The organism is Mycolicibacterium rhodesiae (assembly GCF_002086695.1).
Classification (GTDB): domain Bacteria; phylum Actinomycetota; class Actinomycetes; order Mycobacteriales; family Mycobacteriaceae; genus Mycobacterium; species Mycobacterium rhodesiae.
The window spans coordinates 55,408-151,417 of sequence record NZ_MVIH01000013.1 but is presented as its reverse complement, the minus strand read 5'-3'; the positions used below and the strand labels follow the sequence as shown (position 1 = coordinate 151,417).

Here is a 96,010-nt window from a genome sequence, read left to right as displayed (position 1 = left end):
TTGGCGAGTCTGCTGACCCGGGGTATCGCCCCGTTGAGCATCACCCAATCCACCGACACCAAAACCATCCCCCTGCAGTATGTTCCGCAGTATCAGCCCGATGGCTCGATGATCGTCAAGTACGGCATCGACGTCGCCCTCGGCAGCAACGCGCCCCGCAGCTTCGTATTCGACACCGGCGGCAACGGGTTCTGGGCCGACTACAACCCGGTCTACTGGACCGGCATTCCCCTCGGCGATCAACCGGCCAGCATCACCTACACCAACGGCGAGCAATACCAGGCGCTGGTGACACCCGCGATCGTCACCCTTGGCCCGGTGGGCGGAACCCGGGTGTCCACCACCGAGCCGGTCAACGTCGGCGCCATCATCTCCTCCGGCAAGGTCGGCGCGTTGACCACCGCCCCGACCAATCCCTTCGCCCCGACCGTCGCAGGCAGCTTTGCCGGTGATTTCGGCGCAGCGTTCGGCGTTCAGGACAATCTGACCAGCGTGCTGTTCCAACTGCCCGGCAATCTCTCCAGCGGCTACCTGGTCCAACTCGGCCCCATCGGCACCGACCCACAACTGAGTGTCGGAGTCACCGACGCGCTGCGTGCCCAATTCACTTACGCCATACCGATCAATGCCCTGGCCGGTGGAGGCACCTACCCGGTTTCGGGCTATCAGGTATTGCAGCAGTTCGGATTCAACGGCCAATACTTCGCCAAGCAGGGCGACACCATACTGCCGATCGGATCGCAGACGTTCCCCGGATGCACCCAGCAGTGCCTGCCCACGTTGATCGACAGTGGAGCGCCGTCTACCAACATCCGGTTGCCAGGCGCCCCGCAGCCGTACCCCTTCGACAGCAGCGGCCAGCTCACGCCCGGCAGCTCGCTCATCGCACAGTTCCCGACCGCCCAAGGCCGGCCGCCGCTGACATGGAGCTTCGAAGCGGGCAACATCGGCTCGGTCAACCTGGCGAACTATTCGTCGGGCAGTGGCGCGGCAACCACCACCCAGAACGTCAACACCGGATTGAACATCTACAACGACTTCGACGTGATGTTCGATCTGCAGAACCAGGTGATCTGGCTGCGCCCCAACGGCGGTCAGTCGCAGTTGATCGCCGGCTCGGTCACCACGACCGGCAGCCAGACCTACCGGGAGAACGCCACTCTCGGGGGGACTTACTCGGCCGGGGCAGGCGGCTTCTCCGTGGCCGGGATCGCCTCGTTGACGGCCGACACCGTGATCAACGCCGGCAGTGGTGCCGTCACCTTCGCCGGCACGGTCGACGGGGCGGCTTCGGGGCAGCAGTCCCTTGCAGTCAACTCGAGCGGCGCAACCACTTTCGTTCGTGCTGTCGGCAGTCAGACGGCGCTGAGGCAACTGAGCACCGATGCCGGCGGAACGACCACCGCCGCTGGAGTCACCACCACCGGCACCCAGCAGTACGGCGATGACGTGACCTTGGCCAGCGATTACACCGGCAGCGCGGTCACCGTGGGTGGCGCGACCACACTGGCGAGTAGCGTTGCGGTGACTGCCAATTCAGGCGACATCAGCTTCGACGGCAAGATCGACTCGCAGCAGGGTCAAGGGTTCAACCTGAGGCTGCAGACCAACGGCGGAGACACGTCCCTGCACGGGGACGTGGGCGGCACTCACCCATTGGGCGGTATCGGACTGGTCACCACCGACAGTAAGAAGACGACCGTCACCGCCGACGGCAGCGTCAATGTCGATGGCGGCCTGGGTAACTCGGGATCGACCGGCATCTTCATCGGCGACAACGTGACCGTCGACTTCGCCAACGGCGGATCGATCAGAAACTTCACGGCCAACGGCGTCGTCTTCGAAGGTTCCTCGAGCGGTTCGACGATCAGCAAGTTCCACATCGCCGACAACGTGTACGACGGGATCCAGATCGCCGCGCAGGGAACGCAAGCCGGCTACGACTACACCGGCACCACGATCAGCGACAACCTCATCTACGGCAACGCCGCGTTCGGCATCGAGACCGTGTCCCCGGTAAATGGCCTCACCATCAGCCACAACACCATCGGACTGGCCGGTACCAGCAACCCGTGGAACTACCGCAGCGACGGGCCCAACACCCACGGCATCGTGCTGTCCCCGGGGGAATACGCCGACACGTCGATCGCCGAGAATGACATCTCATACAACCTGCGCAGCGGCATCTACGCGGCAGGCGGTGTCAAAGGCGTCGGAATATCTGGAAACATCCTGAGCAACAACGGGTCTCACGGAATCGAGTTCGCCACCGGCGCCTTCGCCGGGACCTCGATCACCGGCAACACCATCGTGGCCAACTCCACCGACGGCATATCCCTCGGCGCCGGCATCGGCCAGGGTGACCGGACCGGTGAGAACCCGCTGAACGGTTACACCGGCGACGGCCACTATGTTCTGCCCTACTACAACCAGCCCGACTTCTACTCGCCGTCCGCCACCCAGCCCGTCATCCCCACCATCCTCATGCAGATCGGCAACGTCGGCGGGCTCACCATCAATCTCGACACCGGTTCGCGCGGACTCTATGTCGATGCGCTGCAACTGGGCCAGGACTTCGCGGGCAGCGGAACGGTCCTCGGCCCCGGACACATCTACCTCAACAGCTCCAACCGGCTCTACTTCGGCACCTGGGTGGAGGTGCCGGTCACCTTCACCCAGTCGTACCACGAAACCGCGGCGGGTCAGCAGGACCCGAACGTGCACGCAGTGGCCACCGTCCCCGTGCTCGCGGTGGACGCGATCGGCGCATCCACCACGCCGATGCCCGGTGCCACCCAGGCGAACACCACGTTCACCACCACGATCAACAGCGGCACCATCACGATCACCGACGGCACCCACACGACGACGTCGCCGATCGCGCCGATGCTCGACAGTCAGGGTCAGCCGCTGGCGACCGGGACCGTCACGATCCCGGGCGGCTACTGGGCCAGCTATCTGGACCCGAACAACTTCTACGACAACAACGGAGTGTCGACGAGCAAACTGGCTCCGGTGGGCAACTTCGGCGTCGGGTTCGACCGCACAGGTGAGGGCACCGCACCCGTCGGTGCCGCCCTCAACCAGGCCTACAACGCATTCCTGAATCTCACCGAGATGCAGGACGGCGCAATGCGTCCCGGCTACGTGATGACGGCGACCAATGTGATCCTGGGTCTCGACAGCAGCGTGTCGGGCTACGCCTACACCCATCTCACGCCGACCGGTCTTCCTCAGGGGGATCAGAGTGCGCCGGACTGGCAGCCCGCCACCGGCACCCTGACCATCGACGGCACGACCTACAACACCGGGCCGATCGTCCTGGACATGGGCTTCAACGAAGGCATTCTCACCCTGCCCGGATTCACTCCGCCGGCGACCTTCGACGACAACATCACCGTCAACCTGCTCAACTCGGGCGGCAGCGTCCGGTACACGATCACCCAGCAGGACGGGCAATACACCCGCGCCAACGTCATGAACCCGAACGGTGTCAACCTGTTCAACCCCTTGGCCGGCGCCTACTCGCAGAACGTGGTGCCGCTCAGCCGGCAGTTCTTCAACACCGGCCGACAGGCCTTCGCCGGATTCGATTACCTCTACGACGCGGCCGGCGGCTTCCTCGGCCTTTCCGTTCCCGACAACACCGATGCCCAGAAGGCCTTCGACCTCGCCCACGGCGTCCTCGACAAGCAGTACTACCCGAACCCGAACGCGCCCGTCGGGGTCAGCAACCTCGTCATCTCCGGAAACACGATCGCGGACAACGGAGGTGGCGGTATCTCGGTGAACGGCGGCGGATCGACCGGGAACGCGATCCTGGCCAATTCCATCCACTCCAACACCGGAGCAGGCATCGCACTCTCCAATGGCGGCAACGGTGAACAACCTGCGCCTACCGGCGTCACAGCGCAACTCGGCTCTGGGACCGTAACTGTCGCCGCCACGATGCCGCCGGTGCCCGGATACGGTGGTACCTACAGCATTGAAGTGTTCCGGTCGCTGCCTGGTGACACCGGTGACGTGGAGGGCAGGCAATACCTCGGCACTCTGCCCCAGCAATCGGGATCCTTTACCGGGCAGGTCAATTCGCTGGGCGCGCAAGCCGGCGACTGGATCACTCTGACCGCGACTCCGGACAGTGCACCCAACACCGACAACACCTCGGAGTTCTCCGTGGCCGTTCTGCTCACCGCACCCTGACTAGCCGGAGGTTTCCGATGTCCGAACTCACAGCCGGTCTTCGGGTCGGTGCCGCAGCATTCGTCCTGGGCCTGTCGGTGGCAGGGCCCGCAGGCCTGGCGACCGCAGATACCGGCAATGCCAATCCGGGGGCACCGCGCACCTCCGCAGCAGATTCGGCGGCACATAAACCGACGACCGGGACCGCGCGGTCGCGGACGGCGCAGCAGCCCCGGGTGACAGGCGTCCGGAAGCCGGTGGCGCCGAGGTCGGCAGGAGCGGTGCCTTCTGGTGTGGTGCAGTCGGTTTCGGGGGTGGGGTTGGCGCGTCGTGTGCCGGTTGCGGGGGGTGCGGTGGCGGCGGTGGGTAATGGTGGGTGTGCGGCGTGTTGGGGGGTTGGTGCGCCGTCGTTGACTGCTGCGGTGGGCACGGTGGTCAATCATGTGTTCAATTCGGCGTTTGATGTGGTGGGGGGTTTGCCGGGCGGTCCGTTGTCGGATGTGGTGGGTGGGGCGTTGGTGTTGGTTCGGCGGTCGTTGTTTTTTGTGCCGGAGGGAGTCAGTGTCGCGCAGTCGAATTCGTCGTTGATGGTGTCGGTGAATTCGGGCAGTGTGGCCTATATCCGTCAGGTGGGTGATGCGGTTCAGATCTCGGGGGATCCGTCGTTTTTCCGGGCGTACACCGTCGGTGATGCCGGTGCGGTGTCGGTGTCGGTGGGTAGTGCGGGCAATGCTGGGTGTGCTGGTGTGGTGGTGACGTCGGGCACGGTCAACGGTGCGTTGTCGACGACGGGGATTGATGCGTTGCGGTTCGGGGACGGGGCGGCGTTTTCGGGCAAGGTGGATGCGGTTTTGAGTGCGGGGACGTTGCATGTGCGTGATGCGGTGCGGGGTCTGGACGGGGTGCGGCTGGATGCGGCGGTGGTGCTCGATAGTGATGTGGAGGTCGATGCCGGCGGTAAGGACGCGAGGTTCACCGGCACGGTTGATGCGGCGCGTGCTGGTGGGCAGTCGTTGACGGTGACGGCGTTGACGTCGACGACGTTCGAGGCGGCGGTGGGTGGGCGTGCTGCGTTGGCGAGTCTGCTGACCCGGGGTATCGCCCCGTTGAGCATCACCCAATCCACCGACACCAAAACCATCCCCCTGCACTACCTGCCGACCTACAATGCCAACGGTCAGCCACAGGTGAAGTACGGCATCGACGTCGCGATCGGGAACAACGCGTCTCAAATGTACGAATTCGACACCGGGGGAACCGCTTTCTTCGCCGGCTACAACCCGTCCTTCTGGCAGAACGTCCCGCTCAGCACGACCGGCCTGTCCGTCGACTACAGTTCCGGCAACTTCTACAACTCCGTCGTCTCCACCACACCCATCACGCTCGGCACCGGATCTGCGACCGTGTCCACCCAACCCATACAGATCGGTGCGATCCTCTCCGGGGGCAACTCCAACAGCGGTGCGGTCTTCGATTTCACCAACCCGCTGGTTCCGCCGGTCGAAAGCAACTTCTTCGGCGACTTCGGTGCGTCGTTCGCGGTCCTGCCGGTCACCGGCCTGTCGATCCCGATGACCAGTCCGCTGTTCCAGTTGCCCGGCAACCTGTCCAGCGGCTTCCTCGTCCAACTCGGCCCCATCGGCACCGACCCACAACTCAGCGTCGGCGTCACCGATGCCTTGCGTGATCAGTTCACCTATGCGATTCCGGTTGCCCAACTCATCGGTAGCGGTAACTATCCGGTGTCGGGCTACCCGGTCCTGCAGCAGTTCGGCTTCTTCCCACAGTATTTCGCACAAGACGGGACCGGAGCCAAGCAGCCGATCGGTACGGAGCAGTTCCCGCAGTGTGCCAGCCAGTGTCTGCCCACCCTGATCGACAGCGGCGCGCCGTCGACCGGTATCCGTCTCAAAGACATTCCCGGCGGGGACCCCTACAACGTCAACGGTCAACTGCAACCAGGCGTGACCTTCATCGCCGAATTTCCCACCACGCAGGGCCGGACCCCACTTGAGTGGAAATTCACCGCCGGTGATACCGGATCGGTGGATCTGGTTCAGTACCAGGGCGGTTCGGTGGCGACGAACACGCAGAACGTCAACACCGGTTTGACCCTGTACAACTACTACGACGTGATGTTCGATGTGCAAGACCAGGTGATCTGGTTGCGCCCCAACGGCGGTCAGTCCACCGTGAGCCTCAACTCCGTGACCACCACCGGCAACCAGACCTACCAACAGAAGGCCACCCTCGGCGGCAGTTACTCGACCGGTTCCGGCGACTTCTCCGTCGCCGGTGTGGCGGCACTCGCCGGCGACACCGTGATCAACGCCGGCAGCGGTGACGTCACCTTCTCCGGCACCGTCGACGGCGCCGCGAACGGCCAGCAGTCTCTGACGGTGAACTCCAGTGGCGCAACCACATTCGTTCGCCAAGTCGGCTCGAACTTTGCTCTGAAGTCACTTGTCACCGACGCCGGCGGGTCGACCGCCACCGCGGCGGTCACCACCACGAAAGATCAGACCTACAACGACCCTAGCGTCACCCTCAGTGGGCCATACCGAACCACGACCGGCGACTTCCTGGTGGCCGGCAATGCTGAACTGGCCGGCCCGGCGTCGATCCAGACGGGGGGTCCCGGCACGATCACGCTCACCGGCACTGTCGACGCGCAGCCCGGGCGCGGCCTCACCCTCGAGCTGACCACCGCAGGTGGCGACGTTCATCTCGGTGGCGCGGTCGGCGCGCAGAATCCGTTGGGCGGCGTCGTCCTTGCCAGCACGGCCGACGCCGGTGCGACGACGGTCACCGCGGACGGTGCGATCAACCTGGACGGCGGTCTCGGCTTCGCCAACCAGGACGGTCTGTCGATAGGGCCCGCGGTGACGGTGGATTTCCGCCACGGCGGCCTTGTGCAAAACTTCACCAAGACCGGCATTGTCCTTGATCAGAGCGAAGATTCGACGCTCAAGAAGTTCATCGTCAGCAACAATGGCACCGGTGGCATCGTGGCGACGGGCGTCAAGGGCTTGACGCTTACCGACAGTGCGGTGATGGGCAACGGTGCGCCAAACGGCGGCGACGGGATCGATATCGCCGGTGGCATCGACGTGAACATCACCGGCAACAGCATCATCGGCAACAACGGCGACGGAATTGCCGTGTATGACGACGCAGACCCCGTGATCGTGAATTCGGAGGACATCAAGGTGATCGGGAACGTGATCACCAACAACACCGGCGACGGGATCGACCTGAAGGATGCGGATGGCGTCGAGATCAGCGGCAACACCCTCACCACGAATACCGGCAACGGCATACTGTCGCTGACCACCGACGATGCCACCATCGAGACCAACACGATCAGCGGGAACGGCGAGCACGGTGTGACCGTCGATCAAGGCACCGGCAACACGATTCTGTCGAACGCGATCTCCCTGAACATCATTGACGGCATCAGCCTTCAGAACGGCGGCAACGCCAACCAGGCCGCGCCGACGGTCGCCAGCGCAGTCATTGCGAACGGCCGACTGATCGTCACCGGCAAGTTGACCGACCGCTCGGGTGACTACCGCCTGCAGGTGTTCTACTCGCCGCCACCGGTCAACGCGCAGGCGCCGCCAGTCCAAGGGCTCCAGCTTCTCAGCGACGGCACCGAGACGACCGATTCCTTTACCGTCGACGTTCCGGGCGGCTCGCTGTGGCAGGGTTCCTATGTCACCGTCACCGCTACCGTCGGCGACAACACCTCGGAGTTCTCGGTGCCGGTCGTGATTACGGTTGCGCCGTAACAGCCTGCGTCAGCATCCCTGCCGGGCGGGGCCATCGAGGTCCGTTGCCGCGCCCTCGATCGCCTCGGCCACCGCATCGAGCACCCTCGGGTCCCAGGTCAGCGCGGTAGCGCGGGGCAGTTGAGCAATCATCGACACGTAGTCGCTGTGGGTGTCGTCGACGATGCGGCAACGCCGGTGCGGCAGCACGGTGTCGTCGACGTCGCGGCCCAGCGCGCTGCGCAACTCCACCACCCCGTCATTCGGCCACACCGCCGGCGCTCCGCCCGGGCGGTCGAATCGATTGCCCCCGATCAGCGTGACGGGCACCGCCTCGAGCACGCCCGCCTGAAAGGTGTTCCAGCCCTTGGGGCCCGTCAGGTACGACTGCCCGAGTTCGCGTGCTGAACCGGAAACATGAACGGCCGCTATATCTCTGGCGTAGCCCGTCATCTGGCTCTCACAGAACGGGTCGCCAAGGCAGTCGCCGATCTTGACCCCGCCCTCGACGAAGTTCGCCAGATAGGAGCCCTGCCACGGTGTTCCGATGGTGGTCAACGATCGCACCCTCACCGCTGACTGCTCGGCCTTCAGGGTGCGGATCGCCGCCCGGGCGAACAGTCCTCCCATCGAATGGCCGACCAGGTCGACCTCGTCGATGTGCTTCTCGGTGTGCAGCCAGTCGATGAACCGGGCCAGGTGCTCGCCGGCGAGGTCGATGCCACCGGTGCTGTCGATGGTCCTCGACGCGGGCAGCGGAGCCGGGCAGGAGGCGAACGCGCCGTACCCGGTCGTGTCGTGCACCTGGCCTGAACCCGCCATCGCCGGTGCGGTGAACACCGAATAGCCCTTCCCCAGAAGGTGTTCCCGCAGCGCGGTGTGGTCGGTGCCGGCCGGCAGACCGATGGTGCACGCGGCGTCCGGAGCTGTGTAGGGCGCGGTGCTGGCCAGTCCGGACACCAGCACCACCGCCCGGGCCGGCGGGCGGGTGTCGGTGGAGCTGTGCGAGCACCCCGCCAGCAGCACGGCCGCCGCCAGCGCCAGGACGCGGCGCACTAGGTCGGGCAGCCTTCCCGGTTCGGGCGAGCGAGCTCTGTGGGTGCGTCGTCGATGGCCTTGCGGACGACCTCGAGCACCTGCGGATCCCACGTCAACGCGGTCTTCTGTTCCAGCCCAGCGAGATTGGAGACGAAGATGCTGTGGGTGTCGTCGAAGGTGAAACACCGGCGGTGCGGCAGCACCGGGTCGCCGATGTTGCGGGCCAGCGCACTCGAGAGTGCCACGATGCCGTCATTCGGCCACACCGCTGGATTGACCGGGCCGGCCCCGCTGGTTTTTTCGGCAGTGAACTTCTTGCCGCCGATCAACACCACCGGGATCTTGTCGAGCACCCCGGACTGGTATTCGTTCCAGCCGTTCTTACCCATCAGGAACGCCTGATTGACCTCACGGCCCGAGCCCGCCACCAGCCGCTTCACCTCGTCGGACATACCTTTCATCGAGGTCTCGCAGAAGGTGTCGCCCTTGCAGTCGCTCAGTGGGATCAGTCCGTTGGCGAAATCGGACAGGTAGGAGCCCTGCCACGGCGTCCCGATGGTGGTCAGCGACCGCACCTTCAACGGCGAGTTCGTCGACGCCAGTACCCGGATGGCGGCGCGCGAGTACAGCCCGCCCATCGAGTGGCCGACGAAGTCGACCTCGTTGACCCCCTTGTCGGTGTGCAGCCAGTTGAGGAACCGGGCCAGGTGTTCGCCCGCGGTGTCGATGCTGCCCGTCGAGTCGACGGTCATGTTCTCCGGCAGGGTGATCGGGCAGACGCCGAACGGCCCGAACCCGGTCTGGTCGACCACCTGACCGCGGCCGGCCATCGCGGGGGAGGTGTAGACGGTGTAGCCCTTGCCGAGCAGATACTCCCGCAGCGCGGTGTCGGTGTTGCCGGCGGCCAGCCCGGTCTTGCAGGCCTGCTCCGGGCCGGTGAACGGCGTCGTCGCATCTCCGCCGGACACGATCACCACCGCCGTCGACGCCGGGCGTTTCTCGTCACCGGAGTTGCTGCCGCACCCGGCCAGCGCGCAGATCATCGTCACGGCGGTGGCCAGCGCCAGTCTTCCTCGCACGAAGCAGGATGCTAATGCCACTCGGTCGTCGGGGAGGGGCCTCGTGACAGGATTGACGCACCATGAACAGCTCATCTCGTCGTGTCGTTTTCTCCGGCGTCCAGCCGACGTCAGATTCGCTGCACCTGGGCAATGCCCTCGGCGCGATCAAGCAGTGGGTCGGGCTGCAGGACGATTACGACGCGTTCTTCTGCGTAGTGGACCTGCACGCGATCACTGTGCCGCAGGACCCCGCCACGCTGCGGCACCGCACCCTGGTGACCGCCGCCCAGTACCTGGCGCTCGGTATCGACCCGGACCGCGCGACGATCTTCGTGCAGAGCCATGTGCCCGCCCACACCGAGCTGGCCTGGGCGCTGGGCTGCTTCACCGGGTTCGGCCAAGCCTCACGGATGACGCAGTTCAAGGACAAGTCGCAGAAGCAGGGCGCGGAGGCGACGACGGTGGGTCTGTTCACCTACCCGGTGCTGATGGCCGCCGACGTGCTGCTCTACGACACCGATCTGGTGCCGGTCGGTGAGGATCAGCGCCAGCACCTGGAGCTGGCCCGCGACGTCGCGCAGCGGTTCAACGTGCGCTTCCCCGACACCTTCGTCATCCCGGAGCCGATGATTCCGAAGGCCACCGCCAAGATCTATGACCTGCAGGAGCCGACCGCCAAGATGAGCAAGTCCGCGGCCACCGACGCCGGCCTGATCAGCCTGCTCGACGACCCGAAGGTGACGGCGAAGAAGATCCGCTCGGCCGTCACCGACAGCGAGCGGGAGATCCGCTACGACGTCGACGCCAAGCCCGGGGTGTCCAACCTGCTGTCGATCCAGTCGGCGGTCACCGGCACCGACATCGACACACTGGTGTCCGGGTACTCGGGCCGCGGCTACGGCGACCTCAAGAAGGACACCGCCGACGCCGTCGTCTCCTACGTCACCCCGCTGCAGCAGCGCGTCGACGAACTGCTCGCCGACCCGGCCGAACTGCAGGCCATCCTGGCCAAAGGGGCCGACCGGGCCCGCGAGGTGTCTGCGAAGACCATCGGGCGGGTATACGACCGGTTAGGGTTTCTGCCGACGAGTTCGTAGACATCACGAGGGGCTGGGCATGTCAGAACCGGCCGAACCGGGTCGCCTCGACCGGCTGCGGGCCCGCTATCACTGGATCGACCACACGATCCGGGCGGGGATGCGCTATCAGAAGGTCAAGGGCGACTTCTACGCCGCGGGCATCACGTACTTCACGATCTTCGCGCTGTTTCCGTTGCTGATGGTCGGCTTCGCGGCCGGTGGCTTCGTACTGGCCAGCCGGCCGCACCTGCTGGCCGATATCGAAAACCGGATCAGGACAACGGTTTCCGGGGACTTCGGCCAGCAGCTGATCGGGCTGATCGACTCGGCGATCGATTCCCGCACGTCGGTCGGTGTGATCGGCCTTGCCACCGCGGCGTGGGCGGGCCTGGGCTGGATCGCGAATCTGCGTGAGGCGCTGAGCCAGATGTGGGATCAGCGGGTCGAGGAACAGAACTTCCTGCGCACCAAGCTGTCCGACCTGATGGTGCTGCTGTCGGTCTTCGTCGCGATCATCGTGACCGTCGCACTGACCGCGCTGGCGGATCCGTCGCTGATGAGGACGGTGCTGGAGTGGATGGGTGTGCCGCACCTGACCGGGCTCGGCGGAGTGCTGCGCGTGGTCTCGCTGGTGACGTCGTGGGCGGTGTCGTGGCTGTTGTTCAGCTGGATGATCGCGCGGTTGCCCCGGGAGTCGGTGAGCTTCCGCAGCAGTGTGCGCGCCGGGCTGATGGCCGCGGTGGCGTTCGAGATCTTCAAGCTGGTCGGGTCGATCTATCTGCGGTCGGTGGTGCACGGTCCGGCGGGTGCGACGTTCGGGCCGGTGTTGGGTCTGATGGTGTTCGCCTACATCACCGCCCGGCTGGTGCTGTTCGCCACCGCGTGGGCGGCGACGTCGAAAGACAACATGCGGCTCGAACCGGTTCCGGCGCCGGGGCCGGCCGTCATCTCGCCGCGGGTGGGCCCGGACGAAGGTCTGAGCGCCCGGCAGACGGTGGCCGCGATGGCGGTGGGTGCGGTTGGTGCGCTCGGTGTTTCGCGGCTGTTCGGTAGAGGACGCGACTAGCGCGTATTACCGCCCGCGCCTCATCGAGATCGACGTCAGCGCGCGAAAGTGCGAGAAGATCGCACGCCAGTGTCGATCTCGGTGGATCAGGTTTCGCTACCGCCCGCGCACGGGTCGGCGATTGATCGCCCGCGCCATCATGATCAGTGAGAACACCACCAGCGTGCCGACCACACCGACGCCCACCCGCACCGGCACCGCGTCGGCCTCGGGAAGCAGCTGGGTGCCACTGGCTTTGACCGCGGCGGCTTCATCCGGCTTGGGCGGCAGCAGCGACGGATCCGGGTCGATCAGGTTCCCGACCCGGGTGCCCGGCGGCGTGGCGAAGCCGTAGTCGAGCAGGTGCGCGGCCTGTTGCCACGGCGGGATCGGCTGCCGGGTGCCGCGCATCAATACCGCCACCAGCCGGCGGCCGTCGCGGTTGGCGGCGCCCACGAACGTCTGCCCGGCGTCGTCGGTGTAGCCCGTCTTGCCGCCGAGCGCGCCCGGGTAGTTGTAGAGCAACTGGTTGTCGTTTTCCAGCTCATAGCCGGGATGATCGCCATCCTCACCCGGCTTGGCCGGGTGGCCGGGGAAGTTGTACTTCTCGGTGGCGACGATGTTCGCGAAAGTCGGGTTCTCCCAGGCGTATCGGTAGAACAGCCCGATGTCGTAGGCCGACGTGCTCATGCCCGGCCCGTCCAAACCGGATGGAGTTGCCGCGCGGGTGTCCTGGCCGCCGAGCTTGCGGGCCAGCGTGTTGATCTTCTGCAGCGCGGTGTCCCAGCCGCCCACCTGCATGGCAAGCGCATGCGCGGCGTCGTTGCCGGAGTGCATCAACAGGCCGTGCAGAAGATCGTTGACGGTGTAGCGGCCGCCCTCATCCACGCCGACCCGGGTGCCTTCGGCGTTGGCGTCATCCTGGGTGCCCTGGACCATCTTGTTCAGCGGCAGTTCGTTGATGGACTGCATCGCGATCAGGACCTTGATGATGCTGGCGGGCCGGTGCCTGGCGTGCGGGTCGCGCGCGGCGATGATGTCTCCGGTGTCGAGGTCGGCGACCACCCACGATTCGGCCGAGATGTCGTCGGGGACCGGCGGTGTGCCCGCCGCGACGATCACTCCGCAACCCGCAAGCGCGTCACCGCCCACCGGCTTGGCCGGAACGGGAAGCGGCTGCGGTGGGTCGCCTGCCTCGGGCACCTCGGAGGAGTCGACGGCGGGCGGGGTGGTCACCCGGTAGGGGCAGGTGTTGGGGTCCGGGTCGGCCCACGCGATCGCCGAGGTGCCGACGACGCACAGCGTCGCGGCCACTGCGGCAGCACACCGCGTGAAGAATTTCGAGCTCGCCATCGAGTCGCAGAGTAGGGGATCGGGGCCCCGAAACCGGGGAGCCGCGCTGTGACAGGAGTGGTTGGTGTTACAAATCGAGACATGCGACGGCCGGCGACCCGATGCAGCCCAGCCACAGCGTGCCGTCATGCTCGACGAGCCCGGTGGCCAGCGCGAACCGCGGGTCGGCGGTCCGCAGCTGCGACCGCACCGTGCCGTCCAGATCGACCGATATCGCCCACACCACCGGCTTGGGGCTGGGTAACCAGCCGTACGGCAGTCGCCACATCAGCCGCCGCACCCCCGGAGCGCGGGGAGCCAGCCATTCGCCGACCGCATTGCGTTCGCTGACCAGCGCCACCCAGATGCGTCCGTCGGGGGCCGTCGAGATGTTGTCCGGATAGCCCGGCAGGTGCTCGATCAGCGGAACCGGCTCGCCGATCCCCGACCCCGTCAGCGGGTACTTCGACACCCGGCAGGCCGTCGTCTCGGCGACCACCAGGGCCGACTCGTCGGCAGTCAGCGTCACCCCGTTGGCGAAGCGCAGCCCACTGGCCAGCGTCGTCACCGTGCCGTCGACGTCCCGTCGGAACAGTGACCCGCTGGGCCGGGCCTCGAGCACCGCGCCCTTGTAGTACTCGTAGTGGAAGCGCGACGTCGACTCGGTGAAAAAGATTGTGCCGTCCGATGATTCGACGACGTTGCTGCAGAACGTCAACGGCCGCCCGGCCACCTCGCTCACCAGCGTCTCGCATGAGCCGGTGGCCGGATCGAGGCGCAGCAGCCCACGGTGGCTGTCGCAGATCAGCAGGCGGCCGTCTCGGGCCACCGCCAAGCCCAGTGGGCGGCCGCCGGTATTGGCCACCACCTCGGGGGCGTGGCCGTTGCGGATCCGGACGATCGCACCGTCGTCGGTTCCGGTCCAGATCGTGCCGTCGGCGTCGACCACGACGTCCTCGGGGGCATGCCCTGGAACGCCGATCACCCGCAGCGAACCGGACAGATCCGGCGGTGGCAGCGGCCGGAGGGGAGGCGGCTGCCACCGCACGGGATCGATCGGGGGTTTGGCGGCCCCGGTCACAGCAGGCGGCTGGCCTCGCTGAGCACCCGGTGCAAGATGTCGTAGATCTCGTCGAATTCCTTCGGCCCGCTGATCAGCGGCGGCGCCAGCTGCACGACTGGGTCGCCACGGTCGTCGGCACGGCAGTACAGGCCGGCTTCGAACAGCGCCGAGGACAGGAAGCCGCGCAGCAGCCGCTCGCTCTCGTCGTCGTTGAAGGTTTCCCGGGTGGTCTTGTCCTTCACCAGCTCGATGCCGTAGAAGAACCCTTCACCGCGCACGTCACCGACGATCGGCAGCTCGAGGAGCTTCTCCAACGTGGCCCGGAAGATCGGGGCATTGGTCTTGACGTGATCGTTGATGCCCTCGCGCTCGAAGATGTCGAGGTTGGCCAGCGCCACCGCCGAGGACACCGGGTGCCCGCCGAAGGTGTAGCCGTGGCCGAAGACCGTCTTGCCGTCGCTGAACGGCTCGAACAGCCGGTCGCTGGCGATCATCGCGCCGATCGGCGAGTAGCCCGACGTCATGCCCTTGGCGCAGGTGATCATGTCGGGCTGGTAGCCGATGTCCTCGCAGGCGAACATCGAACCGATCCGGCCGAACGCGCAGATCACCTCGTCGGACACCAGCAGCACGTCGTACTCGTCGCAGATCTCGCGGACCCGTTCGAAGTATCCCGGCGGCGGCGGGAAGCAACCGCCGGCATTCTGCACCGGCTCCAGGAAGACCGCGCACACCGTTTCCGGACCCTCGAACTCGATGGCTTCGGCGATGCGGTCGGCGCAGTACTGTCCCCAGGCCTTGATGTCGGTGTCGTACGGCGCCGGGGCGCGGTAGAAGTTGGTGTTGGGCACCCGGAAACCGCCGGGCGTCAGCGGTTCGAAGGGCTTCTTGAAGTCGGGCAGACCGGTGATGGCCAGCGCACCCTGCGGCGTGCCGTGGTAGGCGATGGCCCGCGAGATGACCTTGTACTTGCCGGGTTTGCCGGTCAGCTTGAAGTACTGCTTGGCCAGTTTCCAGGCGCTCTCGACCGCTTCGCCACCGCCGGTGGTGAAGAACACCCGATTCAGGTCCCCGGGAGCGTAATTCGCCAGCCGGTCGGCCAGTTCGATCGCAGGCGGGGTGGCGTAGGACCACAGCGGGAAGAACTCGAGGGTCTCGGCCTGTTTGGCGGCGGCCTCGGCCAGTTCCTTGCGGCCGTGTCCGGCCTGGACCACGAAAAGACCTGAGAGGCCGTCGAAGTAGCGCTTGCCGTGGCTGTCGTAGATGTACACGCCTTCGCCGCGGCTGATGATCGGCGGCGTCAACCCCGCACCGTGCCGGGCGAAGTGGCCCCACAGGTGGCGGTCGGCCTTGGCCGACAGCTCCGCTGTGAGATCGAGCGTGGTGGTACTCATCGTGTTCCCCAATTGTATTGTTGTTTAACGAGTTTGAGATAGACCAAGGTTTCGGTCGAGGTCACCCCGGGCACAGCGCGGATCTCGGTGTTGAGCAGCTCCAGCAGCTCGGCGTCGTCCTCGCACACGACCTCCGCGATCGCGTCGAACGTGCCCGCGGTAAGCACCACATAGTCGACGGCGTCGATCTGTGCGAGCTTCTCGGCAACCTTGGTGGTGTCTCCCGTGCAGCGGATGCCGATCATCGCCTGCCTGCTGAATCCCAGCTGGAGAGGATCGGTCACCGCCACGATCTGCATCACCCCGGAGTCGACCAGACGCTGCACCCGCTGGCGCACCGCCGCCTCCGACAGCCCGACGGCCTTGCCGATCGCGGCGTAGGAACGCCGGCCGTCCTGCTGCAGTTTCTCGATAATGGCCTTGGACATCTCGTCCAACTGGACGGGCCCGTTTCCACCCGCCCCAACGGCGCGGACGGGAAACCGAGTGGCCGGTACACCCGAGTCACGCATGCCCATGATTGTGCACGGAATCAGTTGTTTAAGGCAACAAGATCGATGAAATTGGTGGCGATAACCCACCCATACTGCGGGAATGCGTAGCAGTCGCTGAGAGAGTCGGTTACCGTGGGGCGGGTGACCGCACTCACCTCTGACAAGACCCGAATTGTGCCCGGTAGCTGGATCGATGGCGCCCCGCTGGTGACCGGCGGCAGCCTCCACCAGGTCATCAACCCCGCCGACGGCAGCGTCGTCGCGGAGCTGGCGCTCGCCCAGCCGGCTGACGTCGACACCGCGGTGGCCGCCGCCCGCGCCGCCCTCGGCGGCTGGTCGCGGGCCACTCCCGTCGAGCGTGCCACAGTTTTGGCCAAGCTGGCCGAACTCGTCGACGTCCACGCTCAGGAGATCGCCGCCGAAGAGGTCAGCCAGACCGGCAAACCGGTGCGGCTGGCCACCGAGTTCGACGTGCCCGGCAGCATCGACAACATCGCCTTCTTCGCCGGCGCCGCCCGTCACCTCGAAGGCAAGGCCACCGGGGAGTACAGCGGCGACCACACATCGTCCATCCGGCGCGAAGCGGTCGGGGTGGTCGCGACGATCACGCCGTGGAACTACCCGCTGCAGATGGCGGTGTGGAAGGTGCTGCCGGCGTTGGCGGCGGGGTGTTCGGTGGTCATCAAGCCCGCCGAGCTGACCCCGCTGACCACGCTGACGCTGGCCCGGCTGGCCACCGAGGCCGGCCTGCCCGACGGCGTACTCAACGTCCTCACCGGTGCCGGCGCGGACGTCGGCTCGGCCCTGGCCGGCCACCGCGATGTCGACGTCGTGACGTTCACCGGCTCCACCGCCGTCGGCCGTCGGGTGATGGCGGCCGCGGCGGTCCATGGCCACCGGACCCAACTCGAACTCGGCGGCAAGGCGCCGTTCGTGGTGTTCGACGATGCCGATCTGGATGCCGCGATCAACGGCGCCGTGGCCGGGTCGCTGATCAACTCCGGGCAGGACTGCACAGCGGCGACCCGTGCGATCGTCGCCCGCGATCTCTACGACGACTTCGTTGCCGGGGTGGCCGAGCTGATGGGCAAGATGGTCGTCGGCGACCCGCAGGACCCCGACACCGACCTGGGTCCGTTGATCTCGGCGGCCCACCGCGACAAGGTCGCGGCGATGGTGGCCAGGGCTCCGGGGGAGGGCGGCCGCATCGTCACCGGTGGTTCCGCCCCGGATCTGCCCGGGTCGTTCTACCTGCCGACGCTGATCGCCGACGTCGCCGAGACTTCCGAGGTCTATCGCGACGAGATCTTCGGCCCGGTCTTGACCGTGCGCACCCACGACGGCGATGACGACGCGCTGCGCCAGGCCAACGACACCGATTACGGGCTGGCCGCCTCAGCCTGGACCCGCGACGTCTATCGCGCCCAGCGGGCGTCCCGCGAGATCAACTCCGGCTGCGTGTGGATCAACGACCACATCCCGATCATCAGCGAGATGCCGCACGGCGGGGTCGGCGCCTCCGGCTTCGGCAAGGACATGAGCGACTACTCCTTCGAGGAGTACCTGACCATCAAGCACGTGATGAGTGACATCACCGGTGTTGCCGAAAAGGATTGGCACCGAACGATTTTCAAGAAGCGGTAACCGTCCGATTCAGGCCGCGTCGGCGGTGGTGACACAATCTGGCGGTGAAGTACGGGCCTGACTGGCAGCCTCCCGAGGTGGACTGGACGTCGACCAGGGGTCGCATCCTGCTGGCCGCGGCCAGCCTTTTCGCTGCGCGCGGGTTCTTCGGGACGTCGACCCGCGACATCGCCGACGCCGTGCAGATCCGGCAGCCCTCGCTGTTCCACCACTTCGAGGCCAAGCACGCCATCTATCAGTCCCTGGTGGAACTGGACCTCGGACCGTCGGTGGCACGGATCCGCCAGTACCTGGCCGAGGACATCAGCTGGGCGGCGAAGCTGCACCTGACCATCGCCTGCGACGTGCGCCAGGCGCTGGATCAGCCGTTCGACTCGCGGGGGCTCTACCAGGACGCCGTGCTGAGCCTCCCCGAACTCGCCGACGAGCGCGCCGGGATAGCGGTGTTCCACGAATTGGTGGAGCGGGTCGTCACCGCGGGCTGCGAGGCGGGGGAGTTCGTGGCCTTCGAGCCCGGGTTCGTCCAGCGCGCCATGAACGGCGTGCTGTTCGAGACGTTGCGCGAACAAGGTGGACCCGGCGGGCGGGTGCGCGGGCGCAGGCCGCTCGAGGCCGCCGACTTCGTGCTTCGTGCCTTGCTGGTCGACAACGGTGATCTTGCTGATCTGCAGGCCGCCACCATGGCGCGGCTGACCGCCATTCCGCGCGGGCGGGGTTAGCCAGAGAGCGCCTCTCCGCTATCTGTTGCCTATCAGTCGATAGTCCCCTATCGTTCGATAGACCCCGCTGCTGGCGGGCTATCGACAACGGCTGGTCGATCTGTTAGGTCCCACCAGATTTCGAAAGGCCCCCGATGCCTGCACCCTGCTCGACCCGTACTCGCGCCGCTATCGCCGTCGGCGCGGCCCTCGCCGCGGCGCTGACCGGTTGTTCGTCGGATTCCACGGACGCCGCTGCTCCGACCGGCCCGGCCAAAGTCGCGCCTCCGGCGATCCTGCAGGCCGGCACCCTCAAGGTGTGCGCGGCCAATGATGGCACGCCGCCGAGTGTGTACCACGACGAGACCGGCGCGCTGGTCGGCAGCGAAGTCGACCTCGCCAAGGCGCTGGCCGGACAGCTGGGCCTCAAGCCGGACTTCGTGGAATCGGCGTTCACCGCGCTGATCCCGACGCTGCAGGCCAAGCAGTGCGACGTGATCATGGCTCAGCTCTACATCAAGCCGGAGCGGGAGAAGGTCGTCGACTTCGTGCCATATGTGTACTCCGGCACCGGGATTGCGGTATCGAAGGAGCATCCCGCAGCCATCACCGGCATGGATGACAGTTTGTGCGGCAAGAAGGTCATCGTCGCGATCGCCACCACCGCCGAGGAGCAGGTGGTGAACCAGTCCGCCACGTGCACCGCGGCGGGTAAACCGGAAATCGACATCACCCGCAACAGTCACGCCGACGTTGCGCTGCAACAAGTTCAGAACGGCCAGGTCGACGCCTACCTCGACACCGCCGAGACGCTCGGCTACTACGCCACCAAGACGGGTGCGCAGATACAGCTGGCCGGAAAACCCTTCGGAACCATCAAGATCGGTGCCGCAACGCTGAAAGGTGACACCGCGCTGCACGATGCGATCACCCAAGCGCTCGGCGAACTCGAGGCCAACGGTACCTACGCCAAGATCCTGGCCGACTGGGGCCAGACCGATCTCGACATCCAGAAGTGACGGGGGACCGGCGGCGTGCACTTCGATTGGCAATTCTTCTGGAAGTCGCTGTTCACTCCCAGTGAGCGTTTCCTCGACGGCCTTGTTCTGACCATCGTCATCTCGGTGGTGGCGATGGTGCTGGCTACCCTCGTCGGATTGGTCATAGCGCTGCTGCGCCGGTCCCGGTTCGCGGTGTTGCGTTGGTGCGCAAGCCTGTACATCTGGGCAGTCCGGGGAACACCGCTACTGGTGCAGTTGGTCATCATCTACACCGGTCTGGCGGCGGTCGGCCTGTACCAGTTTCACGACGTGTCGCTGTTCGGGTTGTCGGTCAAGGCGGCGATCCAGGCGGCGATAGTCGGACTGACGATCAACGAGAGTGCCTACATCGCCGAAATCATCCGCGCGGGACTGGATTCGGTTCCCAAGGGTCAGTTCGAGGCCGCCGAGTCCCTGGGTATGAAGCCCGCCAAGGTGATGCGCTGGATCATCGTCCCACAGTCGCTACGTGTCATGGTTCCGCCGATGGGCAACTCGTTCAACGGCATGATGAAGACCACCTCGGTACTGTCGGTGATCGGAGTCAGCGAGATGTTCCTGGTGACGCAGTCGATCAGCTCCGCGACCTTTCACACCTTCGAGATCTTCATCGTCGCTGCGCTGTATTACCTTGCGCTGACCACGATCTGGACCGTGATCCAGGCCGAGATCGAGAACAGACTGGCCCGCCAGCTCGGCATCAACCAGCGCGTGCGCATCACCCAGCGGCTGCTCGGCGCCCGCCGCGCTCCCGCGCCCGTCGAAGCTCAGGTGTGAGGTCCACGGTGAACCAAGTGGCAGAACAACTTCCGATCGTCTCGGTACAGAATGTCTCGCGCACCCTCGGCGGCCGCAAAGTGCTCGACGACGTCTCGCTCGATGTCATGCGCGGTGAGGTCGTCGTCCTCATCGGTCCTTCCGGAGCAGGCAAGACCACCCTGTTGCGCTCGCTCAATCATCTGGAGACCGTCGACAGCGGCCGGATCCTAATCGGCGGGATGCCGATCGGCCATCGGGATTCCAGTGGCACCAAGAAGGTGAGCACCGCCGAGCTGGCCCGCCGTCGGCGCGAGATCGGGTTCGTCTTCCAGCACTTCAACCTGTTCCCGCACATGACCGCCGCGGAGAACGTCTGGAACGGGCCGGTGCGCGTGCTCGGGGTGGCCAAGGACGAGGCGCGTCGCGACGCCATTGCGCTGTTGGGCCGGGTGGGTCTGGCCGACAAGGCCGATGCCCGTCCCAGCCAGCTCTCCGGGGGACAGCAACAACGGGTGGCGATCGCCCGCGCGTTGGCGATGCGGCCCAAGGTCATGCTGTTCGACGAACCCACCAGCGCCTTGGACGTCGAGATGGTCGGCGAGGTCCTGGCGGTGATGCGTGAGCTTGCCGACGAGCACATGACCATGGTGGTCGTCACACACGAGATGAGGTTCGCCAGGGACGCCGCTGACCGTATCGTCGTCATGGACGGCGGCCGAGTCATTGAGGACGCGCCACCGGAGCGACTGTTCGCCGATCCGCAGCATGACCGCACCAAGGCGTTTCTTTCCACCATCCGCTGAAGGAGTGAAACTTTCGTGTCTGCCGCGCTTGGCGGGCAGCCAGTAGTGGCAGCACTGGCAACCCCGCACGCCCTGGCCACCGATGCCGGGATCGCGATCCTGCGCGGAGGTGGCACCGCCATCGACGCCGCGATCGCCGCCGCCGCTGTGCTGACCGTGGTCTACCCGCACAACGTCGCCCTCGGCGGCGATCTGTTCGCGCTGATCCGAACCCCGGACGGTGCAGTGACCTGCCTCAACGCCTCCGGGTGGGCCGGTGCCGCGGTGGATGCCGCCGCCCTGCGCGCCGAGCACGGCGATTGGTTGCCGGCCCGGGGTGCGGCCGCGGTGACGGTGCCGGGCGGGGTACGAGGGTGGGAGGCCATGCGCCGCTTGGGTTCCCGGGTCTCATGGAGTTCGACGCTGTGCGCCGCAGAGACGGCTGCCCGCGACGGCGTGCCGGTGCCGGCGTCGCTGGCCACCCACATCGACGATCCCGAGAATTGCGATCTGATCGGCACCGTCGACTTCGACCGGGTGTTCCGCCCGTACGGCGCACCGATGCGGGTCGGCGAGTTGTTCCGGCAGCCGGCCCTGGCCGACACATTGGCGACGCTGCGCTCCGAGGGACCCGATGAGTTCTACAGCGGCGGGCTCGCGCAACGCGCCGTCGGCTACCTGCGTACCCACCAGTCCTGGGTGACCGAAGGCGATTTCGCCGATTTCCAGGTCGAGGTCGTCGAGCCGTTGCAGGCTGAGTTCGGTGACCTGACCGTGCTGACGAGCCCGCCCAACAGTCAGGGCTTTCTGCTGCTGCATGCGCTCGGCGCGGTGCATGCCAGCGGGCTGCGCGACCCGGTCGGGGACGGTATGGGTCAGTTGCTGCAGGCCTTCCACCGCGGCAACGGGATTCGCGACAGCCGACTCGCCGACCCGCGGCACGCCACCGTCGACGTCGCCGCGATGCTGGGCAACCCCGGGCCGGTGAGCCGGCCGCCGGGCGTGCCCCGCGGGGACACCGTGGGTATCGCCGTCGCCGACGGCGAGGGATACGCGGTGTCACTCATCCAGAGCGTCTATCACGCGTTCGGGTCCGGACTGATCGACCCAATCACCGGTGTGCTGTTCCACAATCGCGGTTGTGGGTTCAGCCTGGAGCCGTCATCGCCGAATGTGATCGCGCCGCGAAAGCGCCCGGCGCACACACTGATGCCGGCGATGACGTTGCGGCAGGGCAAGATCGGCCACGTGTTGTCGACCATGGGCGGGCAGGGCCAGCCACAGATCCTCGGCCAGATCCTGCTGCGGGCACTCGGCGGCGCCACGGCGGTCGAAGCGGTTGCCGCGCCCCGCGCCATCGTCGGCGCCCAATGCGGCGGCGGCCCGGACAGCGTGACGGTCGAGGCCGACCTGGCCCCGGCCGCGCAGGCGTCGATCCGTGCGGCTGGCTTCACCGCGACCGAAGTTCCGCCGCGGACCGAGGCTCTCGGTCAGGCCAACGTGGTCTTCGTCGATTCCGCCGGGTCGATGACGGCAGCGTCGGATCCCCGGTCGGATGGCGCCGCGGTGGTGGCACACTACCCGCGCCCGCAGCCGTGAGCGGCCTGGTGCGCGCGCATCTGCAGCTGTGGCTGATGCTCGCGCTCACCTTCGTCACCGGATTGCTGGACGCCGTGGGGTATCTCGCCCTGGACCGGGTCTTCACCGGGAACATGACCGGCAATGTGGTGATCCTCGGGATGGGCATGGCCGGTGAGGACGAACTGCCCGTCGCCGGACCGCTGGTGGCGCTGGCCGCCTACGTGATCGGCGCCGCCGTGGTGGGCCGCCTGCTGCAACGCCACCCCGGTGGCTGGCGGCCGGTCGTCACCGCCGTGTTCGCCACCAGTGCGGTGGTGCTCGCCGCCGCGGCCACGGTGCTGACGCTCGTCCGGGTCGACGGTGAGTCGGCGGTCGGCGTCGGCGTCGCCGCCACGCTGGCGACGCTGATGGGCGCCCAGGCGGCCACGGCGCGGATGCTCGCCGTCGCCGACATCACCACGGTCGTGGTCACGTCCACGCTCACCGCCTATGCCAGCGAGACGCTGTTCGGCCCCGGCATGACGTGGCTGACGCACCGCCGGTTGTGGGCCGTCGTGGTGATCATCGCCGGCGCGTTCTGCGGCGCCTCGTTGCTGCGTCTCGACGCCGGCTACCCGGTCTACCTGGCGGCCGCCATCACCATCGCGGTCGCGGTGGCCGGCCACCGGATGTGGCCCCGCAAGGAGCTGTCCTAAGCCTGCGGCCCCCGGGTGAACTCTTCGCCGGTCTCCGGGTTGAGGGCGGTCTCGCCCGGCGGGAGGTTCGACAGGTCGGGGGAGATGACCGTCGGCATGTCTCCGGAGTCCGGCAGGCCGAAGTGCGCCTCAACGGCGGTCGCCGGCGTCAGCACCAGGTCGGCGCTCGAACGCCGGGACAGGGTGCGGCCCCGGAAGAAGTCGGGAGACATCAGCCACCAGACCCCCATCAGGATCACGCCCAGCACCAGCGCTCCGATGCCCACGACCGCGACCGCGCCGAAGCCGAAGATCGTGACGTTGTTGCCGTCGGCGTCGGTCAGCCAGTCCGGCTTGGCGTACTGGATCAGCCCGTAGGCGAACACCACCAGCAGGATCAGGCCGCCGAGCAGGGGCACCACCCCGCGCATGACGAAGTCGCGCCCCGAGGCGGTCAGGTCTTTGCGGTAGAACCACGCGCAGGCGAACCCGGTGAGGCCGTAGTAGAAGGCGATCATCAGGCCGACCGAGCCGATCAGCGCCGACAGCAGGTTGGAGCTGATCAACGTGAACAGCACGTAGAACCCGATGGACACCGCGCCCATGACGATGGTCGAGGTGGTGGGGGTCAGGTAGGTGCGGTGGATCTTGGCGAACGACTGCGGCAGCGCGCGGTAGACACCCATCGACAGCGTGGTGCGGGCGGTGGGCAGGATCGTCGTCTGGGTGGACGCCGACGCCGAGGTCAGGATCGACGCGGACAGCAGCAGCAGGCCGATGTGTCCGAGCACGCTGTCGCCGAACAGATCCGGGCCGATCGCGGCGAACGCGTCGGCGGCGTTGTCCGGGTTGCCCAGGCCGATGCCGTCGGTTCCGGTGCCCGCGAACGCGATGGCCGCCACGCTGACGAGCGCGTACGTCGCCAGCAGCAGGAAGGTCGAGATGACCGCGGCGCGTCCCGGCGTGGTGCCGGGGTCCTCGGATTCCTCATTGCACGCCACCGCGGTATCCCAGCCCCAGTAGATGAAGATCGCCGTGAGGATTGCCGGGGCGATCACGGTCCCGAAGTCCAGGCCGCCGGGCCAGAACCAGGACAGCGACGGGTGTAGCGAGTAGGTCTCCGCCTTGCCGGCGTACACCTTGATCAACGCCACGATCGAGAACACCACCAACACCACGAGCTCGATGCCGAGCAGGCCGTACTGGATGCGCGCCGACACCTCGATGCCGCGGTAGCAGATGTAGGTCATCACGATGATCCAGATGACTCCGGCCACCGTCGACCACAGGGTGCTGTTGGCCAGGTCGGCCGCCGAGTGCCAGCCGAGGTCACCGACGAACGTGAACGAGTAGGCGCCGGCGATCTGGGCGAGGTTGGCCATCACGATGACGTCGGCGGCGATGATGCCCCAGCCGCCGAGCCAGCCGATCAGCGGACCGAACGCCCGGGATGCCCAGGTGAACGTGGTCCCGCAGTCCGGCTCGGCCTTGTTCAATTCCTGGTAGGCGACCGCGATCATGTACATCGGGATGAACGCGATCAGCACGATCGCCGGGGCCTTCACGCCGGCCAGCAGCGCTCCGCCGCTGGCCACGATCAGCCCGAGCGTCGCCGCCAGGGAATATGCCGGCGCCGTCGAGGCCATGCCGACGACGATGCTGGACACCAGCCCCAGCGCACCGCCCTTGAGGCCTTTGCTCTCGACGGTCGACGGGGCCGGGCCTCCGGGTTCGAGGGTGAGCTCACCTTTACTCATGGCATCTCCTGCTTAAACGCCTGAATGAAACGAGACGAGACTACGGTTTCAGTCGCCAGGATGCGGAGATTCTGCGGAATTGTTTTCCTGGAGGTAACAGATCGATGGAATCGGTGGCTAGGTCGCCCAGGGGACTCGGCAGCTGTCGCCGGACCCGAATCCCTGCTCCGTGATGCCCAGCGCCGAGTTCATCCGGGCGCGCATGTTCTCGATACCGACCTGGTAGGTCAGCTCGATCACCCCGTCGGCGCCGAAGCGCCGACGCAGATCGTGGACCTGTTCATCGGTGATCGTGTGTGGGTCCTTCGTCATGGCATCGGCGTAGGCGATCGCGGCTCGCTCGTCGTCGGAGTAGAGGGGCGAGGTGGCGTAGTCGTCGATGTGCTCCAGGCGCTCGAGGTCGAGTCCTTCGAGGCGCATCAGCATCTGCCCGAAGTCCACGCACCACGAGCAGCCGACGGTGCGGGCCGTCCAGAACACCGCGAGTTCGCGGATGTCGGCGGGCAGCGCCTTCGAGGCGTTCTGCAGCAGCCCTTCGTGGACCGCGTTGGCGACCATCAGGCGGGTGTGATGGGCGTAGACGGCGAACGGTTCGGGGACCTCGCCGAAGCGTCGCTTGGCCCAGCGGTACATCAGTCGGGTCAGCAGTGGAGCCTTGTCCGGGGTGAGGGGTTCCAGTCGTGCCTTATTGCTCATGTCCTCTAGATGCTTTCGGGGCCGGAAATGTGACACCCCGATACCGAGCATTAATGAGTTGACGGACTAACTATTCGGCTAGGGTGCTGACTTGTGGATTTCGACCTCGACGCCGAACAGCGCGCGTGGTTGGCGGAGGTGCGGGAATTCCTGCGGGAGAACGTCACTGACGCCCTTCGCGCCGAGATCGCCGAACACAATCTGGAGCACCAGGGCGGCGAGGTCGCGGCGTTTCGCCGCAAACTCGGCGCCAAGGGCTGGTTCGGCCTGAACTGGCCTGCGGAGTACGGCGGCCTCGGGCTGGGGCCGGTGCACCTGCACCTGCTGATGACCGAGTTCGAGTACTGGGGTGCGCCGGGCCCGGATCTGACCGTCACCTCGATCGCGCCGATGATCATGCGGCACGGCACCGAGCAGAACAAGCGTGAGTTCCTGCCGCTCATCGCGCGCGGCGAGATGACCTGCGCGCTGGGATATTCCGAGCCGGACGCCGGCACCGATCTGGCGTCGCTGCGGACCAAGGCGGTCCGCGACGGTGACGAATGGGTGATCAACGGATCCAAGATCTGGAACAGCGGAGCTCAGCGGTCCACCCACGAATGGCTCTGCGTGCGCACCGATCCGCAGGCCCAGCGACACCGGGGAATCTCGGTGATCGTCGTCCCCGTGGACAGTCCCGGTGTCCGGATCCGCCCGCTGATCGCGTGGTCCGGTTACCGGACCAACGAGGTCTTCTTCGACGACGTGCGGGTACCGGTGACCAACCTGATCGGGGAGGAGAACCGCGGCTGGTCCTACATCACCGGCGCCCTCGATCTGGAGCGCGGTGCGCTGACCAACGCCGGGGACCTGCGGCGTGCACTCGACGAGTTGCAGGTGCTGGCACGGATGCCGCGCCGTGACGGCACCGTGCCTATCGACAATCCCGGTTTCCGCCGCAGGCTGGCCCAGGCCGAGGCCGACGTCGAGGTCGCCGGGCTGATGGGCTACGAGGCGTCGTCGTTGTTGGCCGGTGGGGTGATCCCCACCGTGGAAGTCAGCGTCGAGAAGGTCTTCAGCAGCGAATTGCGACAGCGCATCGCCGACCTCGGTATCGACCTGCTCGGAGCCGAAGGCCTGCTCGCGCACCGAAATTCGGAGGCGCCGGCCGGCGGCCGATTCGAGAAGCTCTACCGGTTTGCGCCCCTCATGCGCTTCGGCGGCGGTACCAACGAGGTACTCCGCGACGTCATCGCCCAGCGCGGCAACAGCATGCCCTCCTACGGACGGTGAGATGAAACTCGTTCCCTCGCAAGATGATCGCGATCTGGAAGCCAGTCTGCGCGGCCTGCTGGCCGCAGGCCGCGCCGATCTGTGGGGCGACCTCGCCACGGCCGGGGTGATGGGACTGGGGCTGCCGGAAGCCTACGGCGGCTCCGGCGGATCCCTGTCGGATCTCGGAATCTTCGCCCGCGAAGCGGGCCGGGCCCTGTGCCCGATGCGGGTGCACAGCACCGCGATCGCCGCGCACGCCCTGCACATCCTCGGCGGCGAGAAGTCCTGCGTGACGTGGCTGCCCGATCTGACCGCCGGACGGATCTCCGCCACCACAGCGCTCTGGAATCCGAATGACGCAGCCGATGTGACCGCCACCATGCGCGCCGATCAGGATCGTGACGGCACGTGGCGCCTCACCGGCACAGCCGATTTCGTGAACGACGCGGACACCGCCGACATCGTCGTCGTGTCCGGATTCGACCGGTCCGGCAACACCGTCGGGTTCGTCGTCCGGCTGCACAACGACGGCGTGACGCTGCGGCCACTGGCGTTGATGGGCGGCCACCGTGCCTCCGTGCTGCGCTTCGACGATGTGCCGGTCGACGATGTCCTCAACGACGGCGCCGCGTTGGGCCGCGACGAGCTCCGTCGTACCGCCAACGCGGCGGTGGCGTTGACGGCGCTCGATCTCGTCGGCGTCGGCGAGGCGGTGCTCGAACGCACCGTGCGCTACACCACCGTGCGCCACCAGTTCGGCCGACCGATCGCCTCCTTCCAGGCCGCCCAGCACATCGTGGCCGATATGCACATCGCGCTGGCGGCGGCCCGGCTGGCCGCGCGGTCCGCCATAGCCGCGATCAGCCAGGGCCGCAGCGCCGTTCGGGAAACTGCGATCGCTCGCATCCAGTCCGCCACGGCGGCCAAGTGGGCGACCCTCGACGCCCATCAATTGCACGGCGGGATGGGATACGTCGTGGAGACCGACCTCTACCTGTGGTCGGAACGTGCCAGGGTGCTCTCCACGCTGGGCGGCGGTGCCGACATCGCCGCAGCCTGGTTGGACGAGGACGAGGTCAGCCGCGCTGCCGTCGGTGACCGGCTGCGGCGCAAGGACGGCCGGTGACCGAAAGTCTGATCGACCCGGAGACGGCGGCGCGCGTCGGCACCGTCGCGGCCACCGCCACCGGCGAGGTGATCCGCCGGGACTGGCAACGCTGGGCTGCCGCCGTCGGCGATCACAACCCGCTGTGGTTCGACCCGGACTATGCCCGCGCCAACGGGTACCGCGACGTCATCTGCCCACCGCTGTATCTGCAATACGCCGTCCTCGGCGTCAGCCCGCTGTCCGCCCTTCGCCAGGACGGGTCGTCGGGTGCGGTCTCGGGCAGTCTGGCCTTCCCGAAGGCGCCGCGGCGGATGGCCGGTGGCGAGAGCACCACCTTTCACCTGCCCGCCTATCACCGCGACGAGATCGAGATGGTCCGCACCATCGATTCGGTCGTGGAAAAAGATGGCCGCTCAGGGCGATTCGTTCTGGTCACCTGGCACACCGTCTACCGCAACCAGCACGGCGAGCTGCTCGCCGAGGCGTCCACGTCGATGATTGCGCGCCCATGAGCCAGTTGTTCTTCGACGACGTCGAGCCCGGCGACCGGATACCGGAGCTCACCGTCACCGTCGACGAGACGCAGATGTTCTTCTTCAGCGCCGCCACCTACAACGGCCATCGCATTCACTACGACAAGCAGTGGGCACGCGACGCAGAGGGGTACGACGACATCCTGGTGCAGGGACCGTTGCAGGCCGCGCTGCTGGCCCGCGCGATCACCGACTGGATCGGCGGACGCGGCAGGCTGGTGAACTATTCGGTGCAGAACCGCGCAGTGGCATTCCCCGGACAGCCGCTGACCTTCGCAGGCACGGTCACCGCCAAACGGATCGAGGCGAACCGCGGATTGGTGGACCTGGAGATCGCGGGCAGGCGTGACGCGGAGGTTCTGATGCCCGGCACCGCAACGGTGGAATTACCTCGCAGACTTGGGGATTGTTGATGAAGCTGGCCGGTGAGGCGGCGATCGTCGGGATCGCCGAGCTGCCCGCCGAACGCAAGCCGACCGGCCCCGGATCGTTCACCCTTGACCAGTACGCGGCGCTGACGAAGCTCGTGCTGGACGACGCCGGGCTGGACGCGAGCGTGGTCAACGGGCTGATCTCGCACGGCCTGGCCGAATCGGACATGTTCGTGCCGGCGACCTTGAGTGAATACCTGGGGTTGCCCATCGATTTCGGTGAGCGGGTAGACCTCGGCGGTGCAACGTCGGCCGCGATGGTGTGGCGTGCGGCGGTCGCCGTCGAGCTCGGGTTGTGCGACGCGGTGCTGGCCGTGCTGCCCGGGTCCCGTGCCCTGCCCCGATCGGCTCGGCGTGAGCCGGTCGCGCCGAGCTGGTACGGGGCGTCGAGCAACAACTACGGATCGCCGCAGGCCGAATACGAGATCCCGTACGGCAACGTCGGGCAGAACGCCCCGTTCGCCCAGATCGCCCAACGCTACGGGGCGCAGTACGGTTACGACCCATCGGCGCTGGCCAAGATCGTGGTGGACCAGCGCACCAACGCCTGTGCGCATCCCGGCGCGGTGTTCCACGGCAAGCCGCTCACCGAGGCGGATGTGCTCGCCAGCCCGATGATCGCCGACCCGATCCGCATGCTGGAGATCGTCATGCCCGTCCACGGCGGTACCGGGGTGTTGATCGCCAATTCCGACGTTGCCCGCAAGAGTCGTCATCGTCCGGTGTGGGTCAAGGGTTTCGGTGAGCACATCGCCTTCAAGACCACGACATACGCCCATGATCCGATGGTCACGCCCATCGCCCGCTCAGCCGAGCGGGCGTTCGCGATGGCCGGGCTCACACCCGCCGACGTTGACATCGCGTCGGTCTACGACTGCTACACGATCACGGTGCTGATGACTCTGGAAGACGCCGGATTCTGTCCGAAGGGCCACGGCATGAGCTGGATCAAGGACCGCGACCTCACCTTCCGCGGCGACTTCCCACTCAACACCGCAGGCGGCCAGCTGTCCTATGGCCAGGCCGGGATGTCCGGGGGGATGCACCATGTGGTCGACGCCGCCCGCCAGTTGATGGGCCGCTCGGCGGCGGCGCAGGTACCCGACGCCAATACCGCGTTCGTCGCCGGGACCGGTGGAATCATGAGCGAGCAGGTGGCATTGGTGTTGGGAGGCGACTGATGGCCGAGCCGATGCCCGTTCCCGAACCCACGCCGGTGTCGCAACCGTTCTGGGATGCACTGGCCCAGCACCGGATCCTGGTGCAGTATTCACCCTCGGCAGGCCGCTACGTGTTCTATCCGCGCACGCTGGCACCGGGAACCCTGGCCGACGATCTCCAGTGGCGCGAGATCGACGGTGCCGCAACGCTGTACACGTACACGGTCGCTCGCCGACCGACCGGTCCGCCGTGGGCTGATGCGCTGCCGCAGCTTCCCGCGGTCGTGCAGTGGGACGTCGGGCCGCGGTTCTCCACCGAGTTGGTGGATGTCGACCCCGAGAACGTCCGGATCGGGATGCGCGTCGCCCCGGTATTCTACGACCTCCCCGGCACCGGAATGACCCTGCTGCGTTATCGACCCACATGATCGATACCGTCCAGAAGCTGTTGCGCACCCGCACCGATGACGATTCCGTCGCGGTGATCTCACCCGAGCGCACCTGGACGTGGCGTCAATACCTGGCCGACGCCGCGGCCGAGGCCTCCGCCATGTTGGCCCTGCTTGATCCGGCACGGCCCATGCATGTCGGTGCGCTGATGACGAATTCGCCGGCCTATGTGCGGTCGATGGCCGCCGCGGCGCTCGGCGGCTACGTGCTGTGCGGTATCAACACCACCCGCCGTGGTGCGGGCCTGGTGTCGGACATCACGCGCTCGGATTGCCAGCTGCTATTGGTCGATGACGATCATGCCGCGTTGATCGACGGGCTGGACCTCACCGGCGTCACGGTGCTGAACGTCGCGGGCCGGCGCTACGCCGATGCCGTCATGAATGCGAAACCTCTTGTGCCGCAAGAGGTCACCGGCACGGACCCGTTCATGATGATCTTCACCTCCGGTACCAGCGGCAACCCCAAGGCGGTGCCCTTCGTCCACACGATGAGCGTGATGTGCGGTCTGAGCCTGGTGGCTCAGATGGACATCACCGCCGATGACGTGTGCTACCTCGCGATGCCGCTGTTCCACTCCAACGGGGTGGCCGTCGGCTTCTCGGTGGCGGTCACCGCCGGAGCGGCGATGGTGCCGGTGAAGTTCTCCGTGTCACGGTTGCTGCCGGACCTACGCCGCTACGGCGTGACTTTCATGAATTACGTCGGTAAGCCGCTGGCGCTGGTGCTGGCCACCCCCGAGCGTCCCGACGACGCCGACAACCCGCTGCGCATCATGTACGGCAACGAGGCCACCGAACGCGATATCGCGGAATTCTCACGGCGTTTCGGCTGCCGCATCATCGACGGATTCGGCTCCAGCGAGTTCGCGGTCGTCGTGGTCCGCGAGGACGGTACCCCACCCGGCTCGATCGGCAAGGGCTGGGGCGGGGTGTCGATCTATGATCCCGATACCGTGACCGAGTGTGCCACCGCAGTTTTCGACGACAACGGTGCTCTGCTCAATGCCGACGACGCGGTGGGGGAGTTGGTCAACACCACCGGGTCCGGACCGTTCACCGGCTACTACAACGACCCGGCGGCCACCTCCGAGCGCCTGCGGCACGGCATGTACTGGACCGGTGACCTGGCCTACCGCGACGCCGGCGGCTGGATCTATCTCGCAGGCCGGACCTCGGACTGGATGCGGGTCGACGGAGAGAACATGGCCGCCGCACCGATCGAACGGATCATGCTGCGCCTGCCGCAGCTCAACCAGGTCGCGGTGTACGCCGTGCCCGACGAGCGGGTGGGCGATCAGGTGATGGCGGCAATTGTTCTGCGCCACGGTGAGTCACTGACGCCCGCGCAGCTCGAGGAGTTCCTGGCCGCCCAGCCCGATCTGTCGCCGAAGGCGTGGCCGAGCTTCGTCCGCATCAACGACGACCTGCCGCAGACTGCGACCAACAAGATCCTCAAGCGGGAACTGAGCGCCGCGGGGGTGACCGCCGGCGACGGTGTGTTGTGGCAGCGGGCCGCCAGGTCGACCAGCTACCGGGTGGTCGGTTAGACCATGGTGTGATCCACGATCGTGCCGACTCCGGTGGCATCAGTCACCGTGGCATTGGCCGGACCGGACAGCACGACTGTGAACGTCTCGGTGTTCTCTGCCGCTGAATCGCCGAGCACCGTCACCGCAACGGTTTTGCTCGTCTCACCGGGTAGGAACGTCACCGTTCCGGCAGCGCCGACGAAGTCGCTGCCCGCGATGGCCGAGCCGCCCGAGGTGGTGTAGTGCACGGTGACGGTCTGGTCCGATGCAGCGCTCAGCGTCACGGTGAACGTGGCCACCGAAGTGCCTGTGCGGTCGTTGAAGGCGAACTGGATGGGCTTGAGGTAGGTCAACTTGTTCGGATCGACCGTTGTCCAGTCGTCGGTCAGGATGCCGCCGTTGTCCACGAAGCTGGCATTCCACGCCCAGTACGTCCAGCTGATGGGCTCGTCGCCGGCCGGGATGTCGATGGTTCCGTTGTTGTCGAAATCGCCGGACAGGTAGGAGGTAAGGGCCTCAAACCAGATGATGTCCTTCTGGTCGGTCAGGCCGGTACCGAACTCGCCGAGATAGATCGGCGCGATGTTGTCTTGGTAGATGTAGCCCCAGCGTTGGTGAAGACGTCCGGCAGCCCGGCGCCGAAATCGTCACCGGTGAACCAGGTCTGGGGAAACAGCGAGTTCGGGTAATCGTGCGGCGAGTAGACCACGCGGTTGGGTACGTTCAGCACGATCGGACGATCCCGGACGCCCATCAGATTGCCGCCCCACCAATAGAATTGGTCGTGGTAAACGCCGATGCCCTCGACCATGATCAACAGGTCGGGGTTGACGGCGAGGATCGCGTTGCCTGCTCGTTCGGCGGCGCGGGCCCAGTCGTCCGCGCCGCCGCCGCCCCACGTGCAGTTGTACGGTTCGTTGTGCAGGTCGACGCCGATCACGGTCGGGTTCCCGGCGTAGCGCGCAACCAGCGTCACCCAGTCGTTGACCCAGTCCGTCTCGCTGTATTTGTCGTCGTACCAGAGGCCGTTGGCCGTGGTGCTGATGCCCGCGTCGTTGCGATGATGGTCGAGAATGATTTTGAGGCCGATCTCGCCCGCGTAGTCGATGACCTTGTCCATCACCTGGATCGACGTCAGGCCTTGCAGATCGGGGTTGATGTTGAAATCGATGCTGTCGCCCGGAATCTGGCCATGCAGGACGTCCTGGGAGTAGGGCAGCCGGATGGTATTGAAACCCTCGCTGACCATCTGGTCCATCATGTCTTTGTAGTTGCGTGTCCACAGTCCGTCCGGGACACCGTTGTAGCCTTCGAAGCCGTACCAGTTGACGCCGGCGATCTGCACCGGATTGCCTGCGGCGTCCAGGATTTGGTTACCGCTGGTGTGCCAGAAGCCGGCACCGACGCGCGTGCCGGTGGGTTCGGTTGCGGTGGCATCGGAGATGCTCAGCCGGGGCGGCTGGGGACCGATCGCCGCCACCGTGATGGTCGCGGTGGTGGTGCCGGCGGTCTTCGGGGAGAACAGCGAAGCCAAGCCGTGCAGGCCCGTTCCGCGATCGATGACGGCGACGACGAACTGCGCGGTGTCCCCGGGCTGCATCGGCGCGCCGGGCGTGTAGACGAACGTGCCGTGACCGTCGATGGTCACCGTCCCCGACGTCGGCTGCTGCTTGATCTTGTATGCCAGTGGGTCGCCCTCGGGATCCGTCGCGCCGATGTTGCCGGTGATGGCATTGCCCGCGGTGAGGCTGTTGTTGGTCTGGTCGTAGTCGATCGTCGGCGCCTTGTTGAACAGCGTGTGCTCGAACTCGCGGCGCGCGAACGTCAGCGCGCCTAGGACCGCCGAGACCACCGATTCGACGGGGTTCGGTTTCCGTGCGGCCACCGCGGGCGCGGTCCTGACGGTGCTGCGTGGTTTGGCAGCTGCGCGGGCCGGCGAGGCGACACCGCTTTTGGGTTTGGCGTGGCCGACGCTGTGCGACGAGCTGTTCGAATGGCTCGAATCGGGCGAATCAGCACCGGCGACGGCGGGGCAGCTCAGGGCCAGGCAGGCACCCACGGCCACTGCCAAGCCGCCAGTGCGGCCCCACCCGATCGCCGATGGCATGAGTCCCCCCCGACTCGGAGCGAACTGCCATTCTGCGCGCGCGGCGACCCCGCAGGCAAGGCTCGAATTGGTTACGGACGCATCAGCGCGCGAACATCAGCGCGCGCTTGACCTCCTGGATCGCCTTGGTGACCTCGATACCGCGCGGGCAGGCGTCGGTGCAATTGAACGTGGTGCGGCAGCGCCAGACCCCGTCGACGTCGTTGAGGATGTCCAGGCGCTCGGCGGCGCCCTCGTCGCGGCTGTCGAAGATGAACCGGTGCGCGTTCACGATCGCGGCGGGCCCGAAGTACGACCCTTCGCTCCAGTACACCGGGCAGCTGGTGGTGCAGCAGGCGCACAGGATGCACTTGGTGGTGTCGTCGTAGCGGGCCCGGTCGGTCGGACTCTGGATCCGTTCCCGGGTGGGGGCGTTGCCCGAGGTGATCAGGTAGGGCTTGACCGCGCGGTACGCGTCGAAGAACGGCTCCATGTTGACCACCAGGTCCTTTTCCACGGCCAGGCCGCGGATCGGTTCGATGGTGATCGTGAGCGGCTTGTCCTTCTTGGGCAGCAGGTCGCGCATCAGCACCTTGCACGCCAGCCGGTTGACACCGTTGATCCGCATCGCGTCCGACCCGCAGACGCCGTGGGCGCAGGAGCGGCGAAACGTCAGCGTGCCGTCCAGGTAGCTCTTCACGTAGATCAGCAGATTCAACAACCGGTCCGACGGCAGGCAGGGCACCCGGAAGCTCTGGTAGCCGGCACTGTCGGGATTTTCCGGGTTGAACCGCGCGATCTTGAGCGTCACCATCACCGCGCCGTCCGGAATCGGCGGCAGCGCGGGCTCTTTGACGTCAGGTGCGATCGTCATCAGTACTTACGCTCCATCGGCTCGTAGCGGGTCTGCACGACGGGCTTGTAGTCCAGCCGGATGTCGCTGAGCAGATCCGACCCTTCCTTGTACGCCATCGTGTGCCGCATGTAGTTGGTGTCGTCGCGGTTGGGGTAGTCCTCGCGGGCGTGGCCGCCGCGGGATTCCTTGCGGTTCAACGCACCGACGACCGTGACCTCGGCCAGCTCCAGTAGGAACCCCAGCTCGATGGCCTCGAGAAGGTCGCTGTTGTACCGCTTTCCCTTGTCGTGCACGCTGATTCGGGCGTAGCGCTCCTTGAGGGAGTGGATGTCGGTGAGTGCCTGCTTGAGGGTTTCCTCGGTGCGGAACACCGCGGCGTTGTTGTCCATCGACTGCTGCAGCGCGGTGCGGATGTCGGCCACCCGCTCGTTGCCGTGCTCGCTGAGGATGTCGGACACCCAGTTCACCACCATGCCGGCCGGTTGCTCGGGCATGTCGACGAAATCGTGGCCGAGGGCGTAGTTCGCGGCCGAGATCCCGGCGCGACGGCCGAAGACGTTGATGTCCAGCAGCGAGTTGGTGCCGAGGCGATTCGCGCCGTGCACCGACACGCATGCGCATTCGCCCGCGGCGTAGAGGCCGGGCACCGTGGTGTTGTTGTCCCGCAACACCTGTCCGGTGATCGTGGTCGGGATGCCGCCCATCACGTAGTGGCAGGTGGGGTAGACCGGCACCAGTTCCTTGACCGGGTCCACGCCGAGATAGGTGCGGGCGAACTCGGTGATGTCGGGCAGCTTGGCTTCCAGTACGTCCGCGCCGAGGTGGCGCACGTCGATGTAGACGTAGTCCTTGTGCGGTCCGGCGCCGCGGCCCTCCAGAACCTCGAGCACCATCGAGCGGGCGACGATGTCGCGGGGCGCCAGGTCGACGATGGTGGGGGCGTAGCGCTCCATGAAGCGTTCGCCTTCGCCGTTGAGCAGCCGGCCGCCCTCGCCGCGGACGGCTTCGGAGATGAGGATCCCCAAGCCGGCCAGACCGGTCGGATGGAACTGGTGAAACTCCATGTCCTCCAAGGGAAGTCCCTTGCGGAAGACGATGCCCAAGCCGTCGCCGGTCAGCGTGTGCGCATTGGAGGTGGTCTTGTACATCCGGCCCGAACCGCCGGTGGCGAACACGATGGCCTTGGCGTGGAAGACATGAATATCGCCTGTCGCCAATTCGTAGGCCACCACACCGCTGGCCACCGGGCCGCCGGGGGTTTCGGTCAACACCAGGTCGAGCGCGTAGAACTCGTTGAAGAACTCCACGTCATGCTTGACGCAGTTTTGGTACAGCGTCTGCAGGATCATGTGGCCGGTGCGGTCGGCGGCATAGCAGGCCCGGCGCACCGGAGCCTTGCCGTGGTCGCGGGTGTGCCCGCCGAACCGGCGCTGATCGATGCGGCCCTCGGGGGTGCGGTTGAACGGCATCCCCATCTTCTCGAGATCGAGCACCGCGTCGATGGCTTCCTTGCACATGATCTCGACGGCGTCCTGGTCGGCGAGGTAGTCGCCGCCCTTGACCGTGTCGAAGGTGTGCCACTCCCAGTTGTCCTCTTCGACATTGGCCAGCGCCGCGCACATGCCGCCCTGGGCCGCGCCGGTGTGCGATCGGGTGGGGTACAGCTTGGTCAGCACCGCGGTCCGCGCCCGGGGCCCGGCCTCGACTGCGGCGCGCATGCCTGCCCCGCCTGCCCCGACGATGACCACGTCGTAGCGGTGTTCGGTAATCATTTTCGCCTCGAAGTGCTTCTAGGAGATGTTGGGATTGAAGGTGAGCAGGACGTAGGTGCCCACCACCAACGTGATGAGCATCGAGATCACCAGCAGCGAGTTCAGCCAGAACTTGGTGGAGTCCTTGCGGGCGTAGTCGCCGATGATCGTGCGGATCCCGTTGCCGCCGTGCAGCTGAGCCAGCCACAGCAGCAGCAGGTCCCAGGTCTGCCAGAACGGCGAGGCCCAGCGCTGGGCAACGTAGTTGAAGTCGATCCGGTAGACGCCGCCGTCCCACATCAGCCCGATGAACAGGTGACCAAGCGCCAGAAAGATCAGGACGACGCCGGAGAACCGCATGAACAGCCATGCGTACTTCTCGAAGTTCGGCATGCCGGACCGCCGGCGTGGGGTGCGCGGGTTGTCCAGCCCGGCCGGGCGGTCGTGGCTGCGTTCCAGAATCGGGGCGGGCGGCCCCAGCCGGCTCTCGGGCGCGCTCACAGGAACCGCTCCGCCATGTGCATGCCGATGATCACCAGCGACGGCACCATCACCAGCAGCCAGACCGCGGCCACACCCCACAGCATCTGCCGCTGATGGCGCGGACCCTTCCACCAGAAGTCGATCAGGATGATCCGCACACCGTTGAGCGCGTGGTACAGCAGCGCGGCCACCAGGCCGATCTCCATCAGGCCGATGATCGGGGTCTTGTAGGTCTCGACGACCTCGTTGTAGGCCTGCGGGCTGACCCGTACCAGCGCGGTGTCCAGGACGTGGACGAAGAGGAAGAAGAAGATCGTGGTGCCGGTGATGCGGTGCAGCACCCACGACCACATTCCCGGGTCACCGCGGTAAAGGGTGCGCCGTCGCCTCGTCGACTTGTCGCGTGGGGCCGGCACGACCGGTGCCGCTGTACTCATTCAGCGCCTCCAACACCATCGTTGCGTTATGGATTGGACTCTAACTCCGTTTGTGCGGCCAAAAGAATTACGGTGCAGGGACGAGGTGCGGCTTTCCGGCCTATTCGGCCGGTGTGGCCGGTGGGTGATGAGTAGGGCGAGGCGGTTGGTGAATGCATTCAGTACGGGTGTGGTGGGTGACGCGTGACCACTGAAATCCAATGGAAATCACTGCGGGACAAAGCAATTGCGGCGTCTGCTCTCGCTTATGCGCCGTATTCCGGGTTCCCGGTCGGGGCTGCGGCGCTGGTCGACGACGGTCGGGTGGTCACCGGCTGCAATGTGGAGAATGTCTCATATGGCCTAGGTCTCTGTGCCGAGTGCGCGGTGGTCTGCGCACTGGTTTCCACCGGTGGCGGACGATTGCGGGCCGTGGCGGTCGTGGACGCCACCGGGGCCGCCCTGATGCCCTGCGGGCGATGTCGTCAGTTGCTTCTCGAGCACGGTGGGCCCGAGTTGCTCATCGATCACGCGGAGGCGCCGCGCCGGCTGGCCGAGCTGTTGCCCGACGCGTTCGGCCCCGATGACCTGGCCCGGGTGGAACGGGAAAAGCCGTGACGCAGTTCACATTCGATGCGCCGACGGTCATCCGGATCAAACGTGACGGCGGCCGGTTGAGCGACGAGGCCATCGACTGGGTGATCGACGCCTACACCCACGGCAGGGTCGCCGACGAACAGATGTCGGCGCTGCTGATGGCGATCTTCCTGCGCGGGATGGATCGCGGCGAGATCTCCCGGTGGACTTTCGCGATGATGGCCTCGGGTGAGCGCCTTGACTTCAGCGACCTCGACCGCCCGACGGTGGACAAACACTCCACCGGCGGCGTTGGCGACAAGATCACCATTCCGCTGGTGCCCGTCGTCGCCGCCTGCGGTGCGGCGGTTCCGCAGGCCGCAGGCCGGGGGCTCGGGCACACCGGTGGCACTTTGGACAAGCTGGAGTCGATTCCCGGGTTCACCGCAGAGATCTCCAAAGCCCAAGTGCGCCAGCAGTTGTCCGAGATCGGTGCGGCGATCTTCGCCGCCGGCGAGTTGGCACCCGCGGACCGGAAGATCTACGCGCTGCGGGATGTCACCGGCACGGTGGAGTCGCTGCCGTTGATCGCCAGTTCGGTGATGAGCAAGAAGCTGGCCGAAGGTGCCGACGCACTGGTGCTCGACGTGAAGGTCGGCCGGGGTGCCTTCTTGAAAACGGAAGAGGAGTCCAGGGAACTGGCGGCAACCATGGTGGAGCTGGGTCTGTCCCACGGGGTGCCGACCGTTGCGGTCCTGACCGATATGGATGTCCCACTCGGCCGTACGGTCGGCAATGCCCTGGAGGTCGCCGAGTCGCTCGAGGTGCTGGCCGGCGGTGGCCCCGACGACGTCGTGGAGCTGACGGTCCGGCTGGCGGGGGAGATGCTGGAGTTGGCCGGGATCGACGGTCGCGATCCGGCGCAGACCCTGCGCGACGGCACCGCGATGGATCATTTCCGTGCGCTGGTCGCCGCGCAGGGCGGCGACGTTCACGCCCAGCTTCCGATCGGTGCCCATTCCGAGACCGTGTCGGCACCGCGAGGCGGCACAATGGGTGACATCGACGCTTTGGCGATGGGGCTTGCCGTCTGGCGACTCGGCGCGGGCCGGGCCGCCCCGGGTCAGCCTGTGCAATTCGGCGCAGGCGTGCGCATCCATCGCCGACCCGGTGAGCCGGTCAGCGCGGGCGAGCCGCTGTTCACTCTCTATACCGACACCCCAGAGCGGATCCCCGCCGCGATGGGCGAGCTGGACGGTGCCTTCTCCGTCGTCGACACTGCTCCACCGAAGTCACGCCCGCTCATCATCGATCGGATCGCCCGATGACCACACCACTGACGCTGGAGATGATCGGCCGAGCTCCCAAGGCTCTGCTGCACGACCACCTGGACGGCGGCCTGCGCCCGGCGACGGTCCTCGATATCGCCGGCCAGATCGGCTACGACGGGCTGCCGGCCACCGACGAGGCCGGACTGGCCGAATTCTTCCGCACCGCAGCGCACAGCGGGTCGCTGGTGCGCTACCTGGAACCCTTCGCCCACACCGTCGCGGTCATGCAGACCCCGGAGTCCTTGCATCGAGTGGCGTTCGAATGCGTGGCGGATCTGGCAGCCGACAACGTCGTCTACGCCGAGGTGCGGTTCGCCCCGGAACTGCACATAGACCGCGGGTTGTCCCTCGACGCGGTGGTCGACGCGGTGCTGGCCGGCTTCGCCGACGGGGAGAAGGCCGCCGCAGCCGACGGCCGCCCGATCGTGGTGCGTTGCCTCGTGACCGCGATGCGCCATGCCGCGCGGTCACGGGAGATCGCCGCCCTGGCGATCCGGTTCCGCGACAAGGGCGTGGTCGGGTTCGACATCGCCGGTGCGGAGGCCGGCTATCCCCCCACCCGCCACCTCGACGCATTCGAGTACATGCGAAGTAACAACGCGCGCTTCACGATTCACGCCGGTGAGGCGTTCGGCCTGCCGTCCATCCATGAGGCGCTGGCCTACTGTGGGGCCGACCGGCTTGGCCACGGGGTCCGCATCGTCGACGACATCGAGGTGCGACCGGACGGCACGGCGCGGCTGGGTCCGCTGGCCGCGATCCTGCGTGACAAGCGGGTCCCGCTCGAGCTGTGCCCGAGTTCCAACGTCCAGACCGGTGCGGTGAAGAGCATCGCAGGCCATCCTTTCGACCTGCTCGCGCGCCTGCGGTTCCGCGTCACCGTCAACACCGACAACCGACTGATGAGCGACACCACCATGAGTCAGGAGATGAAGCGGTTGGTCGATGCGTTCGGCTACGGGTGGAGCGATCTGGAGCGGTTCACCATCAACGCGATGAAATCGGCGTTCATCCACTTCGACGAGCGGCTGGCCATCATCGACGAGGTGATCAAGCCGCGCTATGCGGTCTTGATCGGCTGAGGTTCGTCCGAGCCGACGAGCGCCTGGCTGAGTATTCGCAGCGCATCACTGTCGCGCGCGGGGGAGTAGTACACGAACGTGCCTTCGCGCCTGCTTTTCACCAGACCTGCCAACCGCAGCTTGGCCAGGTGCTGACTGACCACGGTCGGCGCCGCCCCGGCCAGTTCGGCAAGGCAGGCCACCGATGACTCGCCCTGCAGCAAGGCCCAGAGCACCTTGATCCGAGTCGGGTCACTGAGCATCCGGAACGTGTCCGCGGCCTGAGTCACCTCATCCTCGGCCGGCATCGAGAACCCCGGAAGCGATGTGTGCACGACGCCAGTCTAACTTCCGTTGGCCCTGGTAGCGCAGACATCTGTGCACCTGTTTGCGAATATGCACGAATATGCAGATAGGCTGGAGCGGTGACTGTCGACTCCGCCGCCCGCATCTGCGAGGAAAACCCGTCCCGTCCGAAGCGGCTTCGGCGGTCGAGCGCGTTGCGGGTGCCGCAGGTGCGGTGGGCGGGACTGGCCACCGGCCTGTTCGTGCTGGGCGCGCTCACGAGTCTCGCGGGTGGACCGTCCTGGCTGTCCTGGCTGCTGTATCTCGTGTGCTACGCCGCAGGCGGCTGGGAGCCGGCCCTGGCGGGCCTGAAAGCGTTGCGGCACAAGACGTTGGACGTCGACCTGCTGATGATCGCCGCGGCGATCGGCGCCGCCGCGATCGGCCAGGTTTTCGACGGCGCCCTGCTGATCGTCATCTTCGCCACCTCCGGCGCGCTCGAGGCGGTCGCCACCCAGCGCACCGAGGATTCGGTCCGCGGACTGCTCGACGTCGCACCCGAGACCGCAACGCGCGTGACCTCCTCCGGCGCCGAGGAGATCGTCGACGCCGCAATTCTCGATGTCGGCGACCTTCTGATGATCCGGCCAGGCGAGCGGATCGGCGGGGACGGCATCGTCGTGGACGGCGCCAGTGAGGTCGACCAGGCCCACATCACCGGCGAACCCCTACCCGCCGACAAGGCTCGGGGTGACGAGGTCTTCGCCGGCACCGTCAACGGCACCGGGTCCCTTCGTGTGCGGGTGAGCCGGCCTGCGGCCGAGACCGTCATCGCGCGGATGGTGGCGATGGTCGCCGAGGCCAGCGCCAGCAAGGCGCGCACCCAGCTCTTCATCGAGAAGGTCGAGCAGCGCTACTCGGTCGGCATGGTGGTCGCCACCGTCGCCCTGCTGGTGGTCCCGTTGCTGCTCGGGGCCGACCTGCGATCGGCGCTGCTGCGCGCCATGACGTTCATGATCGTGGCATCCCCGTGCGCGCTGGTGTTGTCGACGATGCCGCCGCTACTCGCCGTCATCGCCAACGCCGGACGCCACGGCGTTCTGGTGAAGTCGGCGGTGGTCCTAGAGAAGCTTGCGACCGTCACCCACGTCGCGTTCGACAAGACCGGCACCCTCACCCACGGCACGCCCCGGCTCAAGCAGATCCGTTCCTTCGACGGCGCGCGCAGCGAGGCGGAGTTGCTCAGCCTGGCGGCGTCGGCCGAGCACCCGTCCGAACATCCGTTGGGGCGCGCCATCGTCGCCGCCGCGCAACTGGCCGGGCTTCCCGTGCGGCAGGCCACCGAGTTCGTCGCCACTCCGGGCCGGGGCGTGCGTGCCCGCGTCGGCGCCGACGTCGTCGACGTCGGCGCTGCCCCTGCGGCCGTCGACGACAGCGGCGACACGGCCGTGGAAGTACGGGTCAACGGGATAGCGGCCGGCGTGCTCACCCTCGCCGACCACGCGCGCGTCGAGGCCGCCGATGCCGTAGCCCGCCTGCGCGCACTCACCGGGACCGAGCCGGTACTGCTGACCGGGGACAATCAGCGCGCGGCCGCGAGCCTGGCCTGCGGCATCGGGATCGTCGACGTCCGGTCGGGGTTGCTCCCCGCGGACAAGGTGACGGCGGTGCGCGGGCTTCAGGGCGACGGCGGCCGGGTCCTGCTCGTGGGCGACGGCATCAATGACGCCCCCGCGATGGCCGCCGCCCACGTCGCCGTCGCGATGGGACGGTCGGGCTCGGACCTGGCGCTGGAGACCGCGGATGCCGTGATCACCCGCGACGACCTGGCCACGTTGCCGACCGTGCTGGCCCTGGCCCGCCGGGCCCGCCGCGTTGTGGCGGCGAACCTGGTCATCGCCGCGTCGTTCATCGTCGTGCTGGTCGCCTGGGACCTCTTCGGCCATCTGCCGCTGCCGCTGGGGGTGGCCGGGCACGAAGGCTCGACGATCCTCGTCGGCCTCAACGGTCTGCGCCTTTTGCGCGACCGCGCCTGGACGGCGAGCTGACTCGCGTCCGCTGTGTTTGCTCAGGTGCGGCACAGAGGCCCGCTTGCCGGGCGCAGTCGGCCAACCGGGCGTACGATCCGAGCCACCTCGTGATACATCTGCGCCTATCAGTGCGATGTAACTTGGTGTGATGTCCAAGCGCGCCGTTTTGAGGGGCGTGTCACCACATAAGCTCCTGACGGGCTTGGGTCGGGTGATCGTTCGCCACCCTCTGCTCGTGATCGCTGCTTGGCTCGTGCTGGCCGGCGCTCTGCTGGCCCTCATCACCCCGCTGGCCGTTGTCGCGGCCCGTAACCCGCCGGATTTCCTGCCCAAAGACGCGCCGGTGCTCGTCTCGGTCAAGAAGATGCAGGACGCCTTCCACGAAGCCGACGCAGGCAATTTCGCCGCCATCATCCTCAGCAATGAGAACGGGCTGACCCCGGCCGACGAGGACGCCTACCGGCGGATCGTCGACAAGCTCAAGGACGACACCAAGAACGTCTCCTCACTCCAGGATTTCGTCCGCACCCCGGAGCTGAAAGAGGTGATGACCAGCAAGGACGGCAAGGCCTGGAACCTGCCGGTCAGCATGACGGGCACCATGGGCACCCCTGAGGGTCAGGAGGCCTACCGGCACGTCATCGACACCGCGAACGAGCAGGCCAAAGGCTCCTCGCTGCAGGTCAACGTGGTCGGTGGCGCCTCGACCATCGAGGACATGAACGCGATCGGCGCCCGCGATCAGCACATGATCGAGATCGCCACGGTCGGGCTGGTTTTCACGATCCTGCTGCTGGTGTATCGAAGTCTGATCGCGATGCTGATGCCGCTGATCACCATCGGCATATCCCTCGTTGTCGCCCAGCAAGCCGTCGCCGGCCTCGGTGAACTCGGGCTCGGGCTCGGCCCTCAGACGATGATGCTGATGACCGGCATGATCATGGGTGCCGGTATCGACTACGGCGTCTTCCTCTACAGCCGGTATCAAGAGCTCACCAAAACCGGGATGGCCTCCGACGATGCCTTGGTGGAGGCGCTGGCGTCCATCGGCGAGGTGATCGCCGGCTCGGCGGGCACCGTCGCGCTGACCTTCTTGGGCATGTCGTTCACCAAGCTGGCCATCTTCTCCACCGTCGGGCCCGCCCTGACCGTGACGATCGTGGTCGGCTTCCTGGCCTCGATCACGTTGCTGCCGGCCTTCATCGTGCTGGCCGGCCGGCGGGGATGGGTCAAACAGCGCCGCGACATCACCGGCAGGCTGTGGCGCCGCTCCGGTGTGATGATCGTCCGGCGTCCGGTGCTGTTGCTGGTGACCAGTGTGCTGATCCTAGGTGCGTTGGCCGCCACGACGTCGCTGATGAGGTTCAACTACGACGACCGCAAGAACCTCCCGCAGGACTCCGCGAGCAACCACGCCTACGAGGTGATGGACAAACACTTCCCGATCAGCAGCACGCTGCAGCAGTTCCTGTTCATTGAATCCCCGAACGACCTGCGCACCCCGAAGGCGCTGGCCGATATGGAGCAGATGGCCGCGCGCATCGCGCAGCTGCCCGACATCGACCTCGTGCGCGGTATCACCCGTCCGACCGGGGAGGTGCTCGAGCAGGCCAAGACCACCTATCAGGCCGGTGAAGTCGGCACCAAGCTCGGTGATGCGTCCAATCTGATCCACACCAACGACGACAACCTCAATCTGCTCTCCGGCGGTGCGGGCAAGATGGCCGACGTTCTCGGTCAGATCCGTACCCAGGTGGTCGGATCGATCGCCAGTGTGCGCGGGTTGACCAGCGCGCTGGACGCCATGTCGCAGAAGTACGGCGGGGCCAAGACGCTCGACCAGATCGACAAGACCGCGTCGTTGGTGACCAGCATGCGCTCGCTGGGCGACTCGTTGGGACTGACCATTCTGCGAGTCACGGGCATCGGCGATTGGGCTGCGCCGATGCTCAACGCGCTCAATGTTTCTCCGGTGTGCGACGCGGATCCCGCCTGCGTCAACTCGCGGTCGGATCTGCAGAAGATCGTCGACGTCGCAAACACCCCGGCCGTCAAGTCCGTCGAGGAATTCGCACGGGAACTCTCCAAGACCGATGGGTCGCAGCAGCTCGACCAGGCCGTCCACGAGCTGAGCCAGAACGTCCAGAAGGTGACCTCCGCCGCGCGCTCACTCGGCGTCGGCCAGCCCGGCGGGGTCGAGAAGAAACTCAACGACGCGGTCACCGGCGTCAACACGCTCGCCGACTCGAGTCGTCAACTCGCAGTGGGTGTTCAGACCCTGGTCGACCAGACCCGCAATCTTGGGCAGGGGCTGGACCAGGCGTCGTCGTTCCTGCTGGCGATGAAGCGGGAGGCAGCCGATCCGCCGATGTCGGGGTTCTACATCCCGCCGCAGGTGTTGACGATGGACGAGTTCAAGAAGGCCGCCAAGCTGTTCGTCTCCGAGGACGGCCACTCCGCGCGCTATCTGGTCCAGACCGCCCTCAACCCGTTCAGCACCGCGGCGATGGACCAGACCAAGCTGATCGTCAACACCGCGAACGCGGCCACGCCCAACACGCAGCTCGCGGGTTCCGAGATCTCGATGGTGGGCTTCTCGTCGATCAACGCCAACATCCGGGACTTCTACGACTCCGACTTCGTCTACATCCTGTGCATGACCCTGATCGTGGTCTTCCTGATTCTCGTGGTGTTGCTGCGCGCGATCGTCGCGCCGCTGTATCTGGTGCTCTCGGTGGTGCTGTCCTACGGCGCGGCGCTGGGCATTGGGGTGGTGTTGTTCCAGTTCATCCTCGGCCAGGAATTGGCTTGGGGCGTACCGGGAATCGCATTCATGGTGCTTGTCGCGGTCGGCGCCGACTACAACCTGCTGTTGATATCCCGCATCCGCGACGAGGCGAAATACGGTGTGCGCTCGGCAGTTATCCGCACGGTCGGCGCGACCGGCGGGGTCATCACCTCGGCAGGTCTGATCTTCGCGGCGTCGATGATGGCGCTGACCGTCAGCAGCGTGCTCACCGCCGCGCAGATCGGCTTCGTGATCGGCGTCGGCCTGCTGCTGGACACCTTCCTGGTCCGCACGCTCACCGTTCCGGCCGCCGCCGTGCTGGTCGGCGACGCCAACTGGTGGCCGGCGAAACCGCCGCGGGTCAAGTTCGCGGCCGCCAAGCGTGCGGCTGCGAGCGAGGCGGTGACCGCCCCCGTCGCGGTGCTCGACCACGACGAGACCGACGTGCAGGATTTCGATGACACCGAAGGTGAGGCGGCCTGGGAGGCCGAAGGCGGAGCGACGCGCGACGACTAGAACCGCGGGGTGGGCACCCAGGGCATGAACCGCGCCGCCCAGCTCACCAGGTTGTCCGCGACCGCATCCTCGAGCCGGTATCGGCTGTTCAGCGGGTCATCGGTCCACAGCGACGAAATGACTTGAGCCAGACCGTCGATGCGCAGCAGGTTGAACTCCGAGTCGTCCTCGAGTTTCATCTCGCGCAGCGCCGCCTGATACGGAAGGTCGATGTGCAGCGGCTTGTCCAGCCCATCGAGGGTGAATCCCGCGATGCCGTCGTCGTCCTCGACGCGACGGAGGCTGGCGCCCTTGGGATCTGGGATCGGATGGCCCATCGGGTCGCCGGTCAGCGTCGTCGTGCTGCCGGTCACGGAGAACGACCCCTCCGATTGCCGGTACGGCTCGTGGACCTCGCCGATCCTTCCGCCGCGGAACCGATACTCGATGTCCACGCCGCCCGGGACGCGCCTGCTGCGGGCCGACGTCGGCGCCGACAGTCCGAGCCAGGACCGCACCAGCGCCAACGCGTGGTAGCGATAACCCATCTGCGACATCGCGACTCGGCTGACCTCACCGAGCGCGCCCGACCGGATCGCCTCGCCGACCAGTCGGTACTGCGGCATGTTCATGAAGTCTTCACCGACCCGGATCGGTGCCCACCGGCGGAACTGGGCCAGCCGGGCGAGGTCGTCGAGACGCCCGACGCCGGGGGTGTCGATGACCAGTGCGGCGCCGGGGGCCAGGTGGGCCAGCGACCTCAACACGGCGACGTTGTTCGTCACCGTCACCGACACCAGGGCCAGGTCGATGTCGCCGGGTCGCAACGTCCGGGGATCCTCGATCGCCGGCACATTCCACCGCTCGGCCGCACGGGATGCGTTGGCGAAGGTACGGGAGTGGACTCCGACGACCTCGATGTGGGAGTCGAGCAGGTTCAACGCCGGCAGGAAAGCGTTGCGAACTCGGTATCCGGAACCGACGACCAGCGCGCGGAGCCGGCTACTGGGCTGCGTCACACAACGCCCGCGGCGGCCAGCGCACGGAAGCCGACGGTCTGAGCGCGGATGTAGGCGGCTTGGGCCCGCGACAGCTCGTTGCGCGTCGTCGGAGGCAGCGGGGTGCCTGCCGGGATTTCACCGCGATCGGTCAGCGGGGTGGTGGTGCCCACCCGGTCCGCGTCGATCAGTGCCAGCAGCGCCGGATCGCTCAGGTGCGCGCGGGCGTCGGTGAACTCGGGCAGTCCGATCCGGTCGTTCGGCAGTCCGGCGGGCTGGAACGAGATCTTCAGCACGCGGCGACGCACCGAACCACGGTTCGGTGAGGCGCGATGGAAGTAGGACCGGTTCCACATCGCGGCCGTCCCGATCGGGCCGACGAGCTGCACCGCGTCACCGCCTGCGCGCATCCCGTTGTTGGGCCGGTGCGGGTAGAACTCGAACGCGCCGTCGTCGGCGCCGACCGGTGACAGCAGGATGAAAATGCTGATGAAAGACGGGAAGTCGGGGGTGTAGGACCGGATCGTCTCGGTGTCACGGTGCCAGCCGAGCGGCTTGTCCCGGTGGATGTGCGGCCGGCCCTGGTTGGCGGCGATCTCATAGCTGTGGCAGTGGTACAGCAGGGCCGACGGGTGGATGCCGGCGATGAGCTGACGTACCGGCGCACTGAACAGCTCGGCGAAGATCCCGGTCTCGGCCAGGGCGTCGGCACTCGCGTACGACCGTCGCTCACCGTCGGTTCCGGCGAAGATCGGATCGAGACGACGATTCCAGTCTTCGACCATCTCGACTGGCCACAGTCCGGTGACATCGGCGATGCCCTCGTTTGCCAGCAGGTCCGTCACAGTCAGTGTCGACGTCACCAGTGCTACCTCCCTCAGCGAATTCCGCGCCCCTACGCTACAGGCTATCGGTGCTGGCTGCGAGGGCCATAGGTCACGGCTTGGCGAACACAAACAGCCGGTGCTGGTAGCCGTCGACGTTTGCCCAGTTCTCTTCGTGCAAGCTGGTGTAGCCGCGGTCCCGGAACAGCGTTCGGATGTCTTCTTCCAGGTAGGAGTTGAGCCAGCCCCGGCTGATCCGGTCCACGGCGCCGAGCTTGGTGCGACGGAACTGATCGTTGCTGTCCGGGCAGCCGTAGGAGATCACGGCCCGCGGTACGAACATCGACAGCCAGTCCAGCACCGACGGCACATCCTTGAGGTACTCCAGGACGCCCATGATCACGGCGACGTCGTAGGTGTCCTTGCCCAGGTTCGGCAGTGGCCGCTCGTTGAGATCGCAGACGATCGTTCCCGGTCCGCGGTCGACGAGGTCGGACGGTGTGTAGGTGCAGGACGGGTCGAGGTGCTTCTCGATGGCCCGGGTGCCCGCACCGAACTCGATGACCCGGCTGCCTGCCGGGATCAGTTCGGCGGCCCGCTTCGTGCGGGGTTCCCAGTCCGAGTAGAGGTTCCGGGTGTCGGCCCACCGCTTGTAGTCGGTCTTCTGCCGCAGCGCGGCGATGATCCCCAACTTCGGGATGTGGACGCGGCTCACTGGATGTTCACCCCAACTGTTGTCGTGCCGTGACAGGTTTTCCGAAGGTTAGCACCCCACTCGCAGGTAGCTGGACGTGGTTTGCGGGAGAACCAACGCCGAAGTCAATTTCCGGCCGGCCAAATTCCGCAGGTGCGCACGCTGACACCCATGTCGGTGTCCACTACGCCAGGAGCCTGGTGCCCAATCCGGCGTTTGCTGATAGAGTCTCCCACGCCTGGTCGGGGGGCGTGGGCGATCAATAAGGGGAGTGACCCGTATGCGACTAGCGGCTCGCAGCGCGGCGGTGGCGGTGGCCACCCTGGCAGCGTTCTTGTCCTTGGTTCTGCTATCGACATCGACGGCAGCCCTCAAGCTCCTCGCAAGTGGCGCAACGGTTCTGGTGATGGGTGGAACCGGCCACTCCTTGTCGCCGGACGAGGACACCAATCAGTTCGTCCAGGACTACATGGCCGCCGCGGTGGGCAATTACGTCGCGCCTGCGTCGACGCTGGGTACCGGCGTCCCCGGCGGCCCGTACAACACGGTCGCCGTCATCACCCCGGAACAGTCCACGCCCAACAACGGCACCTTGACGTTCGACCAGTCGGTGGCGCTGGGCCGGCAGAACCTCGACAACTGCATCAAGGCGACGGCGTCATGCAGCTACAACGACCAGGTCGGATCCGTCGCGCCGGCTCCCGGCGACACGTTCGTCGTCTATGGCTTCTCGCAGAGCTCGACGATCTCCACCCTCGAAAAGCGGGCGCTGGCAGCCGAATACGCACCCGGTGAGGGCCCCGATGTCAGCTTCGTGCTGATCGCCAACGGCAACCGCCCGAATGGTGGATTCCTCGCCCGCGGGCCGGAAGGCGTCACGATCCCGGTGGGCCTGCCCTTCGGTGGTTCGACCTTCAACGGATTCACCCCGACCAACACCCAATACGACACGACCGACATCGCCGCGCAGTACGACGGCTGGTCGGATTTCCCGGTCAACCCGCTGAACCTGCTGGCCGTCGCCAACGCGATGATGGGCGTCGACTATCTGCATCTCGGCGGCACCTACGACAACACCACGCTCACCGATCCGGGCGTGATCGATCAGGGCCAGTACGGCGACACGCACTACTACCTGATCTCCACGCCGGTGCTTCCGCTGCTCATGCCGCTGGAGAAGCTCGGGCCGCTGGGCCATGCGTTCGCCGACACCCTGGACGCTCCGCTGCGGGTGATCATCGAGTCCTCCTATGACCGCACCACCAGCCCGGGCGTGCCGACGTCGTGGAACGTCGGTTACTTCCCGAACCCGGTGAAATTCGCCCGCAACCTGATCGTCTCGATCCCCACGGGCTGGGACAACGGCATCCAGGACCTGACCGGCAAGCGCCCGTTCGGCACGACCCGGCCCGGGCCCTACGGGGTCGGCGGTCCCGATGTCACCTACACCACCCCGGATACCACCTCGGATTCGTCGAGCGCGGCGGCAACGACCGAGACGACCGCGGTGGCCGCCTCGGCGCCGACCGTGAAGAAGGCGACGGGTGGCTTCAAGCCGCACGCCACGGCAACGGCGACCACGCCGACCACCACGACGCTGAAGACCGCAGCCGCCGCCGCGACCGGAGGCAAGGACACGTCAGCCAAGGACACGTCGTCGTCGAAGTCTTCGAAGTCGACGACCTCGAAGTCCTCGACCTCCACGCACAACAACGGGGTCGGCGGCTCCAAGCGCGCCAAGGCGAGCGCCGGCTCCAGCAGCTAGCTACTCGCGGCGCAGCCGCGACTCGACGAAGCGCTCGACCTCGTCCCACTCCTTGACCGCGGCCGTGTACGGACCGGCCGGTCGGGAGTTCTCCTCGGGATCGAGTACGTAGTCGACCAGCTTGCCCAGCTGCCGGTCCTCGGCCAGCAGCTTGTCGACGGTGTCCTCCTCGGAGTACTCACCGACATCGCGCACCAGCTCGACCGCCAGCTCCAGCTGATCGTGATCGACCGCGTCGGGACCGTCGGAGATATCGTCCGACAGCCCGGTCAGCACGTAGATGTTGTCCTCGGTGACGTCGACCCGCAGCGAACCGTCGGTGGCCGCGGTCCGGATGTCGTCGTAGGTGCTCAAATCCGACAGGTCGTGGTCGTGCTCGTCGGCGAGGTAGCGGGCCAGCGCGCGCTCGGAGGTGAAGACGCTGATCCGGCCGTTACGACCGAGGAAGATCGGTCGATCGTCGAAGTAGCAGCGCAGCGTGTAGAACGTCCCCGAGCTGGCCTGGATGCGCACCGGGTCGATGCCGACCTCGGCCCAGAAGTCTTCCTGGCCGCCGAGCACGACGTCGTCGTCGGGCGCCCGCTCGTCAGCTTCTTCCGCAGCCGAGTCGGCGTCGTCGCCGGCGGCTTCGTCGACGACGTCGGTCTCGACAACGTCGTCGGTCTCTTCCTCGTAGGGCTCAGCGAGCTCGTCGGCGGCCAGCTTGGCGGCCCGCTCGTCGACCTCGGGCACGGTGATGACCTCGTCGATCGCCGCCAGCACGCTGTCCCAGCCGCGCGCGACGATGTCACCGACGACTCGCCAGCGCTTGAGCCCGGGCTTGCCGCTGAACTGCTCGTAGCCACCCGAGAGCAGGCCGAGATTGGGGTTGCCGTTGAAGAACCGGGTCACGGCGGGCAGCTCGCACACCGAACCGATCGAGGAGACGACGGCCATCGTGTTGGCCAGTGCGGTCACCGCTTCTTCGGTGGGCTTCTCCGACAGCAGTTCCTCGACCACCACCAGGTCGACTTCGCGGTCTGCGGCCGGCTTCAGCTTGTGCGCGTTGGCCTGGGTCAGGTCCTCCCACGCGGGGTGATCGGTGAGGTCGTTGTCGGTGTTCGTCCGAACGAACGCGGCCAGGTCCGCAACTGACTCGAAGGCGAACAGGTCGTCGTCCTTGCCGAGAAACGCCTCCCACTCGTCACCGCCTTCGCGCCACCGGGGCGCCCACAGCGTGTACAGGTCACCAGCGGTCACGCCCACGCGCACCGGAACGAGCTCAGCCATGCCGCACAGCCTAACGACGCTTGCTGGCGGGTAGCCTGCCCCCCGTGGGGAGGGTGCGCCGCGCACTGGCGATTCTGGCTGCTGCCGGCGTGTGCGTCGCCGGCGTGCTGGCCGTCGCGGGCTATCTGTTGTTCACCCGTCCGCATGCGGACCCACTGTCCAAAGCCGATGCGATCGTCGTCCTCGGCGGTGACAACGACGGTCGCTGGGAGTACGGCCTGGACCTGGCCAGGCAGGGTTACGCGAGCACTGTGCTGCTGTCCAACGCCTACTCGGACCGGCCTACGGACCTGTCGGAGTTCCGGCAGGCGTGCGCGTCCAGCACGGCGACTATCACCGTCCTGTGTTTCATCCCCGACCCGTTCACCACGCGCGGCGAGGCGATGTACGTGGCTCGGCTGGCCAAGCAACACAACTGGACCCACGTGATCGTGGTGTCGTGGAACTACCACATGGTGCGCGCCCGCTACATCTTTCATCAGTGCTTCGACGGCGACGTCACCATGCGTCCGGTGCCGCGGTCCTACGACTACCCGCCGTGGCGGTGGGCCGCGGAATACGGCTACCAGTACGCGGGGTTCGTCAAAGCCGTTCTGCTGGGCTGCGATGCGGGCTGAGGCTCCTCTACTCTCTGCGCATGGATGTGTGCGTGATCGACCACCCGCTGGCCCGCGCGCGGCTGACCACTTTGCGTGACGAGCGCACCGACAACGCCGCCTTCCGGTCCGCGCTGCGCGACCTGACCCACATGCTGGTCTACGAGGCCACCCGCGACGCGGCATGCGCCGAGATCACCGTTCGCACCCCGATCGCCGAGACGTCCGGTTCGCGGCTGGCCTGTCCACCGCTGCTGGTGCCGGTTCTGCGGGCCGGATTGGGAATGGTCGACCAGGCGCACGCGCTGATCCCCGAAGCGAAGGTGGGTTTCGTCGGGGTGGCCAGAAACGAGACCACACATCAGCCGACGCCCTACCTGGAGTCGCTGCCCGACGACCTGAGCGCCCAACCGGTCATCGTGCTCGACCCGATGCTCGCGACCGGTGGCTCGATGGCGCACACCATCGGGCTGCTGCACGATCGGGGTGCGCGTGACGTCACCCTGGTGTGTGTGGTCTGCGCACCGGAAGGCATTGCGGCAGTGGCGAAAGTCGCCCCGTCGGCCCGCCTGTTCACCGCGACCATCGACGACGGTCTCAACGAGGTCGCCTACATCGTGCCGGGCCTCGGCGATGCCGGTGACCGCCAGTTCGGGCCGCGCTGACTACCAGGTCTGCGCGCTCGCCAGCAGCTGAAGCTCTATCGCGGCCGCCCGTCGGCGGGCGTCGTCCAGATCGGCGCCGACGGCCTGGCCGACCTCGGTGTAGCACTTGACCTTCGGCTCGGTACCCGAGGGGCGGACCACCACCCGCACCGTGGTCTGCTGATCGCCGCCGGTGAGGAACACCGCGTCGCCGTCCGCCGTGGCGGTGACCGGGAAACCCGCGAGCTCGGCGGGCGGGTTACTGCGCAACCGGTCCATCATCGCCGCCGCCTCGCCCGGGTCGGCCACCCGGCGCGACAATGCTGCGGTGGTGTGCACCCCGTGGCGCAGGGCCAGCCGGTCGAGCGCGTCAGTGATCGAAATACCCTGGGCGGCAACGTGTGCCACCAGGTCGCAGGCGAGTACTGCGGCACTGATGCCGTCCTTGTCCCGGACGGCGGCCGGATCGACGCAATGACCGATGGCTTCCTCGTAGGCGTAGACCAGGCTGCACCCGGTCAGCTCGGCGTCGGCCCGGGCGAGCCATTTGAACCCGGTCAGCGTCACGACGTGCCGGGCGCCGTAGTCGGCGGCGATCGTGGCGAGCAGCTGTGACGACACCACGCTGCTGGCCACCACGCTGGTCGCGGCATCGGCGCCGTCAAGGGTAGACAGGATGTAATCGCCTAGCAGCCAACCTGTTTCGTCACCGGAGAGCATTCGCCAGCCGCCGGCAGCGGGGATGCCGACGGCGCAACGGTCGGCGTCGGGGTCCAGCGCGATGGCGATGTCGGCGCCGATCTCGTCGGCCAGCCGCAGCAGCGCGTCGGCCGCGCCCGGTTCCTCGGGGTTCGGGAAGGCGACTGTCGGGAAGTCCGGGTCAGGCGCGAATTGGCTTGCCACCGTGTGTACATCGTCGAATCCGGCCGCTTGCAGGGCGCGCAGGGCGAGCTCACCACCGACACCGTGCATGGCCGTCAACGCCACCCGCGGATGGCCGTGGCGGCCCCGCCGCACCGTCGCGGCACGGGCGACGTATGCATCTACCAGCGTGTCGTCGTCAGGGTGCACCGGCCGCCGTCGGATCTCGTCGGCGGGCGGTGCTGTGGTGATCGCCGCTTCGATCTCCCGGTCGGTGGGGGAGACGATCTGCAGCCCGCCGTCGAAGTAGACCTTGTAACCGTTGTCGGTCCGCGGATTGTGTGATGCGGTGATCTGCACCCCGGCGGCGGCCCCGGTGCGCCGGACCGCGAAGGCGACGACCGGGGTCGGCACCGGATGCTCCCAGGAGATCACCGAAAACCCCTGAGCGGCAAACACTTCAGCGGCAGCGACGGCGAACTGGGCCGAGCCGTGGCGCGCGTCTCGGCCCACCACGACGGTGGAGCCGCCGAGGCCGCGCTCGGTCAGCACGCGGCTCACCGCCCAGGTGGCGCGCACCACGACGGCGAGGTTCATCGAGTCCGGGCCGCCGCGTACCGGTCCCCGCAGGCCCGCGGTGCCGAACGTCAGCGGCCTCGCGAACCGGGCAGCGCGTTCGCCGGGATCCAGCGCGGCCAGCTCGGCGGCCGTGACCGGATCGGGGTCGTGGGCGATCCAGTCCTCGGGATTCACGAGGCCAGCTTGCGCAGTACCGGCGCGGTGAGCATCAACAAATTGAACTCCAACTCGGACAGATGGCTACGCATCATGTCCTGCAACCAGGCGTCGCGCTGGGCCCGGTCGCGTAACAGCAGCTCCACTCCGTCACCGGTGAGCTCGATGAGCTGGCGGCGGCGGTCGGCGTCATCGGGGCGGCGGGACAGCAGTCCGCGCGATTCGAGCTCGTTGATGCTGTCGGTCAGTGATTGCACTCGAACCTGTAGGCGGGCGGCTACCTCGGCGGGCGTTGTCACCCCCGCGCGGCTCACCTCGCCGAGGACCTCGAGCTGGCTGAGTGTCAGTCCGTTGTCGGGGCGGTGCCTGCGAAGCTGACGGGCCAGCGCCATCATGGCCTCGCGCAGCTCCGTTGCCGCTTCCGACGGTGCGATGCTTACGGTCATATTCCAAGTTATACCTTGTTAGTGCGTGAGCAATATCGCGTGAAACGCAGGTGGCGGGCAGTAATAGATAAGGGCATACTTGGGAATATGCGGTGGATGTTGCTGGTGGCGGTCACGATCGGGGTCACCGTCCCGTTGGACCGCCTCGGCGTCCCGTCCGCCGCGCTGTTCGCCGCCTTGCTGGTCGGCATCGTGCTGGCGATCACCCGGTTGGCGCCCGCGGGGGTGCCGCGCCGCGCAGGCCTGGCCGCCCAGGGGGTACTCGGGGTCTACATCGGCACCATGGTGCATTCCGACGCGCTGTCGGCCCTGGGGCCGAACTGGCCGGCAGTCGTCGGCGTCGGCGTGATCACGTTGCTCCTGAGCATCGGCGCAGGCGCACTGCTCGGCCTGCACCGCGACATCAGCGCTCTGACCGGCGCGCTGGCCCTGGTGGCCGGGGGAGCGTCCGGACTGGTCGCGATCGCGCGCGAACTCGGCGGGGACGATCGTGTCGTCGCCGTCGTCCAATACCTGCGCGTCGCGGTGATCACCGCATCTATGCCCGTCGTCGTCACCCTCGTCTATCACGCCGAGCGGTCCGCCGACGCCGTACAGGCCACCCAATCTCGTTCAGCACCTTGGTATCTGAGCCTGGCGATGATCGTCGCGTTGGTGATCGTCGGAGCGGTGGCCGGCCGGTTGGCCCGGCTGCCCGGGTCTGGGCTGCTCGGTCCGATGGCGCTGACGATCGTGGCCGAACTCAGCGGGGTGTCCTTCGGGCTGGACGTGCCCGCAGTTCTGGTGTCGGTGTCCTACATGCTGATCGGCTGGCAGGCCGGAGTGGCGTTCACCCGCGAATCACTGCGGGCGATCGAACGCCTGCTGCCCACCGCGCTCGGATTGATCGTGCTGCTCAACGTCGCCACCGCGGGTCTCGGTGTGGCGCTGTCCAAGATCACCGGCGTCAGCATGCTCGACGGCTATCTGGCCACCAGTCCGGGCGGCATCTACGCCGTGCTGGCCACCGCGGTGGAGACCGGTTCCAACGTCACGTTCATCATCGCCGCGCAGGTACTGCGGGTCTTGCTGATGTTGTTCGCCGCGCCGATGCTGGCCCGCGGATTCGTGCGGCTGGCCTACAGGCGCGCCAGCACCGACGCCAACAGCGAGCCCATCGCGGTGGCCGACGCGCGGCCGGCGGCCAGAACCTCGTCGTGACTGAGCGGCTCGCCAGTCATCCCGGCAGCCAGGTTCGTCACCAGCGACAACCCCAGCACCTCGGCGCCGGCCGCCCGCGCGGCGATGGTCTCGTGCACCGTCGACATCCCGACCAGATCGGCACCCAAGGTCCGGAGCATCCGGATCTCGGCGGGCGTCTCGTAGTGCGGACCGGGCACACCGGCGTAGACGCCCTCGGCCAGGCTCGGGTCGACCTCGCGGGCCAGGGCCCGCAGCCGCGGGGAGTATGCGTCGACCAGGTCGACGAACTGTGCACCGACCAGCGGTGAGCGGGCCGTGAGGTTCAGGTGATCGGCGATCAGCACCGGCTGGCCGACCTGATACTCGGGGCGCAGCCCGCCCGCAGCGTTGGTCAACACCACGACCTTGGCGCCGGCGGCCCGGGCGGTCCGCACCGGGTGGACGATCGTGCGCAGGTCATGACCCTCGTAGGCGTGGATGCGGCCCAGCAGCACCAGCACGTTGTGCGAACCCACCGGCACCGACAGCACCCGGCCGCGATGGCCCAGCGCCGACGGCGGTGTGAAGCCGGGGATCGTCCCCATCGGGATCTCGGCGACGGGCGTGCCGAGCGCCGCGGCTGCCGGCGCCCACCCCGATCCGAGGACCACGGCGACGTCGTGCCGGGGTACGCCGCTGTGCTCGGCGATCACCGCTGCGGCGTGCTCGGCGTCTGGACTCACAGCCAGCGAGCCTAGTCGTGAATGCGATACTGCGTTGATGCCCACAGCCACAGCGTCGACCCGCGTCGAGGACGTGGTCACGGCTCGTGGTGGCGATCTGATCGCACTCTCGCACGCCATCCACGCCGAGCCCGAACTCGCCTTCGACGAGCACCGCAGCTGCGCCAAGGCGCAGGCACTGGTGGCTGAGCGCGGTTTCGAGATCAGCGCGGCGGCGGGCGGATTGGACACCGCGTTCCGCGCCGACTTCGGGTCGGGACCGCTGGTGATCGGGATCTGCGCCGAATACGACGCGCTGCCCGGCATCGGCCACGCCTGCGGACACAACATCATCGCGGCGTCGGCGGTCGGCACCGCCCTGGCCTTGGCCGAGGTGGCCGACGAACTGGGGCTCACAGTCGCCCTGATCGGCACTCCCGCCGAGGAGTCCGGCGGCGGCAAGGCTCTGCTGATCGAGGCCGGCGTGTTCGACGACGTGGCCGCGGCCGTCATGTTGCATCCCGGGCCGATCGACATCGCCGCCGCACGCTCGCTGGCGCTCTCCGAGGTGATCGTCACCTATACCGGCCGGGAGTCGCACGCGGCCGTCGCGCCGCATCTCGGTGTCAACGCCGCCGACGCGGTGACCGTCGCACAGGTGGCGATCGGCCTGCTGCGCCAGCAGATGACGCCGGGTCAGCTGACCCATGGCATCGTCACCGAGGGCGGATCGGCCACCAACATCATCCCCGGCCGGGCCCGGCTGCAGTACACGATGCGGGCGCCGGCCACTGACTCGCTGCAGGAACTGGAGGCCAAGATGCGGGGCTGCTTCGCGGCGGGTGCGGTCGCGACCGGATGCGAACACGAGATCGCCGAAGCCGCCCCGCCGTATGCCGAGCTGACCCCGGATCGGTGGCTGGCGGAGGTGTTCCGCGACGAGATGACCGCCATGGGTCGCAGCCCAGTGCCCGCCGAGGTGGAGGCTGCCATGCCGCTGGGGAGCACAGACATGGGCAATGTGACGCAGCTGCTTCCGGGTATCCACCCGGTGGTCGGCATCGAATCGGGCGGCGCGGTGATCCACCAGCCCGGCTTCACCGTCGCGGCGGCGAGCCCCAGCGGTGACCGCGCTGTCACCGAAGGGGCAATCATGCTGGCGCGCACTGTCGTTCGGTTGGCGCAGACGCCCGCCGAGCGAGATCGGGTGCTGGAGCTGCAGGATCGCCGGGGGGTACGGGCATGAGCATCGCGGATGTGACCGAGTCCTGGTTGGCCAGTCACTTCGACGATCTGGTGCAGTGGCGCCGCCATATCCACCGCTACCCCGAACTTGGTCGCCAGGAGTTCGCCACCACCCAGTTCGTCGCCGACCGGCTGGTCGAGGCCGGGCTGAACCCGAAGGTGCTGCCGGGTGGGACCGGCTTGACGTGTGACTTCGGGCCCGAGCACGCGCCGCGGATCGCGTTGCGCGCGGACATGGATGCGCTGCCGATGGCCGAGCGCACCGGTGCGCCGTACAGCTCGACGATGCCGAACATCGCGCACGCGTGCGGGCACGACGCCCACACCGCGATGCTGATCGGCGCCGCGACTGCACTTGCGTCGGTGCCCGAGCTGCCGGTGGGTGTGCGACTGATCTTTCAGGCCGCCGAGGAGCTGATGCCCGGTGGCGCGATCGACGCGATCGCCGCCGGTGCGCTGGTGGGAGTTTCGCGAATCTTCGCGCTGCACTGCGATCCACGCCTGGCGGTGGGCCGGGTTGCGGTCATTCCGGGACCGATCACCTCGGCGGCGGACTCGATCGAGATCACGCTGACATCGCCCGGCGGCCACACGTCGCGGCCCCACCTGACCTCGGATCTGGTCTACGGGATGGGCACATTGATCACCGGGCTGCCCGGGGTGCTGTCCCGGCGAGTCGACCCGCGGCACTCGACCGTGATGGTCTGGGGCGCCGCCAATGCCGGTGTCGCGGCCAACGCGATCCCGCAGTCCGGATCGCTCGCGGGCACGGTGCGGACGGCCAGCCGGGAAACCTGGGTCGGTATGGAAAGTCTTGTGCAGGAAATCGTTTCGGGACTGCTGGCTCCGCTGGGCATCGAGCACACGCTGCACTACCATCGCGGCGTGCCGCCGGTGGTGAACGAGGAGCGCTCGACCCAGATCATGACGCATGCCATCGAGGCGGTGGCGCCCGACGCACTCGCCGACACCCGTCAGTCCGGCGGCGGCGAGGACTTCTCCTGGTATCTGGAGGAGGTGCCCGGCGCGATGGCACGGCTCGGGGTGTGGAGCGGGCGCGGACCGCAGCTGGACCTGCACCAGCCGACGTTCGACCTCGACGAGCGGGCACTTGCGGTGGGGGTTCGAGTTCTGGTCAACATCGTCGAGCAATCCGCGGGGTATTGATGAAGCTTTTGGTCACTGGCGGCGCGGGTTACGTCGGCAGCGTGTGTTCCCAGGTGCTCGTTGAGCAGGGACACGAGGTCGTCGTCGTCGACGATCTGTCGACCGGCAACGCCGACGCGGTGCCCGCCGGCGCGCAGTTCGTCGAGGCCGACGTTGCCGATGTGGCACCGGAACTGCTCGGCGACGGGTCCTTTGATGGCGTTTTGCACTTCGCCGCGAAGATCATGGTGGGCGAGTCGGTTGAGGCGCCGGAGCGGTACTGGGACGGCAACGTCATCAAGACGCTGCAGTTGCTGGAGGCGATCCGCATCGCCGGAGTGCCCAGATTGGTGTTCTCCTCGACGGCGGCCACCTACGGTGAGCCCGAGTCGGTGCCGATCACCGAGGACGCGCCGACCAATCCGACCAGCGCCTACGGCGCCACCAAGCTGGCGATCGACTATGCGATCACGTCGTATGCCATCGCCCACGGGCTGGCCGCGACCAGCCTGCGGTACTTCAACATCGCCGGGGCCTACGCCGGATTGGGTGAGCGTCACCCCGTCGAGTCGCACCTGATTCCACTGGTACTGCAGGTCGCGACCGGGCAGCGCAAGGAGATCCTGGTGTACGGAAACGACTGGCCGACGCCGGATGGCACATGCATTCGTGACTACATCCACGTGCGCGATCTGGCTGATGCGCACCTGCTGGCGCTGCAGAACTCCAAGCCCGGCGAGCATCAGATCTACAACCTGGGCAACGGCACGGGCTTCTCGGTTCGCGAGGTCATCGCCAGCTGCGAGCGGGTCACCGGTATCTCGATAGCGGCGCGCGATGTCGAGCGCCGGCCCGGCGACCCGGCCGTGCTGATCGCGTCGAGTGAGAAGGCAATCACCGAGCTCGGCTGGAAGCCGCAACACTCGTCGATCGACGAGATCGTTTCCGACGCTTGGGATTTCGTGCGGGGCTAGCCGCTGCCGTGCCCTGGGCCGACATTGCTCGCGGGCCGGGTGCGCAGGTCGTGCACATACTCCGCGGGTGCACCGGCGATCTCGGCGGCGTCGGCCATCACGCCGATGTAGCGCGCCGACGGTAGCCCGCCCTCCCAGGCGTCCAGCACATACAGCCAGGCGAGCACGGGATCGGTTGTGGTGTCCGTCGATTCGCATTCGATGCGACATCTGATCTTCTTGTGGAAGCCGAGCTCGGAGCCCTCCCAGCGGTCCAGGTTCGCCTCGTCGGCCGGAGTCATGTCGTAGAGCACGACGAACACCTTGGAGTCGGGATCCTCGACCAGGGTCGCCAATGCGCCTTCCCAGCCGATGTCCTCTCCGGCGAAGGTCAGCCGCCAGCCGTGCAGCCAGCCGGTTCCTGCCATCGGGGAGTGTGGCGCGCGCTCCAGCATCTGCTCGGGATGCATGTTGGATCCATACGCGGCGTAGAGCGGCACGGGGAAAGCCTAGAGCGTCCGCTCGCCGGGAGCGCAGGGACTGGGGTGATTAGGCTTGGGCCCGTGACGACGCGGATCGTGATCATCGGTGGGGGGCCGGCCGGCTACGAGGCGGCACTGGTCGCTGCAGGCCGTGGCCGAGAGGTCGCCGAGGTCACCGTGGTGGACTCCGACGGCATCGGCGGAGCCTGTGTGCTCTTCGACTGCGTGCCCTCCAAGACGTTCATCGCCTCGACCGGGGTTCGCACCGAGCTGCGCCGCGCTTCGGGCCTGGGATTCGAGATCGGCATCGACGACGCCAAGATCTCGCTGCCCGACATCAACAACCGGGTCAAGACCCTGGCTCGCTCGCAGTCCGCCGACATCGGCACCCAGCTGCTGCGCGAGAAGGTGAACGTCGTGCAGGGCCACGGCGAGCTGATCGACGCGGTTCCCGGCATGGCACACCACCGGGTGAAGGTCACCACCGCTTCCGGCCAGACCGGAGTGCTCAAGGCCGACGTGGTGCTGATCGCCACCGGAGCGAGTCCCCGGGTGCTGCCGAACGCGGTGCCCGACGGCAAGCGGATTCTGACCTGGCGGCAGCTTTACGACCTTCCTGAACTGCCCGAACATCTGGTGATCGTCGGCTCCGGCGTCACCGGCGCCGAGTTCTGTAACGCCTACACCGAACTGGGCGTGGACGTCACCGTCGTTGCCAGCCGCGATCAGATCCTGCCGCACGAGGACAGCGACGCCGCGGCCGTGCTGGAGGAGACCTTCGCCGAGCGCGGCGTGACGTTGGTCAAGAACGCCAGGGCCGACTCGGTGGTCAGCACCGGCACCGGTGTGACCGTCACGATGGCCGACGGCCGCGTCGTCGAGGGCAGCCATGCCCTGATGACGGTGGGATCGGTGCCGAACACGTCGGGCCTGGGCCTCGAGCGGGTCGGCATCGAGCTCGGCCCGGGCAACTACATCCCGGTCGACCGGGTGTCGCGGACCTCGGCGGCCGGGATCTACGCCGCAGGTGACTGCACCGGCCTGCTGCTGCTGGCCTCGGTCGCGGCGATGCAGGGCCGTATCGCGATGTACCACGCGCTCGGTGAGGGGGTGGCCCCGATCCGGCTGCGCACTGTTGCCTCGGCCACGTTCACCCGACCCGAGATCGCCGCCGTCGGCGTGCCGCAAACCGCGATCGACAGCGGATCGGTCCCGGCCAGGACCCTGATGCTGCCGCTGACGACCAACGCCCGCGCCAAGATGTCGCTGCTCAAGCGTGGCTTCGTGAAGATCTTCTGCCGGCCCGCCACCGGCGTCGTCATCGGCGGTGTGGTGGTCGCACCGATCGCCTCCGAATTGATCCTGCCGATCGCCCTCGCGGTGCAAAACCGCATCTCGGTGACCGATCTGGCGCAGACGCTGTCGGTGTACCCATCGTTGTCCGGCTCGATCGTCGAGGCTGCGCGCCGCCTGATGGCCCACGACGATCTCGACTAGCCTGGGGTCATGAGCGACCCGATCCTTCGACCGGGCACCGGTCAGACCTACCTCGGACCAACCGAACGTGCGCATGCCTGGCAGCGGCTGGGCAGCGAACAGTTCGACGTCGTCGTCATCGGCGGCGGAGTGGTCGGTGCGGGCTGCGCACTGGATGCCGCGACCCGCGGGCTCAAAGTGGCCCTGGTCGAGGCCCGCGATTTCGCCTCGGGGACCTCGAGCCGCAGTTCGAAGATGTTCCACGGCGGTCTGCGCTACCTCGAGCAGTTGGAGTTCGGTCTGGTCCGGGAGGCACTGCACGAGCGTGAGCTGTCCCTGACCACGCTGGCGCCGCATCTGGTCAAGCCGCTGCCGTTTCTGTTCCCGCTGACCAAGCGGGTGTGGGAGCGGCCGTACATCGCGGCGGGCATTTTCCTCTACGACCAGCTCGGCGGCGCGAAATCCGTTCCGGCGCAAAAGCATTTGACGAAATCCGGTGCGCTGCGACTTGCGCCGGGGCTCAAGCGGAGCTCGCTGATCGGCGGGATCCGCTACTACGACACCGTCGTCGACGACGCCCGGCACACCATGACCGTCGCCCGCACCGCCGCGCACTACGGCGCCGTGGTGCGCACCTCGACGCAGGTGGTCTCACTGCTGCGGGAGGGTGACCGGGTGATCGGGGTCAAGATCCGCGACTCCGAGGACGGATCCGTGGAAGACGTCCGCGGGCACGTCGTGATCAACGCGACCGGGGTGTGGACCGACGAGATCCAGGCATTGAGCAAGGAGCGCGGCCGGTTTCGGGTGCGCGCGTCCAAGGGTGTGCACGTGGTGGTGCCGCGGGACCGGATCGTGTCGGAGGTGGCGATCATCCTGCGCACCGAGAAGTCGGTGCTGTTCGTGATCCCGTGGGGCACCCACTGGATCATCGGCACCACCGACACCGACTGGAACCTCGACCTGGCGCACCCGGCCGCGACCAAGGCCGACATCGACTACATCCTCGGCCACGTCAACACGGTGCTGGCCACGCCGCTCACCCACGACGACATCGACGGGGTGTACGCCGGGTTGCGGCCGCTGCTGGCCGGGGAGAGCGAAGAGACGTCCAAGCTGTCGCGCGAGCATGCCGTCGCGGTCCCCTCACCGGGCCTGGTCGCGATTGCCGGCGGCAAATACACGACGTATCGGGTGATGGCCGAGGACGCGGTGGACGCCGCCGCCGAGTACATCCCGGCGCGGGTGGCGCCGTCGATCACCGAGAAGGTGCCGCTGATGGGGGCCGACGGTTACTTTGCGCTGGTCAATCAGACCCAGAGTGTCGGCGCCGGCTACGGCCTGCATCCGTACCGGGTGCGTCACCTGCTGGACCGGTACGGCTCGCTGATCGGCGATGTGCTGGCGCTGGCCGCCGACAAGCCGGAGTTGCTCGATCCGATCACCGATGCGCCGGTGTACCTCAAGGTGGAGGCGGCCTATGCCGCGGCCGCCGAAGGGGCATTGCACCTGGAGGACATCCTGGCCCGGCGGATGCGGATCTCGATCGAGTACCCGCACCGCGGCGTGGACTGTGCTCGCGAGGTCGCCGAGGTCGTCGCGCCGATCCTCGGCTGGAGCGGCGACGACATCGACCGCGAGGTGGACACCTATCTGGCTCGGGTTGAGGCCGAGGTTCTTTCGCAGGCTCAGCCCGACGACGAGTCCGCCGATGCGCTGCGGGCGTCGGCGCCCGAGGCCCGGGCCGAGATCCTCGAGCCGGTGCCCTTGAATTGAGGCGACCTGCTCCCTTGCCGGTGCGCGACGGACTCGGGCCGGCGCGGCTGCGACTGAAGGGCGGCAATGTGGCCGACGAGTTCTCTCGCCGGTTCGGGCCGGAGGGGTTGGCGAAGGTGCGCGACGGCGGGGTGGTCGACGCCGAGGGTGCGGTGATCTCGTTGTCGACGGTCCTACCGGCGGGCGCGCACGTGTACCTGTATCGGGAGCTGCCCGACGAGGTGGTGGTGCCGTTCGACATTCCGGTGCTCTACCGCGACGACAACATCGTGGTGGTGGACAAGCCGCACTTCCTGGCCACCATGCCGCGCGGCGGGCACGTCGCGCAGACCGCGCTGGTGCGGCTGCGTCGTTCGCTTGATCTGCCCGAGTTGAGTCCGGCGCATCGGCTGGACCGGCTGACCGCGGGGGTGTTGCTGTTCACCGTGCGGCGTGAGGTTCGGGGCGCGTATCAGACGTTGTTCGCGCGGGGGCTGGTGTCCAAGACGTATGTGGCGCGCTCGTCTTCGGCGGCTTCGGTTGCGCTTCCGTTGGTGGTGCGCAGCCGAATCATCAAGCGGCGCGGCGTGTTACAGGCCGCGGAGGAGCCGGGGGAGCCGAACGCCGAGACGCTGGTCGAAGCGCTGGCCGACGGCTGGTATCGGCTGAGCCCGCGGACCGGGCGCACACATCAGTTACGGGTACACATGGCTTCACTGGGTCTGCCGATCGACAACGACCCGCTGTACCCGCGGATCGTCGAGGTGGCGGCCGACGACTTCTCCGCCCCGCTGCAGCTGGTGGCGCAGCGGCTGGAGTTCGACGATCCGCTGTCCGGCGAGCCGCGGTCGTTCGTCAGCTCGGCCGGGGTCTTCGGTCCCTAGCCTCCCGCGGTGAGCCGGGCCAGTGTTGAGGTATGGACGACGATCATGAGTTGGTGCTGGTAGCCGCATACCCTGACGTCGAGCGGGCCGCCTCCGACTTCCATGAGCTGGAGAAGCGGATCAAGCACGGCTTGGAACTGCGAGCTGCGGCCTTGGTCACGAAGGACGCCGAAGGACAGCCGCACGTCTTGGAGGCGCACAATCGGCACGGCCGGGTGGCCCTCGGTATGGGCGCCGGGCTTGGGATCCTGTTCGGACTGTTCCTGCCACCAGTGGGCCTCGCCGTCGTGGTTGGGGGAGCGGCAGGCGCTCTGGTGGGCGCGTTCGCCGAGCATGAGCTGCGGATCGGTTTGCAACGTGAGGTGGGTGGCGCACTCGATGCGGGTACCGGGGTGGTGGTTGCGCTGGTCTATCCCAACGGCCGCGGACCGGTTGAGTCGACTCTGTACCGCGCCGCCGAGGTGAGGTCGATCCGGATGGACCGCGCCACAATCAACAGCCTCGACGAACTGGTCGCCGACGAGATCGCGAAAATCACTCACCCGCCGGCCGACCCGGTCACCGCTGACACGACGGGCACCAGTACGTGACGCGGTCGTCGTCGGAGGACTCGGCGCGGCGGATCGGGGTGCCGCAGCGGCGACACGGTTCACCGGCTCGACCGTAGACCCAGAGGTCTTGGCCGCCCCGGCGGTTTCCGGTGGTGGTGCGATTTACCCGTGTCCGATTCGCCCACAACATGTCTCGCGCTCGGGTGACGACCCGCAACGGATCGGGCAGGCTGCTGACGGGACTGGTGGGGAGTCGGCCGAACACGAAGCAGAGTTCGTTGGCGTACACGTTGCCGACGCCGGCGAGGTTGCGCTGATCCAGCAGGGCCGCTGCGATGGGACGGTCCGGGTCTTCGGCCAGGTTGGCGGCCGCCGCCTTGGGATCCCAGTCGGCGCCGAGAAGGTCGGGGCCCAGGTGGGCGACGGCGTCTTCGTCGTGGTCCCGGTCCAGGATCTCCAGGATGCCCAGGTCGATGCCGAGCGCTTGAATGTCCCCGGCTTCCAGGGCGATTCGGATCTTGTAGGCGTTGCGGACGGGTTTGCCCTTCGGGCCGACTCGCCATGCACCGTCCATCTTCAGGTGTGAGTGGATGCTGGCCGGGCCCACCCGGATGAACAGGTGCTTGCCGCGACTGATCACCTCGTCCACGGTGTGGCCGGCAAGATCCACGGTGGCGTAGCGCGGCACGCGGATATCGCACCGCGTCAGCGTCTTGCCGACCAGCGCCTCGCGCAGGTTGGCCGCGGTGCGGAAGACGGTATCGCCTTCGGGCATGGTTCCAGCCTAGAAGGGCGGCGGATGGGCGGTGGCTCTCGCCTCGTTGAGTCCGCGTTCCCAGCGGATCCGATCGGCTCGATCTTGGGCGCGGGTCCGGCGACGAGCCGGCATCATCACACCGCGTCGGGGCTGATTCTGCGTCGGGGCCTCGGGCAGCTTCAGCTCCGGGGTCGGAGAGGAGAGCTGCGGGAAGAACAGCGCGCCGCCAGGTTTCGTGGTGTAGGTGCGGCCCGACGGTGACGTCCAGATCACTGTTCCGTCATGCAGTTGACGGTCGGTCCAGCCACCCGGTCCGGCATAGAAGGTCTTCAGCAAATGATGCAGGCGGCAGAGAAGTTTCAGGTTCGACGGATGGGTGGGCCCCAACGGGTACGGCACCGTGTGATCGATGTCGGCTACCGAGGCCGGGCGATCACACCCGGGGAACCGACACGTCAAGTCGCGGCAGCGGATGAATTCCGCCAATGCAGTCGACGGCCGATACCGCGGTTCGGCGCTCAGCTCTTTGCCTCCGACCACCGGCCGCAGCTTCGCGCGCTTCGCCAACGTTCGTACGGTCTCGGCCGGAATTCCGCCGTAGCCGGGCAACAGAGCCGGGGTGCTCGCTTCGCCGGTGATCGTCTTGGCGTCGGCCAGCAGGTGAATGACGAATTGCCCCGGCGCGGTGTCGTTGCCCGAGCGAGTTGGGCAATCGTCGGATCCACAGTCGCAGAACATCGTCGAGTCGCCGTTTGCCCACGCGCCCAACGCATCTGACCGGCGTTGGCGAGTGGTGCGCGAATCGTCACGGCACACGGTCGCGGCGAGCTGATTGAGTCGCTGGTCGAATGCCGCCGCGTCCGATGCTCGCACGCGACCATAGATTTCGGCCATTCCGTCTGCCGCGGGAGTGGTTTCGATATGACGGTCATCGTCGGCTCGTCGTGCGGCGCGCACGGCATTCGGATCACGTTCTCTGACGAACCAGTCGATCCGCTCTTTGAGTTTCTCCTCAGAGCAGGTGTTCCACCCTGCGGCTTGCTCTGCAAGCCGAGTGTCGACGGCGTCGAGTATGTCCGCGTCGGTGATCAGGCCGGTGCGGAAGACTGCGGTGATCACGATGCGATATTCGATTGCGCCCGAGGCGAATAACGCGCCGAGCTTCGGTAGTCGTTCAATGAGCTGCACGCCGTAACTCATCTGCGACGATGCGCGCCCTTGGCTGATGCCGAGCTCGGCGGCCACTTCAGCTGCGACCGCCTCCCAATTGTCGACGCACCACTGGGCGCGCTCAGCTGCCTCGACCGACTGCATCCGCTGCTGACAGAGCCGGCCGGCCGCCAGAAGTCGCTCTGCAATCGCAACTCGTTCATTGCGCTGCCCACGGCGCATCATCTCGAGGAGATCGGCATCAGTTCGTCCTTCGAACATGTGGTCGATACTACTCGGGGGTGGCGACAAGTTTTGAATCGGCGGTTTGGCAGTGCCGATAGCCTTGTGGCGTGATCGATTTCCAGAGCGGCGGCCTCTTCGCGCGACTCGCGCCGAGTGATCCGCGCATGCTTGCCAGTGAGCTCGCGCCCATCCTCGTAGACGGAGAAGCCGTGCACCTCGGCTTCAAGGGCATGCGCGACTCGGTGGTGTTCACCAACAAACGTCTTATCGCGATAAACGTGCAGGGCATCACCGGGAAGAAACGCGACTACACGTCGTTGCCGTACAGCAAGATTCAGGCGTGGAGCATCGAAACTGCAGGACGGTTCGATCTTGATGCCGAGCTCCAATTATGGTTTTCAGGTCTCGGCACGGTCCGGTTGGACTTCAATGGTCAGGTCGACATCCGATCCATCGGGCAGCTCATCGGCGCGTATGTCCTATAGCCGAACCTCAGCGCAACCGCAGACCGCGCGGGGTGCGGGAGAACCCGGCGTCCACCAGCGCGTCGGCGGTGGCCTTGCGGTCAACGTGCGCACCGGCCTCCAAAACCGGTACGCCGTCGAGCTTTTCGACCAACACACCGCCGATACGGCCGCTGCTCACCAGTTCGGCCAGCGTTCCCGCCGCGGCTCGCTGCGCCTCGTCGTCGGTGCTGAAATTCAACAGCGATCGTCCACCCCGCTCGAGGTACCACACCAGCGCACCGTCCACCAGGATGACGAGTGCGCCGGCCTTCCGGCCCGGCCGATGGCTGGCGTCGGCGTCCGGGCGGGCCGGCCACGGCAGTGCCGCGCCGTACGGGTTGGCCGGATCGGCGGCCGCCAGCACGACCGCGCGGTAGTCGGGCCGCTCGGGATCCACACCGTCGAGATAGGTCCGCAGCCTGTCGACGGTCGACGCGACCGCGAACTGCGCTCCGCCGAGCGACTCGACGAAGTAACCCCGCTGGCATCGCCCGGCCTCCTCGAACCCGGTCAGCACCTTGTACATCGTGGCGAACCCGCCAGGTACCCCCTCGGTGGCTGCCGCGCCCTTGGTCAGCACACCATGGCGGTTCAGCAACAACTCAGCGGAGAAGTGCGCGCGCACAGTTGAATCCGGCTCGCGAGCCGGCAATGCCGACCATCGCCCGGCGACCGTCGAATCCACCGAGCGAGCTTGGGCGTGCGCCACGGAGTAGCGACTCAACCGCGGCGCTCGCCGCTGGCGGTGCGCCGGTGCGGCGGGACGCCGCGTCCCCGGCTTGCGCCCACCCGCCAGCATGGCGCGCACCGGCGCGAACGTGTCACCGGTGACCCAGCCGGCCCAGATGAGGTCCCACAGCGCGGCTTTGGCGGTCTCTTCCGATCCGCCGACCAGTTGCCGGAAGAAGAACGCGCCGCGCGCCTCACCGGGCTCGCCGAGGACCTCGAGAATGGCGCGGTGCGCGTCGGTGAAGTCGATCTCGGCGGGAGTCGCGAGCGTCAGCGGTGCGGTATCCGCGTGGTGGAACGTGATCCAGCCGTCGCTGCCCGAGATCGATCCCGCCCCCGACCAGGTGACCTCACCCGAGGCAAGCAGCTCGTCCAGCATCGCAGGCTGGTAGTCGCGCACCCGCGGGCCGAACACCAGTGGCTCGACCGCCGAGGCGGGGATCGGCACCCCGGCGAGCTGGTCGATCACGCTTGCCAGACCGTCGACCCCGGACGTCGCAGAGCTGCCGACCTGTTGCCACGCAGGCAGGAACCGGGCATAGGCCGCCGTGCTCACCGGCTCCACCTGCGCCCGCAGCGCCGCCAGCGAGCGGCGACGCAGTATGCGCAGCACCTCGGCGTCACACCACTGGTCGGCGTCCGGACCGGCCACGAACTCGCCACGAACCAGCTTGCCGTCCACCGACATCCGGCCCAGCACATCGGCGGCGACTCGCAAGCCGAGGCCGAACCGGGCCGCGGCCTCGGCAGTGGTGAACGGGCCACGGGTTCGGGCGAAGCGCCCCATCAGCTCACCGAGGGGGTCGGGCACCGTCTCGGTGAAACTCGTCGGCACTCCGACGGGCACGGCGACGCCGACCGCATCGCGCAGCCGGCCGATGTCTTCGATGCCCGCCCACCAGGACTGCCCGGCATATGACAGCGGCAGCACCCGTCGAGAGGCATGCAGGCCATCCAGCCAACCACCGACGTCGTCAACGGTGCAGCGTTCGGCGATCTCGTCCTCGGTCAGCGGGCCGAGGAGGCGCAGCAGGTCCGCCACGCCTTCGGCGTCTCGAGCCTTGCGGTCCTCGGAAAGATGTTGCAGTTGCCGCGATGTCGCGGCAATGACGTCGGGGTCGAGCAACTCCCGAAGTTCGACCCGGCCGAGCAGCTCCGCCAGCAGCGTGCTGTCCAGGGACAGTGCGGCCGCGCGGCGCTCGGCCAGCGGGCTGTCGCCCTCGTACATGAACGCACCGACATAGCCGAACATCAGCGACGCCGCGAACGGTGACGGCATCGGGGTCTCGACCTCCACCAGCCGCACCCGCCGCTGGGCGATGCGGCTCATCAGGTCGGTCAGCGTCGGGACGTCATAGACGTCCTGCAGACATTCGCGCACCGCTTCCAACACGATCGGGAAGTCGGGGTATTTGCGTGCCACATCCAGCAATTGGGCCGCCCGCTGCCGCTGATGCCACAGTGGCGAACGCTTACCGGGATGGCGCCGGGGCAGCAACAGCGCGCGTGCGGCGCACTCCCGGAACCGAGAGGCGAACAGCGCCGAGCCGCCCACCTCGGTGGTGACCAACGGCTCGATCTCGTCCGGGGCGAAGACGAACAGGTCGGCACCGGGCGGGGCGTCCTCGGTGTCCGGCAACCGCACGACGATTCCGTCGTCGGAGGCGGTGGGTTTCTCGTCGATGCCGTACCGCTCGAGCAGCCGACGGCTGACCGCGAGCGCCAGCGGACCGTGCACCTTCAGTCCGTAGGGGGAGTGCAGCACCACCCGCCAGTCGCCGAGCTCGTCGCGGAACCGCTCGACCAGCAGGGTGGTGTCGCTGGGCACCGTTGCGGTGGCATTGCGCTGATCGTCGAGCAGTTGCCACAGGTTGTCGGTGGCGTAGTCGGCGAAACCCAGTTCATTGCAACGTTTGTCGAAATCATCTCGGCCCATTCCGGCCAGCTCGCCGGTGAATTTGCCGATCGCCTGGCCGAGCTCGGCGGGCCGGCCCGCGTCGTCCCCGCGCCAGAATGGTAACCGCGCCGGCTGTCCCGGCGCCGGGATGACGAGCACCCGGTCGTGGGTGATCTCGGTAATCCGCCAACTGGTGGCACCCAGCGAGATGACGTCGCCGGGCCGTGACTCGTACACCATCTCTTCGTCGAGTTCACCGACCCGCGAGGGTTTCTCGGAGTCGGTGGCCAGATACACGGTGAACATGCCACGGTCGGGGATGGCGCCCCCGGAGGTGACCGCCAGCCGCTGGGCGCCGGGCCGCGCGGTCAGCGTGCCGTTGTCGCGGTCATAGATCAGTCGGGGTCGCAGCTCGGCGAAGTCCGTCGATGGATACTTTCCGGACAACAGGTCCAGTGTTGCCTCGAAAGCGCTGCGCGGCAGTGTCGCAAACGGCGCACTGCGCCGGACGACGTCGAACCACTCGTCGGCGCTGACCGGCTCCAGTGCGCACGCCGCCACGGTGTGCTGGGCCAGCACGTCGAGCGGATTGGTGGGCACCCGCATGGTCTCGATCTGTCCGGCGAGCATGCGCTGCACGCTGACGGCGCAGCCGATCAGGTCGGTTCGGTGCTTGGGGAACAGCACACCACGGGAGATCTCCCCGACCTGGTGCCCGGCCCGTCCGACGCGCTGCAATCCGCTGGCCACCGACGGCGGCGCTTCCACCTGGATCACCAAATCCACGGCACCCATGTCGATTCCGAGTTCCAGGCTCGATGTCGCCACCACGGACTTGAGCCGTCCGCTCTTGAGGTCGTCCTCGACAGCCGCGCGCTGCTCCTTGGACACCGAGCCGTGGTGGGCACGGGCCAGCAGCGGCTCGGCGCCGTACGTCTGACCACTGCCCATGATGTGCGCCGGTGGTCCGCCGGGCACCTGGCGGTTGGGCGGCGCATCCAGTTCGACGCCGGAACGTTCGGCGTGAATCTCGTTGATGCGCGCCGTGAGCCGCTCGGCGAGCCGGCGTGAGTTGGCGAACACGATGGTCGAGTTGTGCGCCTCGATGAGATCGACGATGCGCGCCTCGACATCGGGCCAGATGGTGTTGTTCTCCAGGTTGGCCATATCGGGCACCGGCACCTGAACGGTCAGCTCGAACGTCTTGGTTGCCGGTGGCGCGACGATGGTCGTCGGCCTGGCGCCGGAGAGGAACCGGGCGACTTCCTCCGGCGGGCTGACGGTCGCCGAGAGCCCGATGCGCTGGGCCGGTTTCGGCAGCAGCGCATCGAGGCGCTCCAGCGACAGCGCCAGATGCGCGCCGCGCTTGGTGGCGGCCACCGCGTGCACCTCGTCGATGATCACCGTCTCGATGCCGGTCAGCGTTTCCCGGGCCGCGGAGGTCAGCATGAGGAACAGCGATTCCGGGGTGGTGATCAGGATGTCGGGAGGCTTGGTGATCAGCTCGCGCCTGCGGGCGGGAGGCGTATCGCCGGAGCGGACACCGACGCTGATCTGCGGGGCCGGCACCCCGTCGCGCTCGGCGATACGCGTGATACCGGTCAGCGGGGTGCGCAGGTTTCGTTCGACGTCGACGGCCAGGGCCTTCAGCGGGGAGACGTACAGCACCCTGGTGCCGGCCCCCTCCGGCTCGTGGGCCAGCTGGTCGATCGCCCACAGAAACGCGGCCAGCGTCTTACCCGACCCCGTCGGGGCGATGACCAGGGTGTTGTCCCCGTCGGCGATCGCTGACCAGGCCCGCGCCTGCGCGGCCGTCGGCTCGGCGAATGTGCCCGTGAACCATCGCCGCGTCAGCGGGCTGAACCGGTTCATCGGATCGGGGGGACTCACGACTCCAGGGTGCCAGGGGGTACCGACAGGTCGAAGTGGTGGACGCGGCCGCCAATTGACGGATATGTAGATCATCGAACGTCGGCGCGCCATACTGATGGCCTGAGGGCAGCCATCGGGGGAGGCTGCGACGTTCGGGGGGTGCAGTGACGTCGGCAACCGCAATCTGTCGGTCGTGTGGGGCTGAGCCCTCGCCGGGGGCCCGGTTTTGCGGCTCGTGCGGTGAGCGCCTGACGCCGGCCTCGGACTATGCCGAGTACAAGCAGGTGACCGTGTTGTTCGCCGATGTCGCGCGGTCGATGGATCTTGCCGCGGCGCTGGATTTGGAGCGGTTGCGCGAGGTCATGACCGACCTGGTGGAGCGCTCGGCTGCGGTGGCGCGCCGGTATGGCGGGTCGGTGGAGTACAACGGCGACGGTGTGATGGCGATCTTCGGTGCCCCGCTCTCGTTGGAGGATCACGCGGTCCGGGCGTGCATGGCCGCGCTGGACATCCAGGACGAGGCGCGGCGACTGGCCGCGGTGGTCAAGGAGCGCGACGGGCTCGACCTCCGGCTGCGTGTCGGGCTGAATTCCGGCCGGGTGATCGCCGGGATGATCGGTTCGGGCGCGCTGGGCTACGCCGCCACCGGTGGGACCGTCGGTTTCGCACAGCGGATGGAGTCGGTGGCGCCCCCGGGCGAGGTCATGCTCTCCGAGACGACTGCACGGCTCGTCGAAGACCAGGCGGTCCTGGCCGAGGCCGAGCCCGTCATGGTCAAGGGCTTCGGTGCGCCGGTCTACGGATTCCGGCTGGTGTCGATCAGCGCGCGGGGCACCAGGACCGACCGTGTCGAGGCGAGTCTGGTGGGTCGGCGTTGGGAACTCGCCGCCCTGGGCGCCATGGTGGACCGCGCGACCGACGGTCGCGGTGGTGTCGTGAGTGTGATGGGTCCTCCGGGCATCGGTAAGTCCCGGGTGGCTCGGGAGGCCGCCGCGCTGGCCGCGTTGCGTGGCGTCGAGGTGGTGTGGACCTTTTGCGAGTCGCACTCCCGAGACGTGCCCTTCCACCTCGTGACGCAATTGCTGCGCGCCGTCATCGGGGTGACCGAACTCGACAATGCCTCAGCCCGGGCCAAACTCCGGGACCGGCTTCCCGCCGCCGGGCCGCAAGACCTGTTGTTGCTCGACGAGCTGCTCGGCGTCGCAGACCCGGAAGTGCCGCTGCCCGTGATTGATCCGGACGCCCGGCGGCGTCGGCTGACCGCCATGATCAACACCGCGTCCTTGGCGCGCATGACGCCCGAGTTGGTGATCATCGAGGATGCGCATTGGATCGACGTGGTCAGCGAATCGATGGTGTCGGAGTTTCTGTCGGTTGTGCCGCGCACGCCGTTGATGGTGCTGATCACCGCCCGGCCGGATTATCGGGGAGAGCTCTCGCGGGTGTCCGGCGCCCAGTCGATATCCCTTGCGCCACTAAGTGATTCGGATACCGCAGCATTGCTGGCCGAGCTTCTCGGATCGGACTCCTCGGTGGACGAGGTGGCGGCGATCATCGCGGACAGATCGCAGGGAAATCCGTTCTTCGCCGAGGAGATGGTGCGTGAACTGGTTCAGCGCGGCGCTTTGCGCGGTGAGTCGGGCGGCTACGTCTGCGACGCCGACATTACCGAGCTGGACGTCCCGGTGACGGTGCAGGCCGCGCTGGAATCGCGCATCGATCGGCTGAGCGTGTCGGCCAAGCACACATTGACCGCGGCGTCGGTCGTCGGTAACCGATTCGGCGAGGACCTGCTCGCGGCCCTCGGGGCCGACCCGGATTTCGGTGAACTGCTCGACGCGGAGCTGATCGAACAGGTTCGGTTCACACCGGTCGCCGAGTACGCCTTCCGCCACCCGCTGGTTCGGGCGGTGGCCTATGAGTCACAGCTGAAGTCGGATCGCGCCGAGTCGCATCGCCGCCTGGCCGCCGCCATCCAGCATCGAGCGCCGGAGTCGTTGGAAGACAACGCCGCCCAGATCGCCGAACATTTGTATGCCGCAGGAGATCTGCGGGCCGCTTACGACTGGCACATGCGAGCCGGTGCCTGGTCGGGCAACCGGGATGTGTCCGCCGCGCGGGTCAGTTGGGAGCGCGCCTGTCGCATCGCCGACGAGTTGCCCGACGATGCCACCGATGTTCTTCCGGCGCGCATCGCCCCCCGCACGATGCTGTGCGCCTCGGGGTGGCAAGCCATCGAAGAAACCCGCGGCCGGATCGACGAACTTCGAACCTTGTGTGCCCGAGCGGGAGATCAGGTTTCGCTGGCGATCGGAATGTCCGGTCCGGCCACCGAGCTGATGTATTCGGGCCGCTCCGTCGAAGGATCGCGGCTGATGTCGGAGCAGATGCGGTCGATGGCGTCGCTCGGCGATCCCAGCGTGATCGCGTTGGGAATGATCGCGTTCAACAACTGGTTCGACGCCGGTGAGTTCGACGAGATCCTGCACTGGTCGGAGATGGTCATCGAGCTGACCGGAGACGACCCGAGCATGGGTGCGGGGATGGGGTTCGGGTCGCCGCTGGCCGCGGCGCTGGCATGGCACGGAGTCGCCGCGTGGTGGCGTGGCCTGCCCGGCTGGCGCGATGATCTCTCGCGCGCATGGGCGATTGCCCAGAAGTGCGATCCGACCACGTCGGCGATGGTGGTGGGGTGGACCTTCGGACTCGAAATCGCTTTCGGCGTTCTGCGCGCGGACGATGCGGCGTTGTCGACGATCGAAGACGCCGTTCAGACCGCCGAGGGTTCGAGCAATCCGGCACTCAGTATCGCCACGTGGACGCTGGCGGTTGCGTTGCTCGACCGCGAATCCGCCGCAGGCCGCCGGCGCGGGCTGGAGTTGATGGCCGGGGTTCGTGACATGTGGGTGCGGGAGCCCATCGAATTCCTGATTCCGGTTGCCGACTTCTGTTCCGCGGCACAGCGATGCAGGCAAGGCGAGCGCGATGCCGTCATACCTGTGATCCGAGAAGCCGTGGCGGATCTACATCGGGCCGGCAGGCCCTTCTTCGGCGTGCTCGGTGTCCGCGCGCTGGTCGAGGCGCTGGCCGACGGGGGCGACGCGGCCGATCTCGCCGAGGCCGAGCGGGCCATCGACTTCTTGACCAACTGGCTGGGGGATACCGGATCGGCGGTGGTCGCGGTCACCGAGCTGCGACTGCGAGCGCTGCTGGCGCGGTCCCGCGGTGACGATGTCGCGTATCGCGTTCTCGCCGAACGGTATCGGGCGATGACACGAGCCCTGGATTTCGACGGATGACGGCCGATACGGCGTGCGGGTCCTGCGGCCGCGTGCTGCGCGGCAAGGCCAGGTTCTGCGACCAATGCGGGGCTCCGACCGCAGGGCCGGGGGATGCCGCCGAATACAAGCAGGTGACCGTGTTGTTTGCCGATGTCGCGCGCTCGATGGATCTTGCCGCGGCGCTGGATCTGGAGCGGTTGCGCGAGGTGATGACCGACCTGGTGGAGCGCTCGGCTGCGGTGGCGCGCCGGTATGGCGGGTCGGTGGAGTACAACGGCGACGGGATCATGGCACTGTTCGGCGCGCCGACAGCACTGGAGGATCACGCTTTTCGCGCCTGCCTGGCAGGCCTCGACATCCAGGATGAGATGTCCCGGCTCGCGGCAGCGGTGAAGCAACGTGACGGCATCGAGATCGACGTCCGGGTGGGTCTGAACTCCGGGCGCGTGATTGCCGGCGAGATAGGTTCGGGAGCGCTCGGCTACCGCGCCACCGGTGAGACGGTGGGGCTGGCACAGCGGATGGAGTCGACGGCGCCGGTGGGTGCGGTGATGGTGTCGGAGTCCACAGCGCGGCTTGTCGAAAACGCTGCGACGCTTGCAGATCCGGAATGGGTCCGCATCAAGGGCGCCGACCGGCCCGTCCGTGCGTACCGATTGGTGAACGTGCTTCTGGGTGATCGACCGGTTGACCGAGCCGAGGCAACTTTGGTGGGCCGGCGGTGGGAGATGGCGGTCTTGGACGCCATTGCCGAACGCGCCATCGACGGTCGCGGCGGTGTGGTGCGGCTGGTGGGGCCACCGGGCATCGGTAAGTCCCGGGTAGCCCGCGAGACCGCGGCGATGGCGGCAGACCGCGGAATCGAGGTGGTCTGGACGTTGTGCGGCTCGCACACCGCCGAAATGCCCTTCTACGCGGTGAGCCGGCTGTTGCGCGCGGTGACCGGCGTGGTCGGGCTGGACCCCGATGCTGCCCGGCAGCGGTTGCGCAGCCTGATCCCCGGAGCCGATCCGCAGGATCTCCTGCTACTGAACGACCTACTCGGGGTGGCGGACAGCGATGTGCCGTTGCCGCGAATCGATCCGGATGCGCGGCGGCGACGGCTGACCGCACTGGTCAACACAGTGTCGTTGGCACGGGTTGCGCCCGCGCTCCTGATCGTTGAAGACGTCCACTGGATGGATGCGGTCAGTGAGTCGATGCTGACCGACTTCCTCGCCGTGGTTCCCCGAACACCCGCCATGGTGCTGATCACCTTCCGCCCCGAGTATGTCGGTTCGCTGGCGGGAATGGCGTCGGCACAGACGGTTTCGCTGGGTCCACTGGGCGACTCGGACACCGCGACCCTGTTGACCGAGTTGCTGGGCGCAGACGCGTCGGTGCAGGACCTGGTCGGGGTGATCGGTGATCGAGCGGCAGGCAACCCGTTCTTCGCCGAGGAGATGGTCCGCGAGCTGGCGCAGCGCGGTGTGCTTACGGGTTCTCACGGACATTTCACCTGCCGGGCGGATGTCACCGAACTCAGCGTTCCGGTGACGGTGCAGGCCGCCATCAGCGCGCGCATCGACCGGCTCGGCGACGCCGCGAAGCGAACTCTGCACGCCGCGGCGGTGATCGGTGCGCACTTCGGCGCCGAGTTGCTCGCCACGCTCGACGTGGAAACGACGATGGATGAACTACTTCGGGTCGAACTGGTCGATCAGATCCGGTTCACGCCCACCGCGGAGTATGCGTTCCGTCATCCGCTGATCCAGGCGGTCGCCTATGAATCTCAGCTGAAGTCCGATCGCGCCCGGTGGCATCGGCGGCTTGCAGGTGCCATCGAGCAGCTCGCCCCCGACCTGGCGGACGAGAATGCGGTGCTTGTCGCCGAACATCTCTATGCGGCAGGTGATCTTCAGGCCGCCTACGCCTGGCATATGCGGGCCGGTGCCTGGTCGGCGAGTCGCGACATCTATGCGGCCCGATTGAATTGGGAGAAGGCACGCGTGATCGCCGACGAACTGCCCGACGACGCCACCGGCAGATTGTCGATGCGAATCGCTCCGCGGACAATGCTGTGCGCCAGTGATTTTCATGCCAGCGCGATCACCGAGAGTAGCGGCCGATTCGCCGAACTACGGGAGCTATGCGCCGCTGCCGGTGACAGCGTGTCGCTTGCGATCGGTATGACCGGGCAGGTCACCGAGTACCTTTACGTCAATCGGGCCCCCGATGCGGCGGTGCTGGCGTCCGAGCAGATGGACCTGTTGGACTCCATCGGTGATCCGAACTTGACTGTCGGGTTGTCGTTTCCCGCTTTCGCCACCTGGTTCAACCAGGCTGATTTCGCCAAGATCTCACGGTGGACGCAGCGAGTCATCGACCTGGCCGCGGACGATCCGACTGTGGGTGCCGGATTCGGCTTCGCATCCCCGCTGTCGGCGGCGTTAGCCTTCCGCGGAATTTCGCGGTGGTGGCAGGGGCAGAAGGGCTGGCGCGACGACCTGCGTGACGCGACGACCATGGCGCAGACAACCGATCCGGCGACACTCGGTTTCGTCCTGGCGTGGACGTACGGCGTCGAGATCGGTTACGGGGTCCTGCGGGCTGATGACTGCGCGATCGAAGCAAGCCAACGGGCGGTGGAATCCGCCAAGCGCATCGGAAACGACAACGCAGTGACCATCGCGGAGTACGGATTAGGGGTCGCGCTGTTGTACCGGGAGAGCGAGTCCGAGCGGCATCGAGGCCTGGAACTGATGGATGAGGCCCTCGCGATGCTGCGGGTTCGCGTGCCGTCGCTGGTGCCGGTCACCGAGATGTTCGCCGCCCGTGAGCGGGCCAGAATCGGCGATCGTGACGCGGCAATATCGGTGATACGTGACGCTCTGACAAGCCTGTACGAGCAGAGCAGTTTCGGCTGGATCATCGCCGGAGTCGCGATTCTGGTCGAGGCGCTTGCAGAGCGGCGCGCCGACGGCGACCTCGTCGAAGCCCAGGACATGCTCGACGGATTGGATGCTATGCGTTCCGAGCATGATTCGGCGATTCTCGACATCACGACGCTTCGCCTGCGCACGCTTTTGGCCAAGGCGCGTGACGAGGACAGCAGATATCGGGAGTTGCTGCGCGACTATCGCGCAACGGCGGAGTCACTGGGGTTCGAGGGGCACATCGCCTGGGCGATCGCCTAGCCCTGTCGGTGGCCGGCGCAGGCGTCCAGCACGCGTGTCCAGTGGGGCGATGTGCCGCGAACGTGGCTCTCCGCCAACGACATCAGGAAACGGCGCCAGCTGCCGTCGTCACGACGGAGCGTGCCCACCACGGTGACGTCGTCACCGCAGTCATCCAACGATTCCTCGATGTCGGCGGACAGCGTCTGGTGCGGGCTGCATTCGATGAATGTGCGGTGGCCCCGCCCATATGCCCAGCGCACGGCATCTTCGAACAACACCGGTTGGCGCAGGTTGGCAAACCAATAGTCCCCGTCGAGTACCGACGCATCGGCGGCGGCTCCGGTGACTGTCGAGATGAAGGTGATGGGGGCGGGTCTGGGTCGCACGTCGGCGAGCTGCTCGCGCAGGCGTTCGCGTACCTCGTCCATGTGGACTGAATGTGAGGCGTAGGGGAGGGGGATTCGCGTGACCGGCAGGTGTTCCCGCTCGCAGCGGGCAAGCAGGTCGGCGATGGCGACCGCACTTCCCGCAACGACCGTGGAAGAAGGGCTGTTGCGCTCGGCGATCGCGATGGAACCGTCCCACGCTCCGATCAACGCGCAGACGTGGTCGACGGGCTCGGGGATGGATACCGTGATGCCTGATCCCACAACGCCGGTGATGGCCTCGCACTGCGCGCATATCACCCGTGCGGCGTCGCGCAGGGAAAGGGCGCCGGCCACGTAGGCCGCCGCGACCTCGCCTTGTGAATGCCCGACGACGGCGTCGGGTTCGATGCCCAGCGCACGCCACTGCGCCGCCAGGGACACCATCACGGCGAACAGTGTCGGCTGCGCGACGTCGTCGCGGTCCAGGCCCGGTGCGCCGGGCTCGCCGCGCAGAGTCCCGATCAGTGACCAGTCGAGGAACTCCGCGAACGCCTGGTCGCACCGCTTCATCTCATCGGCAAAGACCCCGGCGGTGGCCAGTAGTTCACTCGCCATGCCCACCCACGGCGATCCCTGCCCGGGAAAGGCGAATGTCGTTCTACCCGCGCGGGTGGCTCGTCCGGCTATGACACCCGGTGACGGCGTGCCGGACGCGATCGCCCGCAATCCGGCCAGCAGTTGGTCGCGGCCCGCTCCGACGATCACCGCGCGGTGCCGAAACGACGCGCTGTCGCCGGCCAACGAGTATGCGACGTCGGTCGGGTCGGTGTCCGGTTGGTCGTGGAGGTCCTGCAGAAGCGCCGCCGCAGTGCCGGCCAATGCCGACGCCGACTTCGCGGACAACGGCCACGGCGTGATGCCGGCAGTCATGGCGCCCCCTATCCCGACATACGAAGTGACTCCGGCCTGTCCCCGCCGCAGGCCGGAGTCACTCGCCGACCAGTGTCGAGCCGGTAGGACGATCATCGACCGGGTACGTGCGCCGGGCTTAAGTAGTCGGCTACTGCAATCAGGTCACCGCAGCAGCGCGGCCAGCTCATCCCGGGTCTTGGTACCGGTCTTGGCCATCGCCCGATGGATGTGGCTCTCGACGGTGCGCGGCGACAGACAGAGACGCTCGGCGATCGCGCGGTTCGACAATCGTTGCCCGACCAGCATGACGATTTCCCGTTCGCGTCCGGTGAAGGGCAGCCGTTGCGACGCCTGTTGGACAGCCGGGGTGACCAGTCCACCGCATCGCTGGACCAGAGCCGCCACCCGAGTCGAACAATTCAATGCGGACCCGCGCTGCCCGTGACGGCGGTATATCAGCGCGGCATGGGCTACCGAGTCGGCTGCCGCGATCAGATCGCCCAGACCCTCGAAGACCTGTGAGACCGCGGTGAGCTCCGGAGCATCACTGTCGTGCAACGCCGCGGCGAAGCGGGCCACCGCAGCGACCCGAGGGCCCTCGACCAGCGCCGCCAGCTCGTTCAACCGGTCCGCGCAGGTACGGTCGCCGAACTGGGTGACCGTCTGCAAGCAGAGCGCCTCTGCTCCGAATTGACCTTTCGCACAGGCCCTTTCGGCTGCGCCGGAGGCTATCGCGATCGCCTCGCTGACGGCACCCTGGTTTGCGGCCACCCAGGCGCGAGCCAGGCTCACCTCGTAGTCCAGTGATCGGAAGGGGCGCGCGATGGTGTCGAGTGCGGCCAGCACCTCGGCCGCCTCATCGACCTCGCCGAGCAACGCGAGTGCGCTCACGCGCACGACGTTGTAGCGGTAACCCCAGCCCATGCCGTGGCCGGCGGCCGACAAGCCCAGCGCGGCCTGTCCCAGCAGTCGGCAGGCGAGTTCGACATCTCCGGCGCCCAGTGCAGCCCGTCCGGCGACCGCCGCTGCGAGTAGCTGAGCCTCTCCCGGCAGATCGGCGGCCTGGCTGCCGACGCCGTGGGCGACTTCGCCTGCGTCGGGGATCCGCCCGGCGAGCAGGAGCGCGGTCAGATGGGCGTCTGCGATGTTGAAGCGCATCTGCGGTGCATCGAATCGCCGCGTCGCGGCCCGATATCCCCACTCGGCGCGGGCCTCGGCTTCGGTGGCCTGGCCGGCCTCGCCGGACACCACTGTCAATGCCCAGGCGATCTCGGCGCCGACGACCGGCGGCAGATCACCGAGGACGAGTGGGTGCGCGGCTTCTCGCGCGGGCTGTGGATCATCGGTGGCGAACCGGTGCACGACGCGGAACGCATCGAGGTAGGTGTGCGCCTCCGCAGATTCGACGGCGGACTGCTGGTTCACGATCTCGATCGCCCGCGCCGGATCGCCGAGCACCCACAACATGTTGCTGGCCCGATGGAATGCGAGCCTGGCCCGGTCGACGTCGGTCAGATCGCCGGCAGCCATCGCAGTCAACACAGCGTCGGCTTCGGTCCCGCGCGACAGCCACGAAAGTGCATGCGCGCGGACGAAGTTCGGTTCGGGCCCCGCGCCGGCTGCGACCGCTGCCTTCGCGAGTCGATCGGCGAGCGGCAGGTCGGCCAGCCAGACAGCACCGTGCGCGGCACGCACCAGAAGGTCCGTGTCGGGTGGGAGGTCGGATTCGATGCTCAAGGTGGCCCGCTTCACCGCCACCCGGACATCGTCGGCGTCGTCGGAGCGGGCCAGTTCGGCGGCCACCAACCCGCGCAGTCGGCGCAACCGGGTTACGGATGCCCGGCGGCGACGCACTTCGCCGTAGATCGGATGGGCCACTCGCGCGTGCACATTGCTTCCGGTCGCCTCCAACGAGATCAGGCCGCGGGTTTCGGCCTCCTCGATCGCCGCCGGGTCGGCGAGGCGCGCCAGGACGGGCAACTCCATCGGCTCGGCGACGGCCAGGAGGTCGATCACGTCGCCGACCGCGCCGGGCAATGTGCCGATCCGGGACTCGACCAAGCCGACCAGGTCGGGTGGCAGGACGGGATCGCCTGCCCACACCCATGCGTCACGGTGCTGCGCGAGCCGCCCGTCGGCAACCTCCTGCTCGACGATGTTGCGCAGGTATAGCGGATTGCCGTGCGTGAGCTGCCAAATCCGATGTGCGCAAGAGTGTTCCACGGGGCCGTTCAGAGCCGCTGTGAGCAGGGCGGTGGTCTCGTCGAGTGACAACGGCGCAACCGCAATCCGTTCGAACCGACCGGCCGCCGAAATCTCCTGCAGTGCAGCCGGAACCGATTCGTCATCGCGAACCGTCAGGATGAGCTTCGCGGCGCTGCGTTGCACGAGCTGATGGAGGACGAAGATCGACAGATCATCGAGCAGCTGCGCGTCATCCACGGCGACGACCACGCGCGCGGGTGACGTTGTGGCAGCCAATGACTCGATCACGCCGCGGACAAGTTGAACGGTCTCAGAGGCGTCGTGGCCGGTCCAGGCGGCGAACGCACCCAGCGGAATGGACCGGGCCGAGGAGGCGCCCACCACCCACCGGCCCTGGAAACCCTGCGCCTCAGCGGTGCTCAGGGCCTCCCTGGCGATTCTGCTTTTTCCGACCCCCGCCCCGCCGGACACGACAACGCCCGCCACGTCCGGCGCCGCAATCGCTGACTCGATGGATCGCATCTGCCCGGTGCGGCCAATCAACGGCCACGACAAGCGCACGCGCACAAGCCTAACGGCGTCAATCGTCGATCGACGTGAAATCGACCCAAAGATGCCGGGGTCCGCGGAACACCTGGTTTCGCCGGTACGGCGGCGGGTCGACGACCAGCCGCGGTGATCGCACCCGCTTGAGGAAGATCTCCAGAGCGACGTTGATCTCCAGCCGCGCCAGCGGCCCGCCGAAACACGTGTGGATGCCGCTGCCGAAGCCGAGGTGCTCGTTGTCCTTGCGCATCGGATCGAACCGGTCCGGATGGGCGAAGCGGCGCGGATCGCGGTTGGCGGCCGCCCAGACCAGGAACACCGCTGACCCGGCCGGGATTCGCGTTCCGCCGATTTCGATGTCCGCGGTGGCCCACCGGCTCGGGAAGAACTGCACAGCCCCCTGCAGGCGTTGTACCTCTTCGACGGTACCCGGGATCAGCTCAGGATTGTTGCGCACCAGTTCCCACGAACCTTGATTGCGCAGCAGCGTCATCACACAGTTGCTGATGGTGTTGACGGTGGAGTCGTGGCCCGCGACCAGAAGCAGCTGCGCGTTGGATTCCGCTTCTGCCGTGGACACCGGACCGTCCGGACCGTCGTCGTGCAGTGCGGCCGACAACAGTCCCGGCGCCGGCTCACGGGACAGCCGCTCGACCAGATCGTGGACGTAGGAATTCAGTTCGGTCATACTCGCCGCGGCTTTGGCCGTCGCCGCACGGCCCTCCTCGGTATCGCGCTCCGGCCCGACGTCGGCGCCCTGCATGAAATCGGTGACCCACCTGTGGAACTTGGGTTCGTCGGCCATCGGGACGCCCAGTACCCGGAAGATCACCGACACCGGGATCGGGTAGGAGAAGTCGTCGACGACGTCCATCCTCGTGCCGCCGCGTGCCTTCACCTTGTCCAGCAGTTCGTTGGCCAGATCGGCGACCATCGCCTCCATGCTCGGGATCAGATCCGGGGTGTGCGGCGGGCCGAAATGGCGCATGAACTGCCTGCGCATCCTGTCGTGCCGGGGTGGGTCGGCAACCAGCATGCTGGAATCGTGCGCCTGCGCGGCCTCCTCGAGCTCCAGGTGGGCCTGCTTCTCGCCGAACAGGCCCGACGGACTGCGGCTGATGTCGGAGCTGACCCGCGGATCATGCGCCAGCGCAACGGCTTCGGCATAGCCGGTCACCACATAGGTCTTCTCGGACACCTTGGCCACGGGCTTGCGGCGCAGTTCCTCGAAGTAGGGATACGGGTTGGCGCGATTCTCGAACTTCATCGCCTCGGCCCAGGCGGTTGCGGCATCCATGACGGTCTCCTTACGCCCGCGGACGGAACTGGGCGCTGCGTTCGGTGGGGTCATGTCCGGTGAGCACCACGTCGGGGTTGCCCGCGGGCTCACGTGGATCGGGGAAGCGGGCGGGCATCGGCTCGGCATCCACCGGCCGGCCGTACCCGGGCGGCGGGGGAGGGAACGGCGCGGACCTCTCGATCAGCGAGGCGTAGTAGGGCAACCACTTGCCGTGGTTGAAGGTCACCGCGCCGACGATCCGGCCGCGCTTGCCGTACGCCGCCGCGAACCGGCGCTCCGATGGCGAACCCTGGGTGAACACGATCTCGTCGCCGAACGAGCACACCCCGACACTTTTGATGTTCACCCCGAACTGGCCCGACCAGAACGACGGCAAGGGCAGGTGCGGACGACGGCCGACCTCGAGGTGAATCATGTTGTTGGCGGCCACTTCCGCGCCGTAGACAGCGTTGTCCCAATGCTCCTGGGAGAGGAACTCGTAGCCGTAGAGCACGTGCGGGGCACGCGCGACGTCACCGGCCACGAAGATGTGGTCGGTCACCACTCCGTTGATGTCGAAGGCCCGGCAACCGGCGTCGCACGCCAGCCCCCACTGGCCGGCGGCCAGACCCGCCCCGTCCAGCCACTCCACGTTGCGGATCGAGCCGAGCGAGGCAACCACCACGTCGACATCGAGAACCGCGCCATCGGAAAAGTGCGCCTGGCGAACGTGTCCGGCGCTGTCGCCGGACAAGCTCTCCACCGCTACGCCGGTGCGCAGGTCGACTCCGGCGTCGCGCATCATCTGTGCGGCGATGTCGCTGATGACCCCGCCCAGCGCACCCCGCAGCGGGCCCTTGCCCCGCTCGGCCACCGTAACGGGAAGGCCGAGATCGCGGCAGACCGAGGCGATTTCGGATCCGACGAATCCCGAGCCGACGATCAGGACCCGCTTGGGGCGCTCTTTCAACGCAGCGGACAGACCGGCGGCGTCCTCCACGGTGCGCACGGTGAAGACACCTCGCAGGGCGCCCTCGGCGGGGTTGGGCCATGGGCGCGCCCGGGTGCCGGTCGCGATCAGCAGCCGGTCGTACCCGACGTCCTGGCCGTTGGCGAGTTTGACCACGTGGTTGGGCCGATCCAAACCGACCGCGGCGACGCCCAGCTTCCAGTCGGCGTCCACCCGTCGCAGGCGAGGGAGCTTGGTGTGGTCGGCCGGGACCCAGCCCTTGAGTACCTGCTTCGACAACGGCGGCCGATCGTAGGGTTCGTGTGGTTCGTCGCCGACGATGGTCAGTGAACCGTTGAATCCTCTCTCCCGCAACGCCTCTGCCGCACGCAGTCCGGCCAGCGACGCGCCCACGATCGCGATGCGCCCCTCGGCCCGGAACTTCGCGACCACCTCGTCCAGGTTGTAGGTGCCGATCATGGCGTCTCGCGATCGGCGGGTGGATCCACTTCGAGGATGATCGCCTGAACCGGGCAAGATGCCGCCGCCCGCAACACCCGCTGGCGTTGCGAATCGTCCGGGTTGGGGTCGTAGGCCAAGGCCTCTTCCCCGACCAGTTCGAGCACCTCAGGCGCCAGCGGCACACATTGGGCGTAGCCCTGGCACTTGTTGAGATCGACCACCAACCGCATGGCGCAGACAGTAGACCGGCGCGGGCTCCTGCTGGTTAATATTGCGCCAACCGATAGGAGGACCGCCCGGTGACCGATGTCCGGCCCTTTCGGATCGCGGTATCCGACGACGTCCTGGCGGACCTGCGGGACCGGCTCAAGCGCACCCGCTGGCCCGAGCAGGAATGCGTCGAGGACTGGAGCCAGGGCATTCCGCTGGCCTACACCCGAGAGCTGGCCGCCTACTGGGCAGACGACTACGACTGGCGCAGGCGGGAGGCCGCGCTCAACCGGTTCGACCACTACATCACCGAAATAGACGGGCTGGACCTCCATTTCATCCATCAGCGGTCGTCGAATCCGGATGCGCTGCCGCTGATCATCACGCACGGCTGGCCCGGCTCAGTGGTCGAGTTCAGCAAGGTGATCGAACCGCTGACCGAGGACTTCCATGTGGTGTGCCCGTCCCTGCCGGGCTACGGGTTTTCCGGTAAGCCGACGACGACCGGATGGGGTGTCGAGAAGATCGCCACGACGTGGGACGCGTTGATGGCGAAGTTGGGTTATCGGCGCTACGTCGCCCAAGGCGGCGACTGGGGTGCTGCGGTGACCACACAGATCGGTCGCAACGGGGGAGCCTGCATCGCGATCCACACCAACATGCCGATGGCCTTTCCGAGCGGTGCGCTCACCAACCCCACCGACGAGGAGAAGGATGCACTGGCGGCTGGGGAGTTCTACGCCAAGTGGGATTCCGGCTACTCCAAGCAGCAGTCCACCCGCCCGCAGACACTCGGCTACGGGCTGGCCGACTCTCCGGTCGGTCAGCTGGCGTGGATTGTCGAGAAGTTCTGGGCGTGGACGGACTGCGACGGGCATCCCGAGAACGCGCTCACCAGGGACGAGATCCTCGACAACGTGATGCTGTACTGGGTGAACAACGCCGCGGCGTCGTCAGCCCGGCTGTACTGGGAGAGCTTCCGGTCCTTCGGTGCGCAGGGCAAAGTCGAGGTGCCCACCGGGATCGCGCGGTTCCCGAAGGAAATCATGCGACCCCCGCGCAGCTGGTGTGAGAACACCTACAACATCACCCGCTGGACCGACATGCCGCGGGGCGGTCACTTCGGCGCCTTCGAGCAACCCGAGCTGTTCGTCGACGACGTCCGGGCGTTCTTCGCGGGAGTGCGCTGAGTCAGCGGCGGTCGGCCGCGTCGGCCAGCGCCGCCGGGATGCCCGGCACCCGCACGATGGCGTCGAGCAGCGCGTGGGCGCCGGAATCCGCGAGATGGTCGGCATCGATCGACGGGTCGAGGACACGCTGGCGGCACAGTTCGAAGGTGAACGCCAGCCACGCGTAGACGATCGCCCGCAGGTCGCGTTCGACCTTCGAGTCCAGATCGCCCTGCACCACGTCGGTGATCGCGGCCATGATGCGCTGCATCTGGCGCTCGTTGTCGGTGTCGTCGATGCCGCGCAGGACCGGGTCGGTGCGTCCCATCCCGATATAGGCCGCCCACGCGCCGTGCGGATGCTGCTCGTCGTAGCGGATGTAGGCCACGACGCCGGCCCGCAACCGCTCGAACAGGGTTTCGCCCTGTGCGGCCAGGGTGTTGGTGGCCTCGAACAGTCGCTCGGTCTCGGCCCGCACCACCGCGGCGAAGAACGCGCGCTTGTCGGGAAAGTAGTGGTACATCAGCGCTCGCGAGACTCCGGCACGCTCGGCGATCTCGTCGATGCGGACCTCGTCGTAGGGCCGCTGGCCGAACACCTCGGCACCCAACGCGAGCAGTTCGCTACGCCGGTCCTGCGGGGACAGACGACGGCGGACGGGTGATTCCGGCATGCCGACATATTGACACATGTACAACAGCTCGGACTGCTCCCCGCGCCTCCAAGTGATCTCTCAGCATCCGCGCGCCCGGCGGCCATTGACACCGGGCGTTCACCGCGGCATATTTTTGGGTTATACAGCCCAGTTTTGTGGTGAAGGAGCCAGTGCGGTGGTGGCAGCGTTGAAGGACCGCAGGGTCCTGGTGGTCGGGCGAGCCAGTGGTATCGCCCGAGCAATCGCCCTCGCCGTGCGCGCCGCCGGTGGCGAGGTGGTGGCGGCGGGGCGTGACACGGACAAACTCGCGGCGTCCTACGACGACCCCGGCATCGGCGTGGCGCACATCGATCTCACCGACGACGCGTCCATCGAGTCGTTTGCCGAACGTGTCGGGCATCTGGATCACGTGGTTTCGACCGCCTCGGCCCGGGCCCGCGGGACACTTCAGGAGCTGCACCGCCAGGACCTCCTCGGGTCATTGGATACCAAGCTGCTCGGTCCGTTGATGCTGGCCAAACACCTGACCCCGCGCATGGACGGCAACGCCGACTCCTCGTTCGTGTTGTTCTCCGGTATCCACGCCTTCAAGGCCAAGGTCGGTTATCTCGGGGTCGGCATCACCAACGGGGCAGTGGACTTTCTGACCCGAGCGCTGGCAGTGGAGATCGCTCCCATCCGCGTCAACGCCGTGTCACCCGGCGTCATCGACACCGGCGCATGGGACGCCATGGGCGAGGGGGGAAAGCGCGAGTACTTTCAGCACATCAGCGCAGCCAATCCGGTCGGCCGCATCGGCACCGTCGAGGACATCGCACAAGCGGCACTCTTCGCGATGACAAACACATTCATGAGCGGTGTGACCCTCAAGATCGACGGGGGAGAACCGCTGGTATGACGCGAAACACCACGCCGGCGACAACCCCGTCGACCCTGGTATTCGATGTCAACGAGACGCTTCTCGACATCGAGTCGCTCGGACCGCAATTCGAGCACATCTTCGGTGACCGGGCTGTGCTGCGCACGTGGTTCGCCGAACTGGTGCTTTATTCCATGACTCTCACGCTGTCGAACTGTTATGTCGACTTCTTCCGGCTGGGCTCGGCCGTGCTGGGCATGCTCGGCGACATCCGCGGCGTGGCCGTCACGCACCGGCAGCAAGAGGATCTACGGGAAGCAATGCGCGCAATGCCCGCTCACCCAGACGTCGTGCCCGGCCTGACCCGATTGTGCGACAGCGGTTTTCGTCTCGTCACCTTGACCAACTCGCCACACGTCGCCGACGCGCCGACAGCCCTGCACAACGCGGGTTTGGCGGACTACTTCGAGCGGCAGTTCACTGTCGACGCGGTAGCGGCATTCAAGCCAGCTGCCGTGCTCTATCGCGGTGTCGCCGCCGGCCTCGGCGTGGCCGAATCGGACTGCATGATGGTCGCAGCTCACGCCTGGGACACGATCGGAGCCCAGAGCGTGGGTATGCAGGGTGCGTTGATTACGCGCCCTGGCAATGCGGCACTGGTCGCCGAGGGCGTGCCGCAGCCGACTCTCATCGCGCGAGACTTGACCGAATTGGCCGCGCATCTCATCGAATAGCACCTAACGTTCTAGCCGTCGATTGCGATGGAGGAACACGATGATCAGCGACGATATGCGCCGGCGGCGGCTCGACGTGATCAAGGAGCACATGGACACCGAGGTGACCAAGGAGTTCGACCGCACCCTGGCCACGTTCAACGGCCACCCGCGCTACGAGATCATCCCGACCAAACAGGTCTTCGACGGCGACGACGAAGTCATGACCTACTACCTCACCACGCGCACCGCGTTTCCCGACCAGCGCCACGAGAACGCCAGGTTCCATCTCACCGACGACGGGGTGATCGTCGAGTTCGACCTGCTGGGAACGAATCTCGGCGAGTTCTACGGGCTGCCGCCGACGGGCAAGGCCTTCCGGGTGCCGGTCATCGCGGTGTTCTCCTTCGATGGCGACCGCATCACCAACGAGCGGATCTACTTCGACGCCGCCACTCTGGTCAACCAGATCGGCCGCGGAGAGCTGCTCAGCTTGCTGGGCGGTTAGCCGAAGTGCACGCCTTGAGCCAGTGGTAGCTCCGAGGAGTAGTTGACGGTGTTGGTGGCGCGGCGCATATAGGCCTTCCACGAATCAGAGCCCGACTCGCGACCGCCGCCGGTCTGCTTCTCGCCGCCGAACGCGCCGCCGATCTCGGCGCCCGAGGTTCCGATGTTCACGTTGGCGATCCCGCAGTCCGACCCGTCGGCGGCCAGGAAACGTTCGGCTTCGCGGACGTCGGTGGTGAAGATCGCCGACGAGAGTCCCTGTGGGACAGCATTGTTCAGCTCGATCGCCTCATCGAGGGTGTCGTAGGTCAGCACGTAGAGGATCGGCGCGAACGTCTCGTTGTGCACGATCTCGGTCTGGGCGGGCATCCGCACCACCGCAGGCGTGACGTAGAACGCTTCCGTCGCCTCGCCGCCGACCTGCACCCGCTCACCACCGATGACCTCGCCGCCGTCGGTGCTCGCCTGCTCCAGCGCACGGACCATGTCGCGGTAGGCGGTCTCGTGGATCAGCGGTCCGACGAGTGTCCCCTCGGCGGCCGGGTCTCCGATCGGGAGGCTGCGATAGGCGGCCGTGATCCGCTCGACGAGGGCGTCGACCACCGAGGTGTGGACGATGAGCCTACGCAACGTCGTGCACCGCTGTCCTGCGGTGCCCGCCGCAGAGAACACGATGCCTCGCACGGCCAAATCCAAGTCGGCAGAGGGGGTTACGACGGCGGCATTGTTGCCGCCGAGCTCCAACAGCACCCGGCCGAAGCGTTCGGCGACCCGCGGACCGACCTGCCTGCCCATCCGCACCGACCCGGTCGCCGACACCAGGGCCACCCGGGGATCGTCGACCAGTGCCTCGCCGACCTCGCGGCCGCCCAACACCAGCCGGCTCACCGCAGTCGGGGCGCCGACGTCAGTGGCGGCCCGCTCGATGAGCGTCTGACATGCGATCGCCGTCAATGGGGTGAGCTCCGAAGGCTTCCACACGACGGTGTCGCCGCACACCAGCGCCACCGCGGTGTTCCACGCCCACACCGCTACCGGGAAGTTGAACGCGGTGATCACCCCGACCACGCCGAGCGGATGCCAGTTCTCCATCAGCCGGTGCCCGGGGCGTTCGGAAGCGATCGTCCGTCCGTAGAGCTGACGGGACAGCCCGACGGCGAAGTCGCAGATGTCGATCATCTCCTGGACCTCGCCAAGGGCTTCGGAGGTGATCTTGCCTGCCTCGACCGTCACCAGGGTGGCCACGTCCGCCTTGTGCTCGCGCAGCAGCTCGCCGAGTCGCGCGACCAGCTGGCCGCGGACCGGGGCGGGGGTGGTGCGCCACGACGTAAATGCCTGCGCCGCTTCGGCGATCGCGGCCCGGGTCTGCTCGGCTGTGGTCTCGGCATGAGTGAACAAGACCTCGCCGGTTACCGGTGTGCTTGCCGGCAGGCCGGGTCCGCCGGGCTCGGCGAGGTCGACCTGTGCGCCGATGGCGTCGAAGGCGGCACGCACGGATGCGCGCAGATCCTCGGCGGTGGGCAGTGACGTGGCGGTGGTGGTGGTGGTGCTCATGCGGGGGCCTCCTGGGCGGTCGCGTCGTACAGGTCGTAGGGGTCGTGGATGGGACGGCCGATCGTGCCGGCCATCCAGTCGATGTCGTATCCGGATTCGTCGGCCACGGCGGCGGCTTCGGTGTCGGCGTCAAGGTTCGAGCGGAAGATTCCGGCGGCTGAGGCCGGCAGGAAGTCTTCGTAGACCACCGGGGCTTCCGGGTCCCCGCGGTGGTAGTAGGCCAGACCAGCAGAGGCCATCTCGTCGTCGGTGGGCGGAAAGTGGTCGGCCCAGACCGCGGCCGGATCCGAATGCGCCATCGCGGCGTCATAACGTTCGCGGCCCTTGCGGGTCAACGCCACACCCCGGGCCTCCACCTCGCCGAAGCGCACCCGCAGCGTTCCATCGCTGATGCGCCCGTCAGCCTCGCGGAAGCGGCGCGGCTCTGCCAGTGCGCGAAACGATGTCTGCCGCAACAGCACTGGAGGACCGTCCCAGCGTGGCGGTCCCTGAATGGCGTCGATCATCGCGATCCCGCGCTCGCTCATCCGGCGGTACAGATCGTCGATGTCGAGCACCCGTGGCGTCAGATGATTGATGTGGGTGGTGGGCACCCCGGCGATGTCGGCGGCGACGGCCGAGACAGCGGTGAGTTCGGCGTACCAGGCCCGGTCGACCGGCTCGCGCGACAGCGCGAACGCCGCCACCGCGCGTGCCACGAAATCCTCGGCGGCTGTCTCGGGGCAGCCGCCGGCGGCCGCGATGCTGCGGGCATCGGCGATCAGCTGCGGATCGAACAGCTGGCGCCGGTCCAGGAATTCGTCGACGCGGCGGCGCAGGTCGGCGCCGAAGAACCTGCCGTCCCGGGTCGCCAGCATCGAGGTGAACACCCGAAACGGGTTGCGCGCCAGCTCGGAAGCGTCCAGCGGACGAAATGCCGTGGACACCACCGGAACCGGCGACGCCGCTTCGCGTAGGTCGTAGTAGCCCACCGGATACATCCCGAATGCACCGAAAAGATCTGCCACATCGGTCAATTCGGCCGGAGTGCCGACCCGGATCGCGCCGTGGCGCTCTGCGGTGACGCGCTCGATGGATCCGAGCCGCTGGGCGTGCGGATGCCGGACGGCGAAATCGCGGTTGACGGCCTCGCTGACCTCGACCAGCGTTGTGTAGGCAGGGACTTCGGCGCCATACATCACCGAGAGTGCCGCGGCGAAGCGTGCTCGCAGCTGCCAGGTTTCGACATGACTCACGAAGCACCATCCCTGAGATAGTGTGCGCCCATGGCGGAGAGCGCGGACGCGGCACACGGCCTCGACGAGATCGATCGCACGCTGGTTCGTGAGCTCGTCGCCGATGGCAGGGCGACCCTGGCGGAGCTGGCCGCGGCCACCGGCCTGTCGGTCTCGGCAGTCCAGTCGCGGGTGCGTCGTCTGGAGTCGCGGGGGGTGGTCACCGGGTACAGCGCCCGGGTGAACCCCGATGCGTTCGGGCCCATGCTGTCGGCGTTCGTGGCGATCACCCCTCTCGATCCTTCCCAACCCGATGATGCCCCCGCGCGGCTGGAACACATCGCCGAAATCGAGGCGTGCTATTCGGTGGCCGGCGAGGAGAGCTATGTCCTGTTCGTGCGCGTCGCGTCGCCGCCCGCGCTGGAGGTCTTGCTGCAACAGATCCGTACCGCCGCGAACGTACGCACCCGAAGCACCGTCATTCTAAACACATTTTACAGTCAACGGGTCTCGCTACCGAAATAGTTACGGTCAGACGCGCGGGAAGCGTAAAAATTGCGTTAGTATCGCGTCATGACGGAACTCTTGTCGCACGACGGCCTCGATGTCGTCGACCCTGGAAACGTCCGTACGGTTTTGGCCCGCAGCATCCTGGCCGACGGTCTGGACCTCGTCCTGGACCTGGATCGGTCGTCGGGGTCGTGGCTCGTCGACGCCCGCGACGGCACCGAGTACCTCGACATGTTCACGTTCTTCGCGTCGTCGGCGCTGGGCATGAATCACCCCGCGCTGGCCGACGACGCGGCGTTTCGCGCCGAGTTGGCGCGGGCCGCGATCAACAAGCCGTCCAACTCCGACGTCTACACCGTCCCGATGGCGCGCTTCGTCGACACCTTCGCCCGCGTGCTGGGCGATCCCGCGCTGCCGCACCTGTTCTTCGTCGACGGCGGCGCCCTGGCGGTGGAGAACGCGCTGAAGGTGGCGTTCGACTGGAAGAGCCGGCACAACGAGGCGCGGGGGATCGATCCCGCGCTCGGAACCCGAGTCCTGCACCTGCGGGGCGCCTTTCACGGTCGAAGCGGCTACACCCTGTCGCTGACCAACACCGACCCGGTCAAGGTGGCACGCTTCCCCAAGTTCGACTGGCCGCGCATCGACGCTCCGTACATCCGGCCCGGAGCCGACATGGACGCGGTGGAGGCGGAATCACTGCGACAGGCCCGCGCGGCCTTCGAGGCGCATCCGCACGACATCGCCTGTTTCATCGTCGAACCGATCCAGGGCGAGGGCGGCGACCGGCACTTCCGGCCGCAGTTCCTCGCCGCGATGCGCCACCTGTGCGACTCCTACGACGCGCTGATGATCGCCGATGAAGTGCAGACCGGATGTGGCATCACCGGCACCGCGTGGGCCTATGAACAGCTCGGATTCACCCCGGACGTCGTCGCGTTCGGCAAGAAGACCCAGGTGTGCGGGATCATGGCCGGCCGGCGGGTCGACGACGTCGCCGACAACGTGTTCAGCGTCAGTTCCCGGATCAACTCGACCTGGGGCGGCAACCTGGTCGATATGGTCCGTTCGCGGCGGATCCTGGAGGTCATCGAAGCCGACGGGTTGTTCGCGCGCGCCGCCGACATGGGCGCCTACCTGCTTGCCGGGCTCGAGGATCTCGCCCGGCAGCTGCCGGAGGTCGGCGATGTGCGCGGGCGCGGATTGATGCGCGCATTCAGTCTTCCCAGCCCCGAGCGCCGGGACGCTGTGCTGGCCGCGCTGTGGAAGCGCGGGGTGATCATGCTCGGCAGCGGCGGAGACAGTGTCCGGTTCCGCCCGGCGTTGACCGTGTCACGCGCCGAGATCGACCGCGCGCTGGCCGCCCTGAGAGAGGTATTGCGCGCGGCGGTCTAGCATTCTCAAGGATGCGGCTGGCTGCGATTCTCGGGGTGGCGGCGGTGCTGCTCGCCGGGTGCGCGCAGACCGTCGCGGGCAGTGCCGTGTCCAATCCCGCTCAGGGCATCACGCCGCTGCGTGCCGGTGACACCGACCAGGTGCTGATCGGCCCCGCGCAGCTGCACGACATCGTCGGCGTGAAACTGCAGACCGATGCCGACCAGACGCGACCCATTCCGGGATCTTCGGCCGTCCCCGCGTGTTCGGCGCTCGACGCGGCCGGGATGGCCGCATTTCTCGGCGACAACTCGCTGGGAATGCATGTGATGTTGTTCACCGATGGCGACAAGCACGACCACGTCGTCGCCGAGGCGGTCGCGATATATGCCGACGCGGCCTCGGCGGCTGCGCAGTTCGCCACCGGAACCAAGAACGCGAAGGCCTGCGACGGGCAGCGCGCGCTGAGTAGCGGCGGAGACGCCGCGTGGAAGTTCACCGTGCCCGACATCACTGCCGACACCGTCCGATGGAGCAAGCAGCAGATCGGCATTCCGTTCGACTGGACGTGTTATGCGGAGGCGCGACTGCGCAACAACGCGATCGTCCAGGCGATGGCGTGTCAGGGCGACGACGGTGGCCAGGTCGCCGTGACGACGATGACCGACCGGATGTCGGCGAGCGTCTGGGAGCTGTCCGGCCACTGAGCCCCTGACGACAAAGGTCCAGCCGCCTGGCTGGACCTTTGTCGAAGTTCGATGTCAGTAACTGCGGATGAGCGAGATCAGCTTTTCCTTGCTGAGGCCCGAATAGCCTGAAATCCCAAGCTGCTTAGCCCTTTTCTTGAGCTCAGCCACGGTCCAGCCTTCGTAGGCGCAAGACCGACTGGGCCGAAAAAAACGGATGTCGTCGACATCCGAGTTCGCCGCAGAGGCGCTCGACATCTCGTACCCCCTTTGCTGAGGTTGCTGTTCCCCGAAAAAACTTGTACCCAGAGCCCCCGCTGGG

Annotated in this window: 78 protein-coding genes; 44 read left to right on the top strand and 34 right to left on the bottom strand. The window is 67.2% G+C overall.

From position 1 onward, the window contains the following. Window positions 1-33: 33 nt before the first annotated feature. Together BST42_RS22815 and BST42_RS22810 are read left to right on the top strand one after the other, a co-directional pair. The gene (locus tag BST42_RS22815; RefSeq protein WP_133057504.1) at window positions 34-4,203 is read left to right on the top strand and encodes a beta strand repeat-containing protein; all 4,170 of its coding nucleotides are present in this window, start codon (window positions 34-36) and stop codon (window positions 4,201-4,203) included. Window positions 4,204-4,220: 17 nt separating this feature from the next. Beyond that, a complete protein-coding gene (locus tag BST42_RS22810) occupies window positions 4,221-7,973 on the top strand; it encodes a right-handed parallel beta-helix repeat-containing protein (RefSeq protein ID WP_133057503.1) in 3,753 nt (1,250 codons plus the stop codon). Between the two features lie 9 nt (window positions 7,974-7,982). On the opposite strand, the gene BST42_RS22805 is transcribed toward BST42_RS22810, so the two are convergent. Next, entirely contained in the window at window positions 7,983-9,008 is a 1,026-nt protein-coding gene (locus tag BST42_RS22805) for an esterase/lipase family protein (protein ID WP_083121592.1), read from the bottom strand. Beyond that, on the bottom strand, window positions 9,008-10,069 hold the full coding sequence (locus BST42_RS22800; RefSeq protein ID WP_308207509.1) for an alpha/beta hydrolase: 1,062 nt from the start codon (window positions 10,067-10,069) through the stop codon (window positions 9,008-9,010). Before BST42_RS22800 ends, BST42_RS22805 begins: the two co-directional genes overlap by 1 nt. A gap of 62 nt (window positions 10,070-10,131) precedes the next feature. Here BST42_RS22800 and trpS point away from each other — a divergent pair, with 62 nt between their 5' ends. Next, complete coding sequence (gene trpS, locus BST42_RS22795) at window positions 10,132-11,148, top strand: tryptophan--tRNA ligase (protein ID WP_083121591.1); 1,017 nt, start codon at window positions 10,132-10,134, stop codon at window positions 11,146-11,148. Window positions 11,149-11,167: 19 nt separating this feature from the next. After that, a complete protein-coding gene (yhjD, locus tag BST42_RS22790; RefSeq protein ID WP_083121590.1) occupies window positions 11,168-12,196 on the top strand; it encodes an inner membrane protein YhjD in 1,029 nt (342 codons plus the stop codon). A 96-nt stretch (window positions 12,197-12,292) separates the two neighbouring features. On the opposite strand, the gene BST42_RS22785 is transcribed toward yhjD, so the two are convergent. The 4 genes from BST42_RS22785 to BST42_RS22770 all read right to left on the bottom strand — a co-directional run bounded on the left by BST42_RS22785 (window position 12,293) and on the right by BST42_RS22770 (window position 16,392). After that, on the bottom strand, window positions 12,293-13,528 hold the full coding sequence (locus tag BST42_RS22785) for a D-alanyl-D-alanine carboxypeptidase family protein (RefSeq protein ID WP_083121589.1): 1,236 nt from the start codon (window positions 13,526-13,528) through the stop codon (window positions 12,293-12,295). A 67-nt stretch (window positions 13,529-13,595) separates the two neighbouring features. Beyond that, entirely contained in the window at window positions 13,596-14,588 is a 993-nt protein-coding gene (locus BST42_RS22780) for an SMP-30/gluconolactonase/LRE family protein (RefSeq protein ID WP_165760905.1), read from the bottom strand. Continuing rightward, complete coding sequence (locus tag BST42_RS22775) at window positions 14,585-15,964, bottom strand: aspartate aminotransferase family protein (RefSeq protein ID WP_083121588.1); 1,380 nt, start codon at window positions 15,962-15,964, stop codon at window positions 14,585-14,587. The genes BST42_RS22780 and BST42_RS22775 overlap by 4 nt, the downstream gene beginning before the upstream one ends. Then, complete coding sequence (locus tag BST42_RS22770; protein WP_109751181.1) at window positions 15,961-16,392, bottom strand: Lrp/AsnC family transcriptional regulator; 432 nt, start codon at window positions 16,390-16,392, stop codon at window positions 15,961-15,963. Before BST42_RS22770 ends, BST42_RS22775 begins: the two co-directional genes overlap by 4 nt. 207 nt (window positions 16,393-16,599) lie before the next feature. On the opposite strand from BST42_RS22770, the gene BST42_RS22765 reads away from it, so the two are divergent. From BST42_RS22765 to BST42_RS22735, 7 genes are all read left to right on the top strand, one after another. Continuing rightward, window positions 16,600-18,102 (top strand): gamma-aminobutyraldehyde dehydrogenase, encoded by a 1,503-nt coding sequence (locus tag BST42_RS22765; RefSeq protein ID WP_083121587.1) that lies wholly within the window; start codon window positions 16,600-16,602, stop codon window positions 18,100-18,102. A gap of 44 nt (window positions 18,103-18,146) precedes the next feature. Next, a complete protein-coding gene (locus tag BST42_RS22760) occupies window positions 18,147-18,821 on the top strand; it encodes a TetR/AcrR family transcriptional regulator (protein WP_083121586.1) in 675 nt (224 codons plus the stop codon). 134 nt (window positions 18,822-18,955) lie between these two features. After that, complete coding sequence (locus BST42_RS22755) at window positions 18,956-19,819, top strand: ABC transporter substrate-binding protein (RefSeq protein ID WP_083121585.1); 864 nt, start codon at window positions 18,956-18,958, stop codon at window positions 19,817-19,819. Between the two features lie 15 nt (window positions 19,820-19,834). Beyond that, on the top strand, window positions 19,835-20,617 hold the full coding sequence (locus tag BST42_RS22750) for an amino acid ABC transporter permease (protein ID WP_083121584.1): 783 nt from the start codon (window positions 19,835-19,837) through the stop codon (window positions 20,615-20,617). Window positions 20,618-20,634: 17 nt separating this feature from the next. Beyond that, window positions 20,635-21,402: an amino acid ABC transporter ATP-binding protein gene (locus BST42_RS22745; protein ID WP_272818748.1), complete on the top strand. Its 768-nt coding sequence runs from the start codon at window positions 20,635-20,637 to the stop codon at window positions 21,400-21,402. Between the two features lie 45 nt (window positions 21,403-21,447). Then, on the top strand, window positions 21,448-22,980 hold the full coding sequence (locus tag BST42_RS22740) for a gamma-glutamyltransferase family protein (protein ID WP_083121583.1): 1,533 nt from the start codon (window positions 21,448-21,450) through the stop codon (window positions 22,978-22,980). Then, a complete protein-coding gene (locus BST42_RS22735; RefSeq protein WP_237159550.1) occupies window positions 22,977-23,657 on the top strand; it encodes a YoaK family protein in 681 nt (226 codons plus the stop codon). The genes BST42_RS22740 and BST42_RS22735 overlap by 4 nt, the downstream gene beginning before the upstream one ends. On the opposite strand, the gene BST42_RS22730 is transcribed toward BST42_RS22735, so the two are convergent. Both BST42_RS22730 and BST42_RS22725 read right to left on the bottom strand, forming a co-directional pair. Beyond that, window positions 23,654-25,393 carry an APC family permease gene (locus BST42_RS22730; RefSeq protein WP_083121582.1) on the bottom strand — a complete coding sequence of 580 codons (1,740 nt, stop codon included), beginning with the start codon at window positions 25,391-25,393 and terminating at the stop codon, window positions 23,654-23,656. The two genes, BST42_RS22735 and BST42_RS22730, sit on opposite strands and share 4 nt — an antisense overlap. Window positions 25,394-25,510: 117 nt before the next feature. Next, the gene (locus tag BST42_RS22725) at window positions 25,511-26,089 is read right to left on the bottom strand and encodes a carboxymuconolactone decarboxylase family protein (protein ID WP_083121581.1); all 579 of its coding nucleotides are present in this window, start codon (window positions 26,087-26,089) and stop codon (window positions 25,511-25,513) included. Window positions 26,090-26,182: 93 nt separating this feature from the next. Between BST42_RS22725 and BST42_RS22720 the strand changes: the two genes are divergently transcribed. The 7 genes from BST42_RS22720 to fadD1 are packed head-to-tail and all read left to right on the top strand — an operon-like array spanning window position 26,183 to window position 32,574. After that, window positions 26,183-27,361 carry an acyl-CoA dehydrogenase family protein gene (locus BST42_RS22720; RefSeq protein WP_083121580.1) on the top strand — a complete coding sequence of 393 codons (1,179 nt, stop codon included), beginning with the start codon at window positions 26,183-26,185 and terminating at the stop codon, window positions 27,359-27,361. 1 nt (window position 27,362) lies between these two features. Then, window positions 27,363-28,469 (top strand): acyl-CoA dehydrogenase family protein, encoded by a 1,107-nt coding sequence (locus tag BST42_RS22715; RefSeq protein ID WP_083121579.1) that lies wholly within the window; start codon window positions 27,363-27,365, stop codon window positions 28,467-28,469. Continuing rightward, window positions 28,466-28,963, top strand: coding sequence for a MaoC family dehydratase (locus BST42_RS22710; RefSeq protein WP_237159549.1), 498 nt, complete (start codon window positions 28,466-28,468; stop codon window positions 28,961-28,963). The genes BST42_RS22715 and BST42_RS22710 overlap by 4 nt, the downstream gene beginning before the upstream one ends. Continuing rightward, window positions 28,960-29,397, top strand: coding sequence for a MaoC family dehydratase (locus BST42_RS22705; protein WP_083121578.1), 438 nt, complete (start codon window positions 28,960-28,962; stop codon window positions 29,395-29,397). The genes BST42_RS22710 and BST42_RS22705 overlap by 4 nt, the downstream gene beginning before the upstream one ends. Beyond that, on the top strand, window positions 29,397-30,596 hold the full coding sequence (locus BST42_RS22700) for a thiolase family protein (RefSeq protein WP_083121577.1): 1,200 nt from the start codon (window positions 29,397-29,399) through the stop codon (window positions 30,594-30,596). Before BST42_RS22705 ends, BST42_RS22700 begins: the two co-directional genes overlap by 1 nt. Then, on the top strand, window positions 30,596-31,003 hold the full coding sequence (locus BST42_RS22695; protein WP_083121576.1) for a Zn-ribbon domain-containing OB-fold protein: 408 nt from the start codon (window positions 30,596-30,598) through the stop codon (window positions 31,001-31,003). Before BST42_RS22700 ends, BST42_RS22695 begins: the two co-directional genes overlap by 1 nt. Then, window positions 31,000-32,574 (top strand): fatty-acid--CoA ligase FadD1, encoded by a 1,575-nt coding sequence (gene fadD1, locus BST42_RS22690; protein WP_083121575.1) that lies wholly within the window; start codon window positions 31,000-31,002, stop codon window positions 32,572-32,574. Before BST42_RS22695 ends, fadD1 begins: the two co-directional genes overlap by 4 nt. Here the strand turns inward: fadD1 and BST42_RS29925 are convergent. The 6 genes from BST42_RS29925 to sdhC all read right to left on the bottom strand — a co-directional run bounded on the left by BST42_RS29925 (window position 32,571) and on the right by sdhC (window position 38,169). After that, on the bottom strand, window positions 32,571-32,963 hold the full coding sequence (locus BST42_RS29925; RefSeq protein WP_207569557.1) for a Calx-beta domain-containing protein: 393 nt from the start codon (window positions 32,961-32,963) through the stop codon (window positions 32,571-32,573). The two genes, fadD1 and BST42_RS29925, sit on opposite strands and share 4 nt — an antisense overlap. A 137-nt stretch (window positions 32,964-33,100) precedes the next feature. After that, a complete protein-coding gene (locus BST42_RS29920; protein ID WP_083121573.1) occupies window positions 33,101-34,663 on the bottom strand; it encodes a cellulase family glycosylhydrolase in 1,563 nt (520 codons plus the stop codon). Window positions 34,664-34,745: 82 nt separating this feature from the next. Then, a complete protein-coding gene (locus BST42_RS22675; protein WP_083121572.1) occupies window positions 34,746-35,516 on the bottom strand; it encodes a succinate dehydrogenase iron-sulfur subunit in 771 nt (256 codons plus the stop codon). Continuing rightward, a complete protein-coding gene (gene sdhA, locus BST42_RS22670) occupies window positions 35,516-37,270 on the bottom strand; it encodes a succinate dehydrogenase flavoprotein subunit (protein ID WP_083121571.1) in 1,755 nt (584 codons plus the stop codon). Before sdhA ends, BST42_RS22675 begins: the two co-directional genes overlap by 1 nt. Window positions 37,271-37,288: 18 nt before the next feature. After that, the gene (locus tag BST42_RS22665) at window positions 37,289-37,729 is read right to left on the bottom strand and encodes a succinate dehydrogenase hydrophobic membrane anchor subunit (RefSeq protein WP_172507247.1); all 441 of its coding nucleotides are present in this window, start codon (window positions 37,727-37,729) and stop codon (window positions 37,289-37,291) included. 17 nt (window positions 37,730-37,746) lie between these two features. Next, window positions 37,747-38,169 carry a succinate dehydrogenase, cytochrome b556 subunit gene (gene sdhC / locus BST42_RS22660; RefSeq protein ID WP_083121569.1) on the bottom strand — a complete coding sequence of 141 codons (423 nt, stop codon included), beginning with the start codon at window positions 38,167-38,169 and terminating at the stop codon, window positions 37,747-37,749. A 183-nt stretch (window positions 38,170-38,352) separates the two neighbouring features. On the opposite strand from sdhC, the gene BST42_RS22655 reads away from it, so the two are divergent. From BST42_RS22655 to BST42_RS22645, 3 genes are read left to right on the top strand one after another with little or no spacing between them, the layout of a single operon-like run. Continuing rightward, window positions 38,353-38,766, top strand: a complete 414-nt coding sequence (locus BST42_RS22655; protein WP_083121568.1) for a cytidine deaminase — start codon at window positions 38,353-38,355, stop codon at window positions 38,764-38,766. Then, the gene (locus BST42_RS22650) at window positions 38,763-40,052 is read left to right on the top strand and encodes a thymidine phosphorylase (protein ID WP_083121567.1); all 1,290 of its coding nucleotides are present in this window, start codon (window positions 38,763-38,765) and stop codon (window positions 40,050-40,052) included. The genes BST42_RS22655 and BST42_RS22650 overlap by 4 nt, the downstream gene beginning before the upstream one ends. Next, the gene (locus BST42_RS22645; protein ID WP_083121566.1) at window positions 40,049-41,137 is read left to right on the top strand and encodes an adenosine deaminase; all 1,089 of its coding nucleotides are present in this window, start codon (window positions 40,049-40,051) and stop codon (window positions 41,135-41,137) included. The genes BST42_RS22650 and BST42_RS22645 overlap by 4 nt, the downstream gene beginning before the upstream one ends. On the opposite strand, the gene BST42_RS22640 is transcribed toward BST42_RS22645, so the two are convergent. Then, window positions 41,116-41,451, bottom strand: coding sequence for an ArsR/SmtB family transcription factor (locus tag BST42_RS22640; RefSeq protein ID WP_083121565.1), 336 nt, complete (start codon window positions 41,449-41,451; stop codon window positions 41,116-41,118). The genes BST42_RS22645 and BST42_RS22640 overlap by 22 nt on opposite strands. A gap of 90 nt (window positions 41,452-41,541) precedes the next feature. On the opposite strand from BST42_RS22640, the gene BST42_RS22635 reads away from it, so the two are divergent. Both BST42_RS22635 and BST42_RS22630 read left to right on the top strand, forming a co-directional pair. Further along, on the top strand, window positions 41,542-43,449 hold the full coding sequence (locus tag BST42_RS22635) for a heavy metal translocating P-type ATPase (protein ID WP_083121564.1): 1,908 nt from the start codon (window positions 41,542-41,544) through the stop codon (window positions 43,447-43,449). A gap of 130 nt (window positions 43,450-43,579) precedes the next feature. Next, a complete protein-coding gene (locus tag BST42_RS22630) occupies window positions 43,580-46,735 on the top strand; it encodes an MMPL/RND family transporter (protein ID WP_083121563.1) in 3,156 nt (1,051 codons plus the stop codon). Here the strand turns inward: BST42_RS22630 and BST42_RS22625 are convergent. The 3 genes from BST42_RS22625 to BST42_RS22615 all read right to left on the bottom strand — a co-directional run bounded on the left by BST42_RS22625 (window position 46,732) and on the right by BST42_RS22615 (window position 49,251). Continuing rightward, complete coding sequence (locus BST42_RS22625; protein WP_083121562.1) at window positions 46,732-47,733, bottom strand: Gfo/Idh/MocA family oxidoreductase; 1,002 nt, start codon at window positions 47,731-47,733, stop codon at window positions 46,732-46,734. The genes BST42_RS22630 and BST42_RS22625 overlap by 4 nt on opposite strands. Further along, a complete protein-coding gene (locus tag BST42_RS22620; protein WP_083121561.1) occupies window positions 47,730-48,575 on the bottom strand; it encodes a phytanoyl-CoA dioxygenase family protein in 846 nt (281 codons plus the stop codon). The genes BST42_RS22625 and BST42_RS22620 overlap by 4 nt, the downstream gene beginning before the upstream one ends. Window positions 48,576-48,648: 73 nt before the next feature. Then, the gene (locus tag BST42_RS22615) at window positions 48,649-49,251 is read right to left on the bottom strand and encodes a class I SAM-dependent methyltransferase (protein WP_083121560.1); all 603 of its coding nucleotides are present in this window, start codon (window positions 49,249-49,251) and stop codon (window positions 48,649-48,651) included. 259 nt (window positions 49,252-49,510) lie between these two features. On the opposite strand from BST42_RS22615, the gene BST42_RS22610 reads away from it, so the two are divergent. Then, window positions 49,511-50,995 (top strand): PE-PPE domain-containing protein, encoded by a 1,485-nt coding sequence (locus BST42_RS22610; RefSeq protein ID WP_083121559.1) that lies wholly within the window; start codon window positions 49,511-49,513, stop codon window positions 50,993-50,995. Here BST42_RS22610 and satS read toward each other — a convergent pair whose 3' ends face one another. Further along, window positions 50,996-52,264, bottom strand: coding sequence for a protein export chaperone SatS (satS, locus tag BST42_RS22605; RefSeq protein WP_083121558.1), 1,269 nt, complete (start codon window positions 52,262-52,264; stop codon window positions 50,996-50,998). 44 nt (window positions 52,265-52,308) lie between these two features. On the opposite strand from satS, the gene BST42_RS22600 reads away from it, so the two are divergent. Both BST42_RS22600 and upp read left to right on the top strand, forming a co-directional pair. After that, window positions 52,309-52,881, top strand: a complete 573-nt coding sequence (locus BST42_RS22600) for a YdcF family protein (protein WP_083121557.1) — start codon at window positions 52,309-52,311, stop codon at window positions 52,879-52,881. 20 nt (window positions 52,882-52,901) lie between these two features. After that, the gene (gene upp, locus BST42_RS22595) at window positions 52,902-53,525 is read left to right on the top strand and encodes a uracil phosphoribosyltransferase (RefSeq protein WP_083121556.1); all 624 of its coding nucleotides are present in this window, start codon (window positions 52,902-52,904) and stop codon (window positions 53,523-53,525) included. Here upp and BST42_RS22590 read toward each other — a convergent pair whose 3' ends face one another. Together BST42_RS22590 and BST42_RS22585 are read right to left on the bottom strand one after the other, a co-directional pair. Further along, complete coding sequence (locus BST42_RS22590; protein ID WP_083121555.1) at window positions 53,526-55,118, bottom strand: phospho-sugar mutase; 1,593 nt, start codon at window positions 55,116-55,118, stop codon at window positions 53,526-53,528. After that, the gene (locus BST42_RS22585; protein WP_083121554.1) at window positions 55,115-55,546 is read right to left on the bottom strand and encodes a MarR family winged helix-turn-helix transcriptional regulator; all 432 of its coding nucleotides are present in this window, start codon (window positions 55,544-55,546) and stop codon (window positions 55,115-55,117) included. Before BST42_RS22585 ends, BST42_RS22590 begins: the two co-directional genes overlap by 4 nt. An 87-nt stretch (window positions 55,547-55,633) precedes the next feature. Here BST42_RS22585 and BST42_RS22580 point away from each other — a divergent pair, with 87 nt between their 5' ends. Next, window positions 55,634-56,746 (top strand): AbrB family protein, encoded by a 1,113-nt coding sequence (locus tag BST42_RS22580; protein WP_083121553.1) that lies wholly within the window; start codon window positions 55,634-55,636, stop codon window positions 56,744-56,746. Here the strand turns inward: BST42_RS22580 and BST42_RS22575 are convergent. Then, entirely contained in the window at window positions 56,665-57,456 is a 792-nt protein-coding gene (locus BST42_RS22575; RefSeq protein WP_110918730.1) for a purine-nucleoside phosphorylase, read from the bottom strand. The genes BST42_RS22580 and BST42_RS22575 overlap by 82 nt on opposite strands. A 31-nt stretch (window positions 57,457-57,487) precedes the next feature. Between BST42_RS22575 and BST42_RS22570 the strand changes: the two genes are divergently transcribed. Genes BST42_RS22570 through galE form a run of 3 tightly spaced genes read left to right on the top strand, consistent with a single transcriptional unit; the run spans window position 57,488 to window position 60,794 of the window. Then, a complete protein-coding gene (locus tag BST42_RS22570) occupies window positions 57,488-58,675 on the top strand; it encodes a M20 family metallopeptidase (protein WP_083121552.1) in 1,188 nt (395 codons plus the stop codon). Beyond that, the gene (locus BST42_RS22565) at window positions 58,672-59,841 is read left to right on the top strand and encodes an amidohydrolase (protein WP_083121551.1); all 1,170 of its coding nucleotides are present in this window, start codon (window positions 58,672-58,674) and stop codon (window positions 59,839-59,841) included. Before BST42_RS22570 ends, BST42_RS22565 begins: the two co-directional genes overlap by 4 nt. After that, entirely contained in the window at window positions 59,841-60,794 is a 954-nt protein-coding gene (gene galE / locus BST42_RS22560; RefSeq protein WP_083121550.1) for a UDP-glucose 4-epimerase GalE, read from the top strand. The genes BST42_RS22565 and galE overlap by 1 nt, the downstream gene beginning before the upstream one ends. On the opposite strand, the gene BST42_RS22555 is transcribed toward galE, so the two are convergent. Next, window positions 60,791-61,273, bottom strand: a complete 483-nt coding sequence (locus BST42_RS22555; RefSeq protein WP_083121549.1) for a gamma-glutamylcyclotransferase family protein — start codon at window positions 61,271-61,273, stop codon at window positions 60,791-60,793. The two genes, galE and BST42_RS22555, sit on opposite strands and share 4 nt — an antisense overlap. Window positions 61,274-61,336: 63 nt before the next feature. On the opposite strand from BST42_RS22555, the gene BST42_RS22550 reads away from it, so the two are divergent. From BST42_RS22550 to BST42_RS22535, 4 genes are read left to right on the top strand one after another with little or no spacing between them, the layout of a single operon-like run. Continuing rightward, window positions 61,337-62,752 (top strand): NAD(P)H-quinone dehydrogenase, encoded by a 1,416-nt coding sequence (locus BST42_RS22550; protein WP_083121548.1) that lies wholly within the window; start codon window positions 61,337-61,339, stop codon window positions 62,750-62,752. A 9-nt stretch (window positions 62,753-62,761) separates the two neighbouring features. Beyond that, window positions 62,762-64,507, top strand: a complete 1,746-nt coding sequence (locus BST42_RS22545) for a glycerol-3-phosphate dehydrogenase/oxidase (protein ID WP_083121547.1) — start codon at window positions 62,762-62,764, stop codon at window positions 64,505-64,507. Then, window positions 64,504-65,370 (top strand): pseudouridine synthase, encoded by an 867-nt coding sequence (locus BST42_RS22540; protein ID WP_083121546.1) that lies wholly within the window; start codon window positions 64,504-64,506, stop codon window positions 65,368-65,370. The genes BST42_RS22545 and BST42_RS22540 overlap by 4 nt, the downstream gene beginning before the upstream one ends. A 32-nt stretch (window positions 65,371-65,402) precedes the next feature. After that, window positions 65,403-65,960 carry a DUF1269 domain-containing protein gene (locus BST42_RS22535; protein ID WP_083121545.1) on the top strand — a complete coding sequence of 186 codons (558 nt, stop codon included), beginning with the start codon at window positions 65,403-65,405 and terminating at the stop codon, window positions 65,958-65,960. Here BST42_RS22535 and nei2 read toward each other — a convergent pair. Together nei2 and BST42_RS22525 are read right to left on the bottom strand one after the other, a co-directional pair. Beyond that, a complete protein-coding gene (gene nei2, locus BST42_RS22530) occupies window positions 65,929-66,696 on the bottom strand; it encodes an endonuclease VIII Nei2 (RefSeq protein ID WP_083121544.1) in 768 nt (255 codons plus the stop codon). The genes BST42_RS22535 and nei2 overlap by 32 nt on opposite strands. 9 nt (window positions 66,697-66,705) lie before the next feature. Beyond that, complete coding sequence (locus BST42_RS22525; RefSeq protein ID WP_083121543.1) at window positions 66,706-68,109, bottom strand: HNH endonuclease signature motif containing protein; 1,404 nt, start codon at window positions 68,107-68,109, stop codon at window positions 66,706-66,708. 71 nt (window positions 68,110-68,180) lie between these two features. Between BST42_RS22525 and BST42_RS22520 the strand changes: the two genes are divergently transcribed. Continuing rightward, window positions 68,181-68,558, top strand: a complete 378-nt coding sequence (locus BST42_RS22520; protein ID WP_083121542.1) for a PH domain-containing protein — start codon at window positions 68,181-68,183, stop codon at window positions 68,556-68,558. Between the two features lie 7 nt (window positions 68,559-68,565). Here BST42_RS22520 and BST42_RS22515 read toward each other — a convergent pair whose 3' ends face one another. Beyond that, window positions 68,566-73,077 carry an ATP-dependent helicase gene (locus BST42_RS22515; protein ID WP_110918729.1) on the bottom strand — a complete coding sequence of 1,504 codons (4,512 nt, stop codon included), beginning with the start codon at window positions 73,075-73,077 and terminating at the stop codon, window positions 68,566-68,568. 164 nt (window positions 73,078-73,241) lie between these two features. Between BST42_RS22515 and BST42_RS22510 the strand changes: the two genes are divergently transcribed. Both BST42_RS22510 and BST42_RS22505 read left to right on the top strand, forming a co-directional pair. Then, the gene (locus BST42_RS22510) at window positions 73,242-76,376 is read left to right on the top strand and encodes an adenylate/guanylate cyclase domain-containing protein (protein ID WP_083121540.1); all 3,135 of its coding nucleotides are present in this window, start codon (window positions 73,242-73,244) and stop codon (window positions 76,374-76,376) included. Continuing rightward, the gene (locus tag BST42_RS22505; protein ID WP_083121539.1) at window positions 76,373-79,534 is read left to right on the top strand and encodes an ATP-binding protein; all 3,162 of its coding nucleotides are present in this window, start codon (window positions 76,373-76,375) and stop codon (window positions 79,532-79,534) included. The genes BST42_RS22510 and BST42_RS22505 overlap by 4 nt, the downstream gene beginning before the upstream one ends. Here the strand turns inward: BST42_RS22505 and BST42_RS22500 are convergent. From BST42_RS22500 to BST42_RS22480, 5 genes are all read right to left on the bottom strand, one after another. Beyond that, a complete protein-coding gene (locus BST42_RS22500; protein ID WP_165760904.1) occupies window positions 79,531-80,814 on the bottom strand; it encodes an acyltransferase domain-containing protein in 1,284 nt (427 codons plus the stop codon). The genes BST42_RS22505 and BST42_RS22500 overlap by 4 nt on opposite strands. A gap of 144 nt (window positions 80,815-80,958) precedes the next feature. Then, window positions 80,959-83,562, bottom strand: coding sequence for a helix-turn-helix transcriptional regulator (locus BST42_RS22495; RefSeq protein WP_083121606.1), 2,604 nt, complete (start codon window positions 83,560-83,562; stop codon window positions 80,959-80,961). 19 nt (window positions 83,563-83,581) lie between these two features. After that, on the bottom strand, window positions 83,582-84,844 hold the full coding sequence (locus BST42_RS22490) for a cytochrome P450 (RefSeq protein ID WP_083121537.1): 1,263 nt from the start codon (window positions 84,842-84,844) through the stop codon (window positions 83,582-83,584). A 10-nt stretch (window positions 84,845-84,854) separates the two neighbouring features. Continuing rightward, complete coding sequence (locus tag BST42_RS22485; RefSeq protein WP_083121536.1) at window positions 84,855-86,255, bottom strand: NAD(P)/FAD-dependent oxidoreductase; 1,401 nt, start codon at window positions 86,253-86,255, stop codon at window positions 84,855-84,857. Beyond that, window positions 86,252-86,467, bottom strand: coding sequence for a ferredoxin (locus BST42_RS22480; RefSeq protein WP_083121535.1), 216 nt, complete (start codon window positions 86,465-86,467; stop codon window positions 86,252-86,254). The genes BST42_RS22485 and BST42_RS22480 overlap by 4 nt, the downstream gene beginning before the upstream one ends. A 69-nt stretch (window positions 86,468-86,536) precedes the next feature. Here BST42_RS22480 and BST42_RS22475 point away from each other — a divergent pair, with 69 nt between their 5' ends. Beyond that, window positions 86,537-87,637: an epoxide hydrolase family protein gene (locus BST42_RS22475; protein ID WP_083121534.1), complete on the top strand. Its 1,101-nt coding sequence runs from the start codon at window positions 86,537-86,539 to the stop codon at window positions 87,635-87,637. 1 nt (window position 87,638) lies between these two features. Here the strand turns inward: BST42_RS22475 and BST42_RS22470 are convergent, their stop codons facing one another. Beyond that, window positions 87,639-88,289, bottom strand: coding sequence for a TetR/AcrR family transcriptional regulator (locus tag BST42_RS22470; RefSeq protein WP_083121533.1), 651 nt, complete (start codon window positions 88,287-88,289; stop codon window positions 87,639-87,641). A 160-nt stretch (window positions 88,290-88,449) separates the two neighbouring features. On the opposite strand from BST42_RS22470, the gene BST42_RS22465 reads away from it, so the two are divergent. The 3 genes from BST42_RS22465 to BST42_RS22455 are packed head-to-tail and all read left to right on the top strand — an operon-like array spanning window position 88,450 to window position 90,351. Further along, on the top strand, window positions 88,450-89,169 hold the full coding sequence (locus BST42_RS22465; protein ID WP_237159547.1) for an SDR family oxidoreductase: 720 nt from the start codon (window positions 88,450-88,452) through the stop codon (window positions 89,167-89,169). Next, a complete protein-coding gene (locus BST42_RS22460; RefSeq protein WP_083121531.1) occupies window positions 89,166-89,864 on the top strand; it encodes a haloacid dehalogenase type II in 699 nt (232 codons plus the stop codon). Before BST42_RS22465 ends, BST42_RS22460 begins: the two co-directional genes overlap by 4 nt. Window positions 89,865-89,904: 40 nt before the next feature. Further along, window positions 89,905-90,351, top strand: coding sequence for an ester cyclase (locus tag BST42_RS22455; RefSeq protein WP_083121530.1), 447 nt, complete (start codon window positions 89,905-89,907; stop codon window positions 90,349-90,351). On the opposite strand, the gene amaB is transcribed toward BST42_RS22455, so the two are convergent. Both amaB and hglS read right to left on the bottom strand, forming a co-directional pair. Next, window positions 90,348-91,904, bottom strand: coding sequence for an L-piperidine-6-carboxylate dehydrogenase (gene amaB, locus BST42_RS22450; protein WP_083121529.1), 1,557 nt, complete (start codon window positions 91,902-91,904; stop codon window positions 90,348-90,350). The two genes, BST42_RS22455 and amaB, sit on opposite strands and share 4 nt — an antisense overlap. Beyond that, entirely contained in the window at window positions 91,901-93,139 is a 1,239-nt protein-coding gene (hglS, locus tag BST42_RS22445) for a 2-oxoadipate dioxygenase/decarboxylase (protein WP_083121528.1), read from the bottom strand. The genes amaB and hglS overlap by 4 nt, the downstream gene beginning before the upstream one ends. A gap of 30 nt (window positions 93,140-93,169) precedes the next feature. Here hglS and BST42_RS22440 point away from each other — a divergent pair, with 30 nt between their 5' ends. Genes BST42_RS22440 through BST42_RS22430 form a run of 3 tightly spaced genes read left to right on the top strand, consistent with a single transcriptional unit; the run spans window position 93,170 to window position 95,709 of the window. Continuing rightward, window positions 93,170-93,643, top strand: coding sequence for an Lrp/AsnC family transcriptional regulator (locus BST42_RS22440; RefSeq protein WP_083121527.1), 474 nt, complete (start codon window positions 93,170-93,172; stop codon window positions 93,641-93,643). A 48-nt stretch (window positions 93,644-93,691) separates the two neighbouring features. Beyond that, window positions 93,692-95,023 carry an L-lysine 6-transaminase gene (gene lat, locus BST42_RS22435; RefSeq protein WP_083121526.1) on the top strand — a complete coding sequence of 444 codons (1,332 nt, stop codon included), beginning with the start codon at window positions 93,692-93,694 and terminating at the stop codon, window positions 95,021-95,023. An 11-nt stretch (window positions 95,024-95,034) separates the two neighbouring features. After that, on the top strand, window positions 95,035-95,709 hold the full coding sequence (locus BST42_RS22430; RefSeq protein WP_083121525.1) for a sensor domain-containing protein: 675 nt from the start codon (window positions 95,035-95,037) through the stop codon (window positions 95,707-95,709). The last annotated feature ends 301 nt before the right edge of the window (window positions 95,710-96,010 follow it).

Bases quoted from the DNA above. Each gene is read 5' to 3' on its own strand.
- BST42_RS22810 (WP_133057503.1), top strand. From the start codon at position 4,221: ATGTCCGAACTCACAGCCGGTCTTCGGGTCGGTGCCGCAGCATTCGTC.
- trpS (WP_083121591.1), top strand. From the start codon at position 10,132: ATGAACAGCTCATCTCGTCGTGTCGTTTTCTCCGGCGTCCAGCCGACG.
- yhjD (WP_083121590.1), top strand. From the start codon at position 11,168: ATGTCAGAACCGGCCGAACCGGGTCGCCTCGACCGGCTGCGGGCCCGC.
- BST42_RS22785 (WP_083121589.1), bottom strand. From the start codon at position 13,528: ATGGCGAGCTCGAAATTCTTCACGCGGTGTGCTGCCGCAGTGGCCGCG.
- BST42_RS22775 (WP_083121588.1), bottom strand. From the start codon at position 15,964: ATGAGTACCACCACGCTCGATCTCACAGCGGAGCTGTCGGCCAAGGCC.
- BST42_RS22770 (WP_109751181.1), bottom strand. From the start codon at position 16,392: ATGTCCAAGGCCATTATCGAGAAACTGCAGCAGGACGGCCGGCGTTCC.
- BST42_RS22755 (WP_083121585.1), top strand. From the start codon at position 18,956: ATGCCTGCACCCTGCTCGACCCGTACTCGCGCCGCTATCGCCGTCGGC.
- BST42_RS22730 (WP_083121582.1), bottom strand. From the start codon at position 25,393: ATGAGTAAAGGTGAGCTCACCCTCGAACCCGGAGGCCCGGCCCCGTCG.
- BST42_RS22725 (WP_083121581.1), bottom strand. From the start codon at position 26,089: ATGAGCAATAAGGCACGACTGGAACCCCTCACCCCGGACAAGGCTCCA.
- BST42_RS22715 (WP_083121579.1), top strand. From the start codon at position 27,363: ATGAAACTCGTTCCCTCGCAAGATGATCGCGATCTGGAAGCCAGTCTG.
- BST42_RS22705 (WP_083121578.1), top strand. From the start codon at position 28,960: ATGAGCCAGTTGTTCTTCGACGACGTCGAGCCCGGCGACCGGATACCG.
- BST42_RS22700 (WP_083121577.1), top strand. From the start codon at position 29,397: ATGAAGCTGGCCGGTGAGGCGGCGATCGTCGGGATCGCCGAGCTGCCC.
- BST42_RS22695 (WP_083121576.1), top strand. From the start codon at position 30,596: ATGGCCGAGCCGATGCCCGTTCCCGAACCCACGCCGGTGTCGCAACCG.
- fadD1 (WP_083121575.1), top strand. From the start codon at position 31,000: ATGATCGATACCGTCCAGAAGCTGTTGCGCACCCGCACCGATGACGAT.
- BST42_RS29920 (WP_083121573.1), bottom strand. From the start codon at position 34,663: ATGCCATCGGCGATCGGGTGGGGCCGCACTGGCGGCTTGGCAGTGGCC.
- BST42_RS22675 (WP_083121572.1), bottom strand. From the start codon at position 35,516: ATGACGATCGCACCTGACGTCAAAGAGCCCGCGCTGCCGCCGATTCCG.
- sdhA (WP_083121571.1), bottom strand. From the start codon at position 37,270: ATGATTACCGAACACCGCTACGACGTGGTCATCGTCGGGGCAGGCGGG.
- sdhC (WP_083121569.1), bottom strand. From the start codon at position 38,169: ATGAGTACAGCGGCACCGGTCGTGCCGGCCCCACGCGACAAGTCGACG.
- BST42_RS22645 (WP_083121566.1), top strand. From the start codon at position 40,049: ATGACCACACCACTGACGCTGGAGATGATCGGCCGAGCTCCCAAGGCT.
- BST42_RS22630 (WP_083121563.1), top strand. From the start codon at position 43,580: ATGTCCAAGCGCGCCGTTTTGAGGGGCGTGTCACCACATAAGCTCCTG.
- BST42_RS22610 (WP_083121559.1), top strand. From the start codon at position 49,511: ATGCGACTAGCGGCTCGCAGCGCGGCGGTGGCGGTGGCCACCCTGGCA.
- satS (WP_083121558.1), bottom strand. From the start codon at position 52,264: ATGGCTGAGCTCGTTCCGGTGCGCGTGGGCGTGACCGCTGGTGACCTG.
- upp (WP_083121556.1), top strand. From the start codon at position 52,902: ATGGATGTGTGCGTGATCGACCACCCGCTGGCCCGCGCGCGGCTGACC.
- BST42_RS22585 (WP_083121554.1), bottom strand. From the start codon at position 55,546: ATGACCGTAAGCATCGCACCGTCGGAAGCGGCAACGGAGCTGCGCGAG.
- BST42_RS22580 (WP_083121553.1), top strand. From the start codon at position 55,634: ATGCGGTGGATGTTGCTGGTGGCGGTCACGATCGGGGTCACCGTCCCG.
- BST42_RS22570 (WP_083121552.1), top strand. From the start codon at position 57,488: ATGCCCACAGCCACAGCGTCGACCCGCGTCGAGGACGTGGTCACGGCT.
- BST42_RS22565 (WP_083121551.1), top strand. From the start codon at position 58,672: ATGAGCATCGCGGATGTGACCGAGTCCTGGTTGGCCAGTCACTTCGAC.
- galE (WP_083121550.1), top strand. From the start codon at position 59,841: ATGAAGCTTTTGGTCACTGGCGGCGCGGGTTACGTCGGCAGCGTGTGT.
- BST42_RS22545 (WP_083121547.1), top strand. From the start codon at position 62,762: ATGAGCGACCCGATCCTTCGACCGGGCACCGGTCAGACCTACCTCGGA.
- BST42_RS22535 (WP_083121545.1), top strand. From the start codon at position 65,403: ATGGACGACGATCATGAGTTGGTGCTGGTAGCCGCATACCCTGACGTC.
- nei2 (WP_083121544.1), bottom strand. From the start codon at position 66,696: ATGCCCGAAGGCGATACCGTCTTCCGCACCGCGGCCAACCTGCGCGAG.
- BST42_RS22525 (WP_083121543.1), bottom strand. From the start codon at position 68,109: ATGTTCGAAGGACGAACTGATGCCGATCTCCTCGAGATGATGCGCCGT.
- BST42_RS22515 (WP_110918729.1), bottom strand. From the start codon at position 73,077: ATGAACCGGTTCAGCCCGCTGACGCGGCGATGGTTCACGGGCACATTC.
- BST42_RS22505 (WP_083121539.1), top strand. From the start codon at position 76,373: ATGACGGCCGATACGGCGTGCGGGTCCTGCGGCCGCGTGCTGCGCGGC.
- BST42_RS22500 (WP_165760904.1), bottom strand. From the start codon at position 80,814: ATGACTGCCGGCATCACGCCGTGGCCGTTGTCCGCGAAGTCGGCGTCG.
- BST42_RS22490 (WP_083121537.1), bottom strand. From the start codon at position 84,844: ATGGATGCCGCAACCGCCTGGGCCGAGGCGATGAAGTTCGAGAATCGC.
- BST42_RS22485 (WP_083121536.1), bottom strand. From the start codon at position 86,255: ATGATCGGCACCTACAACCTGGACGAGGTGGTCGCGAAGTTCCGGGCC.
- BST42_RS22480 (WP_083121535.1), bottom strand. From the start codon at position 86,467: ATGCGGTTGGTGGTCGATCTCAACAAGTGCCAGGGCTACGCCCAATGT.
- BST42_RS22470 (WP_083121533.1), bottom strand. From the start codon at position 88,289: ATGCCGGAATCACCCGTCCGCCGTCGTCTGTCCCCGCAGGACCGGCGT.
- BST42_RS22460 (WP_083121531.1), top strand. From the start codon at position 89,166: ATGACGCGAAACACCACGCCGGCGACAACCCCGTCGACCCTGGTATTC.
- BST42_RS22455 (WP_083121530.1), top strand. From the start codon at position 89,905: ATGATCAGCGACGATATGCGCCGGCGGCGGCTCGACGTGATCAAGGAG.
- amaB (WP_083121529.1), bottom strand. From the start codon at position 91,904: ATGAGCACCACCACCACCACCGCCACGTCACTGCCCACCGCCGAGGAT.
- BST42_RS22440 (WP_083121527.1), top strand. From the start codon at position 93,170: ATGGCGGAGAGCGCGGACGCGGCACACGGCCTCGACGAGATCGATCGC.
- lat (WP_083121526.1), top strand. From the start codon at position 93,692: ATGACGGAACTCTTGTCGCACGACGGCCTCGATGTCGTCGACCCTGGA.
- BST42_RS22430 (WP_083121525.1), top strand. From the start codon at position 95,035: ATGCGGCTGGCTGCGATTCTCGGGGTGGCGGCGGTGCTGCTCGCCGGG.